The organism is Neobacillus sp. C211, assembly GCF_051842875.1.
Lineage (GTDB): Bacteria > Bacillota > Bacilli > Bacillales > Cytobacillaceae > Neobacillus.
The window spans coordinates 173014-288356 of sequence record NZ_JBPXRO010000004.1; the positions used below are offsets into that span (position 1 = coordinate 173014).

The window sequence follows — 115343 nt, forward strand, 5'->3', positions numbered from 1 at the left end:
TGGATACTAGGACAAAAATCATTAAGCGTGCGGTTCAAGAGATTCAAACTGGGATGAACGTGAATCTAGGAATTGGAATTCCTACTTTACTTGCAAACGAAATCCCTAAAGAAGTTCATGTATTATTGCAATCCGAAAATGGATTGCTTGGCATTGGACCTTATCCAGTTGAAGGGATGGAAGATCCTGATCTTATTAACGCAGGGAAAGAAACGGTTACAGCGGTAATTGGTGGATCTTTCTTTGACAGTGCTGAGTCCTTTGCCATGATACGTGGGGGACACATTGATCTGGCCATCCTGGGAGGCATGGAGGTTTCCGAACAAGGTGACTTAGCAAATTGGATGATCCCGGGAAAAATGATCAAAGGGATGGGAGGGGCGATGGATCTTGTCCATGGTGCCAAAAGAATTGTGGTCATAATGGAGCACACCAATAAGTACAATGAATCCAAGATCAAAAAAAGCTGTTCCCTTCCATTGACAGGTCAAAAAGTTGTCAATCGACTGATTACGGACTTGGCTGTGTTTGATTTTACTCCCGAGGGAATGATTCTTGTAGAAACTCAAGACGGTGTTTCACTTGATGAAGTGATAGAGAAGACGGAGGCTTCCTTTACGATCAGCGCCAATTTGACATGTGGTAAAGGGGATCGCCAAAAGGCTCCTATAACAAGGTAAAAGAGGTAACACTGCTAATTCCAGTTAAGGTAGAGATAGATTTGTAAAAAAGAGAAGATTTTTCGCCACTTAAGACGAAGAACCTTCTCTTTTTTTCCTTTTTAATTTTTAATAATTTCTGATTTTAAATGATGAATATATTTGTTGGCAAAAGTGGATAAATGTTTATTCTCTGATCGAACTAACCCTAAAGAAATATTAACGGTCGGATGATTCACCAAATCAATTGGGATGATATCACCATTGATGACAGGGGGATAGTTTTTCATTACGAAATCAGGAGCAAATGTAATCGCCAAATTTTCACTTATGGCTTGGAGAACTCCATCCATATTATTTGAAGTAAATAGGATTTTCATAGGCTTATATTTGTTAAAGAAATCCTGAACAAAATACTGCATTAATTCACCTTTATATGTAACAAGAGTTTGATCAAGTATATCATTAGGTGTTACGGTACCAAGAAAGGCTAATGGAGAATGCTTAGAAACATATATTTTCTGCTTCCCTTCAATGAGTGCTTCATAAGCAATTCCTTCCATATTTATATTCAAATCGCTTGAATACGTAACCAGTCCAATGTCGGTTTTATGCTGCCTGACATCTTCAATTACAGCAGATCCACTTTTATCGGCCACCTCCAAATTTACGTGCGGATAATCATGTCTAAACGCTGCTATCGCTTTTACCAGGAACGTCATCAATCCGGGTAATGACGATATTTTTAGTTCCCCCACTTCCGTGGAATTCAATAAATTAGCTGTCTCTTTTATTTCCTCAAGTTTTTTTTGTACTTCGTAGGCGAGTTTCAGAATGATTCTTCCATCATCGGTTGGGACAGCGCCGTGTCCCCGTGACCGCTTAAGAATTTTAATCCCCAGCTCCTTTTCCAAGTTGGTTATGGACTGGCTGATGTTGGATTGAGTCACATGTAGATTCTGTGCTGCTATAGACAGAGAACTGTATTTTGCGACTTCTACGATATATAGTAATTGTTCAATATTCATGCTGTTCCCCTTTTTCAAATATTAGTAAGACTTACTTACAAATTAAAATCTTTAATTTTATTTAATTATAATTTATTAGTATAATCAATATCAAGAAGATTTAAAAATCTTTGAATTTTCTACATACAGGAGGAGAACTAGAATGGCAACGAACCAATTGTTTGATTTAAATGGTAAGACAGCAATCGTTACCGGAGGCGGCAGCGGGTTAGGGCGTGTAATGGCACTGGCGTTGGCAGAAGCAGGAGCAAACGTTGTTGTATGTTCACGGCGTTTAGAGGTTTGCGAAGCAGTAGTAAAAGAAATCGAGGCGCTAGGAAGACAGGCACTTGCTCTATCATTGGATGTCACAGATCGGGAATCTGTCGTTCAAGGTGTGGAGAAAGCGGTTTCTCATTTTGGAGCAATCGAAATTTTAGTCAACAGCAGCGGAACCGTTTTTGAGTCTCCTGCTGCGGATATGCCTTTAGACCAATGGCAAGCTATGCTGGATACAAATGTGACAGGAACATTCTTGATGTGTCAGGCAGTTGGAAAACATATGATTAATAACGAATACGGTAAAATCATTAATATTTCTTCTAGTATCGGATTTAAAGGTGTTGACCCGGAAGCAGTAGATTCTGTCGGATATACAACTAGTAAGGGTGCAGTCATGACTTTAACGAAGGATCTAGCAGTTAAGTGGGGTCGCCATGGAGTGTATGTAAATTCAATTGCTCCTGGAGTTTTCACTACAGGAATGAATAACCCAGAAATACCGGGAACACTTGTACACAAAGCAGGCCCTTTCATTGCCTCACAAGTTCCAGTTAGAAGGTTAGGCAGTGACAATGATTTGGTAGGTGCACTCCTTTACTTTGCTTCAGCAGCATCTGATTATTGTACTGGACAAATTTTGACTCTTGATGGTGGACTTGGGGCTAAGTAAATTTCAACCAAATAACTTGTCTGTGTAAATTAATCAAACTTAATTGCATGTTAAAAATAACTATTTTACTTAGTTGAAAATTAAAAATATACTGAGATTAATAAATTCGAAAAAGTTAATTAGCTGAAAAATGTAAGCGTTAACATCATGCGGATTTAAAAAACATATAAGTTGGAAGAGGGGATTTTTGTGAGTAATGTAAAAAATGTACAAGAAGCAGTAGCATATCATGCAGGAAATGTTAATGTAGATGAATTGCCTTGGGTTCCTTATTTCGGAGATGCGAAATTTAAATTGCTTAAAGCGAACCCTGTGACAGGACAGAATATTACGTTATTATATGTTCCTGCGAAAATGCAGCTTCCGGCCCATTTCCATCCTGGACAAGTCATTGTTTATACCGTTCAAGGGTCTTGGAGATATCTCGAAGAGCCCTGGATCTCCAAACCTGGCGACATGGTTTTTGAACCTGCCGGATCCACGCATACACCTACAGCTGTAGGGGATGAAGACGTTATTACCTTCAATATTGTGGAAGGAACATTAGACTATTTGGGTGAGAATGGAGAAATTCTTGCACGAGATAATTGGGAATCATTCCTGAAAAAATACCTTGACTATTGTGAGGCTGAAGGAATTGAACCTGTTGATGTGACTGCATTTTAATAAATAAATCTGTAATAAAAAGAGAAGCCCGTTGTCTAATTGACTAAGAGGCTTCTCTTTTATTATGTGTAATTTCTATTATTTACAGAAAATTAGAAAAATTGATAGTTTTCACTATCTGAATAGTAGTAATACTTACTTATACATTAAAAATTTTAATTTTATTTAATTATTACTTATGAGTATAATTAATAACATAATAATATTTATAAATTTTAGAATATTCCAAACTCGAGGGGGCTAAAAAATATATGCCAACAGAAACAGTTTTAATTACAGGCGCTACTAAAGGGATCGGTTTGGAATTCGCAAAAGTTTTCGCAGGCCATCGCTATAACTTGATATTAGTTGCCAGAGACGCAACGTTGTTGGAACAACAAGCGGAGAATTTAAAAAAGGATTATGGAGTGCATGTAAATACTTATGCCGGTGACTTAAGCAGCCATGAAACAGTAGAGAGCTTGCATCAATACTTGAAAAGCGAAGGCATCGACATCGATATTTTAATTAATAATGCCGGAGCTGGCGGATTAGGGTTGATGACGGAATTGGATATTCAAAAAGAAATGGAATACCTCCAGCTCAACATGATCTCGCTCACGTATTTAACTAGACTTGTTGCGGATGACATGGTGAAACGGAAGCACGGTAAAATTTTAAACGTGGCTTCCACAGCAGCCTTTCAGCCAACTCCAGGGATGTCGATGTATGGGGCCAGCAAATCGTACGTCTTATTCTTTACGGAAGCAATTGCGGAAGAACTTAAAGGAACCGGAGTTCAAGTTTCTGTATTATGTCCCCCTTCTACCAAAACGCCGCTCACGCAAGGGTTGGCCGCAACAGGAACAAAAATTTTCATTAAGAACTTGATGGAACCACAATCTGTTGCCAAATACGGATTTGAAGGGTTAATGAAGAATAAAACGGTGATCATCCCAGGCTTTAAAAATAAACTCATGGCTAAATCTGTAGGGTTGCTGCCAAGGAAATGGGTAACCATCTATTCCCGAAAACTTATCGAACAAAAAGTGTAATAGCCGTTAAATTCCCACCCATGAAAGGGTTGGAGTTTTTACAGAAAAAATGAGCAATCGCTCGGTCAATTATTTCATGGGCATAATTGAATGCACAAAAATATATTTGATAGGGGACTAACAATGAACTTTTTATTATCCGATGAACATCAAATGATGCAAAAAATGGTGCGCGAGTTTGCTTTAAACGAAGTTGAGCCTACTGCTGCTCAGCGCGATGAAGAAGAACACTTTGATATTAAGATTTGGCACAAGATGGCCGAACTTGGATTATGTGGGATCCCTTGGCCGGAGGAGTATGGTGGTGCAGGTACCGATTATTTAAGTTATGTGATCACGTTGGAAGAGCTTTCGCGAGTGGATGCTTCCATAGGCACCACTCTTGCTGCCCATACATCGTTAGCAGGATGGCCAGTTTACAAGTTTGGAACGGAGCAACAAAAGCAAAAATATTTGCGGGCTATGGCGGAAGGAAAAAGCATGGGGGCATATTGCTTGACGGAACCTGGATCCGGATCCGATTCCGGAGGAATGAAAACATCGGCCGTGCGTGACGGGGATGACTGGATCTTAAACGGTTCGAAGATTTTTATTACCAACGGCGGCTATGCGGACATCTATATTGTCTTCGCTCAGACCAATCCGAATCTAAAGCAAAAGGGGATTACAGCATTTATCGTAGAAAAGGGCTTCCCGGGTTTCTCTGTGGGAAAAAAGGAGAAAAAGATGGGCATTCGCTCTTCCGCGACGACCGAAGTAATTTTTGAGGACTGCCGCATTCCAAAGGACAACCGCTTGGGACAAGTGGGTGAAGGGTTTAAAATTGCGATGATGACCCTCGACGGAGGCCGTAACGGAGTTGCTTCCCAAGCGGTGGGAATCGCTCAGGGAGCGTTTGATAAAGCGGTCGAATATGCGAAGAATCGCGTCCAGTTTGGCAAACCGATTAGTTCGCTTCAAGCCATTCAATTCAAGCTGGCTGATATGGCTACAAAGATCGAGGCTGCCCGTTTATTGACCTATCAAGCCGCATGGCGTGAGGATCAAGGTATCCCTTATGGACTTCAATCTGCGATGTCCAAACTGTTTGCCGGAGACACCGCGATGGAAGTAGCAGTCGAAGCAGTTCAAGTATTTGGCGGATATGGTTACACAAGGGAATATCCAGTAGAACGCTATATGAGAGATGCAAAGATCACCCAAATCTATGAAGGAACGCAAGAGATTCAGCGTCTTGTAATTGCTGGGAATCTGCTTAAAGAATAGCTAAATTCGAAATATGTAATAAAAATAGGAACGTAATCGATTAAAAAGAGGTGAATGACCATGTCGGATGTGAATGATTTACTTGGGTATGAGTTAGAACCATACAGCATGGCTGTTGAAAAAGGAAAAATAAAAGAATTAGCCATTGCTATTGGTGATGATAACCCCGTTTACTACAGCTTGGAGGCAGCTAAGGAAGCTGGTTATGAAGGCATTCCTGTTCCGCTAACCTTTTTGCAGATCATAGATTACCATGGCGGATATGGCTTCCAAGAAAAAATGGAGGCATTGAATTTAAACCCAGTTAAAATATTGCATGGTGGGCAGGAGTATGAATATTTAGGTGATATTTATGCCGGGGATGAGCTTCAGGTTATGAGTAAAATTGTTCGGGCTGATACCAAAATCGGTTCCTCGGGCGGAATGGATTTTATTACAGAAGAAACACGATATACCAATCAAAAAGGCGAATTAGTGGCAATTGCTAAAATTACGTTAATTCACTGTCATTAAAAAGTAGATGATTAGAGGGGCGAAACGAATCATGTATTTTGAAGACCTAGAGGTGGGAGATTCATTCCCAGTTCTGAAAAAAGATCCGATTACACGAGTCCAGCTCGTAAAATTTGCCGGAGCCTCTGGAGATTTTAATCCTCTGCATACCGTAGAAGAGGTTGGAGAGGAAGCCGGCACAGGCATTATCGCTCACGGTATGTTAGTTATGGGGATGTTATCTCAAGGAGTTACATCCTGGATATCACGAAGAAACATTAAGAGAATACAAGTACGCTTTAGTAAAATGACGTATCCTGGAGAATCTATCGAAATTGTTGGCAGAGTGAAAGAGAAAAAGGCTGACAACTTAGTAGTAGGAGAAGTCCTGGCGAAAAATGGTGAAGGCGATGTAAAAGTTTCAGGGATTTTTGAAGCGACACTGCTATCAAGGAATTCATAGGGCAATTGTATTAAAATCGTTAAACCCAGAGTGCTTTAAAAATATTACATCAGAAGGGGATACGAAAAAATGAACATTTTGGTATTGATGAAACAAACATTCGATCCCGAAGAAAAAATTGCGTTAAAATATGGATCGGTTAAAGAAGAAGGGGTAAACTTCATCATCAATCCTTACGATGAATATGCGATTGAAGAAGCGCTTCATTTGCGGGATATGCATGGTGGAGAAGTAACGGCTATCACGGTAGGACCGGAACGTGCAGAGAATGGGCTCCGAACAGCGCTTGCGCTGGGTGCAGATAAAGGGATTATGGTTAATAGCGAAGATTTAAATCTTGATGAATACAGTACAGTCAAAATTCTTGAGGCCGTTATTAAAAATCGGGAGTTTGACATCATATTAGGCGGGAATGTGGGAGTTGATTATGGCAGTGGACAAATTGGTCCGCGCCTTGCAGAGGAACTTGATATTCCCCAAGTGACGACGATTACAAGGCTGGAGATTGATGGAAACGAGGCGGTAATCGAGCGTGACGTTGAAGGAGATAAAGAAGTTGTCATGGTATCTCTTCCAGTATTGGTTACAGCACAACAAGGATTAAATGAGCCTCGTTATCCTTCCTTGCCCGGCATCATGAAAGCGAAGAAAAAGCCAATTGAGCGGATTGAGATTGATGATTTACATATTGAAGACGTTCTGGAAGTAAAGACAATCACTACCGAGATATTTTTTGCGCCGAAAAAAGGTGCAGGACGTATCCTGAACGGAGAAATAAAAGCTCAAGTTTCTGAACTGGCTGAGCTACTTCGCAGTGCGGCAAGGGTAATCTAATCATCACCAAGGAGGACAAACATGAGAAAAGTACTTGTAGTGACTGAAGCTAAAGCTGGGAACCTAAGAGGTGTTTCGCTTGAGTCGCTGACAGCTGCGCAGCGCATTGCAGAAGGCGGAGAAATTATAGCTGTGGCTTTCGGCAGCGATGCCATTCATTATGCAAGTGTTTTAGGGAAACATGGAGCAAATAAAGTATATATTATTTCCAACGATGAACTCGATGTGTATACAACAGATGCATATTCTCAATGCTTAAGCCAGGTAATTGATGTAGTCGAACCAGAAGCTATATTAATGCCACATACGGGAATCGGAAAAGATCTTGCACCGCGGATAGCATCGCGATTTGGACTAGGACTTGTATCTGACGTCATTGATGTTCAGGTGGAAGACTTTGATGTTATCTTCACCCGTCCTGTTTTTTCCGGAAAAGCCTTAGAGAAAAAGAAAGTAGTATCTGGCATCCCATTTGCAACTGTCCGTCCGAATAACATCCCGGTGGAAGAAATGGGCGGAACGATTGAGATTGTGCGCTTTTATGCTGAAATCAAAGACTTACGGACGGTTGTAAAAGAAGTAATACAAAAAACAACTGTCGGTGTAGATTTATTAGAAGCGAAAGTAGTCATTTCTGGTGGTAGAGGGGTTAAAAAGTCAGAAGGTTTTAAGGTGCTTCAGAAACTGGCGGATGTCCTAGGGGGTGCGGTAGGTGCCTCTCGTGGTGCATGCGATGCCGAATACTGCGATTATTCACTGCAAATCGGACAAACAGGAAAGGTCATCACTCCTGATTTGTACATTGCCTGTGGAATTTCTGGTGCCATTCAGCATTTAGCTGGAATGTCTAACTCTAAAGTAATTGTTGCTATTAACAAAGATCCGGAAGCACCCATCTTTCAAATAGCGGACTATGGTATAGTGGGTGATTTGTTTGAGGTGGTTCCATTGCTGACGGAAGAATTCAAAAAAGCACTAGTAACCTCTTAAAAACTACCTGTGATTGAAAACAAGCTTAACTCTTTTTTATAAGCAAATTTCTTCTAAATAAAAATCTGCCATCAATGGAGTAATGAATAAGGTTCTGGTGGAAGAGAGACATTTCATCAAATATGGACACTCTCTATAAAATTACTGTTCGAAAGGAACTTGTATATGTTTAAAAAGGTTCTTATTGCTAATCGAGGAGAAATTGCTGTCCGTGTGATTAGGGCGTGTAAGGAAATGGGGATAGCTGCGGTCGCTGTATATTCTGAAGCAGACCGTGAAGCTCTGCATGTTCAACTGGCAGACGAAGCATATTGTATTGGACCCACGCCGTCTGCTAAAAGTTATTTGAATATTCCTAATATAATAAGTGTTGCATTATCTACAAATGCGGATGCGATCCACCCGGGATATGGATTTTTAGCTGAAAACGCTAACTTTGCAGAAATCTGCTTGAATTATAATATTACATTTATTGGTCCTGAAGCAGAAGCCATAAATAAAATGGGAGATAAAGCGGTCGCGAGAGATACCATGAAAAGTATAGGTGTACCTACCGTTCCAGGAACAGATGGCCTAATTGAAGACCTCGAAGAAGCTCTAACTATTGCAAAGGAAATTGGATTCCCCGTCATCGTGAAGGCAACAGCTGGCGGCGGCGGCAAGGGAATGAGAGTAGCCGAGGATGAAGAGGATTTACGAAAAGCCATTCGTCAAGCCCAGAAAGAAGCTGAAACTGCATTTGGAAACGCTGGGGTGTATCTCGAGAAATACATTGAGGAACCGCGTCATGTAGAAATTCAAATAATTGGAGACATGTTGGGTAATGTTGTTTATCTAGGTGAAAGAGACTGTTCCATCCAAAGACGCCATCAAAAACTTGTTGAAGAAGCCCCGTCACCAGCACTTGAGCAAAAGACTCGTGAACAGATGGGTTCTGCAGCAATCGCCGCTGCAAAAGCTGTTCATTATTATGGAGCGGGTACTGTTGAGTTCCTATTAGATAAAAACAACAATTTCTATTTCATGGAAATGAATACGCGAATTCAGGTAGAACATCCAGTGACAGAAATGATTACTGGGATTGACTTAATCAAGGAACAGATCTTAGTCGCAGCAGGGTACCCTCTGTCATTTGGACAGGAAGATATAAAAATCAATGGGTGGGCAATTGAATGCCGTATAAATGCAGAAAATCCGGCAAAGAATTTTATGCCTTCTCCAGGGAAAGTCGAAATGTATCTACCTCCAGGGGGGTATGGTGTACGTGTGGATAGCGCTGTCTATCCTGGTTATGAAATTTCTCCTTTTTATGATTCGATGGCCGCAAAAGTGATTGTTTGGGGAAAAGATCGTGAAGAAGCCATCGCGCGGATGAAAAGAGCGCTTGATGAATTTGTCATTAGCGGAATCAAGACAACGATTCCGTTTCATCAAAAATTACTTGAACATGAATCCTTTATAAAAGGACAATTTAATACAAAATTTCTTGAAAACAATCCATTGAAGTTAGAAGAATAATTCATAGTTTACGATTACTAAGGAGAGAGAAAGATGTTCAAAATCCAAGAAATTAGAGAAATGATTAAATTAGTGGATGATTCTTCAATAGAAGTGTTCGAAATTGAAGAAGGTAATTCTAAAATATTAATTCGTAGAAGTATTGGGACAGCACCAGTAGTTCAAAAGGGGATAAACACTTCTGATACTCAGGCTCTTTCTGTTAATGCTGAGACTACAGCCATTTTACCATCATACACAAATAAGGAGATATCAACAGGACATGTTCAAGTAGCTGCAAAGACAGAGAACTTAGTGAAGGTAAATAATACACAAACAAATGATAAAATCAAACACCTTTCAAAAATTGTTTCTCCAATGGTAGGAACGTTTTACAGAGCACCAGGAGTTGACGCGGCACCTTTTGTTAAAATTGGAGATAAAGTTGAGAAATCAACCATGGTCTGCATTTTAGAAGCCATGAAATTGTTTAATGAAATTGAAGCTGAATTGGACGGCGAGATTGTTGAAGTTCTCGTCGAGAATGGCCAGCTCGTAGAGTACGGTCAACCGCTTTTCTTAGTGAAACAGACATCCTAAATATATCTAGCAGAGAGGAGGTTGAGATAACCAATGAGCACAGTTTATGAGAAGATTTTTGATCTTTGGGACCGGAAAGGTAAGGTCGCTCTTGGCGGGGGAGACGAGCGAATTCATACCCAGCATAATCGCGGGAAGTTAACTGCAAGGGAACGAATTGATTTATTGCTAGACGAAGATTCCTTTGTGGAATTAAATCCATTCATTCAGCACCGTTCAACCAACTTCGGTATGGATAGATTAGAAAGCCCAGGAGAAGGGGTCGTGACGGGTTACGGTAAAATTCAAGGTCGGCTTGTCTACGTATTTGCACAGGATTTTACCGTTTTTGGCGGAGCATTAGGAGAGATGCATTCGACAAAAATATGCAAAATCATGGATTTGGCAGCTAAAAATGGAGCACCCATTATTGGTTTAAATGATTCTGGCGGCGCCAGGATTCAAGAAGGTGTTGTTTCCTTAGACGGATACGGTCAAATATTTTATCGGAATGCCATCTATTCAGGGGTCATCCCACAAATATCTGTAATTATGGGCCCTTGTGCAGGTGGGGCAGTCTATTCTCCAGCTATCACTGATTTTGTGTTTATGGTCAACAAAACCAGTCAAATGTTTATTACAGGACCAAAGGTGATTGAAACCGTTACTGGAGAGAACATTTCTGCGGAAAATCTTGGCGGTGCAAAAGTTCATTCCTCCATAAGTGGATGTGCGCATTTTACTGGGGATTCTGAACACGAGGTCTTAGATGAGGTACGGAAATTAATTACCTTTCTCCCTCAAAATAATTCGGAAACTCCTCAGGCTCTTCCAATTTGTGAAGAGAGTGATTGGCGCGAAGATTTGCTTGACCTAGTACCTCTCAATGGAACAAAGGTATATGACATTCGGAAGGTATTAGAACAAGTTCTAGATCACAGTGATTTCATGGAAGTACAAAAAGACTATGCGAAAAATATCGTGGTTGGTTTTGGACGTATTGATGGAAATAGTGTGGGGGTCATTGCCAATCAGCCAAAAGTAATGGCTGGAGGACTGGATATTAATTCTTCGGATAAGACTGCCAGATTCATTCGATTCTGTGATTCATTTAACATTCCAATTATCACATTTGAAGACGTTACTGGGTTTTTCCCAGGGGTCAATCAAGAGCACGGCGGAATCATTCGTCACGGAGCAAAAATTCTCTATGCATATTCGGAAGCGACTGTGCCCAAAATAACGGTTATTTTAAGAAAAGCATTTGGCGGAGCCTATGTGGCAATGAATTCAAAAGCCATCGGTGCGGACATTGTCTATGCTTGGCCTAACTCGGAAATCGCCGTAATGGGTCCTGAAGGAGCAGCAAATATTATATTCGCGAAAGAAATTAACCAAAGCAGCAATCCAGCAGTAACTCGTTCTGAAAAAATTGAGGAATATCGAAACAAGTTTGCGAATCCTTATGTTGCCGCCTCTCATGGCATGGTTGATGACGTGATTGATCCTAGAGATACAAGGAAAGTTCTGAAACAATCTTTAGAGATGCTTAGAACAAAAAAAGAATCAAGACCGAAAAAAAAGCATGGAAATATTCCGTTATAAGATTAGATTTTAAAAATCTAGTAAAATCATTAAATTATATAGGTAATTGGAGGAGTAAAGATGTTACAAAACTTTAACACTTATGAAATTTGGAAGGATTATTACACCAAGTACAGCAAGCTTTTTGATGATAGAGTGACAAAGAAATTTCCAGCTGAGGGGATAGGACAGTTGTTGGAGATGAATCTTCAATTAAAAAATATGTTGAATGAAACTACAGAACGTTATTATGAATTTGTCAATCTACCATCAAGAAATGACCTTGCGCATATTTCCTCGCAAATTGTTAATATCGATGCGAAAGTGGATGATTTAGAAGAATTTATACAAGATTACAAGGATAATCAAAATGAATCAGTGGAATCTCAACGAGAAATGGCAAGTTTAAAAAAGGAAATGAAAAGTCTTGATAATAAACTGAACCAAATCATTACTTTATTAAAATCTTAAATGTAAAGTATATAGAAATTAAGTTCATATTAAGTGAAAAGTTTTAATTTAATTTTACATTAGGGGTGGATAGTAATGAAGGATCTAATGACAAAACAATACGAAAGTTTTATCGGGATGATGCCAGAGGAGTATCAACAGATGAATAGACGTGTAAAAAGTGTAACTCAAGTGTTAATGAAGGATGCTGAGCCCGAGGTTGGCCCAACGCCGAAAGAAGTTATTTGGACTAGAAATAAAACCAAGCTTTATCGCTATATTTCAGAACAACCGAAAAAATATAAAACTCCACTTCTTTTGATTTTTGCACTGATTAATAAGCCCTATATCATGGACTTAACGAAGGGTAGCAGTTTAGTTGAATATCTAGTAAATCGAGGCTTTGACGTTTATCTACTTGATTGGGGTACACCAGGCATGGAAGATAAAAATATGAAATTAGATGATTATATTATGGATTACATCCCAAGAGCAGTGCAAAAAGTCTTGCGGAAATCGAATGCGGAGGAAGTGTCCATTCTTGGATACTGCATGGGTGGTACGATAACATCAATATTTGCAGCTCTGCACCCTGAGTTACCAATTCGTAACCTTATCTTTATGACAACCCCATTTGATTTTGAAGAAACAGGCGTATATGGTGCAATGCTGGATGAGCAACATTTTGATATTGATAAATTGGTTCAAACATACGGGAATATCCCACCTGAAATGATTGACATCGGAAACAAATTACTCAAACCGATGGCAAACTTTTATGGACCATATGTTAGTCTTTTTGATCGGGCTGATAATGAAAGTTTCGTAAAGAGCTTTAAACTTCTGCAAAAATGGTTAAATGATGGCATTCCATTTCCAGGGGAATCCTATCGTCAGTGGATTCGCGAATTCTATCAAAAAAACAAGCTTATCAAAGGCGAACTGGTTATTCGAGGCCGGAAGGTTAATCTTGAGGCAATCACTGCGAATGTGCTCAACTTATCAGGTGAAATTGACATCATTGCACAACCACATCAAGTAGAAGCATTGATGAATTGCATATCCAGTAAAGACAAACAGTATATAAAATTACCAGTAGGTCACACGTCCATTGCTTTTGGAAGTAAAGCTTCAAAAATAACATATCCAACGATTGGTAATTGGTTGGAAGAACGATCTTGTTATTAGTTTAAAAAGATTGGAGGAAGGGTGAAATTATGTGGGTATGTAAAACACATATGAAAGAAGCACTGCCATTTTTAGATGCTCCCCATCTCAGCAAAGCATCGTATCAAATTAAGTGTTCCCTTTGTGAAAATTTTGCGATTGCAAAAGTTTATTATAATTACCCAACTTACCATTTTTCAAAACATTCCAAGTATTCTTTGTCAAAAACTTCCCCGGAAAAATCAGGTTAAAATACAAATTTAAATTATTGCAGAATTATAGACTAGAAGGGGAGTGGCTTGAAACTGTGACCATTAATAGTAAAATGACAGAATCTAAAATACATTTGTTTGAGGATTTTTCTACACCAACTTTTCAACAGTGGAGAGAAGTGGCAGAGAAAAACTTAAAAGGAGCTAAATTTGAAGAAAATCTAGTTACCGATACTTATGAAGGAATTCGTCTTCAACCTTTGTATCGTCATGAGGATATTGAAAAATATCCTTTTTTATCTACATTGCCAGGTGATTTCCCATATTTACGTGGAACAAATGAAATAGGCAAACAGCATGAACCTTGGCAAGTGTGTCAGGAATTAGCCTGCACGGATCCAGAAGAGTTTAATCAAGCTGTACGAAATGATTTAGAAAAAGGGCAAACGATGCTTCATTTGGTCTTAGACGAAGAGAGATGGATTGACCCCTTGGACCAGGAAAAGGTAAATAGGACAGGCGTTTCAATAGCCTCTCTCCAGGATTTTCACAAAGCATTCCAGAAGATAAATTTGGAAGAGATCCCAATCTATTTGGAACCTTGTATAAGCGGATATCCTTTTTTCGCTACATTTATGGCTTATATAATTGAACAAAATCAACGTCCTAATAGAGTTAGAGGCTGTATTGGTATTGATCCAATTGGACAACTCGTGCAAAAGGGGGAGGTTCCATATCCTATTAATCAAGCATACAAAATGATGGCAGAGATGACTAGGTGGTCGATGAAACACTCTCCTGAATTGAAAACAATTGTTGTCCAAACCCATGCATACCATAATGCGGGGGGAAATGCTGTACAGGAATTGGCTTTTGCAATTGCCACAGGTTTGGAATATCTTCGCACTATGGAAAATCACCACATTTCTATTGATGATGCAGCAAATAGGATAGCTTTTTCTTTTTCGATAGGTTCAAATTTTTTCATGGAAATAGCAAAATTTAGAGCTGCTCGAATGTTGTGGGCTAGAATCGTGAAGGAATTAGGCGGTAATGATACTTCTCAAAAGATGTTCATACACGCAAGGACTTCGGCATGGACAAAAACGGTTCACGATCCTTATGTAAACATACTCCGTGGAACAACAGAAGCGTTTGGTGGGATTATTGGTGGTGTTAATAGCCTGCATGTGTCACCATTTGATGAGGCATTTGGTCCGCCTAATGAGTTTTCACGTCGAATTGCAAGAAATACTCAACTAATTCTGGAAAATGAAGCTAATTTGTCAAAGGTTACCGACCCAGGTGGAGGATCATGGTACATCGAAACACTCACCTATACACTAGCTGAAAAGGCATGGGAGCTTTTTCAACAAATAGAAATAATAGGTGGAATGTATAATTCGCTCATTGAGGGTTTTCCACAAGAGACAGTTGCTGGAACAGCTGAAGAAAAAATGAATAATATCAAAAGCAGGAAAGAAAAGATTGTAGGTACAAATATCTATCCGAATTTGGATGAGAATCCATTGGGTTTTCACGAAAACATTGAACAGGTCGAGACTCCAGTCAAAAATGACGCACCCAATACTGTTAACTATCTGAATTCTAACGTGGAGTTCGTTCTATTACAAGATTCATTAAAAAAATTCACAGAATATCATTCTATGGAGAATGCTATAAAAGCGGCCAAAGCCGGTGTGAAAATTGATGAACTCTTACAAGCTATGTGTTTACCAACAAGTATGAACCCATCTATTCGTCATTTTGGTTTTCACAGAGCAGCAGAACCTTTTGAGACACTTCGTGAGCATGCAGAAAAATACAAGCTTAAGATTGGTCATCTCCCTGAGGTATTTGTAGCCAATTTTGGACCTGTTTCTAACAATAAACATCATGCAGATTTCGTAACCGAATTTTTAAAAGTAGGGGGATTTCATGTAAGCCAACATGCAGAATATCAATCGATTTCCGAGGCATTACATGCGTTCCAATCTTCCAAATCCAATATTGTGGTCATTTTGTGTAAGGATGAGAAGTTTCCTGAGGTGGTTCCTTCTCTAGCAAAAAGTTTGAAACAATGTAATAGCAACGTAACCATTCTATTGGCTGGTTATCCTCCTGCAGATGATAGAGAACTGTATACGAAGGCAGGAGTAGATGACTTTATTCATTCAAATATTAACTACTATGAAAAATTGATCACTCTTCAAATAAAGGGAGGAATTAGAGAATGTACAAAGTAGTGGATTTTACTAAAATGTCATTTCGTGACGCTTTTACCTCCCCCATTCCTCGAAAAATAGAAGAAACGGCCGCAAGATGGAAAACATTAGAGAACATTGACGTGAAACCGTTATATACATCTTCTGACCTTACTAATATGGAACATTTGGAGTATATATCTGGAATCGCACCGTTTTTAAGAGGGCCATATCCAACAATGTATATTAACCAACCATGGACAATAAGACAATATGCTGGTTTTTCAACTGCAGAGGAAAGCAATGCTTTTTACCGCCGGAATTTAGCTGCAGGACAAAAGGGCCTATCGATTGCATTTGATTTGGCAACACACCGTGGCTATGATTCTGATCATCCCCGTGTCGAGGGCGATGTAGGAAAAGCAGGGGTGGCTGTGGATTCGATATTGGATATGAAAATTTTGTTCGATGGGATCCCATTGGATAAAATGTCGGTATCCATGACAATGAATGGTGCTGTACTTCCGATTTTAGCTTTTTATATCGTGGCAGCTGAAGAACAAGGTGTTCATCAATCACAATTATCTGGTACCATCCAAAATGATATTTTAAAAGAATATATGGTTCGGAATACCTTTATTTACCCACCTGAAGCTTCAATGAGAATTATAGCAGACATCTTTTCCTTCACCTCTCAACATATGCCGAAATTTAACAGCATTAGTATATCTGGATATCATATGCAAGAAGCTGGAGCGACTGCGGATATTGAGCTAGGGTACACTTTAGCCAATGGATTAGAATATGTTCGAACCGGACTGAAAGCCGGGTTGGATATTGATTCATTTGCACCAAGGTTATCGTTCTTTTGGGGAATTGGAATGAATTATTTTATGGAAGTAGCGAAGATGCGGGCAGGACGCCTATTGTGGGCGAAACTGATGAAACAGTTTCAACCTAAAAATGAAAAATCAATGGCACTGCGTGCTCACTCCCAAACATCAGGCTGGAGCTTAACCGAGCAGGATCCTTTTAATAACGTAACTCGAACCTGTATCGAAGCAATGGCAGCAACAATGGGACATACCCAGTCATTGCATACAAATGCTCTGGATGAAGCAATTGCATTACCAACAGATTTTTCTGCGCGGATTGCCAGGAATACACAGCTTTATTTACAAGAAGAAACCGGTATTTGCAATGTGGTTGATCCTTGGGGCGGCTCTTATTACATGGAATATTTAACACATGAATTAACACATCGAGCATGGAAGCATATTCAAGAAGTAGAGTCCCTAGGTGGTATGGTTAACGCAATTGAAACGGGCCTCCCGAAGATGAGAATTGAAGAGGCGGCAGCTCGTCGGCAAAGCCATATTGACTCTAAAACAGAAACCATTATCGGGGTCAATAAATATCGGTTAGAAAATGAAGATAATCTAGACATCCTTGAAGTTGATAATGCTGCTGTACGAGAAGCCCAAATTAAGCGCTTACAAGCGCTGCGTTCAAGTCGTGATGATATAAAGGTGCAAGCCACGCTAAAGGCAATTACCCAAGCTGCTAAAACAGGAGAAGGTAATTTATTAGCCCTTGCAATTGAAGCAGCAAGGGCCAGAGCAAGTCTTGGTGAGATTTCCGATGCATATGAAAAAGTTGTAGGGCGTCACAAAGCAAATTCTCGCTCGGTCATTGGAGTATATAGCGCCGAATATGCTATTGAGCAAGAAATTGATGACGTACGACAACAAACTCAGGAATTTGAAGGGAGGGAAGGACGCCGTCCAAGAATCATGGTTGCCAAGCTGGGACAGGATGGTCATGATCGCGGGGCCAGGGTAATAGCAACTGCATTTGCAGATTTAGGATTTGATGTGGATATTGGTCCTCTTTTTCAAACACCAGAAGAAGCTGCAGTTCAGGCAGTTGAAAATGATGTTCATGTTATTGGGATAAGTTCTCAGGCTGGTGGTCATAAGACGCTATTACCAAAACTAATGACTGAAATGAAGAAGCTCGATCGAGAAGACATCGTTGTTGTTGCCGGAGGTGTTATCCCGGTCAAGGATTATGAATTTTTAAAAGAAAACGGGGTAGCGGCTATTTTTGGTCCAGGAACAGTCATACCTGTTGCTGCTCAACAAGTATTAGAAGAAATCAATCGACGTTTAGATTGGAACGATTAAAGGGAAGTGCCAAGTAAAACCGCGGACAAAACCGCTATTTTTATGGAAAATGGGGGAAGGTAAAATGCAAACTGTATACTTAGTAGAGGCACTTAGAACTCCGATAGGGTGTTTCGGTGGTTCATTGAAAGATGTAGGAGCTGTACAACTTGCAACGGATGTTGTTAAGGAGGTGTGGCAGCGATCTGGTCTTTCGGCTGAATGCATTGATGAGGTAGTACTAGGTAATGTACTAAAATCAGGACTCAAAGGAAACCCAGCAAGACAAGCAGCTATCCATTCTGGGATACCTGTGTCTGTACCAGCCATTACAATTGATAAACAATGTGCATCTGGATTGCGCGCTATTACATTAGCCTATCACCAAATTCTTGCAGGAGATTCAAGTGTTGTGATTGCAGGCGGGACAGAAAGTATGAGTAATGTCCCGCATTTGGTGATGAATGCAAGGTGGGGACAGAAATTGGGAGATTTACGGACAGTGGACGCACTCTTTCATGATGGACTTCACTGTGCGATAGAAGGTTACCATATGGGGATTACAGCTGAAAATTTAGTAGAACGCTATCATATTTCCCGAGAGGAACAAGATGTTTTTGCCTTAGAAAGCCAGCAAAAAGCAATTAAAGCTAAAGAACATGGTAAATTCGAAAAAGAAATTATTCCTGTTGTTATTAAAAGCAAGCATGGTTCCACTTTATTTACAGAAGATGAGAATATAAAAAATACTAATCTGGAGAAATTACTAACTCTGAAACCAGCTTTTAAAGAAAATGGGACGGTGACAGCTGGAAATGCTTCGTCATTTAATGATGGGGCAGCTGCAGTCATTGTTGCTTCTGAACAAGCTGTTAGGGAATACGGCTTAAAACCACTTGCCAAAATTCGTTCGGTTGCTAGTGCTGCTGTTTCTCCTTCTATCATGGGCATTGGCCCAGTCCCAGCAACACAAAAAGCCTTAACGAGAGCAAATCTTACAATACAGGATATTGAATTGGCAGAGCTCAATGAAGCATTTGCAGCACAAGTGCTGGCAGTTAATAAGGAATTAGGTTTGCCAGAGGAGATTATTAATGTTAATGGAGGAGCGATAGCATTAGGTCACCCAATCGGTTGTTCAGGTGCACGGATTGTGGTTACCTTAGTTCATGAATTAAGACGTCAAAAGAAACAAATTGGATTAGCATCCTTATGTGTAGGCGGTGGACAAGGCGTTTCAATCATCATTGAAGCAGTATAATAGAGCATGGAAGAATAATGGGGAATAAGTTGGTAACTATGAAATAACAGCTCCGTTTTATGAGGCATTCAAATCTAAGGGAAGAAGAATTTTAGAAAAAACGGCCAATGTCATCAGTTAAAGGCAAATGAGATAAAACCTAGATGAGCAATGGTTGGTCTTTGACCCCCATAACCGCACAGTGATTCCTCCACTCGTGCGGTTTTTTTTAGTTTGGCTTTTCATTGGCAACATTTAAATAGATATTTATCAGAAAATTCGAATGTATGGACATCTCTTTTAATAAAGTAAAAGTAAACGGGCGAAAAAAGGCTTTTTAGCCGGAAAACAGCCGGCAAGTTTCATATTACGTAAAGTAAAAAAATATGTGCTTTTTAAATAAAAGGGAGGGGTTAAATGCTGCATATTGTAGCCTGTATTAAGCAAGTGCCTGACACCAAAATTATCAAGATGAACCCAAAAACAAACACGATGGACCGGAGGACAGCGCCTGCGATATTGAATCCATATGATGCACATGCAGTTGAAGAGGCGGTTCGTCTAAAGAATAGGTATGGGGGAATCGTATCTGTTGTAACAATGGGTCCGCCTCCAGCAGTTACCGCAATTAAAAAGTGTATTGAAATAGGCGCCGATGAGGGCTATTTAATCACGGACCGCCGGTTTGCGGGTGCAGATACATTGGCAACGAGCTATGCCGTGACAAAGGCGATTGAAAAAATAGGAAAACAACAGCCCGTAGATTTGATCATTTGCGGAAAAATGTCCATTGATGGAGATACCGGGCAAGTCGGACCCGGAATTGCAAGAAGGCTCGATATTCCACCGCTGACTTCTGTGAACAAAGTAGTGGAAATCAATCAAGAAGAAGGATTTGCCATTGTCCATCGCAAGTTCGAGGATGGATATGAAGTCGTCCGTTCCACATTGCCGTGTTTGTTTTCCGTTGAAAAAACAATCAATGAAGTGCCGTATTCTCCGTTTCCAAACATGATAAAAGCGGCCAGATATAAACCTCATATCTGGTCTGTTGATGACCTGGAAGAGGTTGATGTGAAGCAGCTTGGTTTGAAGGGATCTCCAACGATTGTCTCCAAAGTTTGGGCTCCACAAAAGCCGGCAGGGGGAACGTTCCTTGAAGGCAACCCAATGGCACAAGTAGAGAAGTTGGTCTCTGTCATGCTTGAAAAGAAAGAATTGTTTGAATCAAAGGAGGAAATGTAATTGGATTTCCGAGATTATAAAGGTGTTTGGGTGTTCATTGAACAAAAAGATGGAGTTGTTGCTTCTGTATCCCTTGAACTATTGGGTGCCGGCAGAAAGTTGGCAGACAAACGGGGAGTGGAATTGGCCGGTATTCTAATTGGAGAAAATGTTAAACATTTAACGAAGACCGTTTTTGAATACGGAGCAGACACAGTGTATGTATATGATCAACCCATATTTAAACATTACAGGACCGAGTCCTACATGAAGGCGCTGCTGGAATGCACGGAAAAATATAAACCAGAAATTATCCTCTACGGGGCCACCTCAACAGGAAAAGACCTGGCAAGTGCGGTAGCCACCGATATGCCGACAGGTTTAACGGCGGATACGACGGAGCTGGATGTTGAAGAGGAAACAGGGTTACTATTAGCGAGCAGGCCGGCTTTTGGCGGAAATATTATGGCAACCATTTTATGTAAAAAATATCGGCCCCAAATGGCGACAGTACGCGCCAAAGTCATGAAAGCTCTTACTCCTCAATCAGGGAGGACGGGCAAGACGGTTGAAGAAACAATTTCGCTAAAGGAAGAAGATATTCGGACAAAAGTCTTGCAAATTGTAAAGGAAACTGTAAAGAAAGTAAGAATCGACGAAGCGGATATTATTGTTGCAGGCGGAAAAGGATTAGGGAGTTTCGAGGGATTTCAGTTAATACACCAATTGGCGGAAACTCTTGGAGGAGCGGTTGGTGCCAGCAGGGATGTGGTGGAAGCGGGTTGGATTGATCACGCTCATCAAGTAGGGCAAACCGGTGTGACGGTAACGCCAAAAATTTATTTTGCAATTGGAATTTCCGGTGCGATTCAACATATTGTAGGAATGAAAAATTCCGGTTTAATTATTGCCATTAATAAGGACAAAGAAGCCCCCATTTTTCAGAACTGTCATTATGGAATTGTTGGCGATGCCTTTGAGATTGTTCCTTTACTAATTGAACAGTTTATAAAGGCTTTATCCAGAGACAAGGTAAGCAATACCAGCACAGGTTGATGTAATGATGCCGAGGCGAGAAACATAAAATAGAAATTCTCAAAAAGGTCGGAGACGTAAGTTCCCACAATGAATTATTTGTTACTCACAATATCTCTATAATAAAGCCTCAAGTGAATTTTCACTCATGAGGCTTTTTCCTATATATGCCTATAATTGAAGCCTAAAGAAATCTGAAATTGATGGATAAAAAAAATAGCTAATTGGAAAGATAAAATAATTAAATGGGGATATTTTATGGTAAAAGCTGCATTTTGCCATCATACTCTTTAATTCCATTCTTAAGTGCTGACAAAAAATAATTAACGATATTTGGCTGTCTACAATCCTTTTTAGCTACTGTTTTATACTATAGTTGAGTTCAAATACAAGTTGGTTAAACAATATCAGTAAACAGGAGATTTAAATGGAAGATACACTTATACCCATTCTGAGAACAGGTGTCAGCTTTTTGCTTTTAATACTTGTTACTCTGGTTATTGGAAAGCATATTAACTCTCATAAAAACCACTATAGCTTTGCCTTATCCGTTACAATTGGTTCCTTTATAGCGAACATGGGGTTTGATACGAATTTAAAGTTCAAAGAAATTCTAATTTCATTTCTTGTATTAGTTTTAATGTTTTATTTGTTCATGGTGTTATCTTCTAGGAGTCGAAGTTTTAGAAAATGGTTATCTGGTAAACCTACCCTGCTCATAGAAAAAGGAAAATTACTAGACAATAATATGAAAAAGGTAAAGTTCTCGATTGACGACCTTAATCAGCTTTTAAGGGAAAAGGATATCTTTAATATATTTGAAGTGGAATACGCATTACTAGAAGTGAGCGGGGAATTATCCATTCTTAAAAAGATACCGTTTCAAAATGTAATAAAAAAAGATTTAAATTTGCCCAATTCATCAGAGTCGCTGCCAGTTGAACTAATTATGGACGGGAAAATCATCGAAAAGAACGCTACCGGGATCTATAACCGTGAGTGGATTGAAGCTGAATTCAAAAGAAGAAATTTACGAATAGAGGAAATATATTATGCTGTAGTCAATAGCGGTGGTTACCTTTTTGTTGACAAATATGAAGATAAAATAAATTCACCTACATATGTTGAATAATTTGGAAAGGCTAATTGATAATAAGGTGTAAAATAGGAAGGCAACCATTCGGTTTATATGAACAAAAAATCCCCGGAATTTATCATTATCAAAAGGGGATTTTTTGTTTGCATAGGAAAAGCCCAGTAGTTAACAACTCCCAAAAAGGTCCAACTGGTATAATCTCTTCTTTATGGTGATTTCCTATTTTCCTTACTTAAATGAAAAAGCATATACATCTGCTTAGCAAGAAATTGCGGTGTATAAGGCATGTCCTTACGCAACCAAGCTACGATCGTGCCGATAAGAGCTGAAGAACCATGCCATATAGCAATATCCCTTTGGATATCGGTAGTAGCGAGCAAGGAGTCTATCTCCGTTCTCTCTGTTATTGATTTCGTAAGGATTTTTAATAACCGCTCTGTAAAGATTGGCGTTCGTGTGGAACTTAGAACCACTTTATAGAATTTAGCATTCTCGGCTATATGCTCAAGCAGGTTCACAAGCTTCAATGAATCAATTTCTTCAGCGGATTTCATGTTTGTTGTCGTACTCAGCATAATGCACTCAATATCCTCGGCCATTTCCTGTGCCATTTTCTCCATCAAGTCTTGTATATCATGATAATGCAGATAAAACGTAACACGGTTGATGGTTGCGCGTTCCGCAATCCGATTAACCGTTATTTTATTAATTTCCATCTCCTGCAGCAAATCTATAAAAGCGTCCTTGATTAATTGGCGCGTACGAAGTATACGAGGATCTACTCGTGGAGTTGCATTAACCTTCATGGCTTATCATCCTTCCTACTTGATAATTTACAATTATTTTAGTTGTGTCTATTATTTTCAGCATTAACAACAAAACTGAAAACAATGATAACTAATCTACACTTCTTAAGAAATTGTCTGTTGTCAGAACCCACTATCTTATTATAATGTAATTTATACAATGTTAATTATTAAACACATTGTAAAAAAAGTCTATATTCAAGTTAGAAAGGATAGGAGAGAATTGAATAATAATCCTAAAACTGTCACAAATTCTCCAAAAAAAGGACCTATTATGTTCATTATGATATTAGGGGCTTTCATTGCAACCTTAAACCAAACACTCATGAGCGTCGCTACTCCTGAATTAATGGTTGAATTTAAAATCACAGCTGCAACAGCACAGTGGTTAACAACAGGTTACATGCTGGTAAACGGTGTCTTGATCCCCATTACCGCTTACTTAATGCAGCGGTTTACCACCCGTCAGCTTTTTCAAGCGTCCATGTTTATCTTTCTAGCTGGGACCATCGTTTCTGCTATTGCAACAGGATTTCCTTTATTATTAACCGGACGCATGATTCAGGCGGCGGGTGCAGGAATCATCATGCCGCTGCTTACGAATGTCATTCTGACCATCTTTCCTCCCAACAAACGAGGAGCAGCCATGGGGATGGTCGGGCTTGCGATTATTTTCGCCCCAGCCATTGGTCCTACCATTGCCGGCTATATTATTGAAAACTACAAATGGGAAACAATGTTTTACGGAATGATTCCATTTGCTGTCATTGTTATTGTACTGGGATTCATTTATCTCCGAAATGTATCTGATCGTATCAAGACAAAACTGGATATCCTAAGTGTTGTCCTCTCTACCATTGGTTTTGGTGCCCTACTATATGGTTTCAGCCGAGCTGGAAGCCTTGGATGGTCAGACATGGAGGTACTAAGTACGATCGCAGTAGGCATCTTGGCCCTCGCACTCTTTTCAGGGAAGCAGATGAAATCGCAAAATCCGCTGCTTGACTTGCGTGCATTCAAGTATAATATGTTCTCCTTAACGACCATTATCAATATCGCGGTTACGATGGTGATGTATGCAGATATGATGCTGCTTCCGCTTTACCTTCAGAATATCCGTGGTTACACAGCCATTGAGTCCGGTCTTCTCCTTCTTCCAGGTGCGCTGATAATGGGCTTCCTTATGCCAGTTACAGGGAAGTTGTTCGATCGCTTTGGCGCAAAATGGCTAACGGTTATCGGAATGATAATTACCATTCTGACAACGATGGGCTTTACCAACTTGACAGATTCGACAAGCTATACCTTTTTGGTTCTGATGTCAACAGGGCGTCGCATTGGGATGGCCTTGATGATGATGCCTTTACAGACCGCTGGTTTGAATCAATTGCCACAAAAGTTAAGTGCTCACGGAACGGCCATAAGCAATACCATTCGGCAAGTGGCGGGTGCTGTCGGTACGTCGCTTCTTGTTACCGTTATGTCAGACCGAACGAAATCACATCTGCAGGATATGGCTCCTAATGCGGCTGCTAAAGGCTTTACTCAAGGGCAGCTTATTAAGGAAGCCACCATTCAGGGTATTAATGACGCCTATCTTGTTATTATTGGGATCGGCATCATCGGATTACTTCTTTCCTTCTTTATCAAGAAGGTTAAACAAGCATCCGAAATAGAGCCCAAAGCAACTTTGGGAAAGGTACCACAAAGAAGCTTGGAAACTACCTAACTTAACCAACATCCATTGTATGGAGAAGTTTAAGAGAGAATAGAAAATTATAAACAATTGGAGGAATTGATATGAGACTTCAAAATAAGGTTGCCGTAGAATAATTCCACGTGGAGGTAAACCAGAAGAAATTGCAAATATAGCTCTTTTTCTTGCTTCTGATGAATCAAGCTTTGTTAATGGAACAGTTATACGGGGGATGCAGGTTGGAACGCTTATTAATTTAGTACATTTATAAATGTGTTAAAACCGTCGAGATTTATCTTGACGGTATTTGTTTTTTTTTAGTTTATGAAACATAAAATTTTAACAATAAATATCAATATATTATTTTGTTTTATATTTTTGTATAATACATAACAAGAGTCTATATATCGGGATAAAATGCGTATAACTGTTGGGAAAGCCCAGTAAATGTCACTGATAACATCCTTTTGAAAGGGTATTCATCATTGGAAATAAATTTTTTACTTCAAATTAACAGGAGGGATAGATCATTTATTGGTTTTTTAGAAACAAATCTTTATATTTTAAGCTTATTTGTATATTTATAACAATTATCTTACTATCTATAACCATCTCAACAGCACTACCAGCTCATCAATATTCAAAGCAGATTGAACAGCAAGCGAATGTTCATACGAGGAAAGATATTGAGCAAGTGAAAAAAAATATTGAGTCACATATTAAGGAATTAGAAAATATTACAGAGTATTTAAGCAGGACCGAAAATGTAAGCGATTTTTTGCTCGTTCAAAAGCCCGCTGCTGGTCTGCAATCTAAAATAAAAACGCAGATGAAAATGTATACGGATACACACCCAGAGATTGCTGGGGTTTTAATAGTTAACAAGTCCGACTTGTTAATAAGTAATGAAATGTCCAGAACGACAAGAGATCCTCTAACCAATGCGAGTTGGTATAAGCAAGCAGCTAATGCTCCTTCTGTGATTCATTTGGAAAGCAGGCCAATCGGCAGGAACCTCACCACAAGTCCAAAATACAGCGCGGATGAAGTGCTGTCAGTTACCAAAGCGGTCATAAATGAAAAAACAGGTGAGGTTTTGGGAGTTATTCTGATAGATTGGAAGCTTGATACAATTAATAATGAAATCCGGAACATGGGCTTTGGTGCGCATGGATTTGTATACGTTATAGATGAACAGTCTCGTATAGTGTATACCCCAGTTAATAAAATCGTTTATCGTATAAAGGATTCTTGGTTCAATAATAGAAAATCAGGAAGTTTTATTAAAAACATTCAAGATACTGATTTCCAGGTGATGTATGACTACTCTGAATATACTAGATGGAAGATTGTTGGAGTTTTCTCAATTAATGAAACCCTTGCTTTTATAAAGGATATGAGATGGACTGCTGGAATTATTGCAATGGTTGTGCTGATTCTGGCAATTTTTGCAGCCGCTTTTTTCACATCGTCGATTACAAGGCCTCTCAGTCAACTTAGCTCACTAATGAAAAAGGCAGCACAAGGAGACTTGGACAATAAATTTGAAAGTAAAAATGAAGATGAAATTAAGCAGCTTGGAGACAGTTTTAATAGCATGATTGAATCGATTAAAAACCTTCTCAATCTCATTAATTTGATAGAGAAACGAAAGCGTGAGGCAGAGTTAAAGGTTCTGCAAGAGCAAATTAAGCCTCATTTTCTTTACAACACATTTGATACCATTAAGTGGATGGCCATGGAATATCAAGCAAAGGACATTATGGACGTGATTGATGCGTTGACAAAACTTTTTCGGATTGGGTTGAGTAAGGGAAAAGAAAGTATAAAGGTATCAGAAGAGATTGAGCACATAAAAAGTTATCTGATTATTCAGATGACTAGATATGAGGATAAATTTGATTTTGTTATCGATGTACAGGAGGAGGCTAAAGAACTTTTTGTTCTCAAACTCATCTTGCAGCCTTTAGTAGAAAACTCGATTTATCATGCGATTAAAACCAAGAGAGGTCGAGGAAAAATATTAATTCAAGTAAAGATCATTGATAACAAGCTATTTCTAAGTGTAACGGATGATGGAAATGGAATGAATCCAGAAATGATAACAAAATTAAATCAACGTCTGCAAAAAACAGGGATGATTGGCGGTGCAGATTCGGGTGGATATGGCATGTTGAATGTAAATGAAAGAATTAAGCTCTCTTTTGGAAATGACTATGGTTTAATCGTTCACAGCATAGAAAATAATGGTACAACGGTAGAGATTTGGCACCCAATCGTCCGAGAGGGGTTAAGCTGATAGGTTTTTCTTTCATTTTATTAGGGGGAATGGAAATGTTGAAATTACTTATTGCTGATGATGAACCTAAAATCATTAGAGGGTTGAAAAAATCTCTGAATTGGGATGAATGGAATATACAAATTGCAGGTGAAGCTCAAGATGGGGAGACCGCATTTGAATTGGCTCTGGAGGTTAAGCCTGATATTCTTTTTTTGGATATCAATATGCCTTTCCTTAATGGATTGCAATTGATTGGAAAACTGAAAAAGGAGCTGCCTTCTTCCATTATTATCATAATCAGTGGACATGATGAATTTTCATACGCACAGGAGGCCCTTCGATTAAATGTATTTGAATATTTATTAAAACCAGTAAATCCTGATGACCTGAAAAGAACTGTTACCAAAGCGGTCAACCATTTGAATGAATCTAGAAGAAGTAATCAATTGGTCCAATGGATGAATGAGCAATTGAAAGAGAATGTCGATTTGGTTAGAAACAGCTTTCTCTGCAAGTGGGTTAAAGGGCAGTTAAATGAAGAGGAAATTCATAAGCAGCTCCACTATTTTCGTCTGGATTGGGAAAAAGTTGGGATTTTTGTAATTAAGCCAAACAGGATAGCTGTAGAAGGAAATATCGGAGATGCTTGGGAAATGGATCTATTGTTTTTTAGCATGCAAAACATTATCGATGAATTACTCGATGCTTTCGAGCCACGTGTTGTTTTCCGGGATGAAAGCAATCATATCGTAGCAATGATACCTACGGAAGAGTTAGAGCCAATGGATCTGTTATGTGACCAATTTGAAGAGGTTATCGAAAAGTTGACAGGTAAAAAAATAATGATAGCCAAAAAAGTTGTAGAAAAGCTACCAACCGAAATCCCAGATGCTTATAGTAATTTCATCAAAGAGCTTAACGAACAATCTATGATTATGCCAGTGGTTATTTTGGCTAAAAGATATATTGAGAGACATTACTACAAACAAGATTTAACCCTCCAGGAAGTAGCTCAAGAAGTTAATGTTAGTCCAAGTTATTTAAGCCGGCTTTTAAAGGAAGAATTAGGTTCTTCCTTTATCGATTACTTAACCCAAGTCAGGATTCAATATGCGATTAAATTTATGGAAAACCCATCATACAAAATTTATGAAATTGCGGATAAAGTCGGTTATAATACTCAGCATTATTTTAGTACAGCTTTTAAAAAGGTAATGGGTGTATCTCCTTCTAATTATGTTAAGGAGGTAGGGCATTAGTGAAAGCCGGGTTTCGGATTAAGAAAAGATATTGGATGTCAATTTTAGTCTTAATAATCCTTGGATGGTTTGGCTTTAAAGCAGCGCATGCTTCTCACAAGTCGAATGAAGGGACAAAATTTGTTATAGGTGTGTCCCAGGCAAATTTAACTGAACCTTGGCGAGTCGCTATGAATAATGAAATTAAAAGTGAATCAGATCGATATAAAGATTTGCATGTGATTTATACTGATGCAGCTCATAGTATTGATAAACAGAAGCAAGATATTAATAAATTACTTGATTTTGGGATTGACTTGTTGATTATCTCCACTAATGATTCCAAAAGTTTAACACCTATAATCGCTAAGGTGCATAAAAAAATACCGGTTATCGTCTTAGGTCGAGCAATCGACGGGTATGATTATAGCTTATTTATTGGACCAGCCAATGAGGTCATTGGCAGAAATGCCGGGCAATTGGTGGCAGATCTGGCTGGAGATAAGAAAGTAAATTTAGTAGAAATACAAGGACTCTCCCAATCACCTCCAGTGATTGAAAGAAGTAAGGGCTTCAATGAAATAATCGAAAATCATCCTAATATTCACCAGGTGGATACGATAGTTGCAGATTGGAATCGAGATAAAGCCGAAGATGAGGTAATAGAGAGGCTAAAAAAGAACCGCAAAATCAATTTCGTCTTCGCACATAGTGATGCAATGGCTCTTGGGGTACATAGGGCATTAGAAAAAAAGGGAATTCAAGGAGTTAATATCATTGGCGTGGATGGGCTAGAAGGTGATGATGGAGGACTTGATTTGGTTAGACGTAACATTTTGAAGGGGACCTTCGCCTATAGGACTGGTGGCAATGAATCAATTCAGTATGCGATGGATCTTTTACAAGGCAAATCTGGTATTCCTAAAAAAATACTTTTGCGTGTGAATAAAATTACGAAAGAAAATGTGGACCAATACGTACAAACAAAACAAAATACATTGGATGAACCTAAAAAACTAAAAAAACATATTGTTTTAGGATTTGTACAAGTGGGCAAAGAAAGCAGCTGGAGAGCGGCAAATTCCTCCTCGATTAAAAAAGCTGCCCAAGACTTTGACATTGATCTTAAATTTAAAAATGCGAATCAAAGTATAGATAATCAAATTGAAGCTATTCGAAACTTTATTAAGGAGCGGGTAGACGTTATTGCATTTTCGCCGGTTGTCCAAACCGGGTATGAAGAGGTTTTAAGGGAGGCTAAACGGGCCGGAATTCCTGTTATCTTGACGGATCGTGAATTGGACTTTAATGATGATTCACTTTGGCTGACTTCTATTGGCTCCGATTTTCAAGAGGAGGGTAGGAGAGCTGCGAGATGGCTTCTAGGATTTACCAAAGGAGTAAAGAAGGATATTAATATTGTAGAATTGCAGGGAACACAGGGGTCTTCACCAGCGGTTTATCGGAAAAGGGGATTTGAAGAACTGCTAAAAAGTAATACAAACTATCACATCATCGCTTCCCAATCAGCTGATTTTACGAAAGAGGCAGGTAAACGTGTCATGAAAGAGATGTTGGAAAGGTATGGGGATAAGATTCAGGTCGTTTACTCCCATAATGATGACATGGCACTTGGAGCGATTGAGGCAATTGAAGAGGCTGGGAAAAGGCCTGGGAAAGATATTTTGATTATTTCAGTAGATGCAACCAAAGAAGCATTTAATGCCCTATTTTCAGGTAAATTGAATTTGACGGTGGAGTGTAATCCATTATTAGGACCTGAATTAATGAAAGTGATATTAGATTATCAAGAAGGAAAAGAGATTCCAGTCAAAATCGTTACAAAGGAAGGGATTTTTAGTCAAGACAACGCCAAACGGGAATTCATTAATCGGGCATATTAATTCTTGAACTATACAAAGAACTCGAAAAATAACAAAAAAGATATAAATCAAAAACAGGGGTAAAATAGTACAGAAGATTATAAATTTTTGAAGTTTTCTATAAATACAGTTACAACTTTTCTAATTAGAATAAAACATCTAGTGAATAGACCTTGAAACCACGTTAAAAGTGGTTTTAAGGTCTATTTTTCTTTTTTGTATACTTAGTTAAACTAGTAAGCAAAGTTTCTATTGATAAAATTTTGCTATAAAAATAATGTGTTGTATTTTATAAAATATCGTAGATTTTTATAAAGATTGTCTACAACTGATTTGATATACTCTCACATATGAAAGCGTTTAAATAATATTTTTTAAGGAGGTATTACACAACCCTATGAAAAAAGTAGTTTCGAAAATTATGTTATCAACACTACTATTATCATCCTTTTCAACTGCAGCCTATGCGGATAACCCTATCATTAAGGATAAGTTCACCGGAGACCCGGCTGCGCTCGTTCAGGGTGACAAGGTTTATCTCTATGCAGGACACGATGAAGCGAGTGCGGGTGGAAATTTTTATTACATGCCAGAATGGGTCATTTATTCTTCAACTGATATGGAGAATTGGAAACAAGAAGGATCACTTAGCGTCAAGGATACCTTCTCATGGGCAAGGGAAGATGCCGCATGGGCGAGTCAAGTAATCGAGAGAGACGGTACCTTTTATTGGTATGTAGCCACTAATAATAAGGACGGTAGTGGATATTGTATTGGTGTAGCTACCTCCCAAAGTCCAACTGAAGGGTTTAAGGACGCACTTGGAAAGCCGTTGATAACCAATCAAATGACGACCTCTAACATTTCATGGGATGATATTGATCCTACAGTATTGGTGGATGATAACGGACAGGGGTACCTATACTGGGGAAATTCGTATCCATACTATGCAAAGCTCAAACCGAACATGATCGAGCTAGACGGGGATATTCAAAAGGTTACCATCAATAACTTGAAAGGTGGTTTCACAGAAGCTCCGTGGATTCATAAACGGAATGGCAAATATTATTTATCATTTGCTCATAATTGGCCAGAAGGACTAGCTTACGCAATGAGTGAGAGCCCTACCGGTCCGTGGGAATATAAGGGAATGCTTATGGATCCGTTCACCTCAGACCCTAATGATAAAAACAATAGTAATACTAGTCATCAATCCATTATTGATTTCAAAGGAAAATCGTACATTATTTATCATACCGCTGCTTTGCCAACTGGAAGTTCATACAGACGCTCAGTCTCAATCGATCGATTATACTACAATCCCGACGGCACAATAAAAAAAGTTGTCCCTACTTCCACAGGCTTGGATGGTGAAGGACAAAAGCTGCAGTCGTACAGTTTCCTAGACCGCTATATTAGGCACTATAACAATGATGCACGGATTGATCCTTTAGACGTATTAAATATTTCAAATTTTGATGCCAGATGGCAGATAGTCCCTGGACTAGCGAATTCAGGAGAGGAGTATGTTTCCATTCAGTCTGTGAATAAGCCAGGATTCTATTTAAGACATAGTAATAATGACCTCGCACTTGTAAAAAATGACGGTACAGATTTATTCAAAGCTGATGCCACATTTAAAAAGGTGCCTGGTTTATCGGATCTAAACTGGTCTTCCTTTCAGTCATATAACTTCCCGAATTTATATATTAAGCAAAAGGATTACTTATTGAAGTTAGAGCAAGTGAATACCGAAGGGGATAAAGAGAATGCAACTTTTAAGATGTCAGAAGCAAATGTAAAGGATGTCCAACTGAATATCGATAGTCTTACACTGCAACAAAATAATGAAAGCAGTTTGTCTGCTGTTGTATTACAAAGTAGTGTACTTAATCAAAAAGTGACTTTTACATCCAGTGATCCTAATGTCGTATCCATTTCTAATTCTACTTATAATCCTGAAGATGGAAAGACAACCGTTACAATTGCTGCGAAATCTCCGGGTAAGGCTGATATTATTGCTACGACCGACGAAGGACAATTCGCTGATTCGGCTGCAATTACTGTAGAAAAACAGATGCCTGCAACTATAAAGGATTTAAAAATATCTGTGAATAATAGAAAAGTTCTAATCGAAGGCTATTTGACCAAGAAAAAAGGGACGGATGTAGCCGTTATAGTTACAGCGCCAAATGGTAAATTGGATTATCTTGATCAAATTACCACGGAAGACGACGGTAAATTCAGTTATGTCTTTACACTTTCGAATCATGCAGCTGGTAAATATGATGTCAGACTCGGTGCTGCAGACTTAAGTGAAATAGTGAATACCAGCTTCCAATATAAGCCCGGACCACAAAATCAATGAATATCTTGAAATACTTAACTAGGTACCTATGCACTAGTTTAGGAGAAACAATCTAATAATCTAAAAAGTCAATCTTATGTAAGAATCATAAGGAGGGATTAAATATGAAGTTAAAAAAAACAATTCATTGTGCACTGGCAGTCACACTTTTGTCGGTTCCAACAACGATTATTCCTTCGTGGGCTGCTACAATTACACCAGAAACAACAAGTGCTGTTGACCAGGAAACTGGGATTGCTTCAGTAACGGAGGAAGGTCTCACAACTTGGTATAAATTCGATCAATTAAACGGGACATCAATAACTGATGCCTCTGGTCATGGCAAGGATGCCACCGTTATGAATGGGGCTTCCTTGGCTACAGTGGCAGGCAGGACCGGTATTGATCTTGAGCATACGAAAAGCCAATATGTCCAGTTGCCAAAAGGTATTATGAGTACACTGGATGATTTCACCATCTCCACATGGGTATATCTGGATTCAAAAACAGGAAATTGGACTCGAATTTTTGATTTTGGAACCGGAGCTAATGCAGGGAAAATTTTCCTTACAGAAAACCTGTATTTGGATGTAGTAGGACGAGTGGCCGATGCCACTCCGAGTGCCCCGAAGGTCAGTGAATGGACGCATATCGCTGTCAGTAAATCAGGAACAGCTTACACAATCTATGTTAATGGCAAGGTTGGTGCGACTGGAACTACAACCAAGAAACCATCTGATTTTGGAGAAACCGCCTATAACTATATTGGAAAATCGAATTGGCCTGATCCTTATTTAGACGGTAAAGTGAGTGATTTCCGCATCTATAATAGAGGATTAAGTGGAGAAGAAATCCAACAGGTTGTCTCTGAATCTATGACGGATCAAGAAGCCGTTGGGAAAATTGCAGGAACATTGAGCGTCGATGATACTTCAAAAGTAATTCAAGATTTAAAATTACCTGTGACTGCTGACAATGGGGTATCGATCTCTTGGAAATCGGATTCTCCTTCTGTTATTTCCGATACCGGTGTAGTGACAAGACCTGCAAAAGACCAAAAGGATGCAAGTGTTACCTTGACAGCGACAATTAGCCGGAATGGGTATTCAGAAACGAAAAACTTTACGGTCACAGTGCTGGCTGACAATATCGTATCTATTGAAGACGTAAATCTGAGAACAATGGTAGATTTCCCACCTAAGTTTCCTAAGAAGGTAACAGTACACTATTATGATGGTCATACCGAGCAACTAGATGTAGAGTGGGACCTTATTTCAAATGATGATTTCTCACAAACTGGGAAACTTGAAGTCAAGGGCTTTGTCTATGGTACCAAAATTCAGCCTGTTGCCAATATAAGTATTACTAAGATTGCCAAAGTTGACGAGGTGAACGTTAAGACAAAACAGGGCACCGCGCCACAGATGCCATCTACTGTAGATGTACATTATAGTGACGGATCCACTGGAACACTTAATGTGGATTGGGCAGAAGTGAACAAACAAGATTATACTAAAACCGGAACCTTTACCGTTAAAGGGGAGGCAACAACCTATGAATATACTGACCCATTGATTGAGCAAAGAGCAGATCCTCACATCTTTAAGCATACTGATGGCTATTATTATTTCACAGCATCGGTTCCTGAATATAACCGCATTGTTTTGCGGAGAGCAAAAACTCTTCAGGGCCTTGCCACAGCAGAGGAAAAAGTAATTTGGACCAAACACGCTACAGGGGATATGGGAGCGCATATTTGGGCCCCTGAAATCCATTTTATCGATGGAAAATGGTACATTTACTTTGCAGCGGGAGCAGCGGAAGATATTTGGAAAATCCGTCCATATGTTCTCGAGTGCGGAGATGCGAATCCACTTACAGGAACATGGACAGAAAAAGGCATGATGCAAAAACCAGCAGGCAGTACGGCCTTCACCAATTTTTCCTTAGATTCCACCACATTCGAGAACAATGGCAAACGTTATTTCGCCTGGGCACAGAAGGATGGCGGAAATTCGAATCTTTATATCGCTGAAATGAGTAATCCATGGACAATTACAGGGAAACCGGTTATGATCTCCACTCCGGATTACGCTTGGGAAAGACAGGGATTTTGGGTCAATGAGGCACCGAGTGTATTAAAGCGGAATGGAAAAATATTCATGACTTTTTCTGCAAGCGCCACCGATGCTAACTATTGCTTGGGGTTATTGACCGCTTCGGATACTAGTGATCTATTAGATCCTAAGTCATGGAACAAATCGCCAGAACCAGTGTTGAAAAGCGATGAAACAACGGGCCTTTACGGACCGGGACATAATGCCTTTACTGTAGCGGAAGATGGGAAAACGGATATCCTGGTTTACCATGCCCGCTCCTACAAAGATATTCAAGGGGATCCCCTGTATGATCCAAACCGGCATACTAGGGTGAAGAGAATAACATGGAATGCTGATGGTACACCGAATTTCTCAAGTGTTCCTGTAGATGGAGCCGTACCTGGACCTGCTATTTCAGTAAAGGCGAATGTGACTGTTGATGACAATGCGGAATTTTCGGTCGTCACTGATTTTAGTTCAAAACAACTACATCCGAAGGAAAAATTAAGTGCTAAAGTTCAGGTTACGAGCAACAAGAGCACTGCTCAGTCTATTTTAGTGACAATGGCTCTGTACGACAGTGATAATCAACTGGTGGACATCCAGTCTCAGACCCAAAGCATCGCAGCTGGTTCTAAGTCTTCTTTCTCTTTGAGCATGAAGATGCCTGCCAAAGTGGATGGTCACAAAGTGAAGGTCTTTGTGTGGGAAGGAAAAGAAATTGGATCCTCTTCACTAAAGCCTGTATCGTCACCAAAAGTTTTGCAATAATAAAAAAATCAGGGCTAAGCTATGCTAGTCCTGATTTTTTTGTATGATAGGGTAGGCTCAATCTATCGCATACGACATTAAACAAATTGAAGAATTAGGATTGTTAAAATAAGCCAGAATAATCATTAAATAGACCCCAAAAACTACTAAATAGTAGGTTTTAGGGTCTACTTTTTTATTTTTAAAAAAATAATCACTTAAATATTATATTTTCTAATGTACAAAAGAAAGCGGAATATTATAAAAAAACGCATTTCATTGAAAATACATCACTAGAGTAATTATTTATAATAAACATAGATTCAAATTAATTAAGGGGGAAGTCATATGAAAAAATTTAGAAAATTGTTTACTGCATTAATTTCAACGGCAACTGCGATCTCATTAATGACAGGATGTGCTGCCGGGAACAACCAACAGGCGAGTAGTGGTTCAAGTGGTGGGAAAGATGGGAAGATTGTCGTTGGTTTTTCTCAAGTAGGAGCTGAAAGCGAGTGGAGAACAGCTAATACTAAGTCAGTCAAAGAAAGTGCAGAAAAAGACCCACAAATTGAATTAAAGTTCTCAGATGCCCAGCAAAAACAGGAAAACCAAATTAAAGCAATCCGTTCTTTTATTGCTCAGAAGGTGGATGTAATCGCTTTCTCTCCTGTTGTTCAAACAGGTTTTGATACAGTTCTTCAAGAAGCGAAAACAGCAGGTATTCCTGTTATATTAACTGACCGTGCTGTAGATGCCGATCCATCCCTTTATAAAACGATGATTGGATCAGATTTCGTTGAGGAAGGCAAGAAAGCGGCACAATGGATGTTGGACAATGTAAAAACGAATAAGCCGGTAAATATCGTTGAGCTCCAAGGAACGGTAGGTTCTGCTCCTGCCATTGACCGAAAAGCTGGTTTTGAAGAAATAATCAAAGATCATACCAATTATAAAATTATTAAATCTCAAACAGGTGACTTTACCCGTACTAAGGGTAAAGAAGTAATGGAAGCATTCTTAAAGTCTAATGGAAAAAATATCAATGTTGTATATTCTCACAATGACGATATGGCAATCGGTGCAATTCAAGCGATCGAAGAATATGGCTTAACTCCAGGGAAAGATATCAAAATCATTTCTGTTGATGGTGTAAAAGGTGCTTTTGAGGCGATGATGGCTGGCAAGTTAAATGCCTCTATTGAATGTAACCCATTATTAGGAGAACAGTTGATGCAAGCAATTAAGGATGTTAAAGCAGGTAAAGAATTACCAAAGTGGATTAAGACAGAAGAAGGCATCTTTGATACAACTAATGCAGCAAAGGAATTCCCTAATCGACAATATTAAAAGCTTTTTTAGATATAGGAGCTCTCTTATTAGGGAACTCCTATATTACTCATAAAATAAACAAAAGGAGCATTAAAACAATGTTCATACAAGAGAAACCAATTCTATACATGGAAGGTGTCACAAAGTCCTTTCCTGGAGTGAAGGCTTTGTCTGACGTTAACTTTACTCTTCGTAAAGGAGAAGTTCATGCTCTCATGGGTGAAAACGGTGCAGGTAAATCAACGTTAATTAAAGTGCTAACCGGAGTCCACAATTTAGATGGAGGTACCATCCTTTTCGACGGACAGAACATTGAGCCGAAATCTCCGCTAGATGCCCAAAATATTGGAATCAGCACGGTTTACCAGGAAGTGAATTTATGCCCTAATTTGACAGTAGCAGAAAATATTTTTATTGGCAGACCACCGAAAAAAGGCGGCAGAATCGATTGGAAGTTAATGAACCAAGAATCACAAGAAATCCTAAAGCGAGTAAATCTTGATATTGATCCGACTAAATTACTCTCTTCTTACTCTGTTGCCATTCAACAAATGATTGCGATTGCTCGCGCAGTTGATATTTCAGCAGGTGTATTAATCTTGGATGAACCGACCGCGAGTTTGGATGAAAACGAAGTAAAACAGTTGTTTAAGATCATGCGTAAGTTGCGTGATGAAGGAATGGGAATCGTATTTGTCACACATTTCTTAGATCAAGTTTATGAAATAACGGATCGTATCACAGTCCTTCGGAACGGTAAACTCATTGGCGAGTACAAAACGAGTGAATTATCTAGGATAGAATTAGTAACTAAAATGGTTGGTAGAGAAATCGATGAAAAAGAACACAGCAAACAAAACAAAAGTATAGTTTCTTCATTAAAGAAAAAGGAAGAACATTTCTTAAAAGCTGTCAGTCTAGGAAAAAAAGGTACGATAGAGCCATTTGATCTGGAAATGAAAAAAGGGGAAGTACTTGGTCTTGCTGGTTTACTTGGTTCCGGCAGGTCTGAAATTGCTAGACTGATATTTGGAATTGATAAAGCAGACGATGGTGTCATTTATATAGATGAAAAAAAGATTTCGGCCATGTATCCTAAAAAAGCTATACAACAAGGGATGGGATTTTGTCCGGAGGATCGTAAAAAAGAGGGCATCATTGGAGAATTAACTATCAGGGAAAACATGATTCTTGCTCTTCAGGCTAAAAGAGGCATATTCAATTATATCTCTAGAAAAGAACAAGAGGAAATCGCTAATAAATATATTAAAATGCTGCGAATAGCTACCCCATCTATGGAACAACAAATCAGAAATCTAAGTGGAGGTAATCAACAAAAAGTGATTCTTGGCAGATGGCTGGCAACCAATCCGAAATTGCTTATACTAGATGAACCTACTCGTGGAATTGATGTAGGAACTCGGACGGAAATTCAAAAATTAATACGAACACTTGCTAATGATGGTATGACGGTTTTGCTTATTTCCTCCGAATTGGAAGAATTAGTAGCTTGTTGCGATCGGGTAATTGTTTTGCGTGACCGTTCTCCGATTGGACAGCTTCGCGGAGAGAATATATCAGAAAGTATTATTATGAAAACTATAGCAGGAGCTGGCGCAAATGTTTCTTAATCAATGGAATAAACTGAGGCATTCAAAGGTATTTTGGCCTTTAATGGCCCTCTTAGCATTACTTATATTTAATTATTTTTTTATACCAGGTTTTTTTAACATCGAAATCAAGAATGGTCATTTATTTGGAACCATAATTGACATATTAAATCGGGCGGCTCCGCTTATTATTGTATCAATTGGTATGACCTTAGTTATTGCAACAGCTGGTGTGGATATCTCGGTTGGAGCTGTTGTGGCGATATCAGGTGCAATGGCAGCTTACCTGATCGGAGGAACTCTGGTTGTTAACAATGGAGTTCAAGAGTATGTAAGTGATACGCCTATGGCGCTAGCCATCCTTGCTGCCCTTGGTGCTTCCGTCCTTTGCGGAATGTGGAATGGCGCATTGGTGTCTAAAATAGGTGTTCAACCAATGGTAGCCACCCTTATCCTTATGACAGTTGGACGGGGAATTGCACAGCTGTTCAGTGAAGGACAAATTATCACTGTCTACTATAAACCGTTTAGCTTTTTTGGTGGTGGATACTTTTTAGGAATACCGTTTGCTATTTTTGTTGCCGCTGTATTGGGGTTACTAGTTTACTTGCTTATGAGAAAAACCGCAATGGGATTGTTTTTAGAGTCGGTAGGAGGAAACATGGAATCCAGCCGATTTACTGGGATTAATTCGAAGAAGATCATCTTCTGGGCTTATGTAATCTGTGGTTTGTGCGCAGGAATCGCAGGAATCTTGATTAGTTCGAATGTGAAGAGTGCAGATGGAAATAACGCTGGATTATGGATGGAGTTAGATGCAATATTAGCAGTCGTCATTGGTGGTACTTCAATGAACGGTGGAAGGTTTTTCCTATCAGGTACCATTATCGGTGCTCTTTTCCTTCAAATGTTAAAAACCACTATTTATTCCACTGGAGTTCCTCCTGAAAGTATACTCGTGGTGGAAGCAATTGTAGTAATTATTGTTTCGCTTGTACAATCGGAAAAATTCAGAAGCTTATTTATCTTAAAAATGGGCAGCAAGCGTAAGAAGGGAGTAATTCAATCTAATGAGAAACATGCTGCGAGTTAGTCAATTAAATATCACGTTAATTTCGACCATCATTCTATTTCTTTCCTTATTTAGTGTAGGTTCTTTTCGTTATACGGGCTTTTTATCATCGCAAGTCTTTCTGAATCTATTTATAGACAATGCTTTTTTAATCATCATTGCTACAGGATTAGTATTTGTCATATTATCTGGTGGAATCGATTTGTCAGTAGGATCGGTTGTTGCGCTAACCACTATGGTGTCCGCAAGTATGCTTCAGAAAGGTGCAAACCCGGTTATTGTTATGGTTGTAGTTCTTTTAATGGGAATCATATTTGGATTTGCACAAGGATACATCATTCAGCGTTTTCAATTGCATCCATGGATTGTTACATTAGCAGGTTTGTTTTTGGCCAGAGGACTTTGTTATTTTATTAGCATCGAATCTATTACTATCATAGATCCATTATTTACCAATATATCTCACTATAAGATTATGCTGGGTGGACAATATTTTATTTCCATTAGTGTATTGATTAGTATTGTGTTTGTATTGGCAGCCATGTATGTGGCTAAATATACAGAGTTTGGTCGGACTGTTTACGCCATTGGTGGAAACGAACAATCGGCTATGCTTATGGGACTGCCTGTTGTAAGAACTAAAATTCTTATATACGCTATCAGTGGCTTTAGTTCTGCCCTCGGAGGCTTGGTTTTCACCTTCTACATGTTGTCTGGATATGGGCTTCACGCATTAGGTCTAGAAATGGATGCCATTGCAGCATGTGTCATAGGTGGAATCCTTTTAACCGGCGGGTATGGATATGTTGTTGGTCCAATGTTTGGCGTGCTGAGTATGGGAGTAATTCAAACCATTATCATGTTTGAAGGTACACTCAGTTCATGGTGGACAAGAATTGTAATTGGAGTCTTATTGTTTGTTTTTATCGTACTTCAACGCATAATCGTCATTCAGAGTGAAAGAAACAAAACGATTATTAAAAGAAAAGAAAGAAAAGCACTCGCTACCTGAATCAACGATAGAGGGAAATCTGAAGTGAATTTACTATAATAAAACCATTTTGATCAGGAGGGGAAACATGAACAAGAAGAAAAGGCTTTCAACTTTTTTATTAACCTTCATGCTCTTTAATACCGTAACAGGAATAGTTCCGAAATCCACATTTGCTGAGGAACCAAAAGAAGTAAAGTTAATTCTTGATTATGATATGAACAATATTGAAGGTACAACAGTTAAAGATAGCACTGGGAATTTTGATGGAAAGCTGGTGAATTTCCAAAACGCTGACCTTATTAAGGGGACAGATGCAGGAGTTATAAGCTTTAAAGGCGGTTCTACTAGTTCATATATTGAAATGCCTAAAGGTGTCTTAAATAATTTGGATAGTATCACCGTTTCTTCTTTGGTGAATTGGAAGGGTGTTAATGAAGCCGAATGGTTATATGCGTTAGGTCAGGACAGTAACAAATATTTGTTTACGACGCCGAAGCGTAACTCGGGTGACCGCTCTTCAAGAGCAGGACTCGGGATAACAAGCTGGATGAATGAAGCAGGTGTAAATGCGACAACTGGGCCATTAAAGTCGAGTGAATGGAAGTTGATAACTACTGTTATGTCAGGTGTAGAAAAAACGATAAAGCTGTACATTGATGGGGTTGAAGTGGGTACTGGTTCTACGAACGGTTATACATTAGCACAAATCAACAATGTTAATGGAAGAAGTGGTTTTATCGGGCGTTCATTTTATTCTTCTGACCCGTATTTTGGAGGAATGATCGCAGATTTTAAAGTGTTTGATGGAGCTTTGACAGCAACAGAAGTAAGTAAACTAAAAGAAGAAGCTGATAAAAAAATTGCTGCCATGGATGGACTACTGCTAAATCACGCTGCTGAAAAATTAGATTACTCCATTTTTATCAATCAGAACCAAAACAAAGACGAAATTAATTCGGATTTATCTTTCCCTAAAAATGGGGCATTTGGAACATCCATCACTTGGGAATCACAAAATCAAAACATTATTACAAATGATGGTAAAGTTAATAGACCTTCTTATGAAAATGGTAACCAATCGGTAGGAATTATAGCTACTATATTGGAAGGTACAAAGACTTTGACAAAAGAATTTATCGTTACTGTATTAAAGAAACCTCAAGATTCAGTGACCGTTCAAATGGATGCAGAAGATTTGAAAGTTCATAACATTAATGATGTTCGCGGCAATCTAACTTTTCCGAAATCAGGAGCTAATGGTTCTACGATCACATGGAAATCAACTGACCCTTCCATCATTACACCAACTGGAGAAGTGAAACGTCCTGGAAATGGTGTAGGAGATAAAATGGTTAAATTGACAGCAACTCTCACATTACACAATGAATCAATCACAAAAGCATTTTTAGCTAAAGTGAAAGAAATGCCGAAAAAGGAGAACTATGAAGGATACGTCTTCAGTTATTTTACAGGAGAAGGTTATTCGAATGGTGAACAAATTTATTTTGCCTTAAGTGAAGGAAACAATCCACTTAAATGGCAGGAGTTAAACAATGGGGAGCCTGCAATCACTTCTAATTTAGGTGAAAAAGGACTTAGAGATCCATTTATCATTCGTTCCCCTGAAGGTGATAAGTTCTATTTAATTTCCACAGATTTAAAAATTAATGGAGATTGGAATTGGGACAGATCCCAAAGGACAGGAAGCCGCTCTATAATGGTGTGGGAATCTACTGATTTAATTAATTGGTCAGAGCAAAGAATGGTAGAAGTATCTCCAAAAGAGGCTGGAAATACATGGGCTCCGGAAGTTACGTATGATGACACGACTGGTGAGTATATTGTGTTCTGGGCTTCCAAATTGTATGACAATGAAGCGCATAGCGGCTCTACTTACAACAAAATGATGTATAGCAAAACAAGAGATTTCCATACGTTTACGGAACCAAAAGTTTATATGGATTATGGATATTCAGTTATTGATACCACCATCATTAAGGATGACGGAAAAATCTATCGTTTTACAAAAGATGAAAGAAACAACACGACATCTTCACCAAACGGTAAATTTGTTTTTGAAGAAGTTGGGGATTCGGTTCTTGATCCTACTTTTGATCTTATTAAAGAAGGGATTGGAAAAGGATCAATCGGTGCAGGTGAAGGACCTACCATCTTTAAATCGAATACGGAAGAAAAGTGGTACATGTTTATTGATGAATTTGGCGGTAGAGGGTATGTTCCTTTTGAAGCAACCAATTTACACTCAGGTGAGTGGAAGATGTCAACAAACTATAGTTTACCAGCACGCCCTCGCCATGGAACCGTAATGCCGATTACAAAACGGGAACATGAAGCATTACTTGCAAATGTTCCAACAGTCAAGAAGCAAGAGCCCGTTCAACAAGTACCACGCGTTACTGTGGATAAGGAAAAATTGGAGTTAGCAGAAGGAAAAGCTGCACAGTTGACTGCAACAGTAACACCTGAGAGTGTTGTCAATAAAGATGTTCTATGGTCCAGTAATAATGAAGAAGTAGCAGTAGTGGATGAAACGGGTAAAGTTACTGCGAAAAAAGAAGGTACTGCAAAGATTAGTGTAACAACAGTCGATGGTGGTAATATGGCTGTTAGTGAGGTCATCGTAGAGAAACAGAAGGACTTAACACGCCCAGAAGGGCATTTTACGATTAATATTGGTGCGAAATTTACAAAAGATCCGAATGTTACTCTATTTCTTGAAGCAAAAGATGATTTAAGCGGAGTGAACCAGGTTCGCTTTTCCACGAATGCTAAGGACTGGACAGAGTGGGAAGTGTATAAAACAGCAAAAGAATTCACCTTGCCTTCAGGAGATGGGGAGAAAACAATATATGTTGAATTTAACGACCATGCTGGAAATGTAAGTGAAACGTACCAACAAAAAATAATACTTGATACGACTGCTCCTTTGATTCAATTTATCGGTAATGAAGGTACGTATCCTGTTGATGCAAAGATAGCGATTTCCTGCAGTACATCGGATGAAGTGTCAGGGGTTGATTCCTCTAATTGCCCTAGTACTGAAGGATATGCGTATAACTTCGGCATTGGTGTTCATACAATCTCAGCTTCGGCTACTGACAAGGCGGGGAATACAGCAGTAGCTGAAAATAAGTTTACCGTAACTGTTGATTTTGATAGTTTAAGCCGATTGACCCAATCTTTTGTAAGTAAGGATGGGGTGTCGCATTCACTTGTTGCAAAACTCCAGTCGGCAAAAGAAGCGGCCGCTAAAGGTAACAAACAGGCCGTAGACGGTAAACTTAAGGCGTACGTAAATGAATTGTCAGCCCAAAGCGGGAAAGCAATTACTGAACAACATTCAAATATTTTGATTGATTTGATGGATAATCTCTTATTTAAATGAAAATACATCAGTTAGGAATTTTTTTATAGTGAACATGTAGTTAAATACGTTATGAATTAATGTTTACGAGTGCCCATAAACAGGAAAACCAAATTAAATCAAGACATAATGAAAGGAGAAAAAGGAGGTACGGTACGTGTTACTGTTTAAATTGGTACAAACCGAAAAGAAAATAATGGAATACCAGCAGGCGATGTATGACTTAGCAAAAGTAAGTGGACTAAATGATCCGTATGTATTATCTATAAGTCAAAAGTTAGATAAAGAAATTCTGCTTTTTCAAAAAAATTCATTAAAATATGCCCAAAGTACCTAAATACAAACCTGTAGTCAGGTTTTAACAATTAGTGGGAAGCATTCTGTAAAATTACAGGGTATAATAACTTTAATAATTATATATACTCATATACTGATTATTTAGTGATAGGATGACTCAGAAGGTTAAGTATTCTATTAGTGTTGATTACGGAACACAATCAGGAACAGTTAATGTGTAGTTAAAAAATTTTAATATAAATCCATAGTGATATTACCCCCTTTTAAGTTGACAGTGTAAAAACCATGCAAAGTGCTTGGGTGTTACACTTTTAATTGGAGGGGATTTTTTTTATGGCAAAAGACAATGTGTGTTAATTTTATGATAATCGGTAAATGATTTACCGAAATTATTTAAATTAAGTAAATTATTTATCGTTAATATTTAGTTTTATTTAACTAGTCCGCTAATGTATTTATTCACTAATCTTAATTTATAAACAACTTTAGACAAATAATAGAGAAGAATATATAATCATTATGAGGAAAAAACATGAAAAGAGGAGAAATAATGGATATAAAACGGCAAAATGTCGATTTTGGTAATTCGGTTTTTCAAACCCTTGTGGACGGTTATTATTTTGAAATTCCTACAAATGTAGTAGAAATAACGAGGGAAAAGGCAGACGGCCACTTTCCGTCTACTTTCCATGATCCCCAATCCCTTCTTCAAAGTTTACTCATTTCAACTACGATAGACGGTGTTGAGAAATATTATTTGGTGGGCGATTCAGCGGAAAAACAAGTGTTAGGAAACAGTCATATCAACAAACTTCATGATAAAACGGAATCTGAGATTCCCTATGTGATGTTCCTGGCGTCAGTTGCTTATTACAATGTATTAAAAGGAAACGACAAAGAAGATAAACGAGTGAACATTAATTATTTTTCTACTATGCTTCCAATTTGGTTGCTTAAGAAAACGAACAAGTTTAGTGATATGCAAAATAAAATGGCAAGCCGATTTGAAGGGGAGCACCAAGTAACGATTTTAACACCAGGATTTGAAAGAGTTGTATCCATTCATGTCGAAACAAGCAAATGCCGGATTGAAAGTGAAGTTGCTCGTTGGGCAATTAAAAAAGATTTTGATTTACAAGATCGAGAGGAAGCAAATTCATTTCTAAACTTTGAAACTCTAATTGTGGATTTAGGAGGGGGGACTGTTGATCTTGCGTTGCTTCAAGCAGGACTTCAAGCTCCTAAGAGCAGGGAATCATTAAATTGCTTCGCCGACATTTCGTATCTAAAACACATTGAGAAACTAAGAAGTGAAAAGTTACTGGAGTACTTTGATGATGTTCGTTCACTAGAAGAATTCATTATCAATAACATTGAAAAAACAAAAATGGAGCAGAGGGATGGAAATAGCGGTAAAAAGGTTGATCTCACTGAGCAAATCCATGAGTCATTAAGGGAGTACACGCAAATTTTAATAACGAAAATTGAAAACACATTCCCGTCACCTAAAGATAAGGTCTATAAATATGTTTATATTGGTGGAATTGCCAGCATCCTGAAACAATTCATCCAAGAATCGATCGAAATAAGGTATGGAGTCGAAATTAGAGAGCAAAATCATCTATTCCTTCAGGATACAAGAAAATTAAATTTATACGGGCTAGAAATAATAAGCAGGCATGAAACAAACGTAGTTTTCGCCTAAGAAGAGGGAGGAGAACATATGAGCAACAAAGATTATCTTCTTGGGGAGAAGTCTGCTTTCGGATTAGACAATCTGTATTCACATCTAGGTGCACAGATGATTGCACCATTTTACGCACTATCGAGCCTTTTTTTAACTGCTGTTAATCTCCAAACGGATGTGGGCAAATTAATGAATAAGGAATCAGGAAGTAAGGACCAACGTATAATGTTTACTTTAGAAACTTCAAAAATTTCTCCAAAGGTGTATTCAATTCTTGAGCAAAAGGCAAAAGAAAATGAGCTGGAGGATTATATAACGAAGCTTGTTGAGCAAGATGTAGAAAAATTGGACAAAGAAGAAGAGACCATAACTGTATTGGATACACTTCGTAAAGAGTTTTTAGGTAAGATCAACCTACTTAAACAAGAATTCGCTTCACGTGTTGTTGTAGATCCTAATGAGATTGGGTCCGGCCAAGCATACGAGCTGCGGAATTTTGTAACGAAACTCGGTGAGCAAAAATTAGACAAGGAAGAATTCCAAACGTTGTTAAACTCCCTTCGAAGCGATTTATTAGATGAAATTAGCTTGCTTAAAAATGAGCTTGCTTTCCGTCCTGATGTTCCTTCCAATCCAAAAAAGCAAAATCCTCCTGTAGAACCTACGGAGGTAGTCACGGATATTAAAGAAGGACAATTACTCGAAAGTGATCGAGTAAAAGGGACTATTGAAGAAGTCATAGATATGGATTTTTAAATATGAAATAGCGGAGTGATGCTCTGCTACTTTAATAACACGTCCAAGAGATTCCTCTTGGACGTTCGTTGTAAACGGAAGAAGGAATTATTTACTTCGATTAGAGAATTTACTTGAGTAAGGATGTGGTTAAGTTTAACTTCTAGACTTTTTAGTTCTTTTCCAAAATCTTTAATTTCGGATTGCAGTTCTGCATGGTTTAGTTGTTTAGCTCTCGTTTCTTCCAAAAGATCTTCTAAGTCAGAAGAAAAAACTTTATACAATAACTAATTGACAAGCTTCTCATATAGGTGTAAGTTACATATAGTGTTTTTTATTAATTAGGAGGTTTTTTATAATGGAATTAAACAATGAGTTAGTTACTAATTTTGGTGAATCTCTATTAAACATTTGGACAAACAGTTTGGACAAGGTGACCGATTCTCAAAAAGAAATAGAAAATCTTTTGCTTCAAGCATTTACAACACAAAAAGAATCATTGGAGAAAATTGCTGAAGGAATGGACTTTATCCAAGAACAACAGAAAAAATTAATTGCAGATGTTCGCGATTATGTAATGCAAAATGTTGAAACAGTTTACGGTGAACAAGCAAGCCAAACTTTCGAAAAGTGGTATGCTCAACTAGATGAAATAAATAACCGTGTTCAACAGTTAACCTCCACTCCATACAAAGAAAGTTTAAATTTATTAAATCAGTCACAAGAGCAGTTCCAACAATCGATTAAAAATAGTATCGAACAGCAAAGAAAGATTCGTGAAGAGGCTGTAAATCAATTTAAAACTGCACAAAAAGGATTTATGGATTTATTTGAATCCAACACAAAAATGGCATTTAATTTGTTTAAGTAGAACAGCGAATTTTCTCTATTATATTTACAATGTACATATAATATATATATATCCTACCACTGAAGGGGCAATGGTAGCCACCATTGTGAAACGTAATTAAAATATAGTTCAACAATTTGATTATTTTCATTGCTGGCCTTCTAATATCCTTATCTTGCTCTCATATTTTGGAAGGTAAAGTCTGTATTTCGTTCTGCTATTTTTTATTAAATTCTATTAAATATGAGAAATTTTTTTGTTTTATAGACTAACAAAGATTTCCTTTTTGTTTAAATCACAATGGTAAAGACATTGGAGAAAATATACCTTAATCTTTATCAACGGGTGCAAAGAAAGGAGTTGCCATTTGGCAGCTCCTTGTTGTGTTAATAAGCAGTTTAGCTGAACCAGAATTTCGCATTATATTCGATCCTCTGTAGTGGACATCTTGGCTGTAAGGATGGATAACGGGTGCTTTGGTCTTAGAACAAAATGGAAGAGTCTTTTGTGTTTTTATATACCAATTAATATTCTAAACAGGAATTTTCTATTATAACCGTAAACACAAAACTATAATTCTATAGGGTGTGGTTTGGGCGGGGATACTTTTTGTGGCAGGTCCGTATATAACAATTAGATCTCTGTTCGCAGGGGTTCTTGAAAAGAGTTGCCCATTTGTTAATACTATTTGAGTATATGGAGAAATATTTAATCGTAATCGTCCATCACTACTCTCCAACTCACTATTAAAATAATCTACTTTTACATTCTGATATGGGCTATCTTTTACCATGACAAGTGCTTGATATTGTGGAGGGTAAATAAGTAGAGCAGGTGCATTTCCGTCATAATATCCAGTCACGTGATCTCCTACTGCCACCATTACATGGTCAACAAAGTAAGTTGTGGGAGACACCACGAAATTTACTAATGCTCCCAATCCGTTTTCTACAGATATTAATTTATAACAGCCTTCACCTCCACCATTTTGACCTGTAAAAAAATCACTAATCATAGTGACAGTCCCGTAAAAAGAATAAAAATTTGTCATACAATACCTCCATTACTTTAAAAAGAAATGCATACGGCGAACCATTAGTAGAGGCTAATTAACTTTGTTCCAAGTATGGCTGTTGCCAATCTTGTAGATAAAAATTGAGTGCCATTCCATGTTAAAAGGTTTTCGACATATCCTAATGTATCCGAAATAGAAATACCAATAATTCTTTGAAAAACAAGTAAATCATAACTCGTGACTTTTTGACTCGTAACAATTGGATTTAAAGCACCCGCAGAAAGAACCTCGCCTTGAACTGGTTGTTTTAATTTTCCATTTTCATGGTGAAGCTGTGATAGGTAATCATAGCCTTTTTAACTAATGTCAAGAGTGAAAAGTAGGTCTAATGAAGGACTTCCTACATTTACTCTATAAAGATCTTCATAATTGACTTTGAATGTATAGCTATTATTATATATTTCAAAATCAAACAATAGGTGAGGAATATTATTACTGAAGGAGTAAATATAGAATATACCGTACCCCCCGCTACCCTCCAGATTCAAAACTTACCAAAATATCCAATATATTATCTTTAGAAAAAATCCCCAAGGAAGAGCTTAGCATTGTATCCAGCATTATTTTGAAGATTAATTGTTGAAATCTGGTTAGAACGCCCATCTTGAATTACAAGTGTAATATAATCTGCGAAGATTTCGGTTTCAACGTTTTTTCTTCCATTTAAATAGACGTAATCAATTAAACCGTCACCTGTAACGTCACCTTGCTTCATGTCAGGCATCACAACGTTTCTAGAATAAGTATAGGTACCATCCGTTTGTTCTTGGAATTGCCCGTACAAATAACTTCCCCCTATAAACATTTGGCAATTACTTGGTGTTTCATATGCAGGTTAATACCAGCACCTATCGCTTTAAAATCTATAGCGGGTCTTTCTATTGGTGTAAAAGGTGGGGCGGGTCGAGTAATAGGAAGTGAGCATCGATTACCTCCAGCCTATGCTGCATTTGCTAATACGGCTTTAGCACATGCTTTAGACTATGATGATATTAATGATTTAGCTAGAATCCATCCACCCCCTGTTACATTAGCTGCCGCATTAGCAGCTGCTGCCGCTGAGGATTCAAGGAGTACGGATCTTATTACTCCAGTTGCACAAGGAAACGAGTTATTGTGTCGACTGGGATATGCAATCGAACCCAGGGGTACTGGTACGGATTCCAAATGGTTCTTAAGTCAACTGTTTGGTTATTTAGGTGCAGCCATAACTGCTGGACTGGTCCTTGGATTAGATGATAATGAGTTAGTTAACGCCTTAGGACTGGCATATATGCAAGTAGCTGGCGGTAAGGAACCAGGTGTTGGTACTGGTTCCCAAGCTAGATCAATTTATCTGGCATTTTCATCAATGGGAGGTGTTCAAGCAGCATTAATAGCCCGAGAAGGGGTGACAGCACCTGCAAGTTGTCTGGATGGGAAGACGGGTTTCTTTCTAAATTATTTTGGGAAGAATTTAAATGAAAAACAACGAAGCGTATTATTGAACTCTGAAACATGGGGGTTTTCCGATACATCTATTAAACTTTATCCTAGCTGTCGTTACTCACATCCCTTTATTAAATTTTGTGCATGGGAGTGTTCACTTGAATAATTTGACGGAGAGAGCCCTTATGGATACCGAAGTGTTAGATTTATCTAATCGTATAAAAATTGAGCAAACACAGGCTGATACGCCTGGAATTCCTTTAGGTGATACTAAGATAGTAACCGCTAAAGGTACAAAAAGACATATAGAACGGATTTACCCTGAAACATCGTTTGATGAAGTTAAGAAGAAGTTTATCGAATGTTGTCAGTATGCAAACGTAGCTGATCCTGAAGTGCTGTGGGATACGTTAAGCCATAATCTAGATTTTGATGAAGTGAATAGATTACCAATAATTATTCATTAGTTCTTAAGGATCAGTCCCCCAAAGGAGTAAAGTATTACTCCTTTGGGGGACTGATCCTTTTTGTTGTCGTTGATTGACTCCAAATCTCTATGCAGACAACATTATATCAAGAAAATTTCAATTACCAACCATAACTCAACTAGTTTATAATAAAAGGATATCCAAATTGGGTAGTAGGAGTCTATTTCTATGACACTAAGAGATTAAAGTAGGTGAATTATTATCGATATCATTGAAACTAGGGTAAGAGGTTTTATTGCTGATATTCAACACCCAAAACAAAAAAAGAAAATAAATATAAACGATTTGGAAATTCAGTTGCGCAAGCTTTTGGATGATTATTTTGAAATGGACGGCTATTCGTTGTTTTATCGTGCCATTGAAATATTGCAAGCGGAAGGACAACTGATTCCTATTCCAAATAATCAATATAATGGAAGAAGCCCAGCGCTTGCCTTATATTACTGGGTTAATTTAAAAGTTCAGACGCTCAAATGGGATCGTTTCGAGATGATGAAATTAGGTGATCAGTTTGATTTTTCCTTTTATGAACGGCATCCCGAATGGCAAACGAAAGAAGAATGGAATCGAATCCAACATGTTTATGCTTTTCTCCAATCCAATCAGGAAAGGGAAAACGTGTCATTTGAAGAAAGAAGTCTGGAGCTCTTTGGTCATGAAAAATTCTTACTAGACAATGATAGCTTTCCGGATGGAAAAGGGTTTTTAGCTAGAATTGGAGTATCTGAAGGGCAACTTAAAATGGTGAATTACGGGGAGCCTTTTGTATTTTGGATGAAACAAGGGAAAGAAATAAAAGATATTCAGCGGATTCTGATCGTCGAAAATCTATCATTCTTTCATACTTCCATTAAGTTATTGGAAGCCAATCAACTCGATTATGAACCTGAACTAATCATATATGGTGAAGGGACTAAAATCGAACGGAGCTTTTCCTTTTTCTTCAGAATGTTTCCGCCCAAACCCTATCTTTTCTATTACGCAGGAGACCTTGATGCCGCGGGATACGGGATCCTCATTCGGCTTATCGAAAAATACTCGGATTGCTGTATTCAGCCTGCTTTAAAAATATATCGCAAAATGCTTCAATGTCTAGAACAAAGGAATGACCAGAAACAAGGCCAAACACAAAACATCAAATACCGTGAGGCATTCTTTCAATGGTTTACGGAAGAGGAGCAAGCCTTATTAATGCAATTTTGGCAAGAAAATAAGCGAATCCCACAAGAAGTCTTAAACATAGAAACATGGAGGCGATGGATGTGAACGAATCATGGGAAGGATTCGCCCAGCGTATGCAACGATTAAATCCACTGTTTGAGCTTGGTAGGGGAATGGAAGTGGGTGAGCTTAAACCTCATATCCAAACCATTCTCATGCAAGTGCTCCTGACCATCTTTTATAGAGAATTAAATGATGATGAACATAGACGCAAGTCAGATATCAAGTATATGGTGGAAGATTCCATTAAGCAAATGAAGCTTTTGGCAGACGATAGGCAAATTGAACGGATAACAAGCGGGCTCCTGTATCAGGGGAAAGAAGAGTATAGTAAACCGTTTGAAGCCTTATATTACGATGAAATAAGACAATCCTGGGAGACTCAGGTCTTCCGATATGTCACAATGGATGAATTATATACGAATTTAGAGATGGGCGGATCCATTGTTTATAAACTCACGGATGTTGCTCAGGAAATGATTTTTATGAGCAGGGAAATGGCTGAGGAATTCTCGATAACGATTGAACAACTCTACAGTATGCAGCTGATTAAAAATGGAAATTTTAGAAAAGCTACTCGAAACCTCGATCACCTCATTTCACGAGTAAACCGCTTAATGGCAAAGGAATTCTCCTTTCAAAAGGAAATGATCAACAATCCCAAAATCTTATTGATGGAAGAGGAATGGCAAAGGGCTGACAATCGTGTGGAAATTGAAAAGCAATTTGAAGAAGAAAAAAACCACTTCCGTACCATCACTAGTATGATCGATAAAACAAAACGAAGGAATGAAGAAGATGATTATATTCAGAAAGAATTGATTCTTCTCCAAGAAAAAATTGGCCATACAAGGCAATTGCACGATCGTTTTGCTAAGCTGGTTATTCAAAATATTTCCTATGAAATGAAATTAAAAGTGGAAAACCCTTCCTTGTTTTGGGAAAACAGTTTGGTCTCCTTTCGAGAGCATATTTATGAAAATGGGTTCATGAAGAATGGAATTCAAACTTTTACGGAAATCGAAACGGTGCTTTCTCCTTTATTTTCACCGAAGAATGAATTTATTTTGCCTCTTGATTGGATTTGGGGTGAGCAAGAATTCGATGAAAAACAACTAACCGATGCCGTAATTGAAGAGGAGGCAGAAGAAAGCATTACGCGTCTGCGAGTGACGAACTGGGAATCTGTTATTAAGGCTTGGAGTTATGTTTTTCAATTCTTACAAACAAACGGAGAGTTTTCGTTAGCTGATTTAGCAGAGATGCCATTAGAAGTACAGGATTTATGGTTTGAAGAATCTGAAACGATTGATTTGTGGATGATGTTCGATAAAAAGCCACTGAAGGTTCAAGTGCTACATCGAAAAGAAGAAACATTAACCGATGAGAGGGAAATTCTTCTTTATAAACTAATGAAGGAATATCCTCAATTTCAAACTTTTGAGGGCACAAAAATCTTTACAGAGTTTGATCATAAAGCGGAGCCTTTCTTATGGTATCAAACGAAAATGACCCCTTTTAAACTATGTGTACAGGAGGAGAAAGGATGAATGCAGAAACGATCAAAAGAGCATCTGCTGTCTATTTTACTCTATTAAAAGATAAAGTAATCGACGAGAATAGTGAACACTTCCAGACTTATTTCGATACGGAGGTGAGACAGACGGTTCTTTTATTAGCAGACGAATCTGGTACATATATCATTGAATCGCCAAAACGCATCCAATTAGTTGTCCAGCCTACTGGCTCCGTCTTTGCTACGAATTTTACCCATATGAAAGAAAAGCACCGACAAGTCGAAAATAAGAAACATTTTCATCTTATCAGTGTTGTCATTATGTCATTTTTAGCGGCCATCGATCGCAACCAGGCTGCAAAAATTCGCACGAAGCGGGAAGGGATTAGCTATTACGCATTAGAACGGCAAGTCAACGACCTAATGATTCAATGGGATAGCATTCTTAAAGCTAAACCGACCTTCGGGGAAGACGAACGAATTGATATGAAGGAAGTTGTAACCACCTGGAAATACATGGAGGTTGACACGGACGATTATGGAGTAAAAAAAGGCAATAGACGAACAAGAATCGGTTTAATTGCCGGAGCTATGCGTTTATTAGAGACGGAGGGGCTGATCGTCATTCTTGATCGGGACGATATAGCAAAGGTGATACCAAAACAAGAGCTTTTTGAGCGAATTGAATACCTGTATCACGATTATGACCGTTATGAAGTTTTTAAGCAATTAATGACAACAGAGGAGGATGAGCATGCCGAAGATCCATCGAATTAGAATTGTTAACCTGAAGTATGATGGCATGCAAAAGCAATATAAAGATACCACTTTTAATTTCCATAATGAAGAGACATCAACCAATGCCCTTATAGCGATGATGAATGGGGGCGGGAAAGGTGTGTTCCTTCAAACGATCTTCCAAATACTCAAACCTGGGACCTCGTGGGGGAAACAAAACAATCGTTATTATCAACAGTTCTTCTTTAATAATAAGGAACAATTTATTCCATATACATTTCATGTACTTATTCAATGGGAATTGGACGGAGCTGACCGCCGGCATCTGATTACGGGAGGAATGTTCTCAGCCGAACAACGGATCTCGATGAGTGAAGAAAGTGGAAATGAAAGTAAAACATTGGAACAGGAAGCAAAGATCCTCCCTACAATTACCTTTTATACGAGAGAATTTGAACGGAAAGAAGAGGCAGCGCTTGAGCATATTCCGCTCTACGATAATGATGAGGTTGCTGAAATCGAAAGTTTAAAGGACTATTTAAAATGGAATGGATATGACGTTTACCGAGATACGAAGAAGCACTATCGTATCCTTGATACATACGGAATTAACCGTAAAGACTGGGATATTATGAAAGATATTAACAAGGATGAGGGCGGCGTTGGGAAATACTTTGAGGGAGCGGAGGATGATCATTCCCTGTTCCAAAAACGAATTGTTCCAACTGTTAGTCAAGTCTTGCACAGGACGGAACATCAAAAGAACGATCTTGTGGAGATTTTCAAGAGTCAGGCAAGTATCGCTAAGGACCTGCCTGTTCTCTTAAAAAGAGAGCAAGCCCATAAAGAGTTTTTAGAAGACATTGTCCCTTTTGAAGAGCATCTAGCTAAAGGTGTTGAACATAAAGAAATTGTTCAAGCAAGTATACAGGCAGGAAGACAACTGCTGGGTGCTTTAGAGCATTTGAAGCAAACGGAAGAGGAAATGCAGCTTACTTTAGAAAAAGACATGGAGAAATTAATCCTAAGGCAAGCAGAACTACGCTATCAAAAAGACAACCTGGAGTATGCAAAAGCTCACAGAGAAGTTATGGATTGGGAAAAGAAATTAGTGGAAGAAAGGAAGAAGCATACTTCCTTACAAGCCATCGTTCTAGAGAAACAGGAGCGAAAAGAAGCATTAGTATTTCAGGCTTTATTGAAAGAGTGGAGTGAAAACGAACAAACCATTCGCTCTCTTTCCCAGCAGATAGCCACATTGGAACAAAATAGTGGCTTAGAGCAAGTGAATCAAAGAATGGAAGAGATCAAACAAGAAGCTAAAAAGCAATGGGAGCAGTCCTATTTATCCATACAAGAAGCGATTAAGCAGTATGTGGGATATCAAAAGTTCTTAAAGAAAAAAGGAACGGAGCTGTCGCAACAGGATAAACAAAAGACAAAAAAGATTGCTCAGCTTAGTACTGAAATTGATTTTCTTTACACGCAGATGCATGCCTTTGAGTCCAAGGAAGCGGCACTAATCCAAGCATTTGGCGACCGCTTAAGGTATGACTTAAAGGGATTGATCGAAAGTCTTTTTAAACAAATTGAAGACAAAAAGGCTAGACTAGTAGAGGTGCAAGCAAAAGATAAAGAATCTAGTGAACGGCAAAACCAACTTGCGACTTCACATGGTACCCTCGTCCAATCGATTCAGTTTTCAGAAGAAAAATGTGAAGAATTAAACCTAGCAAATGAAGAGCAAATGCAAAGAGAAGCAAAATTATTGGATAAACTTCATGGTTTATTAAATGATGCCACAGCGCCGTTTACTCACTCGCTCTTATCGAAGTATTCTATACAAATAGAAGAAATACTAAGCAATAATCGACAACAAGCTGAACAAATTAAAAAAGACCTATGGGAAACACAACTCGACCATTCCTTAAACGATGAGCCCTTTTGGGTAGCAAATAAAGATGTAAAAGAATTAAAGGAATGGATCGATGAGAAGACTGGCATTGATGTGTTTTATGGTACCCAATTTCTCCAATCCTTACGTGCTGAGGACCTAGCGAATAACCTTATGAAGTATCCGCTACTTCCTTACGGTTTGGTCGTAAGCGGGCAGCAATGGCAAAAAATAAATCAGCAGGTTCTTTCCGGAAGAATGTTCAAAAGTCCTGTTCCGATTTTCTTGCGGGAGGAAATGAACAGCGAATATCATCAAACTTCCTTTGTGATCATTAACGGAACCGAGCAAGAGCTATTAACGGATAAAAACCAATTCACCAACTGGAAAATAAAGATTGCTAAACAAATAGAAGAAAAGAAAGAAACACTCCTTGAAATTGAAAAAACAGAAACCTCCTTACGTCGTGTTTTAAAGGAAATCGATCGATTTTTATCAAGCGATCTTTCTATTGATATCGAAAAAGCTCTCAATCAGGAACAAAACGCGCTTCTTTCTAAGAAAAAAAATTTACAGGAAATCAAAGCACAAGAAGAAAAAGAAAAAGAATTGCAACTTCAGCTAAAAGAACAGCTGGAGAATACAAAAAGTAAAATAGAAAAGTTTACAAAAGATGTGGAAACATTAGAGGATTTTGATCAAGAAAAAACTCTTCATCAAGAAAATAAACGAGTGAAATTAGAGAAAGAGAAACAAAAGGAAGCCTTAGGTTCTCAGCAGCAAGAAATAGGAAAAGAGCTCCAAAATACAGTTGAACTGCAAAACCAGTGGAATCAAACGTATTTAGAATGGAAGCTGACATCCGAACAAACTATAAAGGAGATCAGGTTCTTTATAGAAGAAGCGGTTTTTCCTACTGATGAAAAAGCAGATCCATGTGATGAGGTCCCTCATCTTTCATCACATTTATTAGAAAAGATAAATGGAAGTATTGGAGAGCTAAAACAGCTCCAGAAATCAAAGGAAGAACAGGCTAAAGAATTACTCGTTATTCAAGCAAAAAAAGAAACCGAACAAAAGCAGCAAAAGAAATTAGAGAAAAAACTCAATGCTCATGATGAGGATTGGAATAAAGCTCCAGAACCAGATGAACCTATCAGTATCTTAGAAAATATGCTGCAAACCGCACAGAAGGAAGCGAAGGCAGCGGAAAAAGAAGAACGTGTACAAGGAACTGCTGTAACCGTCGCGGAAACGTCATTAAAGCATGCAACTGAACAACGTGAAAAGTCAGGAAAGAAAGTAGAGAAGCATGAAAAACAGCCTGAAGAATGGGCAGATCTTGACTTAGTGGTAAAAGAAGTAGAAATTAAAGACCAAACAAAGTTGACGAAAGAGGAAGTAAAGCAGGCTGAGAAACGCAAAAAAGAAACTGAAAATAATATTACTGGCTATGAAGGAGATTTATTAACCTTATCCGTAATCCTAAAGGAAGAAGCGGGAGTATTTACGAATGAGGATGTAGAAAAAATTAAGACTCAAGGCAAAGCATGTATCTTATCCTGGTGTGGAGATCATCAAGCAATACAGGAAGAGGGGCAAGAGAAGCATGCGAAAATCGATCAATCCCTGCGCAATTTAAAGCTTGCGATTGAAGGAAAAGATTGGGAGATTCGATTTAAAAATGAAGTATTAACCACACTTGATCATATGGATACAAGGCATTATACACATATCCAGAGCATCGTTAAAAACATGAAGCGTTTTTCACAAAGTGGGTTGGAACAATTAGAACGCGACAAAGAAAGGGCAGAAAAGGCTCAAAACTTCTGGGCAAGCCGTGCCAGCATGAAAGTGATGAGCATTGCTGAGGCCATTCGTTCGATGATTGCGAAAATGAAGTTGAAAAATGAACGAGGATCCTTTCCGCTCGTTCAGCTCAAAGAAGACATCTTACCTAAAAAGGCGGAAGATATCGAACCACTTCTAAAGCAGCATTTTGTAGCTGCTATTAATAAAATCACTAAACAATTTGATATGATTGATGATCATAATCGCGCCTTAGACGAAGAAATAAAACAACTGATAAGTGATGAGCAAATTTTATTTGTATCACTCCGAAATCGATATCCTGAGCTGCTCGTATATAATATGCGAACGGATAATGCCTTTATGTACGGGAAACCTCAAAGAGAGCATTATTCAACCTGGCAGACTATTAATCAAGGTTCTAGGACGAAATCCGATGGCAGCGGCGGACAGAAGTTATCGGCCCGAATGGTGATGATGATGATGTTATTATCCGTTAAAAGCGAAACAGATCAAAGCTGGGTGCCTTTAGTTTGTGATAATCCGTTCGGACAAGCAGCATCGGCACACGTCCTTGACCCGATTTTCGCCGTGGCCGAAAAACTAAAGTTCCAATTCATTGTTGTCACTCCGCCCGAACTGGTGAAAACAGAAATCAGCCAAAGATTTGATTCCTATTATAAATTGGACTTCATTCGTGAAAAAGGAAAAGAAATTGTTTCGGACACGATTGTTCCAGCCTTTCGGATTTACCAGGGAGAGGCAGTCGTTCAATAGGGTAACACAATGATAGAATCGAGGATTAGGGGAAAAAATCTCACTTTCTGTATAGAAGGTGGGATTTTTATTTGTATTAGGGAAAACGAGTAATAAATAAGGATAAAAAAATTAATAATTACCAGTGGGATTAAATAAGAAGACCACGGTGCAATACCGAGGTCATCAGTTAGCGGCATAGGCCCTTTTATTAAGCTGTGTCCATATTATGGGTATAATTCAGTTCTCATCGATCTAGTGAGCAAAAATAATTAACCTCTTATTACTTTGATAAAAGTTTTAATTTAATAACTTCGTCGTATTTTGTACACGATACAAAGCATCCTCTTATTTTCTAGTAACAACGACAATAATGTAATTCTTTTTTATAAAGAAATAACACCTAAAATTAGTGCGGCTATTACCATCACCGTAGTGGTTCCTAGTGCCCATTTAATTAAAAATCTCTGTAAATCACTAAATTCAATTCCTACCATACCTATTAATAAATGTGCGGCTGCTACTAAAGGACTTAGAACGTGGACAGGCTGTCCCAATATGGCGGCACGGCCGATTTCGGCAACGCTTATGCCATAAGACTCGGCGGCTTGGGCAATAATCGGAAGTACCCCAAAATAAAAGGCATTATTTGACATGAAAAAAGTAAAAGGAGCGCTTAAAAAAGCCACGATTACTGGTAAATGCTGCCCCAATGCTTCAGGAATCAATGACACTAAAGTAGTAGCCATGGCATCAATCATTTTCGTTCCTGACATAATACCTGTAAAAATACCAGCTGCAATAACAATGGAGACGACCGCTACTGCGTTACTTGCGTGTGAAGAGATTCGTTCTTGTTGCTCTTTTATATTTGGATAATTAACTAATAAAGCAATAGCAAATGCAACCATAAATAAAATCATGAGTGGAATAACATCCATAATTAACAAAACTAAGAGAATGAGGGTTAAAGCAAAGTTAAACCATACCAGTTTTGGACGGCGATAGTTAAACTCCATTTTTGCATCCATTTCAGCCGTACTGGCCACTTCTCGAAATGCATCAATATCTATAACTCCAAGTCTCCTGCGTTCCATTTTTCCGAAAATAAAGGATATAACCAGAACCCATAAAAGCCCAAAGCCCATGACAGGAATGAGTGGCAGAAACAGCTCAGATGAGTCAAGTTTCAATGAAGTCATCGCCATTGCAGAAGCTCCACCCCAAGGAGTCATATTCATTACTCCCATTGAGGACATGGCAACTCCTGCAAGAATTAGAGGATTCATTCTTAGACGTTTATAAAGCGGAAGCAGGGAAGAAACCGTAATCATATAGGTTGTGGTTCCATCACCATCTAAAGCAACCATCATCGACAGGACAGCTGTACCTACAACAATTTTTAAAGGATCACCTTTGACGATTTTTAAAATTTTGGCAATAAGGGGTTCGAATAAACCAGTATCAATCATCAGTCCAAAGTACAAAATGGCGAAAAAGATCATAATGGCGGTAGGGGCAATAGCTTTTACCCCCTCAAACATCATCGTACCCAAATCATTCGCATAACCCCCTATTAGACCAAATAGGATGGGAATGAGCATGAGGGAGACAAGGGGTGTTAGCCGTTTTGACATAATTAAATACATAAAAACTGCAACCATAGAAAATCCCAAAAAAGATAGCATACGTTAAATCCTCCTTTGTTATTAATTGTGGGTTCAACAAATCTTAGTAAATAACAAATTATTTTTTACTTAAATTTTTTCATAGAGTAAAGTAAATTAATAACAAGACTAGAAGAGTGTACCCACTGTTCACTAATTGATAGCGCTTTCTAAGAAAGATTAACATGTTGATATTCAAAGGAATATATAAAACAAATAATTTTAATTTTTTCCATAAATATCTTTTTTTTTATTTTTTTTACGTAAAATCTAAAATTTCTGCGAACTCACATAATAACAAACATTAAAATTGATAGAATTGAACCTAATATTAGAATAGTGCTATTATTGATATATAATATGAACAATCACATCTTCTGAGATATTTAGCGAGGGGAAACCAGTTGGGCAAAAAAATAAAAAAACCACGACTGTTAACACAAATGGTTGTATTTTTTTCCACTATTATTTTAATTACTATTGTTTCTGTAAGTGCTCTTTTTTCCATGATGATTGACGATATGATTAAAACTTCATTGGGTAACCAGGCTATGGCAGTAGCGAAGATGACGTCTCAAAAGGAACATATTATCGATGCATTTAAGGAACCCAATCCTTCTTTAACTATACAGCCCATTGCAGAAGAAATACGGAAATCCACAGGAGCCGGCTATGTAGTAATTGGCAATAAAGAAAATATTCGGTACTCTCACCAGATAACAAAATATATAGGAAAGCCGATGGGTTCAAGCAACAAACTGGTATTTGAAAATAATGCCTCAATTATATATGAAGGAACTGGAATTTCAGGAAAGGCGATTAAGGCAAAAACCCCTATTTATAATAAGGACGGAGAAATAATTGGTGTATCGTCCGTTGGTTTCTTAACCTCAGAAGTAGAGGGAAAAGTACATAGCTACCGTCTTAAGTTACTTCAGTTTTCTATTTTTATTTTGTTATTTGGGATAACTGGGGCAGTTATTATATCAAAGAGGGTAAAGAAACTAATTTTTAACCTTGAGCCAGAAGAAATATCCTTTTTGTTTAAAGAAAAAGAAGCTACCTTAGAATCAATTAGAGATGCCACTGTTGCAGTCAACATAGACGGTGAAGTAACTTCCATCAATAAACGGGCAAGAGAGTTGTTGAAACACGATGAGATCGAGAAGGGGATGAGAATTAAGCATAGCCGTCTACACGCTCTAATAGAATCCGTAATGGGCAGTCAACAAAATATTATTAATCAAAAGGTAATTTTTGGTGACCAATTAAATTTGGTTGACGCATCACCGATTCTGGAGAAACAAAGAACACGAGGTGCCGTATTAACCATCCGGCCTGTTTCCGAAATAGAGGAAATTATAGATGAGATTTCAAAAGTACAAAACGTTTCTGACCATATCCGCGCGCAAAATCATGAATATTTAAATAGATTAAACACTATTTATGGATTGATTACCCTTGAACAGTATGACGAAGCAAGGGAACTTATTTCAGAAGAAGTCAAAGAACGTCAAGATATTGTGGTTTTTTTAACTTCTTCAGTTAAAGATCCTTTTATTGCGGCTTGTCTGCTTGGAAAAATAAATCGATCAAAGGAATTAAAAGTAGAACTTGAAATCGATAAAGACAGCAACCTGGAAGATATCCCCTCTACATTAAATACTAAATTATTTGTATCCATACTTGGTAATTTAATAGATAATGCCATGGAGGCAGCTGTTCGGGCTAATTCTAATGGCGCCTATGTAAAAGTTTCCTTCACAGATATTGGAAGCGATATCATTTTTGATATAGAAGACAACGGTAAAGGAATCCCTGAAGAATGGCAGGAGATGATTTTTATTCAAGGATTTACGACAAAAGAAGGAGAAAATCATGGACTAGGACTAGCCATTGTTAAAAATGCCTTAAAAAAACTGGATGGGGAGATTTTTATTTCTACAAGTGATTCAGGCGGAGCTCAATTTACAATCGTTTTACCAAAAGGCAGCTAAGAGAGGGGTATTAAGGATGACCAAGGAACTAATCAAAGTGATGATTATAGAAGATGATGAAACAGCGGCTAAAATTTATGAAAAATTTACTGATAAAGCAAAAGGATTTCAAGTAGTCGCCATTGCAAATACGGGGAAGCAGGCACTTGATATGTTGAATGTATTTACTCCCGATCTTATTTTGCTCGATGTCTTTCTTCCTGATATGAATGGGACAGATTTATTATGGGAGATTAGAAGAAAACTGAGAAGTATGGACGTAATTATGATAACAGCAGCTAATGATGTTGGCACTGTAAGCGAAGCAATCAGGGGAGGAGCATACAGTTACATCCTTAAACCCATTATGATTAACAAGTTTCTTGAAGTGCTGGAACAGTTCAAAGAGACTAGAGAAAAACTAGTTAAATTAACAATTGTTGAACAGGAAGATGTTAACGATTTTTTTAGAGTAAAACAACCACGGGAAGCGGTTTTAGCCCAGGAGGAACCACCTGAAATACTGCCTAAGGGAATTGATAAACATACATTAAAAAAAGTCAGGAAACAAATAAAGGATATAAATGAAAACATAAATGCAGATGATTTTTCAAAAATAATCGGAGCCAGTCATTCTACTGGCAGGAGATATCTTGAGTATTTAGTTGCAATTAATGAGATGGAAGTAGAAGTTATTTACGGAACCATAGGACGCCCTGAAAGGAGATATCGGAAGAAGTAATCTGGGCATTTTTTCTTAGAACAGTTCATTATTTTAGAAAGAATAAACCCGACTAAGACTGTGCACGCCTTAATCGGGTTATTTTTATTTTCATTTGCTTTTCTTGCCAAACTCCATGTTTTCAGCACAAGAAGTGAATGAGGAATTAAACATATTTTCTTGCTGAATATTCAGCAAGCCAATCAGGTAATGTATTTCGTTGGTTAGATTCGCGTTCGTGTTCAATTCTCTCCCGTCCTTTCCTCATCCATTTTTGTAATGTTTCTGGAAAATTATTTTCTTCAAAAGAGAATACCGCAATTTCAGCAATCGCAGGTGGAAAAGGACTTTTTCGAATGTGGTTTTTCACCTTCGCCATTACCTTTTCATAATCCATTTCAGAACAAAATTGGAACCATTGCTGGACCGTCTCGTCCTTAAAAATGCAGTTGGGATAAACCGATTCAATAAGTATTAAAAGTTTGACTACCTCTTCCTTGGTCAATGCGATTCCTCCTCTAATATAATTTTCCCTTCATGAATCAGCCATTCCACCCGGTCAGACATGGATTCCTTTTTTGACTTTTTAGGCTGTTTGCCGCTTTTCTACGCTTCTAGTATTGACTTGATGGCCTTTTCGCAAAACAACGGGCTGTAAGTTATAATAAAAGTGGATGGTTAAATTTATGATAATTTGGATGGTAATTAATTATTATGAACATTGGGTTTTTTTAAAGTTCATAACAAACGATTAATAATATTAATAAAGAAACATAATAGTTAGACTACATTACATAATAAGGACTGAAATAAATGGATTGGAAACCAGATCGCCAAGCCAAAAAAGCTATATATAAACAACTTGCTGATTATATCGAAAATGGAATTGCAGATGGTACTTTTCCTCCAGATAAACCATTACCTTCTGAAAGAAATTTAGCTAAGGACCTTAACATAAATAGAAGTACAGTAGTTGCAGCATATGATGAATTGGAGTCCAATGGACTAATACAAAGGAATAGAGGAAGCGGGACGACCATAAGTAAAGATATCTGGGGAATTACCAAGAAACGTATACCGAACTGGAACAGGTATATTGAAGCAGGATCGTTTTTACCTAACTTGCCTATAACACAGAGGATAAGGAAGGAAGCAGTAAAACAGAAGTTAATCAATCTAGCTAGCGGCGAACTGTCAGAGGATCTTTTTCCGCTGAAATACTTAAGTGAGATTACTTCTTCTAGATCGTTTATAGGAAGCTTAGGTTATGATCACCCGCAAGGAAACGCAATATTAAGAGAAACGATTGCAAAGCATGTTAAGCAATATAGAAAAATTGAAACAAATCCTTCATCCATTTTAATTACATCTGGGGCACAACAAGCATTGCACTTGGTGGTTCAATGCCTATTAAAACAAGGAGATGCAGTTGCATTGGAAGATCCCTCATATAACTATAATCTTCCGATTTTTAAATCAGCAGGACTGAGACCCTATTTCATACCTGTAAACCAAGTTGGAATTAACCCGGATGACTTACTTTCGTTACATAAAAAGCATCGAATCCGAATGATATTTTTGAATCCTGCTTTTCAAAATCCAACAGGAGCTTTACTTCAAGAAAAGCAACGGAAAGCGATCTTAGAAATTTCTTCAGAACATGGTATTCCTGTGGTTGAGGATGATCCTTATAGTTTAACCTCGTTTACAGGGGAAAAGATCTCTACTCTAAAATCAATGGATATTAACGGAAATGTCTTATATATTAGCTCTTTAACAAAGATCGTTGCTTCTGGATTAAGAATTGGTTGGATTATAGGCCCCACACCTGTTATTGAGAGATTATCCGATGCGAAGCAGCAAATTGATTTTGGTCATGCAAGTTTTACTCAGTGGATCGCAAATGATTTTTTAGAATCGGAAAATTTCCATTCTCATATCGAAAATTTAAACAAACAATTAGAGAAGAGAAGAGACCAAATTATTACTAGTCTTATATTTTATTTAAAGGATAAAGTTGATTTCTCCATCCCTCAGGGAGGAATTCATATATGGTGCAGGATAAAAAAAGAGGTGAATGAAATGCAATTACTGGAGGAATCAATCAGCAGAGGAGTTATTTATGTCCCAGGTTACACGATGGGGTCCAAAAAAGGTTTTGTTCGTTTTACATTTGCTAGGGAAAATGAAGAATTAATACATGAAGGAATTAAAAGGTTTGCGGAGGCACTAGGGTCTATTTAATACTTAAAGTTTGAAAGGATCATGTTCATAGTATTACCCTAACATTCATTTCGGCAAATCCATTTCAGTTATGTTATAATACTATCAAATCAATGATAAACGCTCGAATTTTAATTTTTTTATTTAATATATTTCTAGCAAATATATTTGAAATTCACTTTTCAATTAATACCCAAGCAACTAAAAGTCCATTCCTCTCAAGAAACCACGGTATAAGAGCGGTAATCAAATAATTTTATCAAGGAGTGAATTAAATGGTTATTCGAAGTAAAGCCGATGTTGAGCTCTTTTGTGAGAGGTTTGGTGATTTGGCCAGCTGGGATGGTTCGAAGCACTACATTGTCCTACAAGATGATCAAAACAACGGCACTGTTACATTTATGCGATATCCTGATGGCACGCTTACTGCTCATAGGAAGTATCAAGCTTTTTGGGATCTAAATGAGCTTCCGGTTGATAATAAAGATATATGGCGGTATAGAAAAGTGCTAAACAGTTACTTGAAAAGTTTCAAAAGTTATTAAAGGCGACTCCAATTTCGGGGTCGCTTTCTTCGTTTTCTAGTATCAATATGTGATAAGCTCTCCTCCATTACACAATTACCCAAATTTAGTTATTCAGTATAATTCTTATCCTTTCCATAGATAATATAACTGATTAATAAAAGGAGATGATGAGGATGAAAACTAAGGATGATTTTCTAACTGGAGCAAAAGTAACAAAAGATAATCAAATTTATGGAACACCTAATAGTAAAAGTAAAAATGGTACCGGTGACTCACCAAATGATAATACTGAAAAGAATAAAAAGGGACTTGATCGTTAAATAAACAGCCAAGATATTCTTGGCTGCTTTTTTTCACCATTAAAACGGATGGTAATTTCAATTTATTCCAAACACAAGTACCAGGAGATGGAAGCTATGTCTGCTTTTTGTCCGGAAATATGGCCGGAGGAACCGACCCCTGTTAACCTTGAAGATTGCCATGAATGCGGTCTTTATAAGCACGGATCACGTATGGTCTGGGGAGAAGGAAATCCAGAAGCGCCTATAATGGTTATACTAGATAACCCAGGAGCCAGAGAGGATCGAGAAGGGAATCTAATTGTTTGCGGAACACGACAAACATTACAACAAGCTGCCAGAGAAGTTGGCTTGAAGACGGACGACCTTTACGTGACTTTTATCCTAAAAAGAAGACCGGTGCGTGCTTATGAAAAAGATCATGTGCGCCAAACCTGCATGGTTCATTTAGAACAACAGATCCTACAGAAAAAGCCCAATCTTATTCTATGCTTAGGAAATGTAGCCGTCCAATCCTTTTTTCAAAATTCTGAAGTTGATGTTAAGACATTGCGAGGTACTTGGCACAATGTTCATGGATATCAGACAGCGGTGGCTTACCATCCGTTGGCTGTAAGACGGCGTCCTAACTTATGGTCTTTGTTTTTAAGTGATTGGGCGTTTGTTGCAGAGCGCTACCAAAATTTGAATTTTTAGTAGATTCACTGAAAAAATGGTGAACACTCTAAATAAAGAATTAACCAAAATTGAAAAGTCATAAATAAAAAAAGGGAGTTTGGGAGAAAAAAGTTTCCGTACTCTTTTTTTCTGTGAAATACGTTTATTTACCTATGTTGTTTCCCAAGGAACTCCTATCAAATTTGGCATCATTCTTCTATTTAATCGAGGCTCTACACACAATAATGGATGAATAAAGAAGATTGCTTTTTGCCGATTTGCTTCTTAAAAAAAGGGATGAAAAATTAGTGAACTAGGAAGAGGTTCTGCTATTATGAAAGCAGCATCTAGTTCCTTGAAAAAACTATCGTTTGAACAATGCGGTAAAAATCCAAATATTATTTTTGCAGACTCAGATCTTGATGAGGGAGTTGAAACGACGATTAAATCAAGTTTCATTAACCAAGGTGCAGGGGATTCATTTACGGCAAGATTCGCACACATTGGGCAGGTAAGCGTCCATTTTTAAAACGGAGAAAAGGAGATACCAAAATGAGTCAATACCAGGATATTGCTAATTACCTTGTTTCAGCGGAGGAAGATCGGCGTGATGTTCCAAAGGTAACAGTGAACATGAAGCCAGATTTATCGGTGGAGGAAGCGTATCTTGTTCAACAAGAAATCGTAAACCGCAAATTAAATGAAGGAAGAAGAATAGTTGGTCCTAAGATGGGCTTAACAAGCTTTGCCAAAATGAAGCAAATGGGCATTGAAGAGCCTATTTATGGATATGTGTTTGATTATATGTTGATAGAAAATGGCGGTAAAGTCCGTTTAAGTGATTTGATCCATCCGAAAGTGGAAGCAGAGATTGCATTTGTGATAGGAGAAGATATTGAAGGCCCAGGCATGACAGGCGCCCAGGTTCTCGCAAAAACGGAATACGTTCTTCCAGCGTTGGAAATTATCGACAGCCGTTATGAAAACTTCCAGTTTACTTTACCGGATGTGATTGCTGATAATGCCTCAACGTCACGAGTTGTGTTAGGCACCACCTTAAAAAAACCGGAACAATTTGAACTAGACCTTGTCGGAGCTACGCTTACTATTAATGGTGAAATCAAGGAATTGGGCGCAGGGGCTGCTGTCCTTGGCCACCCAGCCCACTCTGTGGCGATGCTTGCCAATATGCTGGCAAGAAAGGGTGAAAAGGTTTGTAAGGGTGACGTGATTATTACTGGCGGCATTACTGCTGCCGTTAAGTTGAACTTTGGCGATGTTGTCAGCGGGAAATTTGATGGTTTTGGCGAAGTGTCTTTTACCGTGACAGATTAATAATTGTAGAGAGCAGGGATTTTCATGCCTATTATTCATGTGCAAATGATGGAAGGTAGACCGAAAGAAAAAGTAGCTGAATTAATTCGCAATGTCACGACCACCGTATCCGAAACATTGGATTCACCGAAGGAGAATATAAGAGTTCTCGTAACCGAGATTCCTAAAACGCATTGGGGAAAAGCTGGGGAGCCGGTTGAAAAATAGAAAATGACTGAGCATGGTGGTAAAACCGTCATACTTAAATTTAATACTATTCTGAAAGCGGTTCCTGGGGGAGGGGAAATGGCTTGTATTAGAAAATAAGAAAGATAATTAGAGTACAAAAAACCGAGTTCCATTAGGAAATCGGTTTTTTACGTTATCAGTAAGTAACCTCTAGTTTGAAATTAAATTAAGGCAACACTAGTGTTATCTTTTATATATTGATATATATTGATGGCTAAATGAATATTAAATAATGGTTGACTTTCATTCAAGTCCGTTAATAGAATTTCCTCAATTCGTTTTAAACGATAGCTTAAGGTATTTGTGTGAATATGTAAAGAATCAGCCGTTTTCTTTATGTTTTGATTTTGGTCTAAATAAACAATCAGAGTGCTTAACAGTTCGCCTTTTCTAGATTGTTCATATTCAATGAGGGGACCTAATACTTCATGGATAAAATCAATCAATTCTTCCTTTGAATTTTGTAAAATAAACCTCTGAACGCCAAGGTCTGTATAACTAAGAACTCTATGATCAAAACGATAGTTTTTGAGAAACTTTATGCACTTTGTCGCTTCTACAAATGACTCGTGGACAAAAATAAGCCCTTGCTTAATTCTTCCAATCCCAATTGATACGTCTAACTCTCTATATTTATTTTTAATCTCATGCTGTAAAATTTTTGCAAGTTCTTTTAATTCAGCAATAATATTGGACGAAGAAACTCTTGAATGCAAGGATAGAAGGGCAACGATTTGATTTTCATCCCTTACTGCCATTACTTGCGAGTTCCTCCCAAGTAATGTATTGGCCATATGGAGTAAATTCCTTATGAAGTGGTCGCCGATTACCTTTTGCTCGTTTAACTTATCCTCAAAATTAATAAGTATGGCAACATAGTTTCGGTTAGGGTCAAAATTTAAATTTTTTGCTTTCTGAATAAGTGCTTCATCGATCTGTCCTGAAAAAAGCTTGGTCACGAATTCCCCTCTTAAACGCTGCTGTGTTTCAAAAACGGCTTGCTCTTTTCCCAGTTCAAGTGAAATGACTGTACAAGCATGTTCAAGAGCAGCGATATCCACCTCATTCATTTTTTGTTTTGAAAGGATGATTAGCCCGCCTAGAGACTTTAATTTGGACCCAAGTGGCAATACAACTAATTGATACATTTCATCATTTAATGTTATTTCGGAAACGGTATGTGAGTTTTCAAGTGTTAGGATAATTTGTTTTGCATACGCTTTCATATACTCGGTCATTTCAATTGAAAAGGAAGAATAGCAGGCAGAAGCCCTAAGTTCACCTATTTCATCAAAGAGAAACATATGTTGTCCTATTGTTTTATGTATAAAATTCATTATCGACTGAATTCCTTCTCCATTTACAACGAGATTGGCCAGGTTCCTATGTATTTCGATTGAATGGGAAAGCTTCTGAACCATTTTTTCCTTCTCATAATAAAGACTGGATTTTTCCAAGGCAACTGCTGCTTGGTGGCCAATCGCTTCTAATAGATTAATATCCTCTTGCTTAAACTGCAAAGATTGTTCAAAAGAGTCCAATGTAATCACGCCAATACATTTTCCGTTTTGTAAAATAGGTGAAGAAATGACAGATGTAAAATGAAAATTACTCGGAATAGACTGATCCAATAAATCTCTGTTATATGGCGTTAATGTTGACAGCGCCTGTTTAATTTCTACCTCATCCCAAAAAATGAGACATTTTTTTGCAGCAAAAGACATCCCAGTCATAGATTCACCGCTAACTAGTTTAATTTGCCTAAATATATGTGGATAAAATAATCCTTGAGCTGATTTTGCGATGAGTCGATTCTGGCTTTTGTCAAAAATCCATATAGAGCCTCCTCCTGCCGCTTCAACGACAGATATCGTTTCATTCATGATTGAATCAAAGATCGTATCAATATCTAATTTGGAATTGATAACGTTTGACACATGGATTAAGGACTTTAGTTGCCGATGAGTTAAGGTATCTTGCATCTGTCATCATCCTTTCTCTACGATTTTTTACATTTCATCCATTTTCCTGTTTTTGTGTAAAAGACACAAATTTTTCATAATAATATTCATGAAAATGTACATAGCATAATATTCATAATGATTATATTCTTATTATAAGAAAGTTTTGAAAATAATGAAAGGAGTTCAGCGTAAAGATAAGTAGTGGTGGATTAATTTTTTTCGGTTAAAACAATCAGAATATTTAGAAAGGAGTTGTAGATAAATGAATTTTGATTTAACGAAAGAACAAGAGATGATACGCAAGTTAATTCGTGATTTTGCTGATGCAGAAGTTGCACCTGGTGCAGATGAACGTGATCGAACGGGGGAATTCCCTAAGGAAATTTTTGCAAAATTAGCAGAGTTAGGGATCATGGGTCTGCCTTTTCCTGAACAATACGGTGGTGGTGAGGCTGACACGATCAGCTTTGCAATTGTCGTTGAAGAACTTAGTCGTGTTTGTGCATCAACAGGAATTACATATTCAGCACATATTTCATTGGGAGGGGCTCCACTTAATTTATTTGGTACACATGAGCAAAAAGAGAAATACTTAACACCAATTTGTACGGGAGAGTCTTTTGGAGCATTTGGATTGACTGAGCCGAATGCAGGCTCCGATGCAGGGGGAACCCAAACAACAGCAGTTCTTGATGGAGATGAGTGGGTCATTAACGGCTCAAAATGTTTTATTACAAATGCAAGCTATGCTAATCACCTTGCAGTGACAGCGGTAACAGACCGCTCAAAAGGAATCAACGGAATCAGCGCATTTATTGTTCCTACCAAAGCTCCAGGATTCACTGTAATCGACAACTACGAAAAAATGGGTCTGCATGCCTCAAATACTACAGAACTTATCTTAGAGAATGTAAGGGTTCCTAAAGAAAATCTGCTGGGAACAGATGGAAACGGTTACAAACAGTTTTTAGCTACGCTTGATGGCGGAAGAATTGGAATCGGTGCTATGGCTGTAGGTATTGCTCAAGGGGCCTATGAAAAAGCTCTTCAATATGCAAAAGAAAGAAAACAGTTTGGAAAGAGTTTAGCCAACTTCCAGGCAATCCAATTTAAATTAGCTGACATGGCAATGAATATTGAATTAGCCCGGAATATGGTTTTTAAAGCAGCTTGGTTAAAGGATCAAGGAAGAGCCTTTAAAAAGGAAGCGGCATTTGCGAAATTATTTGCTTCGGAAATATGCATGAGAGCATGTGATCAAGCCGTTCAAATTCATGGCGGATATGGATATATGAAGGAATATCAAGTAGAGCGATTCTTCCGTGATGCGAAACTCTTAGAAATTGGTGAAGGAACATCTGAAGTTCAACGAATGGTTATTGCCAAACAAATTGGATGTTAATAAATTTTTTATAGGATTGGCTGTGTTAAAGGTGATGGTTGATCTTAAAGACTACGTTGATTGGAGCGGAAATCAACAGCCTAATAGAGACATAGTGATGAAATAAAAATTGTTAAAGGAGCCATTACATGGATATCAGTGGAATTTTACAAGTAGTTTCAAATAGCAAACTCATCTATCCAGAAGAAGAAAAAGTTCGTTCAACCTCCATTGGGAGCAGTAAAGCATATCATGAACTGCTTAAACAATCACAAGAAGATCCTGCTAAATTTTGGGATCGTGCAGCCCGTGAACTTGTTTGGTATGAACCATGGGATGAAACCATTAGTGGACAGCTCCCCGATTTTCGCTTTTTTGCCGGCGGCATTAGTAACCCAAGTGTAAATTTACTTGATCGGCATATCGAAAATGGGGCAGGAAACCGGACTGCTCTCATTTGGGAGGGTGAAAACGGGGACACCAAATTTTACACGTATAATATGCTTCTTGCTGAAGTAAATCGTTTTGCGAATGTTCTTAAATCATTTGGTGTAAAAAAAGGTGATTGTGTTGCTATTTTTCTTCCCAATCTGGCAGAAGCCTTTATTTCCGTTTTAGCTTGTTTTCGAATTGGTGCTATTTACAATACAATTTTCTCAGGATATTCGGAAAAATCATTGACAGACCGTCTCATCAATTTTGAGCCCAAAGTATTAATCACTGCGGATGCAACTGAACGTCGGGGTAAATTCATTCCTTTAAAAGAAAAAGTTGATCATGTTGTACCATTTATTCCATCGATCGAAGCAGTCATTGTTGTTGACCGATTAGGTTCAGAGGTTCAAATGAAAGATGGCCGGGATTACTGGTGGCATGAGCAGACAAAAGCGGCAAGTATCGTTTGTGAACCAGAGAGAATTGAAGCTAATGAGAGCGGTATTGTGTTTTATACAAGTGGTACGACAGGTAAACCAAAAGGCGTCGTGCATTCCGGCATGGCTTTTGTCACACAGAATTACACATATGCCAAGTATCATATGGATCACCATCAAGACGATGTTTTCTGGTGTACCGCGGATATCGGCTGGTTAACCATGCATATTTGGGGAATTACAGGTGCCTTAGCGAATGGTGTAACAACCGTTGTCTTTGAAGGGGCTGTTGATTATCCAGCAAAAGATCGTTTTTACCAAATCATTGAAAAATACAGGGTGAATAAACTGTTTACTGCCCCAACAGCATTAAGAATGTTAAAAAGTATGGGAGAAAAGGCATTAGAGAAATTTGATTTATCGTGCCTCGATGTCATTTCCCTTGTTGGAGAACCTTTCGATCCGGAAACCTGGCATTGGACATATGAAGTTTTAGGAAAGAAGAAGGTATATATCAATAATACTTGGGGCCAAACCGAAACAGCAGGATCGCCTATAGCTGGAGCAGCTTGGCTGACGCCGATGAAACCAGGTTCCTCAGGTACTGCCTTTTTAGGTGCGGTTATGGATATCGTTGATGTAGAAGGCAACCCAGTTAAACCTGGTGTCTTAGGAAATCTGGTTATTAGAAAACCATTTCCTATGCTATGCCGGACACTTTGGAAAGAACCAGACCGATATTACGCATCCTATTATAGCCAAGTGGATGGCTGCTATTATGCCAGCGATCTAGCATTATTAGATGATGATGGATATTTATGGGTAGTTGGCCGTTCAGATGACGCATTTAATGTAGCAGGACACCGCTTAAGTACAATGGAGATGGAGAGTGCTGTACTTGAATGTGAGGGTGTTTCTGAAAGCGCCATCATTGGGATCCCAGATGAAATTAAAGGAGAAGTTCCGCTCGCCTTTGTCCGTTTGGCCGATGGCTATGAAGGAACAGAGGAACTAAAACAACAAATAAATAATCACATCATTCAACAAATTGGTAAGATTGCAACCCCAAAATCAATTATTTTTACAGATATGTTGCCGAAAACAGTCAGCGGAAAAATCATGCGCCGCTTATTAAAGGAAATTGTTGTATCAGGAAAGGTTTCCGGCGACATTACAGGACTAGAAGACCCGACGACGGTTGCGCAAATTCAAAAAATAGTTGCTGAAAAGTCATCAGTTAAATAGTTATTAATTAGAGACAGTCATTTGTCAGGAAAATCACCGGCAAATGACTGGTTCCATATTACTAGATTAAGAGTTAAAGATAAACGTAAAGAATGTTGCAAAATAAATAATTAGATTTTTACATATCTCCTTAATCATCAAAGTTTAGGCATTTGTAATGCTGACGAGTTTTGAACCTTCTTAAATAGAAGATAGAAAGGGTGGAAAGGCATGTTCAAAAAAGTTTTAATTGCTAATCGTGGCGAAATTGCTGTCCGTGTAATCCGTACATGCAAAGCCTTAGGGATTACGACAATTGGAGTTTACTCAGAGGCTGATACGGATGCTCCCCATGTAAAAATGGCAGATGAGGCCTATTTAATCGGAGGTTCCCGTGTCGCAGAAAGCTATTTAAATATCAATAAAATTCTAGAGGTCGCTCAGGTTTCAGGAGCGGAGGCTATTCACCCGGGATATGGCTTGCTGTCTGAAAATACGGACTTTGCCCGCCGCTGTGAGGAAGCAGGACTTGTATTCATCGGGCCTTCTCCAGAGGTTATTTCTAAAATGGGAAGTAAGATTGAATCACGCAAAGCAATGGAGGGAGCAGGTGTTCCTGTCGTTCCAGGGATTACCTACCCACTGGCAGATGAAGAGGAAGCGGTAGAAGCGGCGGGCCGCATCGGTTATCCCGTTATGCTAAAAGCCTCCGCAGGGGGTGGCGGAATTGGAATGCAGGTGGTCCATAACGGGGATGAAATCCGAAAAGCATTTGCGGGGAACCAAAAGCGGGCTACTGATTTCTTTGGCGATGGAGCAATGTATATTGAAAAATTTGTTGAAAATCCAAGACATATTGAGATTCAAATCTTGGCAGACAGTTTTGGAAATACCGTTTACCTTTGGGAACGTGAATGTTCGATCCAACGCCGTCATCAAAAAGTCGTAGAGGAAGCCCCATCATCGTTTATTACTGAAAAAACTCGTACCAAGATGGGGGAGGCTGCAGTAAAAGCTGCCCAATCAATTGGGTATAAAAATGCAGGAACAATCGAGTTCTTAGTTGATGAAGAGCAAAACTTCTACTTTCTTGAAATGAATACTCGCTTACAAGTAGAGCATCCGGTTACGGAAGAAATTACAGGTTTGGATTTAGTTGAAAAACAATTACAAATTGCTGCAGGTGAAGCTCTGAAATTTTCTCAAGAAGACGTAAAACGTGAGGGTCATGCCATTGAGGTTAGAATCTATGCGGAAGATCCCAAAACATTTTTCCCTTCACCTGGAAAAATAACAAAATTAGAGTTGCCGAACGGTCCTGGAGTTCGACATGAATTAGCCATTCACGGTCAATCCGCAGTCACCCCTTTTTATGATCCAATGATTGCTAAGCTTGTCGTCAAAGGCAGCAATCGTGAAGAGGCAATAAATCGTCTGCAAGCTGCATTAGCTGATTATCATATTGAAGGTATTAAAACAAATATCCCAATGCTGCAAGAGGTTATTGCCCACTCGGCATTCCATTCAGGTGATACGACAACAGACTTTGTTAACAAGTATTTAAAAACTAAAAAAGAAAATAACGTAAAATAGGAGGAATTATCATGAGTGAAGTAATTGCAGTCATGGCAGGAAATGTATGGAAGGTATTAGTTAAAGCTGGAGATCAGGTAGAAGAGGGCCAAGATGTAGTGATTTTAGAATCGATGAAAATGGAAATTCCAATTGCAGCTGAATTCGATGGAACGGTGAAAGAAGTGAAAGTGAACGAAGGCGACTTTGTTAATGAAGGCGACGTCATTGTAGTAGTTGAATAAAGCCTGGATAAAGGTGGAAAGGAGATGAAACAATGAAGTGGCCGAAAGGTGTAACGATTAAAGAGGTTGGTCCTCGTGATGGATTGCAAAACGAAAAGGCATTTATATCAACAGAAGATAAAATTGCTTGGATTAATCAATTGTCAGATAGTGGACTAAAACATCTTGAGATTACCTCTTTTGTTAATCCCAAATGGATTCCTGCACTTTCAGATGCAGTTACCGTTGCTACTGGCATTACCAAAGTGCCTGGTGTCACCTATACAGCACTCGTTCCTAACCTTCAAGGTTTGGAACGGGCATTTAAAGCGAACATTGATGAAGTAGCAGTGTTTATGTCAGCAAGCGAAACACATAACCTAAAAAATATCAATAAAACGATTGACGAGACTTTCCCTGTGTTACGGGATTTGGTCAGAGAAACCATTTCAGCAGGAAAATTAAGCAGAGGTTATGTTTCGACCGTTTTTGGCTGTCCCTATGAAGGGGATGTTGATATCGATGCGGTCATAAGAGTGTCCGAAACATTATTTGAAATGGGTATTGCAGAGTTGTCTCTCGGGGACACAATCGGTGTGGCAAATCCAAAGCAAGTTCAAAATGTGTTGGAAGTTTTATTGAAAAGATTTTCAGCAGATAAATTAGCGATGCATTTTCATGATACACGTGGAACGGCTTTGGCCAACATCTTAGTATCGTTAGAAATGGGAATTACCATTTTTGATTCTTCGCTTGGCGGCCTAGGTGGTTGTCCTTATGCACCTGGAGCATCCGGAAACGTGGCAACAGACGATTTACTCTATATGCTTCACGGGATGGGAATTCACACTGGTGCTGATCAACAAAAGCTCACTTCTGCATCCCAATTCATTCAGGAGAAACTTGGCAGACCTTTACCAAGTAAAAGTTTTCAAGCCGTGAGTTCCATGCTGAGTGGAAAGCTTAGAAATGCTTTGTGAGAAAGGTGAGATCATGAGTAAAACCATATTAGTTAACAAGATGGAAAACGGAATCGTGATGATTACTTTAAATAGGCCGGAAGCTGCTAATGCTTTATCCTTACAGATGTTAAAGGGGCTCAAGGACGCCATTCTTACCAGTAAATATGATCGATTAGTCCGCTGTATCATCATTACAGGGGCTGGGGAGAAAGCTTTTTGTGCGGGAGCTGATTTAAGGGAACGAGCTGGAATGGATCCGGTTCAGGTGAGGAAGACGGTTTCTTTGATCCGTGAAACTATCAACTCTCTAGAATCTTTACCCCAACCGGTCATAGCGGCAGTGAACGGCGTTGCTTTTGGCGGAGGAACTGAACTAGCGCTCGCTTGTGATATCCGTATTGCCTCTGAAACTGCGAAACTTGGACTGACGGAAACATCATTGGGAATTATTCCTGGTGCAGGAGGAACACAGCGTTTACCAAGATTAGTAGGAAAGGGACGTGCAAAAGAGCTGATTTTCACTGCAAGACGAATTGATGCAAAAGAAGCCCTTGAGATTGGATTAGTAGAGTACACGGTCCCTGTTGAAAGCTTAATTGATAAAGCGTTAGAAATTGCAGGACAAATTGTTCGGAATGGCCCGATTGCCGTTGCACAAGCAAAGTTTGCAATCGATAAAGGCTATGATGTAGAAATAAACACCGGTCTGGCCATTGAGCAAAATGCCTATGAAGTGACGATGCCAACAAAAGATCGTTTAGAAGGATTACTGGCTTTTAAGGAGAAACGCGCCCCAATCTACAATGGTGAATAAGAAAACTAGATTAATAGGAGGAAAAATAATGACAGTGGATATGAAACCTCTACAACAAACACTGAATGATCGAGTCGAACAAATCAAAAAGGGCGGAGCTCCCAAATATCACGAAAAAAACGAAGAGCAGGGAAAACTGTTCGTCCGCGAGCGTTTATCATTATTATTCGATCCTGGCTTTGAACTGGAAGATGCGCTATTTGCAAACTGCATGGCGGGGGATCTTCCTGCAGATGGTGTTGTGACAGGGATGGGCAAGATTAATGGCCAGCTTGTCTGTGTGATGGCAAACGATTCAACGATCAAAGCCGGTTCTTGGGGAGCTCGGACGGTTGAGAAAATCATTCGAATCCAAGAAACAGCAGAAAAACTTCGGGTACCATTATTATACCTGGTAGATTCTGCTGGAGCGCGGATAACGGATCAGGTGGAAATGTTCCCTGGGCGTCGTGGGGCAGGAAGAATCTTTTACAATCAAGTAAAACTTTCAGGTAAAATTCCTCAGATTTGTATTCTGTTTGGACCATCTGCTGCTGGTGGAGCCTATATTCCAGCTTTTTGTGACATTGTTATTATGGTTGATAAAAATGCATCGATGTACCTGGGATCACCGAGAATGGCCGAAATGGTTATTGGTGAAAAAGTAACCTTGGAGGAAATGGGCGGCGCTCGCATGCACTGTTCTGTTTCAGGCTGTGGTGATGTTCTTGCAAAAAATGAAGAAGAAGCCATTTCAATAGCAAGAAACTATCTTTCTTATTTCCCTGCTAATTTTTCAGAGAAACCGCCAGTTCGTGAGTCTGTGGCTCCTAAACCATTGAAAAAACCATTAGAAGAGCTGATTCCGGCTAATCAGAATGCACCATTTAATATGCATGATCTAATAAACGGGATTATTGATGAAGACTCCTTCTTTGAGATCAAAAAACTTTTTGCTGGCGAACTTATTACAGGACTTGCCCGCATGGATGGAAAACCTGTCGGAATCATTGCCAATCAGCCGCGTGTTAAAGGCGGGGTATTATTCCACGATTCAGCAGATAAGGCCGCAAAATTTATTAATCTTTGTGATGCCTACCATATTCCCCTTTTGTTTTTAGTTGATGTGCCTGGATTTATGATAGGTACAAAGGTAGAACGGGCAGGAATCATTCGTCATGGTGCGAAAATGATTTCAGCAATGGCTGAAGCAAGTGTTCCAAAAATTTCTGTTATTGTACGTAAAGCATATGGAGCTGGTCTTTATGCAATGGCTGGCCCTGCATTTGAACCGGATGCTTGTCTTGCATTGCCTTCTGCTCAAATTGCGGTTATGGGACCAGAAGCAGCAGTTAATGCCGTTTATGCTAATAAAATTGCAGAGCTTCCTGAAGAGGAGCGAACCGCATTCATAGAACAAAAACGTGAGGAATATAAAGAGGACATTGATATTTACCATTTAGCTTCCGAAATGGTGATTGACGGTATTATTCCAGCAAACTCATTGCGTAAAGAGCTTGTTAATCGTTTTGAGGCATACACTTCAAAATATCTCATTTTTTCAGAACGAAAACACTCTGTATATCCGGTCTAATTTATAACAGTTAATTTCAAATGTAAGAGACTATATTTTAATAAGGAGGCTGACCTGTGAAGAATGGAAAAATTGTAAACTCATTTGTGGAAGCAATACAAGATATTTCAGATGGCGATACCATCATTGTTGGTGGTTTCGGACTGTGCGGAATCCCGGAAAAAGCAATTCTTGCCCTAAGAGATCAAGGAACGAAGGATTTAACAATCGTTAGTAATAACTGTGGCGTTGATGATTGGGGGCTTGGTCTGCTGCTTGCAAATAAGCAAATTAAGAAAATGGTTTCATCGTATGTCGGTGAAAATAAAATTTTTGAAAAGCAGTTTTTAAGCGGTGAGCTTGAGGTCGAACTAGTCCCTCAAGGAACGCTTGCTGAACGAATTCGTGCCGGCGGCGCCGGAATACCTGGTTTTTATACGGCTACTGGGGTGGGAACTCCAATTGCAAAAGGAAAAGAGCACAAGGAGTTTAATGGAAGAACCTATTTATTAGAAGAGGGAATTGTCGGTGATTTTGCCCTGGTGAAAGCCTGGAAGGCCGACCCGCTTGGAAACCTTGTTTTCCGAAAAACATCACGCAACTTTAATCCATTGGCTGCAATGGCCGGGAAAATTACAATTGCAGAAGTCGAGGAAATCGTTGGGGTAGGAGATTTAAATCCAGAAGAAATCCATACGCCAGGAATCTACGTTCAACGTGTGCTGCTCGGAACAAACTATGAAAAACGGATAGAAAGACGTACAGTAGTACAAGCCTAATAGTTTAAAAAAGACAAGGAGTGAGTGGATTGAAGGATGCGCGATTAACCATTGTAAAACGTGCGGTTCAAGAAATTCAGGATGGAATGAACGTAAATTTAGGGATTGGGATCCCTACCCTTATTGCCAATGAAATTCCAAGCGAATACAACGTCTTGCTTCAATCAGAAAATGGCTTATTGGGCATTGGACCTTATCCGGTTGAAGGGGCAGAAGACCCCGATTTAATAAATGCGGGAAAAGAAACGGTAACTGCTGTGCCTGGTGCTTCTTATTTCGACAGTGCAGAATCATTTGCAATGATTCGCGGTGGTCACATCGACCTTGCTATCTTAGGGGGAATGGAAGTTTCTCAAACAGGAGATTTGGCTAATTGGATGATTCCAGGGAAGATGGTCAAAGGAATGGGCGGAGCCATGGACTTAGTAAACGGCGCAAAACGTGTTGTGGTTATTATGGAACATGTTAATAAGCACGGAGAATCAAAGGTCAAAAAAGAGTGTACACTTCCGCTTACTGGAAAAGAAGTGGTCCACCGTTTAATAACAGATTTGGCTGTATTTGATTTCACTTCTGAAGGAATGGTTCTCGTGGAAACCCAAGACGGAGTATCGGTTGAGGAAGTTATTGAAAAAACAGAGGCCTCATTTAAAATTGGTGTCGAATTACTAGTTAAGTAAAAGGGGTTGAGCAAAATTTTATAGAAACAATTGAGGCAGTTTCCTACCGTTAGGATTATTATTTTATTGAACTTGATGACCAAGATTAAGTTGTTGAAGAGATATTTTTTAGAGCTGTCCTTAAGGCAGCTTTTTTTTGATGAAAGGATTAGGTTATAGATTAAAAATTTATACGAATGTTTAATTATTGGTTTTTTTGTCCATAGTTTTTAAGTAAATCATTTTTATGGAGGGCAATAAACGTGGGAGAATTTACAAAAGAAATAGTACCATTACCCGAGGAATTTTATGTTCAGCCCACGCTTGACCTGGCAAAGGCATTGCTCGGATGCCTCCTTGTAAAAGAAACGAATGAAGGAATGACAGCAGGATATATTGTAGAAACAGAGGCTTACATAGGTCCTGGTGACCGGGCTGCACATAGCTACAATAATAGAAGGACGGCAAGAACCGAGGTCATGTTCCAACGGTCCGGCCTGGCCTATACCTATGTTATGCATAGGCACTGCCTCTTCAATGTGGTTAGCGGCGGTGAAGAAAATCCTGAAGCCGTTTTGATTCGTGCCCTTGAACCGCGAGATGGTCTCGAGCTTATGAAAATAAGGAGGGGCATTGAAGAACTTTCAAAATTGACAAATGGCCCTGGCAAACTAACAAAATCATTGGGCATTACCATGGAGGACTATGGACGTCCCCTCAGTCCTCCGCGATTATTTATTGCCAAAGGCTTTTGTCCAGAAAGCATATCAGTCGGAAAAAGGATAGGAATTGATAAATCTGGTGAAGCCCGTGATTATCCATGGCGATTTTGGGTTACTAATAATCAATATGTTTCACGGCATCAAAAGTCTGAGTATGTAATTGTCTGAACAGTAAAAAGGACTTAACTCGTTGGTTAAGTCCCTATATTAAATGGATTCGTTAGTTTTCCTTAGTAATTATTAGGCTTACAGCCAATAATTCATTCCTTTCCTAAAGTTTATTTATCGAAAAGGATTATCCATTTAATCCTTTTGTTTCGATTTTACTAGTATGAAGTTTTTTCCGAAAGGACAATCCTAATCAACACCTCCTCAACATTAAATTGGATGGGTTCTGATCACCTGGACCGATGAAATCTAATTCGGCAGGAGAAAATACTTTAACTTTTCTTTTAACGTCCTCCAAAGGAATTCGGATCGGCTCAAGAACTTCATGATCCTGAAAGACATTACCTCCCGTGATTATTCTCTTTTTCTTCCTCCTTACGAAGGCATTCCTATTTTTCTTGCTATCTTTGTTAACAGTGACACGCTCTTTCACTTTCTCATTAAGTACTAATAGTCCTTTCTCGGTTTGGAAAACTTCTTCTTCAATCGAAGCGACTATTCCGATTTCACGTTTGTTTACGACCAAGATGAAGTTATATCCGGTTTCAGTTTTCTTTTGTAAAATGTTAACTTCATCTGTGATAAACGTGACGAATTCTTCGGGTTCTTTCGTGTGTGAGTCTTGAGAGTTTTCTTTGTGCTTAATGACTCGATAATATGCTTTTGCACCAATTCCTTCATCTGTAAAATCAAAAGGTTTTATACTCTGGGTGCGTACAAAGAATAATTGATTTACCTTCTCTTTACCGTTTAATTGGACACATAAAGCAACATCTTCTTTCATCACCGTTCCTTCTTCGTCAGAAAGCATAGGTACATTCATTTTCATCCCCGGAAATTGAACGAAGATGTAACTGAAGTTTTTCTTAGGCTGCACATTCGAAAGTCTCATAAACTCACAACCTTTCCGATTTGTTACAAGATTATTTTTCTTGTAGGTGTATAATTCAATATCGTTCTTCACATTCCTGTATGATTAGAAAGAGTTTTCATCGTCACTTTCTTATGAAATGCGATGGATCCTCCTAAATTATGAGTAAATCTCCTATCGAAACATGTAAATGATATAATTCTGCTTTCTAAAACGACAATTTACAGCCTATTATTGAGTATATTTTATAAATCCTGTTTCATCCTTTTTTGGGATTTTTTTTAGGTTGTGCACTATATGGAAGGATATGGCTAAAAAAGTAAGGATGTCAGTGCTATATTCTCGAGTTTGAATGACATTCCTGTATACAGCAAAATACACTGTTTTTTTGACTTTGTGTGACCTTGTATTCAATGATAAGATGAAACCTACGTAAAAGAACAATTCGCCCAGGGGAAAAAAACTGAAAGGAATGATTTGTTATCAATCATTTACAATTAAGTTATACGAGCGAAATGGAAAAAGCGATGCATAGTGCTCATGGTGTAGGTTATGAAGATTACAGAAGACATCATACAGTGAGAATGAGAGTCGAAAAACGCCGTAAAAAGGATTATATTAATTGTCGTAGGATGGTTGCAGATTTAGACCGGCTTGTTCATTTTAATAATCGATTAAAGGCATGAATCAAAGTGGAAACCAATGTGAATGCACACTGGTTTCCTTTTTTTGATTAAAAGCAAAAATAAATAAGAAAAATTCCTCATCCTTGTCTTATTTAAGGGTGGTTTTTTTCCCATTTATTAAACTTATAAATAGGTTAATCTTAACTGGACAAGAAAATTTAGGTCCAGTAGACTAAAAACTAATTCATAATAAATACCTTTATTATCATAAGAGGTCATACAAGTAACTTTAATTAGAGGGGTAAGTTTGCTCTGAAATAATTAGAAAGCAATAGTAAAATTTCCTGTCACCTAATCTACTAAAGAGGAGGTTACAACTGCTTAAAATTATCTATAAGAAACTACAAAATATTATTAAAATCTACCAAAAATGAGACGACTAATTTCTTGCTTTCCTTCCAGTAAAACCCTATAATTAATATAGAACATTTGTTCTAAATGGGTGGAAGGAATGAAGGTAACGAAAATTTGCCTTATTGATGATGAGAATGCCGTAGAGCTTGAAAAACTAAATCGATTAATGGCTGTTTTTTGTGCTGCATGGCGGTATTCCTTTAATCGCCTAGTAGAGGGTGAACAGTCAGGTAGATTAATTAAATCGGTAAGTGCCCTCTTTCATTTGAACAAAAGATATGCTGAAGATGCCGTGATGCAAGCCCAAGCAATCATCTCAAGTCAAAAAGAACTTCTCCCCTTAAGAATCGAAGGCGTACAAGGGAAAATTAATAAAACCTGCAAGAAAATAGAAGATTATCAGACAGGTAAGAAAAGACCGAAAAAAGTCCCACTTGAGATCTGTTTAAAAGGGTTTAGTGCTCGTTTAGAAAAGCTTCAAATAAAGGAATCTATTTTAATAAAACACCATGATGATCAGACAATTCCTCCCGTCGTCTTTGGAGGAAAAAAGAACTTTTATGAACGATTAAAAGGGAAAATATCAAGAAATGACTGGAAGGATTTACGTTCTAATACTCTTTATTCTCGTGGTGACAAGTCTAAAAAGGGGAATTTGAATACCCGAATCGTATTCGATGATAAGGAGCAGCATTTTTACCTAAGATGTGGCAAATCCACTGTTAGTTGAGGGTAGAAAAATAAGTCCAAGATTACGGTTCAAACTTCTAGTTCCGGATAAATTTTTTAATGAAATAGTTGGGATTGTGTTCCCCAATGAAGTTGGTGTTACCCCAAAGAAAAAACCTCTCGAGGAATATAGCCCCTATTCCATTGAGTTGAAACGGAAAAATAATAAGGTCTATGTCCATATCACTTACGATGAGGTTGTCCATGGTTCAATAGGGAATTGGAATGAAATGATTCTGTCTGATCTAGTGGCGGGGATTGATGTGAACATTGATCAAGTAGCGGTGTCTATTTTAACGAAACAGGGAAATTTATTAGAATCCAAAACCTTTTATTGTCATGAAATGAAATATGTAAAAAACAATCGCCGATCCAATATTTCAGGAGAAATCGCAAAAGACATCATTCAGTATCTTTTGACTTGGAACGTGGGAGCTATGGTCATAGAAGATATCACATTAAAACAAGATCATGACACGAATAAACGATTCAATCGCCTTGTAAATTCGTTTGCAAAAACAAAGATACAAAAATCCATCATCTCAAGAGGAATTAAATTCGGGTTTAAAATAAAAAAAGTTAACCCGGCTTACACATCGGTCATTGGACGGTTTAAATATAGTAAAAAATATGGCTTATCCATTCATGAAGCGGCTGCTTTTGTTATTGGGAGAAGAGGTCTTGGATTTGATGAAAAAATACCGCAAGAAATCCTAAACCAGGTACGTTCGCTAGTAAAGCCAAAACTGATTTCCATTCTTGGGTCAATGGAAGAATCCGAGAAAAAGTCAAAAAACGGCAAGCAAAGGCGGAAGTATATGGGGATGTTGTTAAGAATTATAGAAACATTCAAAGAAAACCATTGCTGGAAGCTATGGAACGTGATTCATAAAACATTAATGATAAAGAACCAGGAATTACAATTCAAGGAGGTGGAGTCCTGGTACTAAAATCCAATCTTTGCGGCAGGCTAACCAATGGAAGGAATGGTCTGTTGCAAATCGCCGGCTCTAACAGAGCACCGCGGGGTGTCTTGAACAGCAGGTTCATGACAAGGGTTCAATTCCCTTCCTGATGGAATGACGTGAGAATCGTCACGGTATGTCTCTTTTCTTGGTTCGGAGGCGAATGGTAGATTTCTATAGATTTTAGTAACCAGGAATGAACATGTTAGAATTTGATACAAATATGGACCAACTCGCCAAGATAAAAGTCATCGGTGTTGGCGGCGGGGGAAACAACGCCGTGAATCGAATGATTGACGAAGGAGTTGAAGGTGTAGAATTTATTGCCGTTAATACAGATGCACAAGCTCTTAATCAATCAAAAGCAGCGGTCACGATGCAAATTGGTACAGCATTGACAAGAGGTTTGGGAGCAGGGGCTAATCCAGAAGTAGGTAAAAGAGCTGTGGAAGAGAGCAAACAGCAAATAAAAGAAGTGTTAGCAGGTGCAGACATGGTTTTCGTTACAGCCGGTATGGGAGGTGGTACCGGCACAGGTGCAGCGCCTGCCATTGCTGAAATTGCCCGCAATCTTGGTGCCCTGACAATTGGAGTTGTCACACGTCCGTTTAAATTTGAAGGCCGCAAGCGTGCAACTAACGCAGAAACTGGAATTAACGAAATGAGGGAAGCAGTAGACACCTTAATTATTATTCCCAACGATCGCTTATTAGAGATTGTAGATAAAAAAACACCCATGATTGAAGCTTTTCGTGAAGCGGATAATGTACTACGCCAGGGTGTTCAAGGGATTTCCGATTTAATTGCTGTGCCAGGGTTAATCAATCTTGATTTTGCTGACGTGAAAACGGTCATGTCCCATAAGGGAACTGCCTTAATGGGAATTGGTATTGCTAAAGGTAAAGATCGTGCAGTTGAGGCTGCGCAGAAAGCCTTAAATAGTCCCTTACTTGAAACTTCTATCAATGGAGCTCATGGTGTAATCATGAACATAACTGGTGGAAATAATTTAAGTCTTTTTGAAGTACAGGAGGCAGCCGATATAGTTGCTTCTGCTTCTCATGAGGAATTAAATATGATTTTTGGTTCGGTCATTAACGAAAACTTAGATGAAGAAATTATCGTAACTGTTATTGCCACTGGATTCACTGAGCAAGAGGAGATATTAGCACAACCGCTTTCCCAGCCATCAATTGAAGAAATGTCTAATCCGTATCAAAGGGAAAAACGTACACAGCGTGAACCAATAAACCGAGGCGAACCAGTTCAAGATTATGAAAGACACTCAGAACAGTCAGAAGAATCTCTGAATATTCCAGCGTTCTTGCGCAATCGAAAAAAACGATTTTTATAAATTTAACATCTGCATTTTCATAGGTACGGTTCATGCGGACAAAACTTGTAGAATCTAATAGAACATGTCCTCATGAAGGCTCTGGAATTAATATATCTCTTTAAACTAAATAAAGGACGCTTTCATAATGTGTTGGAAAATACATTACGAAAGCGTCTTCGTGTTAACTTTAAAATAATTTCTACACTTGTTATTTTTTCAATGTAGTGGTTGAACTTCTAATCACAAGTTCAGGCTCGTATACGATGGATGGAGGAATGTTATCCTTCTTTTCGACAGCAGCAACAATCCATTTTGCAGCATCAATCCCCATTTGCATTTTTGGATGGGTTACTGATGTTAGTTTTACATCTGATGCCTCTGCTAAAAAGGAGTCATCGTAGCCAACAATCGAAACATCCTCAGGAATACTTAATCCACGTTCTCTTAACATATTTAATATTTGTAAGGCCAGTTGGTCATTGTAACAAACAATTGCTGAAGGGATTGAATCTGCATTGAAAAATTTTTCTAATCGTTCTAATAATCTGCTATCTTTTTCTTCGGTGGTAAAGGTAATCACCATCTCCGGGAAAAATGTAATGCCATGCTCTCTGAAAGCACGGATAAAGCCCTGCATACGATTTACCCCTTGGAGGTCATCCGTTTTAAAAAGTCCAACTATCTTTTCATGTCCTAATTTAATTAAATGTTCAGTAGCCTCGAAACCGCCGTGTTCATCATTCACAATGATATGAGGAGGCATAAGCTGGGGATAGAATTGGTTAATCATTAAGTATGGGATATGGTTCTGTTCTAATTCCAGATAGTAATGAATGTTAGGATTGTAATTGCTGCTTTTAGTAGGCTCAACAATAAGACCGTCAATGTTCCTGCTTAACATCGTTTGTAAACATTGTTTTTCTTTTTCAACATCATTGTCCGTACATGCAAAGGTTAAAGAATATCCCTCAGCTGTTAAATATGATTCAATTCCTTTGATAATGGAAGGGAAAATATAGTCAGAAATGTAGGTGGTTATAACTCCGATATTTTTTCCATAACTCGATTGATGCTGGATTTGAGGCTTTTCATTCCCCAACTTATTGGAACAAAAGGTTCCAGCACCTTGTTCTCTGTATAGCCATCCCTCATGAACCAAATCCCCGATAGCTTGACGAATCGTATGTCTGCTTACACCAAACATTTTGACAAGTTCATTTTCAGAATAAATCTTATCCCCAGGTTTTACCTGACCGCTAGTTATCCATTCTGTTATCTTTTCCTTTACCATATTATATTTAGTTTGTTGAGCCAATTGGATTACACCACTTTCAACTTGGAAGCAAGTTTATTTACTTATGCGTACAACATGTTTAATAAAATAATATTAACAAAAAAACAAGAGATTGACCATGAGATATTTACTAGCATTTACGTACAAGTCGCGACTGATCTATTATTTGTGATGCTTTTGGAATTTGTATATATCAAGCTTTTGAATAGGTATCCTCAGATTGCACAGTGTAAAGCTATAACGAATATCATGTTATAATAAAGTCGAGCTATGTTCCGTAATAAGGCAATAATAAAAAAGAAAAGGAGTTAATAAAATGATTAAAGTTGTATGTAAAGCAAAACTAAAACCAGGTGTAAAGGTAGAAGAATATTTTCTATTAGCAAGAGAAGTTGTGTCAGAAACCAGAAAAGAAAAAGGCTGTATAACTTACACACTTCATCAAGATATCAATGATCCGACCATCCTTACTATGCTCGAAGAATGGATGGATGAAGAGGCTTTAAATCAACATAATAAAAGTGAACATGTTATGAAAATTGTTCCAGAGCTTAGAAAACTTCGAGAAAGTACAGAAATCAACCTTTATAGAGAAGTAAAATAACCCCCGATGGAAAGGAAAGTACTTACATATTCTTCTTGTCCCAGGCACCTTCCTCCCATGAGGATGGTGCCTGATTTAGAATAAATGTGAAAAAATATGCTTTCTATAACGACAATTTATAGACTATTCGCTAAATTATGTATTAAAATGAATTTTATATATTATAGCTTCACGAAAATAATATAGGAAACCCTAGTTAGCAAATTTTATCGGATAGTAAAAACTTTTAATATAATCTTGGAGGATGCTATGAACTTTGTTAGTACACGCGGAAATGTAAATAAAATTGGTTTTATTGATACAGTCTTAATGGGATTAGCTAATGATGGGGGACTATTAGTCCCTGAGAAAATCCCACAAATTCCTGCAGATAAGTTAGAAGCAATGTCCCAGTTAACTTATCAGGAACTAGCATACGAAATCTTTTCCTATTATGTTGATGGTGAAATTCCAGACAATGAGCTAAAGGCTTTAATCGAGAAAAGCTATGCAACCTTTCGCCACCCAGAAGTAACACCTGTTCAAAAGCTGAAAGAAAACATGTATGTGCTAGAACTGTTCCATGGTCCGACCTTTGCTTTTAAAGATATTGCTCTGCAATTCTTAGGGAATTTATATTCCTATGTATCAAAGAAAACAGGTGAATCAATTCATATTCTCGGCGCTACTTCTGGGGATACGGGTGCATCAGCGATTGAGGGTGTCAGAGGAAAAGAAGGCATTCGCATTTGCATTTTGCACCCACATGGGAAAGTAAGTAAGGTACAAGAATTACAAATGACAACTGTTGATGACAAAAGTGTTTTGAATTTAGCCATCAAAGGGACGTTTGATGATGGTCAAAGAATCATCAAGGAATTGTTTGCAGATGTGGATTTTAAAAACAAATACCATATGCGTGCGATCAATTCCATTAACTTTGTTCGTATAATGGCGCAAACAGTTTATTATTTCTATGCGTATTTCCAAGTAACAAAAGAGACAGGTTCAGAGAGTGTTAACTTCAGTGTGCCGACTGGAAATTTTGGAGATATTTTTGCTGGTTATCTTGCAAAGAAAATGGGTCTACCGATTGGTAAACTAATCGTTGCGACCAACGAGAATAATATTTTAGAGGATTTTATCTCTGATGGAGTGTACAAGCCTGGTGAATTCAGGAGCACCTATAGCCCTTCTATGGATATCCAGGTAGCAAGCAATTTTGAGCGTTATTTGTACTACCTGCTTGGAGAAAATCCAGACGAAGTGTCTACCTTAATGGAGAAATTCAAGTCAGAAGGAAAAATTGTCGTGAACGAGGAGCAGCTCCGCCAGGTAAAAGAGGATTTTGCAGCACATGGAGTTGAAGGGGAAGAATGCTTACAAACAATTACGAAGTACCATGCTGAAACTAGTTATTTATTAGATCCACACACCGCTTGTGGGGTCGCTGCATACGAAAGTTGTAATAAACCTAGTGAGGTTTGTGTCACACTTGCAACTGCTCACCCAGCAAAATTTAATGAATCCATCGAACGTTGTGATATTAAGCAGACATTCCCTGAACAAATAAGTCAATTGTTTAATAAACCACAGCATCTAGAAGTTGTTGACGCGGATAAAGATGAAATTGTACGTAAATTAGAAAAGCTTTTTAGTTTTTCTGCTAAGTAAATATTAAAATTAGGTTCATGGTATAGATTCAAGAACTATAGTTTACATTAATAGTCCACAAAGATGAAGAATGATAATGAAAAGGGATTTTTAATCGGCTGAATAGGGTACTGGTGTCCTCCACAGTCTTCAAAACTGCCTGAGACCTGCGTGCCAGGTCTGGTGGGTTCGATTCCCACTCAGTCCCGCCAGGTCAAATCATCAATGTGAATGATGGTTATACGAGCTTTAAAAGCTGGTAGTAATATGCCATAAGGGTGACTCATAAGCAAACTAATTAAGTTATTTGACGGTCTTTAAGTAAAAATATTGTCAATAAGAGAATGGTGGCGTTGGAAATAATTCCAGGCCACCATTTTTATATGACGGGCGTTAGCATTCATTAAAAAAGAGCTAATCGCGATATTGATTTTACTGTAGAAAAGTACCTTTAACACCCCTAATAGTCAAAAAATAGATCCATAATTAAATTTTATTCATTTTATTGTTTATATGCAATTGACGAAATGTGATCTATATGTGTAAAATACATATATAGTAATTTTGTTGAGGTGTAGTCATGACAAACTCTAAAAATAAAAATAATGTTACTCCATCTAAGAACTTTATCCTTCCATTTATATTATTGCTTCTTAGTAGGATGTCACATCATGGCTATGAACTAAATCAAAAGCTTCAAGCTTTCGGTTTTCACACGCTTGACCAAGGAAATTTATATCGTTTATTGAGACAACTAGAGAATGACAATCTTGTGCAATCTGAGTGGCATACAAATGGAAGCGGTCCTGCCAAAAGATGTTATTCAATAACTGATGTTGGTAAAGCGTACTTAAAGAGTCATGCTAGACAACTCGAGATATTCCAATCTATGCTCGATCAATTTTTTAAAATGTATTCTAGTTTTCTTGAGCTCTACATACCTCCGTTTCATAGGGAGGATAAAATAGAGAAATTTACAAAGTAAATGAGGAGGAACGAAGATGGTCCAAAAGATGATTCATCAAAAAGAAGAAGTCCTAAAAAAGGAAGTTAAAAAAGTGGAGGTTCCGAAAGTTGAGATTCCAATAGTAGAGGAGCAAAATGAACCAAGCTATGTTACGGATTCATTTATTGAAACATTTTGGGATCAATTTGAAGGTGCCGTATCTCGTACAAGAGATTATAGAGAACAACGCCAAGACCTTTATTTAGAGGCTATAAAAGAAACAACAAAGTTCAATGGAGTATACCTCAAAACATTAAAGGGTCTTTTTGAGCAAGCAACAAAATTAAATGGCGATTTGCGTAAAGGGCTATTCCAAAACAACATTTTTAAAACAAATGAATCTACTCATGAAGTGACTGAATCTTTAACAAGTCATGTAAGTGAAGCAGCTAGTAAATTAGAGGAGCTTTATTTAACTCCAATTAACTCAGCCTTTGATTTATTTGAAAGAACTGAGAAGCTTTTTGAACAAAATAGCGAGGCATTCATTGAATATACAAATGAAGCACTGAATGCTTGGGAAGCTGTTACAGACAATTATTTAAAACAAGCTAGAAAAACTCATCAAAATATTGCCCATCAATTAGAAGATAGCGTGCGTGTACTTGTTGCTTCAAGTAAATAATGTACATATCTAAAGGAAAACACATTCTTAATCGGATGAGCACTTCTTTGTTAATAAATATCCCATATTGCAAAAAAAAAGCAGCTTTACCTTCACGGCACGCTGCTTTTTTTATTTCTTGATTGCTGATGACATTTTATAACGGAGTATTCCCTCTTCATATTCTTACTTGAAAGAAGGTATTTGAGTAAAGTGGAGTGAGATAAGTATGCATAACCTTAGCACTGAACAATTGCTAGAAGCATTTAATTCTGCTAGTAAGTTAAATCTTTGTAAAGACTTTATTCTGCTATTGGCTAATGAGTTAAACACACGATTTATTAATGAATCAGATATAAATGATTATAGAAAAATTTTAAATCATTATATTAAATCAGATTAGAATTTGAATATAGTAAAATATTTTTTTTCGTAGATATGAGTAATGTTTATTAATCATAGATTACTTGCACCCTAAGAAGAATCTTTAGACTTTCAGATAAATTTATTTATTCTTTATTAAGGATCTTCCAAGAATAAGTTGGGTTTTGCCGTTTAGAATTAAAATTCAGCATTCTATTAAAAGGAGGAAGTTATATGAATGAACAAGAAAAAACTATATTTATGAGTGAACAAGAAAAAACTTTACTATACAAAACTTCTATCATTTTAAGAAAAGATACAAGCAAGATGAGTTTAAACGATATTATAGAAGAACTTGTTCATGTTATAGAATCAAAACAAAAGATGCCAGATGGCCAAATCAAGAATAGAAATTGAGCAAGCGAGACTATTAACCTTACAATTGAAATGAAGCAATATTAGGTTATAACAGCCCTATCCATTTAAACTTGGATGGGTATTTTTCGTTATCTAGGATTTCGGTTTCCGTAGTACACCCTAAAGGAAAAGGGAACCGGTCTTGGACTAATGATCTGTCATAAAATTATTAAGCAGCATCATGGCAGAATTAGCTACCAAAGTAAAGTGAATGAAGGTACGTTGATTGAGATTAGGTTACCGTTAGCGGTTTAGTTATAAATCCTGAAATTTGCCGTGAATAAATTATAACTTTTTTCATCAACTTAAGAAATAAACACATTAGAGGAGGAGGTGTAATAAGTGTCGCGGAACTTATATCAGTACTTCACCATAATTTCTTTAGGCATGGTCTTTTTACTAATGATGTCATCCTGCAGTTATTCACAAAGAAAAAATGGTAGTCTAAATAGTGTTCGAGAAAATACTTACAGTATCGAAAAGCAATCGCCAGATAAAATGCAGGATTTTCATCCAGGTTATTCAGAAACGGACGACCTGAGAATTCCGGTACATAATATTAATAAAATTCCTCGTGAAGTTTTAGGCTTTTACACAGAACAGGAAGGCAGTTTTCCAGGTTCTCAACCTACATTTAACTCGCAATTCAACCATATAAGCATCATTGCACCCTTTTGGTACAAGCTTGATGATAAACGTCCAGGCAGTCTGATAGACTCCGTTACAGCTGCTCATAAGAAAAAGGTTATTCTAAGCGCTCATGAAAAACAGGTGAAGGTATATCTAGTTGTTCACAACCTCTTTTATGAAACCACAGAGAAGGGTAAGCAAGTAGCGAGTAATGTACTCGATAACGATAAAAGCCGGAGTGTTTTCATACAAAATTTACGAAATGAAATAAATCAGTTCAGTTATGACGGTATTAATATAGACATGGAAAATTTGTATTTGACAGACCGAGATTCTTTTAGCCTAATGATTAAAAAATTGTCTGATACACTGCATCGTGATGGAAAAGTAGTGACGGTTTCCGTCCCGGCAAACACAGGTGATTCGCGTGCTAATCCCTGGTCACCGTGGTTTGATTACGCAAAACTTGGTCTATTTGCAGATCGGTTAATGATTATGACCTACGATGAACACAACGCAAACACAACACCCGGGTCAACGGCGTCGGTCGATTGGACAGAAGCAACGATTCGTTATGCTTTGAAAAAAGGAGTACCAAAATTAAAAATTTTACTCGGTATCGCTGGTTATGGATGGGACTGGGACAAAACAGCAAATAAAGCTTTATATAGCTCCTATGCAGTGTTAATGGAGCATAAAACAAAATATAAAGCTGAAATTTTGTGGGACCCTCGTACGCAAACACCTCATTACAATTATGTAGATGAAAAAAACCATATCCACGAGGCTTGGTTTGAGAATAGTGACAGTCTGCGGTCTAAACTAAACCTTGTGGAAAAATATAACTTACAAGGAATCGGGATTTGGCGACTCGGCTTAGAAGACCCTATGTACTGGAAGGCCATACCCGAGACACTAAAAGTTAAAAAATGATGATCTATGAATGAATTTTCCCTACAGAAAGTAAGACATATAAAAAAGCAGATCCAATGAATCTGCTCAGATTGCCGAGAAAAGTTCATTTTCTCGGCAATGTTCATTTTAATTTCTCTTTCTAATTGTCTTTCTGAACGAATACCAAACGGGGCAGGGGAGACCCCGCAGAAGCGAAGCGACCAGGAGGCCCCCCGGCACGCTTGCGAACCGCACGCGCCTGGAGCGCAAATCAACAGACAAGTTGAAAATCCTTGATATTAAAATTATTTTAACTAAGGTCCTATATTACTATTAGAATTGTAGCTGAGGTAAAAAGAAATGGTAAATATGGCTTTAGAAGTTTTTTCGTAATCGGGATACTATAAAGATATAATTACAGCATATTAATGTACTTATGAATACTATTTATCCATATAAAGGTAGGATGTAAAAGGAAATAATGATACCACTGGATGAAGTAAGTTCTTAAAAGGGAGTTATAGTAAAATGCTTTATATAAGGAACATTGAAAAGATCATAAAAGATACATTAGATAAGCATCATTTAAATATTGACTATGAAATTAACAATAATCTCACTGTACCTATGAGTTATAACGTATCGACAAATACTATAAAATTTAATTATCTACAAGTTAACGGTTATATCAACAAAATTAGAATTAAAGAGATAGATGAAAACTTTGTTAGAATTATTCTTTATCATGTGATTGGGTATTACTTGGATTTTAAAAAAAACAAACATGATCTTAGGATTCTAATGTATGGTGAAGATGAAGAAATAGAGAAGCTTAAATCTGAAATTGAAACGAATGCTTGGGAATACGGGAGAACATTGGTACCGGAACAACTGTTACTGTCATATGATAAAGTACGTGAATTAGATAAAACTTTAATAAAGGGCCAATTAACCAATATGTAATCATCATTTTTACTTATGGGGTTTTGTAAGGATTTTTCGTCGTTAATAAACTATCTTAGCTTTTTAAAATATATTACTCGTGAGGTGGAAAAAATTGAAGGCGGATGCTGTTTTTGAAGGTGGTGGGGCTAGGGGAATTGCTTTTATTGGAGCGATTCAAGCAATGGAAGAGGAAAAAGTAGAATGGCAAAGATTAGCAGGAACATCAGCAGGAGCTGTAATCGCTGCTCTTTTGGCAAGCGGCTACAAAAGCTATGAAATTAGAGATCATTTGAGCAAACTAGATTTTTCAAAGCTACGAGGTAGAACGTACTTGAATCGAATTCCGATTTTTGGTAGCTTATTAGAACTAATGATTCATCTTGGAATTTATAAAAACGATTACTTGGAAATCTGGATGGATTCACTTCTTATAGAAAAAGGAATTAAGACATTTGCGGATTTACCAGAGGAAAAATTGAAGATAATCGCTTCTGATGTTACGAATGGCCAAATGCTTGTTTTGCCAGATGATTTGGATCGGTATGGGATGACTCCTGCTGATTTTAAGGTTTCAACCGCAGTTATGATGAGTGCCTCTCTCCCATTTTTCTTCCGTCCGGTTATTTGGAAATCAAAAGACCGTAAAAAGTCCTACATTTTAGATGGTGGTTTACTAAGTAACTTTCCAATATGGATATTTGATACGGAAAACCCTCGGTTTCCAACGTTCGGTTTCCGTTTTGTGAAAGATAAAGTTAACATAGATCCGGTAATACCAACGCCCCTCCACCTTTTTAAAAATATATTTAAAACGATGATTCAAGCCCATGATCTACGATATTTGAACAAAGAGACGATTGAACGTACCATTCAAATTCCAACTGGTGACATCAACGCTACAGATTTTGAATTGGATCCGGCTGAAATCGATTTTCTCTATATGTCAGGCTATTCTTCTACAAAAGAATTTTTATCGAAGTGGGATTTTGAGCAATATAAGGTTAAAAGAATGCAAAGATTAAAGAATAAGTAGCTGAAAAGGCCATTACTCAAACTTTATTTAGAAAATAGATTAAAAGTGAATGTAATCAGGTGCACAATAGCAAGAGCACCTAATAGATACGTACTGATATAGAGTAGAACTTCCATTAGTTTCCTCCTCGATTTTTTACACTTCCATACTTAAGTCATTATAAACAAGGTATATTAAAAAAGTTGTCGATATTCCTCATTTTAAATGAACTGTTAACTTCTTTTAATAAAAGAAAAAGATTTTCATTGTTTGACTTATGTTTGTAAAAAAAGCCATGCTATTCTAAGCACGGCTTTTCTCATTTCCACCATTTCCACCATTTCCTTTGCTCGGCGACTGCGATTTGCTTTCTGGTTTCTTCCTCAATCATTTTACTTCGTTCCTTCTCCAGTTGCTCCATACGTTCTACATACTTCAAAATTAGATTAATCTTCTCTTCTTGCCTAGCTTCCCGTACTGCCTTCTCCTTCAAATGTTTGATTAATTCTAAGTTTACTTGATCCAAATGTTCTATACGATCAAATAGCTCTTTAGTGTTAGTATTTTGCTCAATATCCCCGTCATTAGTTGTCTGTGACGGCACCACTTCCGTAAAGGTTACCGTTTTATATTCTTCAGAGGTCCATGTCATCACTGCCTCGGCTGAACGTTCCATCGTCATACCCTCTTGCTTACTGAATTCAATTAATTTCCGGAGAGTGATAACATCTTTATCTATATAGGTTCGATGTCCTCTATTATTACGCTGAACTTGATACCCATGACCTTCTAAGAGAATGGCATACTTCCGTAATGTACTACCATCAATTCCAAGCAATTCCTGTACGTCACTAGGTGAATATATTATCGTCATAAGACTACACCTCCAATTTAACACTTCTATAAAACGCTGTGAATTCCTTTTTTTATTAGAATTTTTTTCTGAATGAAGTATAGGTCATGCACAATATGGAAGGAATGTCTAAACCATATCAACGGGAACAACGTTTACAACGTGAACCAATAAACCATGGTGAATCGGTTCAAGATTTTGACCGATACTCAGAACAGCTAGAAGAATCTCTGGATATTCCATACCGAATTGCTTGTGGATCTTTTAATTTGGATGATTATGATAAAAGTTCTAAATATATATAACCTTTTCTAAAAAAGTTAGAATTTAAAAAAAACAGAATAAAAAATACAATAAAAAGTGTAAAGATGATTTAAAAAATCTTATAGGGGGCAAAAGGAAATATAAATTTAAGAATGTTTACTTCAAAAATGTAACCGGTATCAATTTTTTTAATGATTAAAAAATAGGGGGACATGATCAATGAATGTTTGGCAACCAAATAGCCCATTAGGGGGATTACCATTTATTAAGAATGCAAGTTCAAAACGTGAATCAAGCTATGACCGAACAGGGGGAAATAGAGATTTTGTTGAAGTTGAACCTGGTACAACTGCAGTAATGGCTGATATCAAAGGAGCTGGGTGTATAAAACATATTTGGATGACAACAAGATGCTATGCTCCACAATATTTACGGAAACTTGTCCTAGAAATGTATTGGGATGGGGAGGAAAATCCAAGTGTAAGAGTTCCTTTTGGTGACTTTTTTGGAATAGGGCATGCAACCTGTAAGCACTATGTTTCCCTTCCTTTGAGTATGATCATGGGTGAGAAAAGAGGGCCTAAAGGACCATTTGCTGCATCAATGAACTGTTATTTTCCAATGCCATTTGCTGATGGTGCTAAAATTCAATTAATCAATGAAAGTGAAGAAAAAATAGAGAATTTGTTTTATTATGTAAATTATGAATCATATGACAGCAAGGAACAAATTCCGGATGATCTTGGAAGATTTCATGCCACCTGGAACCGTGAAAACCCTTGTGAAAAGGTAGTGTTTAACAGTGATATTGAAAACCCGGCACCATGGGACCTTCCAGGTAAAAATACAACGGGTGATGAAAACTATGTCATTCTAGATGCTGAGGGGAAAGGGCATTATGTTGGATGCGTATTAAACATTGATAATTTTGATGCCTCCAATCAAGAGTATACATGGCCAGGCGAAGGTGATGATATGTTCTTCATTGATGGAGAACAATGGCCGCCATCCCTCCATGGTACAGGGACAGAAGACTACTTTAATGCAGCATGGGGTTTCCCTAGTGGAGAATATGCCGGTCCTTATCATGGCGTATCTTTAGGAAGCGATGTACAAGAGCACTTTGGAAAATGGAGCCTATACCGTTTCCATATCGAAGATCCAATCCGTTTTAACAAATCGATTCGCGCAACGATAGAGCATGGCCACGCAAATGATCAAGGAAATGATTATTCTAGTGTTGCTTATTGGTATCAACTGGAGCCTCATAAACCACTTCCGGAGCTTCCTCCAGTAAAAGAACGCCTTCCTAGAAGATGGCCAGAACATGGGTTGTGGGATCGATAATTTAAATCAAAAATTAAGGGGGCTGTAAAGGGTGAAGAAAAAAGGAATTCTAACGATTATTTCTCTACTTTTAGTATTATCTGTCTTTTTATCGGGATGTTCGGAAGAAAAAACAGGAAGTTCAGAAACAAAAGGTGACAATAAATCCATTACTGTTCTTGTTGAAGGGGGAAGCCCGGCATTTAAGGTAGCAAAAGAAACAGCAGCCGAATTTAAACAGAAAACAGGGTATGAAGTGAAAATTGAATCGGTTCCCTATACCGGAGTTTATGACAAATTAAAAGCTGAGGTAGCTTCACAAGCAGGAGCTTTCGACGTTGCAACCATTGATATTCTTTGGTTTCCTGCTCTTGCTGGTGGACTTTTACCCTTAGATGATCTAATCGTAGATGACGTTAAAAATGATTTATTTCCAGGTCTAGTAGAAGGCGGAAGCTATAATAATGAAGTTTATGGAATGCCTGTATGGACGAATGCAAAAAATTTAATCTATCGGAAAGATCTATTCGAAGATCCAAAGAATAAAGCTGATTTCAAAGCAAAATATGGCTATGATTTACATCCGCCAACAACATGGGATGAATATAGAGATACAGCAAAGTTTTTTACTAGAGATACCGATAATGATAAAAAAGTTGATATGTACGGAACAACGGTATTTGGTGCGAACAATGGGGATGCAGTAGCTAGCTGGCTTGATCATGCTGCTCAAGCAGGTGCGAAACCCTTGGTAGTTGGTGATAATGGCAAAGTTCTTGTAAACACGAAACCGTATGTTGATTCATTACAATTTTTAGTTGACCTTTTAAAGAAGGATCAATCGGTCCCAGCAGGAGCACTTGAAATGGCATCTGCTGAAACTTCTGAGCTATTTTGGAATGGAAAATCTGCAATGATGCTAGCATGGGGTCACTTTTATGTCCCTTCAAATGACCCAAAACAATCAAAGGTGGCAGGAAAAGTAGGAAGTGCCCCAATGATCGGTGGAGGAGCAGGAATAGGTGCAGTACCAGGTCCATGGTATCAGGTTATCCCAAGTTCTTCAAAAAAACAGGAGATCGCCAAAAAGTACCTGAACTTCATTTATGATAAGAATGAACTATTTATGAAATCATTGGGAGTAGCAGCCAGAAAATCTGTTTTTGAAAATTATAGCACGAAAAATGGTTATGAGCATTTGCAACCGCTTATGACAACATTAAGCGGACCACAAACTCAAAATCGACCTGCTATTAAGGAATGGCAGCAAATTGAAAGTGAAGCACTCATCCCAGCCGTGCAATATGCACTTTCAGGAGAAAAGACACCACAGGAGGCACTTGATTGGGCAGCGGGAGTAATAAAAGATCTATTGCCGCCACAATAAAATGAATATGTTTTGATAGAACCTTTTCATGGGCCCATTATTCCATGAAAAGGTTCTTATCCAAAAAATATAGTTTAAAAGATTAATAGAAAGGAGTGGATTTCATGAGAATGAAAAATGGGGCATTATCGACCATGTTTTTCTTTCCTGCAGGTATCTTTATGTTGGTGTTTCTAGTCTATCCAATATTACTTTTATTCAGAGATAGTTTTTATAAGATAGATTTAATAAATCCTTCATTAAGAGAATTTGTCGGCTTTGCTAACTATACAAGCTCGTTGACTTCCTCACGATTTTTAAAAGCACTTTGGAACACAGTGGTTTATATAGGAGTAGCGGTGTGTATCGAGTTTATCTTAGGTCTGATCCTTGCATTACTCCTAAGTAATGCTTTCAAAGGAAGCCAATTTATTCGGACACTATTGTTAAGCCCGCTAATGTTAGCACCTTTAGTAACAGGATTAATTTGGAAATTCATGCTTAATGATCAATTCGGCATCATCAACTGGGGGCTTTATAAACTAGGACTCCTCTCTGACCCACATCAAATACTCTGGTTATCCGACTCCCGTTTTGCACTTTATTCTACGATTATTGCAGATATTTGGTTAACAACACCTTTCATAATGCTCGTATTATTAGCAGGTATTAAAGGAATCCCCATTAGTTTATATGAATCTGCTGAAATAGATGGGGCTAATAAATGGCATAAGTTTCGTTACATTACGTTTCCTTCGCTTATTCCGGTAGCAACAGTAGCATTACTAATTCGTATTATTGATGCTGCAAGAACCTTTGATATTGTTTGGGTGCTTACACAAGGGGGACCAGGTTTTTCTTCTGAAGTGCTAAGTACATATATGTATAAGACATTAACTCGTTATGGAGAAGTCGGGCAGTCTAGTGCAATGGCGGTAATCTTTATAATCATTTTATTAATCCTAAGTTCTTTCTTCATTACAAAAATGTGGTCTCCTAGGAAAAGACATGGATAAAGATAAGAGAGGTGAAAGATAGAATGGCCCATATGCCAATAAAAGAAACAATGGTAGGAAAACCGGTTTGGATCACTAATTTTTATTATAAACATAAAATATGGACGATGATTATATTTTTGGTCACATGTTTGCTGGCTTTATTATTCTTAGGTCCGTATATCTATCTATTGTTAACGTCCTTAAAACCATCCGCCGAGGCAGTTACTGCACCACCGAGGTTATGGCCTTCGAAATTTTCGCTAGAAAATTATAAAAACATGCTAAATACCTTACCTATAGGGAAATATTTTTTGAATAGCTTAATTACTGCAGGCGCTAGTACCATTTTAAGTGTATTTTTTGGTGCAATGGCTGCGTATGGAATCTCCAGGTTCTCTTCCATTACTGGAAATTACTTTTTGTTATTTACCTTAGTGATAAGAATGGTACCAATGATTAGTATTGCTATACCGATGTATATGATTATAAAAAGTATGGGCTTAATTGATACCCATTTGGCCTTAATATTGGTGTATACCAGCTTGAATGTACCGTTTGCCATTTGGTTATTAATCGGGTTTTTTGACTCGGTTCCTAAAGAATTTGATGAAGCGGCTAGGGTGGATGGATGCAGCTGGATCGGTTCCTTTATACGCATTATTCTTCCTGTTTCACTCCCTGGACTGGCCACAACAGCTATCTTTACCTTTATGTTGGCATGGAATGATTTCTTGTTCTCGTTACTTATGACCAGTACGAAAGCAAAAACGGCTACAGTAGGAATTTCAGAATTTTTAACAGCTTATAATCTTGATCTAGGGCCAATGACAGCTGCTGCCATCTCATTTAGTCTACCTGTAATGATATTTTCCTTTTTCGTTCAACGTTACATTGTAAGCGGTATGACATTAGGAGCTGTTAAAGAATAACTTTTTTTATAATCGATAGTGGAATTCATATTCAAAGCTTAAAATTTTTTAGACTGGAGCGGGTGATGCTTTCTTAGGAGGGATTATTCATAAATTAATAGAATATAATGTATATCCTTCCTATTTGAAGTTTATTGAGGTGGTTGAAATGGAAAAGTTTGCTAATGCTGTTGCTTCCATATCTGTCACAAGAAAAGGAGGTATTCCTAGCATGCCTAAACTAATGAGACTTATCGACTCTCCAATCAAGCGTAAAATTATCTTATTAGCTTTGTTTTCAGCTCTTATACCTTTACTTGTTATTGGTCCTTTTACGTTCATTTATTTTAATAAAGTAATAGAAAATAAAGTATCTACAACCATTAATAACTTTTTAAATATTGTCGATTGGAATATAAATGCATTTGTAAGCAATGTAGAAAATGTATCTAATGGCATCTTTCTCTCAAATGAAATTCATGCATATTTAACTTATAAAAAAACAGATCCAAAGTTATACAGATTAGAGACTTCATCCCTAGAAAACCTAAATAATATAACGGTAGTAAACAATCCTTTTATTAATGCCATTTATGTTGGTAATGAAAATCACGGCTTTTTGAAAATAAACCGTGGGGAACGGAATATTAAAAATAACATCTATCAAACAATAAAAAAGTCCAATATCTATCCGCATTTGATTAATGGCCAATGGCAAGGTGAATGGTTAAATGGTAGTGATTTAAAACTTGTTAAAGATAGTAACCATTCTTTACTTTATGGTAGAAATATTAGAGACCTTGGAACGAAGGAACAAATGGGGTTAGTACTTATAGATCTTGATCAATCTTATTTCGAGAATATGTTTAAAAATAGTAATCCTCCTGGAGATATTTTGGTGTTAGATGGGGATAAAATTTTGTTCTCGAGTAGTGATCATAGTTTCTCTCCCTCTCAGGTAGCTAAAATAATTCAAGGGCGTGGTATAAGCGGGACAATTAAAAAAGTGATGAATGGAACGCAATATTTCTTTAACTATCATACAAACAAGAAAACCAATTGGGATGTTGTAAGTATTATCCCATATAAAAATATTGTTCGTGAGGTAAATCAACTTCGAATAATAACGATCACTTTATTAGTGTTAGCGCTCATATTGTCCTTGATCATAGCCTTATTTATAACTAGGAGAATTACAAAACAGTTAAGTTTGCTGCGAATGGTTACTGAAAAAATGGAAAAGAGAGAGACTGTAGTAGGTATTCATTTTAATAATGAGGATGAAATTGGACAAATTGGGAACCGAATTGTTCACCTTTATAACTGGAATAATGATTTAACCAAAAGGTTATATAAATCACAAATTAAGGAAAAAGAAGCAGAGCTATTAGCCCTGCAAAGCCACATTAATCCGCATTTTTTATATAATACTTTGAACACTATTTTTTGGATGGCGGAGAAGTTAAAAGCGAAGCAGATTGCAAAAATTGCAATTAATTTGTCAAAAATCTTTAAACTTACATTAAATGATGGAAATCATATTACCTTTGTTAAAAATGAAATGGAACAAGTTAAAAGTTATCTGGATATCCAAAATATTCGTTTCGACCATAAAATCATCTATACATTTAATATCGAACCTGAAATCATGGAAGAAAAAATCATTAAATTGCTGTTACAGCCCATTGTAGAAAACTCTGTCTACCATGGTTTAGAACAACAGGAAAGAGGAACCATCATGATTGAAGGCTATAAACAGCATGACGGTTTAGTTTTTAAGATTAGTGATACCGGAGAAGGTTTTGACATGAACGAGGTGGATATTAACACAAAGGGTTATGCTTTGAAAAATATAAATGAACGATTGAAACTTTTTTATGGAAAAGAATATGGATTAAAGATCGAGAGTGAAATAGGAAAGGGAACGACCGTTTATCTTAAGATTGGCCTGAATAATGACGGAATCATCCATGACAATTTTTAAGGGGTTTTCTATTATGTATAAACTTTTAATTGTTGATGATGAAAAAATTGTAATTGAAGGCTTGAAATCTGCAACTGACTGGAAGGAACATCACATTGAAATTGTAGGATCGGCCTCTGACGGAGAAGAAGCCTTTAAAGAAATTATTAACAAAAAGCCTGACATTGTTTTAGCCGATATAAGAATTCCAAAAATGAATGGATTGGATTTAATAAAAGAAACAAAGAATCTTAATCTAGAAACTGTTTTTATCATAATTAGTGGGTATTCAAAATTTGATTACGCCAAAAGGGCCATTCAACTCGAGGCAATTGACTATCTGGTCAAACCAATTGAGGTGGATGAAATTGTTTGTTCTATTAAAAAAGCCATTTTAAAACTTGAAAAAATAAAAAATGAAAAACAAACAACTGAACGGATTAATGAATATCAAATTGCATTAGAAGAAAAGCGTGTTCTTGATTACATCTTAGGACATAGATTTGTTGACCCTGAAATAGACCAAAAATTAAATCGTTTTTCTTTTTTAAACATCGGATTGAAAGGGTTTACATGGGATGATTCAAAAGAGACTGAAAAACTTCAGGTCCCATTAGGTTGTATGAAAAATCTATTGGAAAACAGGGGAATTGAGAGTTTCATTTATACGATTGATAGTCAAATTGTAATCATGTTTTCCAATTCCAGTTTAGAGATTAGGAATGACTTGGTTCATGATCTTGTGTCATTGATTTTTCATGATATCAAATTAAAACCGATTGTTGGAATCAGCAATGTATATGAAAATATTTCGGAAATAAAGAAAGCATACAGTGAGGCAACAGAAGCATTGAAAAATGGGATTTTTTCAAACCAGTTAATAACATATTATAAAGAATTAGAAACTTTTAATCATTCATTTGGAAACAGTATTATCGAAGAAATTAATCAATTTTTTAATGAAAAAAACCCAAATCTTCTTAGCAGAATGAATCTTTTCATGGCCAAAGTTTTTCTCGATTGTAAAAAGAGTAACCTGTCCCCGGAAAAATCAAAATATGTATGTTTTAAAATAGTTAATCATTTTTTGGAATATATTGAAAGTGAATATGAAGTAAATAAAAGTGGTGGCGAAAGATATTTATTATACGAAGAGTTAAATCTATTACAGTCTTTGGAAGAAATCAGAGATTGGCTTGAACAATTTATTGATCAATCAACTGAATTTTTAAAGGAGAACCACGTGTCCTATAATGAAAAACTAATCTTCGACTTAAAAAGTTTCATAAATACTAATTATAAGGAACCCATCGTTTTAGATGACTTAGGTAAGTTGTTCCATAAGAACCCTGCGTACCTGTGCAGTTTGTTTTCTAAGGCAGTTGGTAACACCATCTTTGAATATATTACAAATGTTAGATTGAATAATGCCAAGAAATTACTAAGAAGCTCAAATTTAAAAGTATCAGAAATTTGTAAACAAGTAGGCTACGAAAATCAAAAATACTTTAATCAAGTATTCAAGAAAAATATTGGAACAACCCCAGGTTTCTACCGTTCACAACACATACTAAAGTAAATGTTGGTGGAGTGTTATTTGTGGAGTCCACCTATGAATGTGCGTAATTGTAAATAATTCAATAAAGCCATCGGAGGCGAAGGGAAAATGAATCGACGAAAGAAGAGATTACGAAACATCTTCACAAAAATGGCAGCAAGACTTATTTTTTAGTGAATTTTCCTTCTTTGTTCATAAGAACCAATTGAAAAGAATAAACATCAAAATAGTGTGGGTATTTTTTTCTAGGAGGAATAAACATGAATGATGTCCTTGAAAGAACAGCAAAATTTGAACACCGTTTTTGGCTCCAGATATTAGGTGATCATTCGAGGTTTATTTTCGAAGCTCTTGCACCTGTTCAAAAAGAGGAAATTGAGAAGGCATCATCTTTTATCCGAGTTTTTGACAAACTTCTGGAGCGTGCAAATTCCTCAGATTTAGTGCCATTAACAATTGAAGCTGAAACAGAGGTTATAAGATTACGTAAATTTAAATTGGACTTATTAAGTAAACATCTGATAGGGAAAATAAAAATTCACCTTTCGCCAACCTTTATTAATCATATGGTCAATGAATTAGAGGAATACTTAAGAATTTTAATACACCTAAAAGCAGGGGAAGCCCCTCCTGTTTACCATGAACTACATCATCATCTTTTATGGTTATTAGATGCTGCAGGTCATTCAGAGGCAATTTCCTCTAATTTAGATAGTGTTGAAAAGAAACTCATTGAGAAAAGTAATACATTTAGGAAGAGTTTTGAAGATTTTTACTTGAAATCAGTTGAACTAGCAGGATATTTAAGAACTAATCTGACTTCGTTCCCTGCTTTATCAAAAATGAATTCAGACAGCCAGTTAGAAATAAAATTATTTCAAAATTTTCTACATGAAATAGAAGAACTCAGACTAAGTAAGCAAGCATTAGGAACATTCGCCCCCCTAATGGCGGATCATATGTATCGTGAAGAATGTTATTATCTTATGAAATTAGCAGAATCGGCAAATCTTGACTCACCCAAATGTGATCCTGCTAAACCTCGACTTAAGGAATAATTCAATGAGAAATAAAAGGGAAACACAACCACAACCAATGATCGGTCAAGCATGGACTGGTAGACATGTGATCTTGCTTCACTGTACAAACAATAATCAATTAATAAATCTTTATAAAAGTTTCCATGCTCCGTTTGAGCCTCCACGTCAAAATTGCGCAGAAACTTTGTCGCAATTACTGAGTATCGGATATCGTGTTATGGCGATTACGCCCATCTCAGCAAATCATATTCAATATTTTTTGGTACTAGGAGATTAAAGATGCAGAACCAACGATTGCGATAAAAATGAACCCAATCTTTTGCAGTGGGTTCATTTTTTGTTTCTCCATTAATCTAGATTCTCTGAAATTAATTATTGACAAAGTGATTGAATACTACTAAAATTAGAAATTATTTAACAATAATTTAGTTTGTGAGATAAGATGTAAAAATGCATAACTTTTTTTAGCTGGGGATTTTGAACCATTTGTTCTTCAACATAAATTACATACTAAGCAAGCTATGATTGCTATGGATCAAACTATAGCAGGAGCAGCTTCTGGAGAGACCGCAGGAAATCTGCGGCGCCGAAGGGTTCACAATCTCAGGCAAAAGGACAGAAGAGTACGAGTTTTATTTGTTATTCTGACAAAAGAGTAATGGATATTATTTGTTATTCTTATGACCGATGAGATTGGAGAAATTCCAATCTCTTTTTTCATGGAGTTTAACACTTTGTTCATATCTTCACAAAGTGAACAAAGGAAATTATTACTAATGAGGGGGCAAATGAAGTGGCACAACAAGAATTAAAACGAGATTTAAAAAATCGGCACGTACAACTGATTGCGATTGGAGGTACGATTGGTACAGGTTTATTCCTAGGTTCAGGAAAAGCCATTCAGTTAGCAGGTCCATCTATCATTTTTGCCTACTTAATCGTGGGAATCGCATGTTTTTTTGTAATGAGGGCATTAGGAGAGCTTCTTTTATCAAATAAGGGCTATCAATCATTTACGGACTTCGCCGAGGATTATATTGGACCTTGGGCTGGTTATGTAACTGGATGGACGTATTGGTTTTGTTGGATTATGACAGCAATGGCTGATATTATTGCTGTTGGTGTATATGTGCAATATTGGTTCGATATCCCACAATGGGTACCTGCAATAGTCTGTTTAATTCTATTATTGGGACTAAATTTATTAACAGTAAAGCTATTTGGGGAATTAGAGTTTTGGTTTGCTTTAATCAAAGTGATCACCATTCTTGCTTTAATCATCATAGGAGTCATTTTGTTAATTATTGGATTTCAAACAGATTCAGGAACGGTTACAGTAAAAAATCTATGGAGCCATGGTGGTCTTTTCCCGAATGGAATATCAGGTTTCTTACTTTCTTTTCAAATGGTTGTATTTGCATTTGTAGGTGTTGAATTAGTAGGTGTATCAGCAGCCGAAACATCCAATCCACAAAAAAATATCCCATCTGCAATAAATAAAATACCTTTAAGAATACTGTTTTTCTATGTGGGAGCACTTATTATCCTTTTATGCATCAATCCATGGACGCAACTGAATACAGCAAACAGTCCTTTTGTAAAAACGTTTAGTTTAGTTGGTATTCCGATTGCTGCAGGAATTATTAATTTTGTCGTCTTAACATCAGCTGCGTCTGCCTGTAACAGTGGATTGTTTTCAACGAGCCGTATATTATTTAATTTAAGTAATCATCAACAGGGACCAGCGAATTTTGCTAAATTAAATAAAAATCATGTACCGAGTAACGCATTATTTATATCTGCACTTGTTCTATCCGTCGGAGCTCTTTTAAGTAAGCTGATTCCAGGACAAGCATTTGGGATCGTGACAACGATCAGTGCAATTTGTTTTATTTGGGTCTGGAGCATTATCTTAATTTGTCATCTGCGATATAAGAAATCACGCCCAGATTTACATGAAAAGTCGATTTTTAAAGCACCGTTTACACCATTTATTAATTATCTTGTTCTCACGTTATTTGCATTTATTCTCATTATTATGCTATTTGCAGAATCAACTCGTGTCGCTTTATTAATGACACCATTATGGTTCATTCTTTTATTCATAGTGTATTCATTTAAAAGGACAAAGGGAAAAATAATAGAATATCTGCGCTAGAGAGGCCAAGAAGGCAAAAGTAAACTTATTAGTTTGAAAAAAAGAAAAGATAATCAAGATCAAATCATTACTTTATCTAAAGCAGTGTGAATTGACTCTTATAGCTTCTTCATAAAATAATAAAATCTACACTAAATTGAGGCTACAAACCAAATTGGATTTGTGCCTTCTTTTTATGGAGATTGTTCGCTAATTTTTCCTGATTCTTTAATTCTAAGGTCTCTTTTTCGTGATAAATAGTATTGTTGGTGTCATTATAACGTCCCCAAACATACACTCTTCTTAAAGATGGGTTGGAAATTAGACGTTGAGGAGAGGACAAATTGAAATTCGAGATGCAAAAAGCGAATATGTTGGCTGAAAATATCAAGGGTTTTATAAAATATGTTCAGAAAAGCCATGAAAATAAAAACAGCTTTAGGTATAATCCGGATAAATTGTTTCAAATAAAACTCCTAATTGAGGAGTTTAAGTTTCAAATAATAGCAGATGAACTTTTAAGAATCAATAAGTTTTCTTGGGATGAAAAGTACACGTATTATTTAGTTGATCAATTTATAGAAGGAATCGAGATTATTGATGAATACATCCATAATAACTACAATGATTTATTTCTCTTAACGGCTAGAGTTTACACATTAAAGGATCTCAGTCAATCATTTAGCAGGCAGGGAAAACTGTATCATTGGTCCTAAGACCTCCTTTTTTAACTAAGGCATTGGTATTAATAAAGCCAATGCCTTTTCATTTCGTCAAATAGGAATTAAATACGGAACCTACAAAGTAACCATACCTGCACAAAATACAGGAACAAAAGTGAAGGGTATATTGTATATACTATTATTATTTGATTATAAGAATTTTCAGGAAATAGGTTGACACCCTCTGACAAACCATGATATAAACACAATAAGAAAATTTAGTACTTAAATGCATAAAAGTATGAAATAATAATGAGAAAAGCAGAATAAACAGGGGGAAATGACGATCATGGAAACTCGTAGTAAAATTTTAGACTGTACCATTCGTGATGGAGGATTAGTTAACAATTGGGATTTCAGTGTCGAATTTGTTCAAGACTTGTATAACGGCCTAAGTGAAGCTGGAGTTGAATACATGGAGATTGGCTACAAAAATTCTCCAAAGCTTCTTAAAGCGACTGAGCCCAATCCATGGCGATTTCTTGACGATAACTTCCTGAAAGAAATTATCCCTGTCAAAAAGTTCACGAAGCTATCGGCTTTAGTTGATATTGGCCGTGTAGATCCCAATGATATTCTACCCCGTGAACAAAGTGTTTTAGATATGATTCGAGTAGCGTGCTATATCCGTGAAGTAGATAAAGGCTTAGAACTTGTCCAAATGTTCCATGATTTGGGATATGAGACGTCACTGAACATTATGGCATTATCAAGTGTTCCTGAACAACAGCTGATTAAAGCTTTTGAATTGGTGAAGGAAAGCCCTGTAGATGTGGTCTATATCGTTGATTCCTTTGGAAGCTTAGACCCTGTAGATATCGAGCACCAAGTGAAAAAGTTCAAAGCGTTGATCCCTAACAAACAGCTTGGAATTCACACACATAACAATATGCAGTTAGCTTTTGCCAATACATTAACTGCGATGCGAAATGGGGTTACATATCTCGATTCGTCTGTATATGGCATGGGTCGGGCAGCAGGTAACTGTAACACAGAACTTCTTGTTAGCTACATCCAAAAATCAAGCTATGAGATTAAGCCGGTTCTTGGAGTCATTGAGAAGCACATGCTCGAAATGCGTGAAAAGTGGGAGTGGGGCTATATCATTCCTTATATGATTTCAGGTGTTCTTAATGAACATCCACGTGTTGCCATGGCTTACCGTGATAGCGCTGACCGCGATCAATTCGTGGATTTTTATGACAAGGTAACATCACCTGAAAGTACAGTGGCTACAACTTTAAAATAGGTTAAATTGCTTAAAGCACCTCTATATTTGAGGTGTTTTTTTATTAATTAAAATGGCTGTGTTAAAGGTCATTGTTGATTTTTATAGCCAAGTTGATTGGAGCGGAAAGCGAAGCGCCTGGAGCGGACATCAACAGCCAAGTTAAAAAAGAAAAGATTAATGAAGGTATTATTTACTATGCGCGGAATTATAATATGAAAGGAAATATTATACTTTTTGAGTCTAAAGATGTTATTTTATGATTATAAATAAATATATTTTGATAGTTTTTAAAGAAAAACGCTTGGATTTATCATCTCGGTTTGAATTATATTGCAAAACATATATAAGACAACCTTAAGAAGAGGTAATGTACAGTATGGATGAGGAGTTAATAAAAAATGCCGATGCATGTTATCAGCTAGCTGAGCAGAAGGCTGCACATTATTTTAAATCACTTAATAAACAGGTCATGCAAAAGACTTTTGTTCCTGTCCTAACAAAAGATATTCAATCTTGGAAACACAACCATATTCATCATCATTCAATCCTATCCTTTTTTTCACGTGGAAAAGGAAAACCTAATACTCAAGGGTATAACAAATATATCCAATGGCTCGATTACACCGGCAAACTTGATAATTACTTGGATCGCAGTATTTCCTATATTTTCATGCGGGACCTAGGCAAAGCCTTGGACTCAGCTGAGACACAGACCAGGATACGGCGTGTAGTTAACAGTTTAAAAAATAACCTGACACAGTCTTTTGCTACAAACAGCGGAGTCAAAACTGAGACGTTTAGCATGGCCGGGTTGTATCGAATCGCCCAGAAGGAAGGCATCGAGTCCACGATGATCTGGTTACTAAACAAATTAAAGACTGTATCATCCAATATTCCAATGGGAATGGATGCTGAGAATGCTCAGCGAAAGCTCATTAAAATTATTGCTGGGGTAATTATGCATGAGGTGGAAGAGTTGGGCGATGAGGTATCGCCTGAAGAAAGAAGGCAGAAACTTGATGATGCTATTAGGCTAGGCTATTGCTATGGTTTGACCTATCCATTTATTGACGATCTTCTCGATGCCAAAGTCTTATCTGCCAATGAGGAAAAACAATATTCCGATTTAATTCGTACCACCCTTATCACAGGAACTGTGCCGGAATTGGGTGAGTGGACGGGGAATAACGTAAACCTGATCCGATTTATTCATTCAGAACTCCGCGATGCCTTTGAGTATATTAAATCTCATTTGCGTCCAGACACCAGCAAAAAATTTTTCGAGCAGGCCTATGTGTTTTTCAATTCACAGGAAGTGGACCGTGTAAAGGATCTATCCAACGCAAATTATACGAATGAAGAGTTATACATTCCGGTCATTTTAAAATCCTCTTCTTCCCGATTGATTGTCCGCTCAGTTATTAGTGCTCCGGAGGATGAAGGCTTTGACACCCGAACATTCTTTTATGGCATATACAACCAGCTTGCGGATGATTTTGCAGATATGTATGAAGACTTGAAGGAGGGCAGGGTAACCCCCTATACCTATTATCTGAAATATCATGATAAGCGAATCGATCTTATCAATCCCTTTGAATTATACTGGACGGTCATCTCCAATTTGATCCATAAGGTGTATCACTCAGATAGCAAGGCCTGTGAGGTGATTCTCGATCGTGCAATAAACGGCCTGAAGCGATTTAAAGAACGAATGGGAACTGAAAAATACAACGAAGTTATGAAACTATTTTTTTCAGGAAATCCAAAATTTAATCGTGTGATTCAAAATATGGTTCGGAAAGCTGATGATGTCGATTTCTTTGATAAACTACTTCGTGACCATATGATTACCACTCTGAAAAATGAACGGAAAGAGCGGGAAGGGTTTTTAGACATTGTTGAAACTGTTCGTAAGGAGATCAACCACATCTTAAAAATCCCTAAAATCGAAGAAGTTGAGCAAATAATTGATGCTGCCAATTACAGTCTGGAAGGTGACGGGAAGCGATTGAGACCAATAATGACCTGGGTCATGGGCGTTAACGAATTTGGACTTAATCAATCTGCAATCGTGCCACTACTGAAATCATTGGAATATATGCATACCGCATCCTTAATCTTCGATGATTTGCCATCACAGGATAATTCTTTAACCCGTCGGGGCCGTCCAGCGCTACACTCGGTTTATAACATTGCCATCGCAGAATTAACTGGACTGTTTCTTACCCAAAAGGCTATTGAGGAACAAGCCTCTCTTGACCAATTCGATTCGAAAGCGGTGCTTAACTTGATCCAATACTCAGCTCAAATGACAGCGGTTATGTGTAAGGGACAGGCGATGGATTTGGATTCTAAAGGGAAACAATTGACACTGGAACAATTGAATTTGATGTGTTTTTATAAAACCGGAATAGCATTTGAAGCTTCCCTGATCATGCCTGCAATCCTTGCTCATGCAAAGGAGTACGAAATGGATGCTTTGAAAAAATTCGCCCAACATGCTGGTATTGCGTTTCAGATAAAAGATGACTTGCTTGATGTGGAAGGAGATCAGATCTTACTCGGAAAACCGATTGGCAAAGATGCTGAAAACAACAGCTCTACTTTTGTGTCAATCCTAGGTCAGGATGGTGCTAGAAAAGAGATGTGGGAACAGTACTGTCTAGCGATGGAAGCGTTGCAAGAGATGCCACGCAATATCACTTTTCTGAAGCATTTATTAAATTATATAGTTAACCGCGACCATTAATAGTTTGTCATATTGTTATATTTAGAAGATGTTTAAACCATTGTTTGTTTGACTTGACGTTTTGTCCTGGCAAATGCAATAAAATCACAAAGTTCCTCTTCAGTTAATGGTATATCATCGAGATAAATTAAACTGTTACCCGACTGTAAAATGCTGTTTAATTCAACCTGTATTTTTTCTTCGTCGACCCGATTTAAGAGAAAATCAACTGATGTATCAAATAGTTCGGCCATTTGAGATAAAGCATGTAAAGAAGGCTCTCTATACCCTGATTCATAGCCTGCATAGGTACTTTTGGCAATGCCCAGCTGATCGGCTGTTTCCTGCATTGACCACTTTTTAAGTTTTCTAAGGTTTACTAATCGTTTTAACACTCTCGTTCCCTTCCCCCATGTTTGTTTGCTTGATTATATCATAGAAAAAATCGATTAAAAAGAAATATATACGCGATATGAAAACAATGATTGATTTTATTATCATAATAGCTTTATAATCAGTTATATTCATTCGCAAAACGCGTACGGGCAGAAATAAAAGTAAAGCGGGGGATAAGGATGAAAAAAATATTATTACTTGCAACAGGGGGAACAATCGCATCGGTGGAGGGCAATGAAGGTCTAGTTCCTGGAATGTCTCCTGATGAATTACTCCGATATTGCCTGAATGTATCTGAATCTATAGAGGTAACGTGCAAAATTCTTATGAATAGAGATAGTACAAATATGCAACCAGAACATTGGGTTATGATGGCAAATGCAATAGCCGATAATTACACTATGTATGATGGATTTGTCATTACTCATGGCACTGATACACTAGCTTATACTTCCTCAGGATTATCCTATATGCTGCAGGGGTTACAAAAACCTGTTGTGGTAACTGGATCCCAAGTTCCAATTAGCTTTAGTCGAACCGATGCCGTAAAAAATGTTGCTGATTCGATTCGATTTGCTTGTGAAGATATTGGTGGGGTTTTTGTTGTCTTTGATGGACGAGTTATAATTGGAACCCGTGCAGTCAAAATTAGAACGAAAAGTTATGACGCTTTTGAAAGTATTAACCATCCTTATGTTGCATATATAACTGGGGACAATGTTAATTACTATTTCAAACCGGAGAAGATGCATCAAGAATTAAGTGTAGATACATGTATTTCTCCTGATGTATTTGTTTTAAAATTGTTTCCAGGGACGAAGCCTGAAGTATTTGACTTTGTGAAAACTTGCTATCGAGGCGTCATTATTGAAAGTTTTGGTAATGGGGGACTTCCATTTGAGGACCGTAACTTATTACCTAAGATTAAAGAATTAACTGAGGCTGGTATAACCGTTATCATTACTACTCAATGCTTAGAGGAAGGGGAAGACCTTTATCTCTATGAGGTTGGAAGGAAGGCAGCACAATATAATGTCACACTATCAGGTGATATGAACACCGAAGCTATTGTTTCTAAGCTTATGTGGGCGCTTGGAAAAACAAATGATTGTAAAGAAGTAAAGAGGATTATGGAAACTCCTATTTCCTGGGATTTAACAACTGATAACGAAAAATAGAATGAAGACCGTTTAATTATTTGAACGGTCTCATTGCTACGAATGGCTGTTTGTATGAATCAATTACGTCCTTTTATTAGAATAAACATCTCCAAAAAACAACTAGGAAATTGGTACTGAAAGTGTCCTTGCTCACTCAAATTCTATTCTCTAGTGGACTTCTATTATAGTCTTTTTTATCCATTCACTTTATATATTTACTCCTATAGTATAAATAATAAATGCAAGGAAAGAAGGAAGATCGTGAACACGGATCAAGCTTTTGATTTGTTAATGGAAGCAGGAGTCACAGAAGATACTAGTATTCAAACGGTTAGACGGTGGCTCCGTGAAAGAAAGATTAACTACGAGGGAACAGGACAACGGGATTCAGGATACATAATTGAGAATTCAGATCAAGTTTTTAACATGTTAAAGGATGCAGGTGTAACCGATAGCATCGCATTTCAAATTGTTCGTCGCTTGCTGCGTGAAGGTAAGATTCAAACCGTGGGGACTGGAAATCGGAAAACAAATAACCAGCAAAATGAAATTGATTCAAAGCAATTAATAATTAGTCCGTCAGATCAAGAAAAGGTCGTCCACCAATTGAAAATAAGAATAAAAGCACAGGATGAACATATAAAAGGGATTGAACATCTACATAAGACGTCTGTAACCAATTTAATTAAGCAAAGAGATATTTTAAATAAAGAAATTGCCAACCTAAAGAATGAGAAAAGTGAATTACAAAAGGAAACCAAGAAATTACTTAAAGAAAATATTGATTTAACTAATGAATTGTTAAAATTAAAAGAAGAACTTTTTAAAGGAAACAAAAGAAGTACTGATAAGACAAATGACGTTCCCCCTTCTTCACCTAACACGAATGATTATCGTCAAAAATTAGGTCTTTCAAAAATGGCGAGCGATAAAGAAGTTTTAACCAGATATAAAAAATTATTAAAAATAACTCACCCAGATCACGGTGGTAATGCAACAGCCTTTCATTTCATTAAAACCGA

The 115343-nt window shown here is 37.6% G+C and carries 96 protein-coding genes, 5 pseudogenes and 1 riboswitch (2 of these 102 only partly in view); of the genes and pseudogenes, 89 read left to right on the top strand and 12 right to left on the bottom strand.

Features of this window, described 5'->3' with window-relative positions:
• Nucleotides 1–680, top strand: the 3' portion of a protein-coding gene (locus ACSU6B_RS05985; protein ID WP_215003561.1) for a 3-oxoacid CoA-transferase subunit B. The gene continues 1 nt to the left of window position 1, outside the view; 680 of the gene's 681 nt are visible here — the last part of the coding sequence; its start codon straddles the left edge of the window (only 2 of its three bases are visible, at nt 1–2); the stop codon is at nt 678–680.
• Between the two features lie 101 nt (nt 681–781).
• Here the strand turns inward: ACSU6B_RS05985 and ACSU6B_RS05990 are convergent, their stop codons facing one another.
• Complete coding sequence (locus ACSU6B_RS05990; RefSeq protein WP_410883564.1) at nt 782–1687, bottom strand: LysR family transcriptional regulator; 906 nt, start codon at nt 1685–1687, stop codon at nt 782–784.
• A gap of 142 nt (nt 1688–1829) precedes the next feature.
• Between ACSU6B_RS05990 and ACSU6B_RS05995 the strand changes: the two genes are divergently transcribed.
• From ACSU6B_RS05995 to ACSU6B_RS06085, 19 genes are all read left to right on the top strand, one after another.
• Nucleotides 1830–2618: an SDR family NAD(P)-dependent oxidoreductase gene (locus ACSU6B_RS05995; protein WP_410883566.1), complete on the top strand. Its 789-nt coding sequence runs from the start codon at nt 1830–1832 to the stop codon at nt 2616–2618.
• Nucleotides 2619–2807: 189 nt separating this feature from the next.
• Entirely contained in the window at nt 2808–3284 is a 477-nt protein-coding gene (locus tag ACSU6B_RS06000) for a 2,4'-dihydroxyacetophenone dioxygenase family protein (protein ID WP_410883568.1), read from the top strand.
• Between the two features lie 251 nt (nt 3285–3535).
• Nucleotides 3536–4318, top strand: a complete 783-nt coding sequence (locus ACSU6B_RS06005) for an SDR family NAD(P)-dependent oxidoreductase (protein ID WP_410883570.1) — start codon at nt 3536–3538, stop codon at nt 4316–4318.
• 123 nt (nt 4319–4441) lie between these two features.
• On the top strand, nt 4442–5584 hold the full coding sequence (locus ACSU6B_RS06010) for an acyl-CoA dehydrogenase (protein WP_410883572.1): 1143 nt from the start codon (nt 4442–4444) through the stop codon (nt 5582–5584).
• 60 nt (nt 5585–5644) lie between these two features.
• The gene (locus tag ACSU6B_RS06015; protein ID WP_410883574.1) at nt 5645–6097 is read left to right on the top strand and encodes a MaoC family dehydratase N-terminal domain-containing protein; all 453 of its coding nucleotides are present in this window, start codon (nt 5645–5647) and stop codon (nt 6095–6097) included.
• Between the two features lie 31 nt (nt 6098–6128).
• Complete coding sequence (locus tag ACSU6B_RS06020; RefSeq protein ID WP_410883576.1) at nt 6129–6539, top strand: MaoC/PaaZ C-terminal domain-containing protein; 411 nt, start codon at nt 6129–6131, stop codon at nt 6537–6539.
• Nucleotides 6540–6608: 69 nt separating this feature from the next.
• Nucleotides 6609–7373, top strand: coding sequence for an electron transfer flavoprotein subunit beta/FixA family protein (locus tag ACSU6B_RS06025; RefSeq protein WP_410883578.1), 765 nt, complete (start codon nt 6609–6611; stop codon nt 7371–7373).
• A gap of 21 nt (nt 7374–7394) precedes the next feature.
• Nucleotides 7395–8363, top strand: a complete 969-nt coding sequence (locus ACSU6B_RS06030) for an electron transfer flavoprotein subunit alpha/FixB family protein (protein ID WP_410883580.1) — start codon at nt 7395–7397, stop codon at nt 8361–8363.
• 165 nt (nt 8364–8528) lie between these two features.
• Nucleotides 8529–9881, top strand: a complete 1353-nt coding sequence (accC, locus tag ACSU6B_RS06035) for an acetyl-CoA carboxylase biotin carboxylase subunit (protein WP_410883582.1) — start codon at nt 8529–8531, stop codon at nt 9879–9881.
• A 33-nt stretch (nt 9882–9914) separates the two neighbouring features.
• Nucleotides 9915–10460: an acetyl-CoA carboxylase biotin carboxyl carrier protein gene (accB, locus tag ACSU6B_RS06040; RefSeq protein WP_410883584.1), complete on the top strand. Its 546-nt coding sequence runs from the start codon at nt 9915–9917 to the stop codon at nt 10458–10460.
• Between the two features lie 33 nt (nt 10461–10493).
• Nucleotides 10494–12044 (top strand): acyl-CoA carboxylase subunit beta, encoded by a 1551-nt coding sequence (locus tag ACSU6B_RS06045; RefSeq protein ID WP_410883586.1) that lies wholly within the window; start codon nt 10494–10496, stop codon nt 12042–12044.
• A gap of 60 nt (nt 12045–12104) precedes the next feature.
• Nucleotides 12105–12494 (top strand): hypothetical protein, encoded by a 390-nt coding sequence (locus tag ACSU6B_RS06050; RefSeq protein ID WP_410883588.1) that lies wholly within the window; start codon nt 12105–12107, stop codon nt 12492–12494.
• Between the two features lie 87 nt (nt 12495–12581).
• A complete protein-coding gene (gene phaC / locus ACSU6B_RS06055; RefSeq protein WP_410883746.1) occupies nt 12582–13661 on the top strand; it encodes a class III poly(R)-hydroxyalkanoic acid synthase subunit PhaC in 1080 nt (359 codons plus the stop codon).
• A 286-nt stretch (nt 13662–13947) separates the two neighbouring features.
• Nucleotides 13948–16098: a methylmalonyl-CoA mutase family protein gene (locus ACSU6B_RS06060; protein WP_410883590.1), complete on the top strand. Its 2151-nt coding sequence runs from the start codon at nt 13948–13950 to the stop codon at nt 16096–16098.
• Nucleotides 16086–18242 (top strand): methylmalonyl-CoA mutase, encoded by a 2157-nt coding sequence (scpA, locus tag ACSU6B_RS06065; protein WP_410883592.1) that lies wholly within the window; start codon nt 16086–16088, stop codon nt 18240–18242. The genes ACSU6B_RS06060 and scpA overlap by 13 nt, the downstream gene beginning before the upstream one ends.
• A 64-nt stretch (nt 18243–18306) precedes the next feature.
• The gene (locus ACSU6B_RS06070; protein WP_410883594.1) at nt 18307–19482 is read left to right on the top strand and encodes a thiolase family protein; all 1176 of its coding nucleotides are present in this window, start codon (nt 18307–18309) and stop codon (nt 19480–19482) included.
• A 396-nt stretch (nt 19483–19878) separates the two neighbouring features.
• Complete coding sequence (locus ACSU6B_RS06075) at nt 19879–20706, top strand: electron transfer flavoprotein subunit beta/FixA family protein (RefSeq protein ID WP_410883596.1); 828 nt, start codon at nt 19879–19881, stop codon at nt 20704–20706.
• The gene (locus ACSU6B_RS06080) at nt 20707–21741 is read left to right on the top strand and encodes an electron transfer flavoprotein subunit alpha/FixB family protein (RefSeq protein ID WP_410883598.1); all 1035 of its coding nucleotides are present in this window, start codon (nt 20707–20709) and stop codon (nt 21739–21741) included.
• Between the two features lie 406 nt (nt 21742–22147).
• Nucleotides 22148–22852, top strand: coding sequence for a DUF421 domain-containing protein (locus tag ACSU6B_RS06085; protein WP_410883600.1), 705 nt, complete (start codon nt 22148–22150; stop codon nt 22850–22852).
• 170 nt (nt 22853–23022) lie between these two features.
• Here ACSU6B_RS06085 and ACSU6B_RS06090 read toward each other — a convergent pair whose 3' ends face one another.
• Nucleotides 23023–23622 carry a TetR/AcrR family transcriptional regulator gene (locus ACSU6B_RS06090; protein WP_410883602.1) on the bottom strand — a complete coding sequence of 200 codons (600 nt, stop codon included), beginning with the start codon at nt 23620–23622 and terminating at the stop codon, nt 23023–23025.
• 274 nt (nt 23623–23896) lie between these two features.
• Between ACSU6B_RS06090 and ACSU6B_RS06095 the strand changes: the two genes are divergently transcribed.
• The 16 genes and pseudogenes from ACSU6B_RS06095 (at nt 23897) to ACSU6B_RS06170 (ending at nt 47899) form a co-directional block, all read left to right on the top strand.
• Nucleotides 23897–25351 carry a DHA2 family efflux MFS transporter permease subunit gene (locus ACSU6B_RS06095; RefSeq protein WP_410883604.1) on the top strand — a complete coding sequence of 485 codons (1455 nt, stop codon included), beginning with the start codon at nt 23897–23899 and terminating at the stop codon, nt 25349–25351.
• Between the two features lie 100 nt (nt 25352–25451).
• Nucleotides 25452–25573 (top strand): annotated as a pseudogene (locus tag ACSU6B_RS06100) (SDR family oxidoreductase); the annotation flags it as partial.
• Nucleotides 25574–25967: 394 nt separating this feature from the next.
• A complete protein-coding gene (locus ACSU6B_RS06105; RefSeq protein ID WP_410883748.1) occupies nt 25968–27617 on the top strand; it encodes a cache domain-containing sensor histidine kinase in 1650 nt (549 codons plus the stop codon).
• Between the two features lie 35 nt (nt 27618–27652).
• Nucleotides 27653–28858 carry a response regulator transcription factor gene (locus ACSU6B_RS06110; protein ID WP_410883606.1) on the top strand — a complete coding sequence of 402 codons (1206 nt, stop codon included), beginning with the start codon at nt 27653–27655 and terminating at the stop codon, nt 28856–28858.
• Nucleotides 28858–30741 carry a substrate-binding domain-containing protein gene (locus ACSU6B_RS06115; RefSeq protein ID WP_410883608.1) on the top strand — a complete coding sequence of 628 codons (1884 nt, stop codon included), beginning with the start codon at nt 28858–28860 and terminating at the stop codon, nt 30739–30741. Before ACSU6B_RS06110 ends, ACSU6B_RS06115 begins: the two co-directional genes overlap by 1 nt.
• Nucleotides 30742–31117: 376 nt before the next feature.
• Nucleotides 31118–33088, top strand: a complete 1971-nt coding sequence (locus ACSU6B_RS06120) for a family 43 glycosylhydrolase (protein ID WP_410883610.1) — start codon at nt 31118–31120, stop codon at nt 33086–33088.
• Nucleotides 33089–33192: 104 nt separating this feature from the next.
• Nucleotides 33193–35937, top strand: coding sequence for a family 43 glycosylhydrolase (locus ACSU6B_RS06125; RefSeq protein ID WP_410883612.1), 2745 nt, complete (start codon nt 33193–33195; stop codon nt 35935–35937).
• A gap of 327 nt (nt 35938–36264) precedes the next feature.
• Nucleotides 36265–37266 carry an ABC transporter substrate-binding protein gene (locus tag ACSU6B_RS06130; RefSeq protein WP_410883614.1) on the top strand — a complete coding sequence of 334 codons (1002 nt, stop codon included), beginning with the start codon at nt 36265–36267 and terminating at the stop codon, nt 37264–37266.
• 80 nt (nt 37267–37346) lie between these two features.
• Complete coding sequence (locus tag ACSU6B_RS06135) at nt 37347–38879, top strand: sugar ABC transporter ATP-binding protein (RefSeq protein WP_215003504.1); 1533 nt, start codon at nt 37347–37349, stop codon at nt 38877–38879.
• Nucleotides 38869–39951 (top strand): ABC transporter permease, encoded by a 1083-nt coding sequence (locus tag ACSU6B_RS06140; protein WP_410883616.1) that lies wholly within the window; start codon nt 38869–38871, stop codon nt 39949–39951. Before ACSU6B_RS06135 ends, ACSU6B_RS06140 begins: the two co-directional genes overlap by 11 nt.
• Nucleotides 39929–40942, top strand: a complete 1014-nt coding sequence (gene yjfF / locus ACSU6B_RS06145; protein ID WP_410883618.1) for a galactofuranose ABC transporter, permease protein YjfF — start codon at nt 39929–39931, stop codon at nt 40940–40942. The genes ACSU6B_RS06140 and yjfF overlap by 23 nt, the downstream gene beginning before the upstream one ends.
• A gap of 67 nt (nt 40943–41009) precedes the next feature.
• Nucleotides 41010–44330, top strand: a complete 3321-nt coding sequence (locus ACSU6B_RS06150) for an immunoglobulin-like domain-containing protein (protein ID WP_410883620.1) — start codon at nt 41010–41012, stop codon at nt 44328–44330.
• Nucleotides 44331–44466: 136 nt separating this feature from the next.
• Nucleotides 44467–44646 carry a Spo0E family sporulation regulatory protein-aspartic acid phosphatase gene (locus ACSU6B_RS06155; RefSeq protein ID WP_410883622.1) on the top strand — a complete coding sequence of 60 codons (180 nt, stop codon included), beginning with the start codon at nt 44467–44469 and terminating at the stop codon, nt 44644–44646.
• Between the two features lie 510 nt (nt 44647–45156).
• Complete coding sequence (locus tag ACSU6B_RS06160) at nt 45157–46311, top strand: Alp7A family actin-like protein (protein ID WP_410883750.1); 1155 nt, start codon at nt 45157–45159, stop codon at nt 46309–46311.
• 18 nt (nt 46312–46329) lie between these two features.
• Nucleotides 46330–47049 carry a hypothetical protein gene (locus ACSU6B_RS06165; RefSeq protein ID WP_410883624.1) on the top strand — a complete coding sequence of 240 codons (720 nt, stop codon included), beginning with the start codon at nt 46330–46332 and terminating at the stop codon, nt 47047–47049.
• 337 nt (nt 47050–47386) lie between these two features.
• On the top strand, nt 47387–47899 hold the full coding sequence (locus ACSU6B_RS06170) for a hypothetical protein (protein ID WP_215003483.1): 513 nt from the start codon (nt 47387–47389) through the stop codon (nt 47897–47899).
• Between the two features lie 529 nt (nt 47900–48428).
• Here ACSU6B_RS06170 and ACSU6B_RS06175 read toward each other — a convergent pair.
• A complete protein-coding gene (locus tag ACSU6B_RS06175; RefSeq protein WP_410883626.1) occupies nt 48429–48929 on the bottom strand; it encodes a hypothetical protein in 501 nt (166 codons plus the stop codon).
• Nucleotides 48930–49470: 541 nt separating this feature from the next.
• Nucleotides 49471–49737, bottom strand: a complete 267-nt coding sequence (locus ACSU6B_RS06180; RefSeq protein WP_410883628.1) for a hypothetical protein — start codon at nt 49735–49737, stop codon at nt 49471–49473.
• Here ACSU6B_RS06180 and ACSU6B_RS06185 point away from each other — a divergent pair.
• From ACSU6B_RS06185 to ACSU6B_RS06210, 6 genes are all read left to right on the top strand, one after another.
• On the top strand, nt 49714–50547 hold the full coding sequence (locus ACSU6B_RS06185; RefSeq protein WP_410883630.1) for an MmgE/PrpD family protein: 834 nt from the start codon (nt 49714–49716) through the stop codon (nt 50545–50547). The genes ACSU6B_RS06180 and ACSU6B_RS06185 overlap by 24 nt on opposite strands.
• Nucleotides 50548–50566: 19 nt before the next feature.
• Nucleotides 50567–50848: a hypothetical protein gene (locus tag ACSU6B_RS06190; protein ID WP_410883632.1), complete on the top strand. Its 282-nt coding sequence runs from the start codon at nt 50567–50569 to the stop codon at nt 50846–50848.
• A gap of 318 nt (nt 50849–51166) precedes the next feature.
• A complete protein-coding gene (locus ACSU6B_RS06195; protein WP_410883634.1) occupies nt 51167–52135 on the top strand; it encodes a Wadjet anti-phage system protein JetD domain-containing protein in 969 nt (322 codons plus the stop codon).
• Complete coding sequence (locus ACSU6B_RS06200) at nt 52126–53640, top strand: hypothetical protein (RefSeq protein WP_410883636.1); 1515 nt, start codon at nt 52126–52128, stop codon at nt 53638–53640. The genes ACSU6B_RS06195 and ACSU6B_RS06200 overlap by 10 nt, the downstream gene beginning before the upstream one ends.
• The gene (locus ACSU6B_RS06205) at nt 53637–54383 is read left to right on the top strand and encodes a DUF6063 family protein (protein WP_410883638.1); all 747 of its coding nucleotides are present in this window, start codon (nt 53637–53639) and stop codon (nt 54381–54383) included. Before ACSU6B_RS06200 ends, ACSU6B_RS06205 begins: the two co-directional genes overlap by 4 nt.
• Nucleotides 54361–58824, top strand: coding sequence for a hypothetical protein (locus ACSU6B_RS06210; RefSeq protein WP_410883640.1), 4464 nt, complete (start codon nt 54361–54363; stop codon nt 58822–58824). Before ACSU6B_RS06205 ends, ACSU6B_RS06210 begins: the two co-directional genes overlap by 23 nt.
• A gap of 365 nt (nt 58825–59189) precedes the next feature.
• Here ACSU6B_RS06210 and ACSU6B_RS06215 read toward each other — a convergent pair whose 3' ends face one another.
• Entirely contained in the window at nt 59190–60491 is a 1302-nt protein-coding gene (locus tag ACSU6B_RS06215; protein ID WP_410883642.1) for a CitMHS family transporter, read from the bottom strand.
• Between the two features lie 383 nt (nt 60492–60874).
• Here ACSU6B_RS06215 and ACSU6B_RS06220 point away from each other — a divergent pair, with 383 nt between their 5' ends.
• Entirely contained in the window at nt 60875–62467 is a 1593-nt protein-coding gene (locus ACSU6B_RS06220; RefSeq protein ID WP_410883644.1) for an ATP-binding protein, read from the top strand.
• Between the two features lie 16 nt (nt 62468–62483).
• A complete protein-coding gene (locus tag ACSU6B_RS06225) occupies nt 62484–63188 on the top strand; it encodes a response regulator (protein ID WP_410883646.1) in 705 nt (234 codons plus the stop codon).
• 145 nt (nt 63189–63333) lie between these two features.
• Here the strand turns inward: ACSU6B_RS06225 and ACSU6B_RS06230 are convergent, their stop codons facing one another.
• Nucleotides 63334–63672 carry a replicative helicase loader/inhibitor gene (locus ACSU6B_RS06230; protein ID WP_410883648.1) on the bottom strand — a complete coding sequence of 113 codons (339 nt, stop codon included), beginning with the start codon at nt 63670–63672 and terminating at the stop codon, nt 63334–63336.
• Between the two features lie 308 nt (nt 63673–63980).
• On the opposite strand from ACSU6B_RS06230, the gene ACSU6B_RS06235 reads away from it, so the two are divergent.
• The 4 genes from ACSU6B_RS06235 to ACSU6B_RS06250 all read left to right on the top strand — a co-directional run bounded on the left by ACSU6B_RS06235 (nt 63981) and on the right by ACSU6B_RS06250 (nt 66912).
• Nucleotides 63981–65411: a PLP-dependent aminotransferase family protein gene (locus ACSU6B_RS06235; RefSeq protein ID WP_410883650.1), complete on the top strand. Its 1431-nt coding sequence runs from the start codon at nt 63981–63983 to the stop codon at nt 65409–65411.
• Between the two features lie 254 nt (nt 65412–65665).
• Complete coding sequence (locus tag ACSU6B_RS06240) at nt 65666–65935, top strand: hypothetical protein (protein WP_410883652.1); 270 nt, start codon at nt 65666–65668, stop codon at nt 65933–65935.
• A gap of 155 nt (nt 65936–66090) precedes the next feature.
• A complete protein-coding gene (locus ACSU6B_RS06245) occupies nt 66091–66237 on the top strand; it encodes a hypothetical protein (protein ID WP_168243078.1) in 147 nt (48 codons plus the stop codon).
• Nucleotides 66238–66333: 96 nt separating this feature from the next.
• Nucleotides 66334–66912, top strand: a complete 579-nt coding sequence (locus ACSU6B_RS06250) for a uracil-DNA glycosylase (protein ID WP_410883654.1) — start codon at nt 66334–66336, stop codon at nt 66910–66912.
• 135 nt (nt 66913–67047) lie between these two features.
• Here the strand turns inward: ACSU6B_RS06250 and ACSU6B_RS06255 are convergent.
• Nucleotides 67048–67175: pseudogene (locus ACSU6B_RS06255) on the bottom strand (amidohydrolase family protein); the annotation flags it as partial.
• Between the two features lie 20 nt (nt 67176–67195).
• On the opposite strand from ACSU6B_RS06255, the pseudogene ACSU6B_RS06260 reads away from it, so the two are divergent.
• The 3 genes and pseudogenes from ACSU6B_RS06260 to ACSU6B_RS06270 all read left to right on the top strand — a co-directional run.
• Nucleotides 67196–67342 (top strand): annotated as a pseudogene (locus ACSU6B_RS06260) (aldehyde dehydrogenase family protein); the annotation flags it as partial.
• A gap of 83 nt (nt 67343–67425) precedes the next feature.
• Nucleotides 67426–68208, top strand: a complete 783-nt coding sequence (locus ACSU6B_RS06265; RefSeq protein ID WP_410883656.1) for a 2-keto-4-pentenoate hydratase — start codon at nt 67426–67428, stop codon at nt 68206–68208.
• Between the two features lie 24 nt (nt 68209–68232).
• Nucleotides 68233–68415 carry a 4-oxalocrotonate tautomerase gene (locus tag ACSU6B_RS06270; RefSeq protein WP_088086684.1) on the top strand — a complete coding sequence of 61 codons (183 nt, stop codon included), beginning with the start codon at nt 68233–68235 and terminating at the stop codon, nt 68413–68415.
• Between the two features lie 182 nt (nt 68416–68597).
• Here the strand turns inward: ACSU6B_RS06270 and ACSU6B_RS06275 are convergent, their stop codons facing one another.
• Nucleotides 68598–70418 carry a helix-turn-helix domain-containing protein gene (locus ACSU6B_RS06275; protein ID WP_410883659.1) on the bottom strand — a complete coding sequence of 607 codons (1821 nt, stop codon included), beginning with the start codon at nt 70416–70418 and terminating at the stop codon, nt 68598–68600.
• A 244-nt stretch (nt 70419–70662) separates the two neighbouring features.
• Between ACSU6B_RS06275 and ACSU6B_RS06280 the strand changes: the two genes are divergently transcribed.
• The 10 genes from ACSU6B_RS06280 (at nt 70663) to ACSU6B_RS06325 (ending at nt 81329) form a co-directional block, all read left to right on the top strand.
• Entirely contained in the window at nt 70663–71802 is a 1140-nt protein-coding gene (locus ACSU6B_RS06280; protein ID WP_410883661.1) for an acyl-CoA dehydrogenase, read from the top strand.
• 128 nt (nt 71803–71930) lie between these two features.
• Nucleotides 71931–73898, top strand: coding sequence for an acetate--CoA ligase (locus ACSU6B_RS06285; RefSeq protein ID WP_410883663.1), 1968 nt, complete (start codon nt 71931–71933; stop codon nt 73896–73898).
• A 210-nt stretch (nt 73899–74108) separates the two neighbouring features.
• Nucleotides 74109–75470: an acetyl-CoA carboxylase biotin carboxylase subunit gene (gene accC / locus ACSU6B_RS06290; RefSeq protein WP_410883665.1), complete on the top strand. Its 1362-nt coding sequence runs from the start codon at nt 74109–74111 to the stop codon at nt 75468–75470.
• Between the two features lie 11 nt (nt 75471–75481).
• Nucleotides 75482–75694, top strand: coding sequence for an acetyl-CoA carboxylase biotin carboxyl carrier protein subunit (locus tag ACSU6B_RS06295; protein ID WP_088086689.1), 213 nt, complete (start codon nt 75482–75484; stop codon nt 75692–75694).
• A 32-nt stretch (nt 75695–75726) separates the two neighbouring features.
• A complete protein-coding gene (locus ACSU6B_RS06300) occupies nt 75727–76653 on the top strand; it encodes a hydroxymethylglutaryl-CoA lyase (RefSeq protein WP_410883667.1) in 927 nt (308 codons plus the stop codon).
• Between the two features lie 13 nt (nt 76654–76666).
• A complete protein-coding gene (locus ACSU6B_RS06305; RefSeq protein ID WP_410883669.1) occupies nt 76667–77449 on the top strand; it encodes an enoyl-CoA hydratase in 783 nt (260 codons plus the stop codon).
• 28 nt (nt 77450–77477) lie between these two features.
• Nucleotides 77478–79022: an acyl-CoA carboxylase subunit beta gene (locus tag ACSU6B_RS06310; protein WP_410883671.1), complete on the top strand. Its 1545-nt coding sequence runs from the start codon at nt 77478–77480 to the stop codon at nt 79020–79022.
• Nucleotides 79023–79078: 56 nt separating this feature from the next.
• Complete coding sequence (locus ACSU6B_RS06315; protein ID WP_410883673.1) at nt 79079–79780, top strand: CoA transferase subunit A; 702 nt, start codon at nt 79079–79081, stop codon at nt 79778–79780.
• A 29-nt stretch (nt 79781–79809) separates the two neighbouring features.
• On the top strand, nt 79810–80460 hold the full coding sequence (locus tag ACSU6B_RS06320) for a CoA transferase subunit B (protein WP_410883675.1): 651 nt from the start codon (nt 79810–79812) through the stop codon (nt 80458–80460).
• 242 nt (nt 80461–80702) lie between these two features.
• Nucleotides 80703–81329 (top strand): DNA-3-methyladenine glycosylase, encoded by a 627-nt coding sequence (locus ACSU6B_RS06325; RefSeq protein WP_308162553.1) that lies wholly within the window; start codon nt 80703–80705, stop codon nt 81327–81329.
• 193 nt (nt 81330–81522) lie between these two features.
• On the opposite strand, the gene ACSU6B_RS06330 is transcribed toward ACSU6B_RS06325, so the two are convergent.
• A complete protein-coding gene (locus tag ACSU6B_RS06330) occupies nt 81523–82221 on the bottom strand; it encodes a hypothetical protein (RefSeq protein WP_410883677.1) in 699 nt (232 codons plus the stop codon).
• A 494-nt stretch (nt 82222–82715) separates the two neighbouring features.
• On the opposite strand from ACSU6B_RS06330, the gene ACSU6B_RS06335 reads away from it, so the two are divergent.
• From ACSU6B_RS06335 to ftsZ, 4 genes are all read left to right on the top strand, one after another.
• Nucleotides 82716–82886, top strand: coding sequence for a hypothetical protein (locus tag ACSU6B_RS06335; protein WP_168243092.1), 171 nt, complete (start codon nt 82716–82718; stop codon nt 82884–82886).
• Between the two features lie 451 nt (nt 82887–83337).
• A complete protein-coding gene (locus ACSU6B_RS06340; protein ID WP_410883679.1) occupies nt 83338–83970 on the top strand; it encodes a hypothetical protein in 633 nt (210 codons plus the stop codon).
• Nucleotides 83948–84919: an IS200/IS605 family accessory protein TnpB-related protein gene (locus tag ACSU6B_RS06345; RefSeq protein WP_410883681.1), complete on the top strand. Its 972-nt coding sequence runs from the start codon at nt 83948–83950 to the stop codon at nt 84917–84919. Before ACSU6B_RS06340 ends, ACSU6B_RS06345 begins: the two co-directional genes overlap by 23 nt.
• A 217-nt stretch (nt 84920–85136) precedes the next feature.
• Nucleotides 85137–86288 carry a cell division protein FtsZ gene (gene ftsZ, locus ACSU6B_RS06350; RefSeq protein WP_410883683.1) on the top strand — a complete coding sequence of 384 codons (1152 nt, stop codon included), beginning with the start codon at nt 85137–85139 and terminating at the stop codon, nt 86286–86288.
• A gap of 190 nt (nt 86289–86478) precedes the next feature.
• Here the strand turns inward: ftsZ and ACSU6B_RS06355 are convergent, their stop codons facing one another.
• Nucleotides 86479–87585, bottom strand: a complete 1107-nt coding sequence (locus ACSU6B_RS06355; RefSeq protein ID WP_410883685.1) for a GntR family transcriptional regulator — start codon at nt 87583–87585, stop codon at nt 86479–86481.
• 295 nt (nt 87586–87880) lie between these two features.
• Between ACSU6B_RS06355 and ACSU6B_RS06360 the strand changes: the two genes are divergently transcribed.
• The 10 genes and pseudogenes from ACSU6B_RS06360 (at nt 87881) to ACSU6B_RS06405 (ending at nt 95692) form a co-directional block, all read left to right on the top strand.
• Nucleotides 87881–88168, top strand: coding sequence for a putative quinol monooxygenase (locus tag ACSU6B_RS06360; protein WP_215003434.1), 288 nt, complete (start codon nt 87881–87883; stop codon nt 88166–88168).
• Nucleotides 88169–88417: 249 nt separating this feature from the next.
• The gene (gene thrC / locus ACSU6B_RS06365; RefSeq protein WP_410883688.1) at nt 88418–89821 is read left to right on the top strand and encodes a threonine synthase; all 1404 of its coding nucleotides are present in this window, start codon (nt 88418–88420) and stop codon (nt 89819–89821) included.
• A gap of 559 nt (nt 89822–90380) precedes the next feature.
• Nucleotides 90381–90785 (top strand): helix-turn-helix transcriptional regulator, encoded by a 405-nt coding sequence (locus ACSU6B_RS06370; protein WP_410883690.1) that lies wholly within the window; start codon nt 90381–90383, stop codon nt 90783–90785.
• A gap of 16 nt (nt 90786–90801) precedes the next feature.
• A complete protein-coding gene (locus tag ACSU6B_RS06375) occupies nt 90802–91431 on the top strand; it encodes a hypothetical protein (RefSeq protein ID WP_410883692.1) in 630 nt (209 codons plus the stop codon).
• Nucleotides 91432–91639: 208 nt separating this feature from the next.
• Nucleotides 91640–91813, top strand: a complete 174-nt coding sequence (gene sda, locus ACSU6B_RS06380) for a sporulation histidine kinase inhibitor Sda (protein ID WP_410883694.1) — start codon at nt 91640–91642, stop codon at nt 91811–91813.
• Between the two features lie 194 nt (nt 91814–92007).
• Nucleotides 92008–92190: a hypothetical protein gene (locus ACSU6B_RS06385; RefSeq protein WP_410883696.1), complete on the top strand. Its 183-nt coding sequence runs from the start codon at nt 92008–92010 to the stop codon at nt 92188–92190.
• 114 nt (nt 92191–92304) lie between these two features.
• A pseudogene (locus ACSU6B_RS06390) lies at nt 92305–92445 on the top strand (ATP-binding protein); the annotation flags it as partial.
• An 87-nt stretch (nt 92446–92532) separates the two neighbouring features.
• Nucleotides 92533–93753 (top strand): glycosyl hydrolase family 18 protein, encoded by a 1221-nt coding sequence (locus tag ACSU6B_RS06395; RefSeq protein WP_410883698.1) that lies wholly within the window; start codon nt 92533–92535, stop codon nt 93751–93753.
• A gap of 489 nt (nt 93754–94242) precedes the next feature.
• On the top strand, nt 94243–94677 hold the full coding sequence (locus tag ACSU6B_RS06400) for a hypothetical protein (RefSeq protein ID WP_410883700.1): 435 nt from the start codon (nt 94243–94245) through the stop codon (nt 94675–94677).
• 94 nt (nt 94678–94771) lie between these two features.
• Nucleotides 94772–95692, top strand: coding sequence for a patatin-like phospholipase family protein (locus ACSU6B_RS06405; RefSeq protein WP_410883702.1), 921 nt, complete (start codon nt 94772–94774; stop codon nt 95690–95692).
• Nucleotides 95693–95990: 298 nt separating this feature from the next.
• Here the strand turns inward: ACSU6B_RS06405 and ACSU6B_RS06410 are convergent, their stop codons facing one another.
• Nucleotides 95991–96545, bottom strand: a complete 555-nt coding sequence (locus ACSU6B_RS06410; protein WP_410883704.1) for a MerR family transcriptional regulator — start codon at nt 96543–96545, stop codon at nt 95991–95993.
• Between the two features lie 462 nt (nt 96546–97007).
• On the opposite strand from ACSU6B_RS06410, the gene ACSU6B_RS06415 reads away from it, so the two are divergent.
• The 12 genes and pseudogenes from ACSU6B_RS06415 to ACSU6B_RS06470 all read left to right on the top strand — a co-directional run bounded on the left by ACSU6B_RS06415 (nt 97008) and on the right by ACSU6B_RS06470 (nt 112786).
• Nucleotides 97008–98135: a glycoside hydrolase family 172 protein gene (locus ACSU6B_RS06415; RefSeq protein ID WP_410883706.1), complete on the top strand. Its 1128-nt coding sequence runs from the start codon at nt 97008–97010 to the stop codon at nt 98133–98135.
• 31 nt (nt 98136–98166) lie between these two features.
• Nucleotides 98167–99501: an ABC transporter substrate-binding protein gene (locus tag ACSU6B_RS06420; RefSeq protein WP_215003413.1), complete on the top strand. Its 1335-nt coding sequence runs from the start codon at nt 98167–98169 to the stop codon at nt 99499–99501.
• A gap of 104 nt (nt 99502–99605) precedes the next feature.
• The gene (locus tag ACSU6B_RS06425; protein ID WP_410883708.1) at nt 99606–100496 is read left to right on the top strand and encodes a carbohydrate ABC transporter permease; all 891 of its coding nucleotides are present in this window, start codon (nt 99606–99608) and stop codon (nt 100494–100496) included.
• A 293-nt stretch (nt 100497–100789) separates the two neighbouring features.
• The gene (locus tag ACSU6B_RS06430; RefSeq protein ID WP_251033045.1) at nt 100790–101407 is read left to right on the top strand and encodes a carbohydrate ABC transporter permease; all 618 of its coding nucleotides are present in this window, start codon (nt 100790–100792) and stop codon (nt 101405–101407) included.
• Nucleotides 101408–101471: 64 nt separating this feature from the next.
• Nucleotides 101472–101615: pseudogene (locus ACSU6B_RS06435) on the top strand (carbohydrate kinase); the annotation flags it as partial.
• Nucleotides 101616–101630: 15 nt separating this feature from the next.
• Complete coding sequence (locus ACSU6B_RS06440) at nt 101631–103370, top strand: sensor histidine kinase (RefSeq protein ID WP_410883752.1); 1740 nt, start codon at nt 101631–101633, stop codon at nt 103368–103370.
• A 13-nt stretch (nt 103371–103383) separates the two neighbouring features.
• Nucleotides 103384–104928 carry a response regulator gene (locus tag ACSU6B_RS06445; protein ID WP_410883710.1) on the top strand — a complete coding sequence of 515 codons (1545 nt, stop codon included), beginning with the start codon at nt 103384–103386 and terminating at the stop codon, nt 104926–104928.
• Between the two features lie 239 nt (nt 104929–105167).
• Nucleotides 105168–105965: a DUF2935 domain-containing protein gene (locus tag ACSU6B_RS06450; RefSeq protein ID WP_410883712.1), complete on the top strand. Its 798-nt coding sequence runs from the start codon at nt 105168–105170 to the stop codon at nt 105963–105965.
• Nucleotides 105966–106495: 530 nt separating this feature from the next.
• Nucleotides 106496–106576: riboswitch (glycine riboswitch) on the top strand.
• Between the two features lie 164 nt (nt 106577–106740).
• Entirely contained in the window at nt 106741–108105 is a 1365-nt protein-coding gene (locus tag ACSU6B_RS06455; protein ID WP_410883714.1) for an amino acid permease, read from the top strand.
• A gap of 323 nt (nt 108106–108428) precedes the next feature.
• Nucleotides 108429–108800: a hypothetical protein gene (locus ACSU6B_RS06460; RefSeq protein WP_215003404.1), complete on the top strand. Its 372-nt coding sequence runs from the start codon at nt 108429–108431 to the stop codon at nt 108798–108800.
• Nucleotides 108801–109095: 295 nt separating this feature from the next.
• On the top strand, nt 109096–110055 hold the full coding sequence (locus ACSU6B_RS06465; RefSeq protein ID WP_168243114.1) for an aldolase catalytic domain-containing protein: 960 nt from the start codon (nt 109096–109098) through the stop codon (nt 110053–110055).
• 349 nt (nt 110056–110404) lie between these two features.
• Entirely contained in the window at nt 110405–112786 is a 2382-nt protein-coding gene (locus ACSU6B_RS06470; RefSeq protein WP_410883716.1) for a polyprenyl synthetase family protein, read from the top strand.
• A 32-nt stretch (nt 112787–112818) separates the two neighbouring features.
• Here the strand turns inward: ACSU6B_RS06470 and ACSU6B_RS06475 are convergent, their stop codons facing one another.
• The gene (locus ACSU6B_RS06475; protein ID WP_410883718.1) at nt 112819–113160 is read right to left on the bottom strand and encodes a helix-turn-helix domain-containing protein; all 342 of its coding nucleotides are present in this window, start codon (nt 113158–113160) and stop codon (nt 112819–112821) included.
• Nucleotides 113161–113340: 180 nt separating this feature from the next.
• On the opposite strand from ACSU6B_RS06475, the gene ACSU6B_RS06480 reads away from it, so the two are divergent.
• Together ACSU6B_RS06480 and ACSU6B_RS06485 are read left to right on the top strand one after the other, a co-directional pair.
• On the top strand, nt 113341–114339 hold the full coding sequence (locus ACSU6B_RS06480) for an asparaginase (protein ID WP_410883720.1): 999 nt from the start codon (nt 113341–113343) through the stop codon (nt 114337–114339).
• Between the two features lie 243 nt (nt 114340–114582).
• Nucleotides 114583–115343: the 5' portion of a hypothetical protein gene (locus ACSU6B_RS06485; RefSeq protein WP_410883723.1), read on the top strand. 37 nt of this gene lie beyond the right edge of the window; the window shows 761 of its 798 coding nt (coding positions 1–761); the start codon lies at nt 114583–114585; its stop codon lies off the right edge, out of view.

Coding starts and splice junctions, on each gene's coding strand:
- ACSU6B_RS06170 (WP_215003483.1), top strand. CDS start 47,387: ATGGAATTAAACAATGAGTTAGTTACTAATTTTGGTGAATCTCTATTA.
- ACSU6B_RS06210 (WP_410883640.1), top strand. CDS start 54,361: ATGCCGAAGATCCATCGAATTAGAATTGTTAACCTGAAGTATGATGGC.
- ACSU6B_RS06090 (WP_410883602.1), bottom strand. CDS start 23,622: ATGAAGGTTAATGCAACTCCACGAGTAGATCCTCGTATACTTCGTACG.
- ACSU6B_RS06375 (WP_410883692.1), top strand. CDS start 90,802: ATGGTCCAAAAGATGATTCATCAAAAAGAAGAAGTCCTAAAAAAGGAA.
- ACSU6B_RS06120 (WP_410883610.1), top strand. CDS start 31,118: ATGAAAAAAGTAGTTTCGAAAATTATGTTATCAACACTACTATTATCA.
- scpA (WP_410883592.1), top strand. CDS start 16,086: ATGTACAAAGTAGTGGATTTTACTAAAATGTCATTTCGTGACGCTTTT.
- ACSU6B_RS06340 (WP_410883679.1), top strand. CDS start 83,338: ATGAAGGTAACGAAAATTTGCCTTATTGATGATGAGAATGCCGTAGAG.
- ACSU6B_RS06305 (WP_410883669.1), top strand. CDS start 76,667: ATGAGTAAAACCATATTAGTTAACAAGATGGAAAACGGAATCGTGATG.
- ACSU6B_RS06070 (WP_410883594.1), top strand. CDS start 18,307: ATGCAAACTGTATACTTAGTAGAGGCACTTAGAACTCCGATAGGGTGT.
- ACSU6B_RS05995 (WP_410883566.1), top strand. CDS start 1,830: ATGGCAACGAACCAATTGTTTGATTTAAATGGTAAGACAGCAATCGTT.
- ACSU6B_RS06470 (WP_410883716.1), top strand. CDS start 110,405: ATGTACAGTATGGATGAGGAGTTAATAAAAAATGCCGATGCATGTTAT.
- ACSU6B_RS06130 (WP_410883614.1), top strand. CDS start 36,265: ATGAAAAAATTTAGAAAATTGTTTACTGCATTAATTTCAACGGCAACT.
- ACSU6B_RS06010 (WP_410883572.1), top strand. CDS start 4,442: ATGAACTTTTTATTATCCGATGAACATCAAATGATGCAAAAAATGGTG.
- thrC (WP_410883688.1), top strand. CDS start 88,418: ATGAACTTTGTTAGTACACGCGGAAATGTAAATAAAATTGGTTTTATT.
- ACSU6B_RS06400 (WP_410883700.1), top strand. CDS start 94,243: ATGCTTTATATAAGGAACATTGAAAAGATCATAAAAGATACATTAGAT.
- ACSU6B_RS06265 (WP_410883656.1), top strand. CDS start 67,426: ATGAGTCAATACCAGGATATTGCTAATTACCTTGTTTCAGCGGAGGAA.
- ACSU6B_RS06330 (WP_410883677.1), bottom strand. CDS start 82,221: ATGAGACTTTCGAATGTGCAGCCTAAGAAAAACTTCAGTTACATCTTC.
- ACSU6B_RS06295 (WP_088086689.1), top strand. CDS start 75,482: ATGAGTGAAGTAATTGCAGTCATGGCAGGAAATGTATGGAAGGTATTA.
- ACSU6B_RS06005 (WP_410883570.1), top strand. CDS start 3,536: ATGCCAACAGAAACAGTTTTAATTACAGGCGCTACTAAAGGGATCGGT.
- ACSU6B_RS06335 (WP_168243092.1), top strand. CDS start 82,716: ATGGAAAAAGCGATGCATAGTGCTCATGGTGTAGGTTATGAAGATTAC.
- ACSU6B_RS06085 (WP_410883600.1), top strand. CDS start 22,148: ATGGAAGATACACTTATACCCATTCTGAGAACAGGTGTCAGCTTTTTG.
- ACSU6B_RS06225 (WP_410883646.1), top strand. CDS start 62,484: ATGACCAAGGAACTAATCAAAGTGATGATTATAGAAGATGATGAAACA.
- ACSU6B_RS06020 (WP_410883576.1), top strand. CDS start 6,129: ATGTATTTTGAAGACCTAGAGGTGGGAGATTCATTCCCAGTTCTGAAA.
- ACSU6B_RS06410 (WP_410883704.1), bottom strand. CDS start 96,545: ATGACGATAATATATTCACCTAGTGACGTACAGGAATTGCTTGGAATT.
- ACSU6B_RS06275 (WP_410883659.1), bottom strand. CDS start 70,418: ATGCAAGATACCTTAACTCATCGGCAACTAAAGTCCTTAATCCATGTG.
- ACSU6B_RS05990 (WP_410883564.1), bottom strand. CDS start 1,687: ATGAATATTGAACAATTACTATATATCGTAGAAGTCGCAAAATACAGT.
- phaC (WP_410883746.1), top strand. CDS start 12,582: ATGACAAAACAATACGAAAGTTTTATCGGGATGATGCCAGAGGAGTAT.
- ACSU6B_RS06285 (WP_410883663.1), top strand. CDS start 71,931: ATGGATATCAGTGGAATTTTACAAGTAGTTTCAAATAGCAAACTCATC.
- ACSU6B_RS06140 (WP_410883616.1), top strand. CDS start 38,869: ATGTTTCTTAATCAATGGAATAAACTGAGGCATTCAAAGGTATTTTGG.
- ACSU6B_RS06245 (WP_168243078.1), top strand. CDS start 66,091: ATGAAAACTAAGGATGATTTTCTAACTGGAGCAAAAGTAACAAAAGAT.
- ACSU6B_RS06150 (WP_410883620.1), top strand. CDS start 41,010: ATGAACAAGAAGAAAAGGCTTTCAACTTTTTTATTAACCTTCATGCTC.
- ACSU6B_RS06310 (WP_410883671.1), top strand. CDS start 77,478: ATGACAGTGGATATGAAACCTCTACAACAAACACTGAATGATCGAGTC.
- yjfF (WP_410883618.1), top strand. CDS start 39,929: ATGAGAAACATGCTGCGAGTTAGTCAATTAAATATCACGTTAATTTCG.
- ACSU6B_RS06440 (WP_410883752.1), top strand. CDS start 101,631: ATGAGACTTATCGACTCTCCAATCAAGCGTAAAATTATCTTATTAGCT.
- ACSU6B_RS06110 (WP_410883606.1), top strand. CDS start 27,653: ATGTTGAAATTACTTATTGCTGATGATGAACCTAAAATCATTAGAGGG.
- accC (WP_410883582.1), top strand. CDS start 8,529: ATGTTTAAAAAGGTTCTTATTGCTAATCGAGGAGAAATTGCTGTCCGT.
- ACSU6B_RS06425 (WP_410883708.1), top strand. CDS start 99,606: ATGAGAATGAAAAATGGGGCATTATCGACCATGTTTTTCTTTCCTGCA.
- ACSU6B_RS06025 (WP_410883578.1), top strand. CDS start 6,609: ATGAACATTTTGGTATTGATGAAACAAACATTCGATCCCGAAGAAAAA.
- ACSU6B_RS06300 (WP_410883667.1), top strand. CDS start 75,727: ATGAAGTGGCCGAAAGGTGTAACGATTAAAGAGGTTGGTCCTCGTGAT.
- ACSU6B_RS06015 (WP_410883574.1), top strand. CDS start 5,645: ATGTCGGATGTGAATGATTTACTTGGGTATGAGTTAGAACCATACAGC.
- ACSU6B_RS06465 (WP_168243114.1), top strand. CDS start 109,096: ATGGAAACTCGTAGTAAAATTTTAGACTGTACCATTCGTGATGGAGGA.
- ACSU6B_RS06215 (WP_410883642.1), bottom strand. CDS start 60,491: ATGCTATCTTTTTTGGGATTTTCTATGGTTGCAGTTTTTATGTATTTA.
- ACSU6B_RS06135 (WP_215003504.1), top strand. CDS start 37,347: ATGTTCATACAAGAGAAACCAATTCTATACATGGAAGGTGTCACAAAG.
- ACSU6B_RS06240 (WP_410883652.1), top strand. CDS start 65,666: ATGGTTATTCGAAGTAAAGCCGATGTTGAGCTCTTTTGTGAGAGGTTT.
- ACSU6B_RS06360 (WP_215003434.1), top strand. CDS start 87,881: ATGATTAAAGTTGTATGTAAAGCAAAACTAAAACCAGGTGTAAAGGTA.
- ACSU6B_RS06030 (WP_410883580.1), top strand. CDS start 7,395: ATGAGAAAAGTACTTGTAGTGACTGAAGCTAAAGCTGGGAACCTAAGA.
- ACSU6B_RS06450 (WP_410883712.1), top strand. CDS start 105,168: ATGAATGATGTCCTTGAAAGAACAGCAAAATTTGAACACCGTTTTTGG.
- ACSU6B_RS06235 (WP_410883650.1), top strand. CDS start 63,981: ATGGATTGGAAACCAGATCGCCAAGCCAAAAAAGCTATATATAAACAA.
- ACSU6B_RS06045 (WP_410883586.1), top strand. CDS start 10,494: ATGAGCACAGTTTATGAGAAGATTTTTGATCTTTGGGACCGGAAAGGT.
- ACSU6B_RS06095 (WP_410883604.1), top strand. CDS start 23,897: ATGTTCATTATGATATTAGGGGCTTTCATTGCAACCTTAAACCAAACA.
- ACSU6B_RS06250 (WP_410883654.1), top strand. CDS start 66,334: ATGTCTGCTTTTTGTCCGGAAATATGGCCGGAGGAACCGACCCCTGTT.
- accC (WP_410883665.1), top strand. CDS start 74,109: ATGTTCAAAAAAGTTTTAATTGCTAATCGTGGCGAAATTGCTGTCCGT.
- ACSU6B_RS06075 (WP_410883596.1), top strand. CDS start 19,879: ATGCTGCATATTGTAGCCTGTATTAAGCAAGTGCCTGACACCAAAATT.
- ACSU6B_RS06370 (WP_410883690.1), top strand. CDS start 90,381: ATGACAAACTCTAAAAATAAAAATAATGTTACTCCATCTAAGAACTTT.
- ACSU6B_RS06480 (WP_410883720.1), top strand. CDS start 113,341: ATGAAAAAAATATTATTACTTGCAACAGGGGGAACAATCGCATCGGTG.
- ACSU6B_RS06415 (WP_410883706.1), top strand. CDS start 97,008: ATGAATGTTTGGCAACCAAATAGCCCATTAGGGGGATTACCATTTATT.
- ACSU6B_RS06160 (WP_410883750.1), top strand. CDS start 45,157: ATGGATATAAAACGGCAAAATGTCGATTTTGGTAATTCGGTTTTTCAA.
- ACSU6B_RS06205 (WP_410883638.1), top strand. CDS start 53,637: ATGAATGCAGAAACGATCAAAAGAGCATCTGCTGTCTATTTTACTCTA.
- ACSU6B_RS06165 (WP_410883624.1), top strand. CDS start 46,330: ATGAGCAACAAAGATTATCTTCTTGGGGAGAAGTCTGCTTTCGGATTA.
- ACSU6B_RS06280 (WP_410883661.1), top strand. CDS start 70,663: ATGAATTTTGATTTAACGAAAGAACAAGAGATGATACGCAAGTTAATT.
- ftsZ (WP_410883683.1), top strand. CDS start 85,137: ATGTTAGAATTTGATACAAATATGGACCAACTCGCCAAGATAAAAGTC.
- ACSU6B_RS06445 (WP_410883710.1), top strand. CDS start 103,384: ATGTATAAACTTTTAATTGTTGATGATGAAAAAATTGTAATTGAAGGC.
- ACSU6B_RS06050 (WP_410883588.1), top strand. CDS start 12,105: ATGTTACAAAACTTTAACACTTATGAAATTTGGAAGGATTATTACACC.
- ACSU6B_RS06125 (WP_410883612.1), top strand. CDS start 33,193: ATGAAGTTAAAAAAAACAATTCATTGTGCACTGGCAGTCACACTTTTG.
- ACSU6B_RS06190 (WP_410883632.1), top strand. CDS start 50,567: ATGGATACCGAAGTGTTAGATTTATCTAATCGTATAAAAATTGAGCAA.
- sda (WP_410883694.1), top strand. CDS start 91,640: ATGCATAACCTTAGCACTGAACAATTGCTAGAAGCATTTAATTCTGCT.
- ACSU6B_RS06270 (WP_088086684.1), top strand. CDS start 68,233: ATGCCTATTATTCATGTGCAAATGATGGAAGGTAGACCGAAAGAAAAA.
- ACSU6B_RS06385 (WP_410883696.1), top strand. CDS start 92,008: ATGAATGAACAAGAAAAAACTATATTTATGAGTGAACAAGAAAAAACT.
- accB (WP_410883584.1), top strand. CDS start 9,915: ATGTTCAAAATCCAAGAAATTAGAGAAATGATTAAATTAGTGGATGAT.
- ACSU6B_RS06175 (WP_410883626.1), bottom strand. CDS start 48,929: ATGACAAATTTTTATTCTTTTTACGGGACTGTCACTATGATTAGTGAT.
- ACSU6B_RS06200 (WP_410883636.1), top strand. CDS start 52,126: ATGGATGTGAACGAATCATGGGAAGGATTCGCCCAGCGTATGCAACGA.